Source organism: Dickeya parazeae Ech586 (assembly GCF_000025065.1).
In the GTDB taxonomy this organism is placed as follows: domain Bacteria; phylum Pseudomonadota; class Gammaproteobacteria; order Enterobacterales; family Enterobacteriaceae; genus Dickeya; species Dickeya zeae.
Map to the genome: position 1 here is coordinate 346030 of NC_013592.1, position 115343 is coordinate 461372.

At 54.5% G+C, this 115343-nt stretch carries 96 protein-coding genes, 1 tRNA gene, 1 other RNA gene, 1 pseudogene and 1 CRISPR repeat array (2 of these 100 only partly in view); of the genes and pseudogenes, 58 read left to right on the forward strand and 41 right to left on the reverse strand.

What is annotated here, in order from left to right:
- The 3 genes from sspA to DD586_RS01590 all read left to right on the forward strand — a co-directional run.
- A protein-coding gene (gene sspA, locus DD586_RS01580; RefSeq protein WP_012883054.1) for a stringent starvation protein SspA crosses the window boundary here: on the forward strand, nt 1-428 show its 3' portion. Its footprint begins 214 nt before the window's first position; only the last 428 of its 642 coding nucleotides appear in the window; its start codon lies beyond the left edge, outside the window; it ends in the stop codon at nt 426-428.
- Nucleotides 429-432: 4 nt separating this feature from the next.
- Nucleotides 433-939, forward strand: coding sequence for a ClpXP protease specificity-enhancing factor (sspB, locus tag DD586_RS01585; RefSeq protein WP_012883055.1), 507 nt, complete (start codon nt 433-435; stop codon nt 937-939).
- A 134-nt stretch (nt 940-1073) separates the two neighbouring features.
- Nucleotides 1074-1484 (forward strand): GFA family protein, encoded by a 411-nt coding sequence (locus DD586_RS01590; RefSeq protein WP_012883056.1) that lies wholly within the window; start codon nt 1074-1076, stop codon nt 1482-1484.
- 82 nt (nt 1485-1566) lie between these two features.
- Here DD586_RS01590 and DD586_RS01595 read toward each other — a convergent pair whose 3' ends face one another.
- Nucleotides 1567-2985: a glutamate synthase small subunit gene (locus DD586_RS01595; protein WP_012883057.1), complete on the reverse strand. Its 1419-nt coding sequence runs from the start codon at nt 2983-2985 to the stop codon at nt 1567-1569.
- A 9-nt stretch (nt 2986-2994) separates the two neighbouring features.
- Nucleotides 2995-7455 carry a glutamate synthase large subunit gene (gene gltB / locus DD586_RS01600; protein ID WP_012883058.1) on the reverse strand — a complete coding sequence of 1487 codons (4461 nt, stop codon included), beginning with the start codon at nt 7453-7455 and terminating at the stop codon, nt 2995-2997.
- A 716-nt stretch (nt 7456-8171) separates the two neighbouring features.
- Here gltB and DD586_RS01605 point away from each other — a divergent pair.
- From DD586_RS01605 to DD586_RS01625, 5 genes are all read left to right on the forward strand, one after another.
- On the forward strand, nt 8172-9101 hold the full coding sequence (locus tag DD586_RS01605; protein ID WP_041164728.1) for a TIGR01212 family radical SAM protein: 930 nt from the start codon (nt 8172-8174) through the stop codon (nt 9099-9101).
- Nucleotides 9102-9239: 138 nt separating this feature from the next.
- Nucleotides 9240-11579, forward strand: coding sequence for an aerobic respiration two-component sensor histidine kinase ArcB (gene arcB / locus DD586_RS01610; RefSeq protein WP_012883060.1), 2340 nt, complete (start codon nt 9240-9242; stop codon nt 11577-11579).
- Nucleotides 11580-11815: 236 nt separating this feature from the next.
- Nucleotides 11816-12469: an isoprenoid biosynthesis glyoxalase ElbB gene (elbB, locus tag DD586_RS01615; RefSeq protein WP_012883061.1), complete on the forward strand. Its 654-nt coding sequence runs from the start codon at nt 11816-11818 to the stop codon at nt 12467-12469.
- 38 nt (nt 12470-12507) lie between these two features.
- Entirely contained in the window at nt 12508-13215 is a 708-nt protein-coding gene (gene mtgA / locus DD586_RS01620; protein ID WP_407635424.1) for a monofunctional biosynthetic peptidoglycan transglycosylase, read from the forward strand.
- A gap of 92 nt (nt 13216-13307) precedes the next feature.
- Entirely contained in the window at nt 13308-14627 is a 1320-nt protein-coding gene (locus tag DD586_RS01625) for an alginate lyase family protein (RefSeq protein WP_012883063.1), read from the forward strand.
- 113 nt (nt 14628-14740) lie between these two features.
- Here the strand turns inward: DD586_RS01625 and dolP are convergent, their stop codons facing one another.
- From dolP to DD586_RS01645, 4 genes are all read right to left on the reverse strand, one after another.
- A complete protein-coding gene (gene dolP, locus DD586_RS01630; RefSeq protein WP_012883064.1) occupies nt 14741-15316 on the reverse strand; it encodes a division/outer membrane stress-associated lipid-binding lipoprotein in 576 nt (191 codons plus the stop codon).
- Between the two features lie 10 nt (nt 15317-15326).
- Nucleotides 15327-15917, reverse strand: coding sequence for a DnaA initiator-associating protein DiaA (diaA, locus tag DD586_RS01635; RefSeq protein ID WP_012883065.1), 591 nt, complete (start codon nt 15915-15917; stop codon nt 15327-15329).
- Nucleotides 15918-15994: 77 nt separating this feature from the next.
- On the reverse strand, nt 15995-16351 hold the full coding sequence (locus DD586_RS01640) for a YraN family protein (protein ID WP_012883066.1): 357 nt from the start codon (nt 16349-16351) through the stop codon (nt 15995-15997).
- Complete coding sequence (locus DD586_RS01645) at nt 16348-18411, reverse strand: penicillin-binding protein activator (RefSeq protein WP_012883067.1); 2064 nt, start codon at nt 18409-18411, stop codon at nt 16348-16350. Before DD586_RS01645 ends, DD586_RS01640 begins: the two co-directional genes overlap by 4 nt.
- 59 nt (nt 18412-18470) lie before the next feature.
- Between DD586_RS01645 and rsmI the strand changes: the two genes are divergently transcribed.
- The 3 genes from rsmI (at nt 18471) to ygiD (ending at nt 20726) form a co-directional block, all read left to right on the forward strand.
- The gene (gene rsmI / locus DD586_RS01650) at nt 18471-19358 is read left to right on the forward strand and encodes a 16S rRNA (cytidine(1402)-2'-O)-methyltransferase (protein ID WP_012883068.1); all 888 of its coding nucleotides are present in this window, start codon (nt 18471-18473) and stop codon (nt 19356-19358) included.
- Between the two features lie 25 nt (nt 19359-19383).
- Nucleotides 19384-19762, forward strand: an RNA gene (rnpB, locus tag DD586_RS21120) — RNase P RNA component class A.
- A gap of 175 nt (nt 19763-19937) precedes the next feature.
- The gene (gene ygiD / locus DD586_RS01655) at nt 19938-20726 is read left to right on the forward strand and encodes a 4,5-DOPA-extradiol-dioxygenase (protein ID WP_012883069.1); all 789 of its coding nucleotides are present in this window, start codon (nt 19938-19940) and stop codon (nt 20724-20726) included.
- A 67-nt stretch (nt 20727-20793) separates the two neighbouring features.
- On the opposite strand, the gene DD586_RS01660 is transcribed toward ygiD, so the two are convergent.
- From DD586_RS01660 to tolC, 3 genes are all read right to left on the reverse strand, one after another.
- The gene (locus DD586_RS01660; RefSeq protein WP_012883070.1) at nt 20794-21954 is read right to left on the reverse strand and encodes a glutathionylspermidine synthase family protein; all 1161 of its coding nucleotides are present in this window, start codon (nt 21952-21954) and stop codon (nt 20794-20796) included.
- 11 nt (nt 21955-21965) lie between these two features.
- The gene (locus tag DD586_RS01665; protein ID WP_012883071.1) at nt 21966-22697 is read right to left on the reverse strand and encodes a DUF1190 family protein; all 732 of its coding nucleotides are present in this window, start codon (nt 22695-22697) and stop codon (nt 21966-21968) included.
- Between the two features lie 186 nt (nt 22698-22883).
- The gene (gene tolC, locus DD586_RS01670) at nt 22884-24296 is read right to left on the reverse strand and encodes an outer membrane channel protein TolC (protein ID WP_012883072.1); all 1413 of its coding nucleotides are present in this window, start codon (nt 24294-24296) and stop codon (nt 22884-22886) included.
- A 403-nt stretch (nt 24297-24699) separates the two neighbouring features.
- On the opposite strand from tolC, the gene nudF reads away from it, so the two are divergent.
- The 6 genes from nudF to DD586_RS01700 all read left to right on the forward strand — a co-directional run bounded on the left by nudF (nt 24700) and on the right by DD586_RS01700 (nt 30266).
- Nucleotides 24700-25338, forward strand: coding sequence for an ADP-ribose diphosphatase (nudF, locus tag DD586_RS01675; RefSeq protein WP_012883073.1), 639 nt, complete (start codon nt 24700-24702; stop codon nt 25336-25338).
- Nucleotides 25335-25757: a DUF1249 family protein gene (locus tag DD586_RS01680; protein WP_012883074.1), complete on the forward strand. Its 423-nt coding sequence runs from the start codon at nt 25335-25337 to the stop codon at nt 25755-25757. The genes nudF and DD586_RS01680 overlap by 4 nt, the downstream gene beginning before the upstream one ends.
- A 108-nt stretch (nt 25758-25865) precedes the next feature.
- Nucleotides 25866-26693, forward strand: coding sequence for a 3',5'-cyclic-AMP phosphodiesterase (cpdA, locus tag DD586_RS01685; RefSeq protein WP_012883075.1), 828 nt, complete (start codon nt 25866-25868; stop codon nt 26691-26693).
- Entirely contained in the window at nt 26693-27274 is a 582-nt protein-coding gene (yqiA, locus tag DD586_RS01690) for an esterase YqiA (protein WP_012883076.1), read from the forward strand. Before cpdA ends, yqiA begins: the two co-directional genes overlap by 1 nt.
- Before the next feature lie 187 nt (nt 27275-27461).
- Complete coding sequence (gene parE / locus DD586_RS01695) at nt 27462-29357, forward strand: DNA topoisomerase IV subunit B (protein WP_012883077.1); 1896 nt, start codon at nt 27462-27464, stop codon at nt 29355-29357.
- A gap of 12 nt (nt 29358-29369) precedes the next feature.
- A complete protein-coding gene (locus DD586_RS01700; RefSeq protein WP_012883078.1) occupies nt 29370-30266 on the forward strand; it encodes a LysR family transcriptional regulator in 897 nt (298 codons plus the stop codon).
- Nucleotides 30267-30311: 45 nt separating this feature from the next.
- Here DD586_RS01700 and DD586_RS01705 read toward each other — a convergent pair whose 3' ends face one another.
- The gene (locus DD586_RS01705; RefSeq protein ID WP_012883079.1) at nt 30312-30893 is read right to left on the reverse strand and encodes an NAD(P)H-dependent oxidoreductase; all 582 of its coding nucleotides are present in this window, start codon (nt 30891-30893) and stop codon (nt 30312-30314) included.
- A 284-nt stretch (nt 30894-31177) separates the two neighbouring features.
- Between DD586_RS01705 and parC the strand changes: the two genes are divergently transcribed.
- The 3 genes from parC (at nt 31178) to ftsP (ending at nt 35950) form a co-directional block, all read left to right on the forward strand.
- On the forward strand, nt 31178-33454 hold the full coding sequence (gene parC / locus DD586_RS01710) for a DNA topoisomerase IV subunit A (protein ID WP_012883080.1): 2277 nt from the start codon (nt 31178-31180) through the stop codon (nt 33452-33454).
- A gap of 262 nt (nt 33455-33716) precedes the next feature.
- Nucleotides 33717-34454 carry a 1-acylglycerol-3-phosphate O-acyltransferase gene (locus DD586_RS01715; RefSeq protein ID WP_012883081.1) on the forward strand — a complete coding sequence of 246 codons (738 nt, stop codon included), beginning with the start codon at nt 33717-33719 and terminating at the stop codon, nt 34452-34454.
- An 86-nt stretch (nt 34455-34540) separates the two neighbouring features.
- Entirely contained in the window at nt 34541-35950 is a 1410-nt protein-coding gene (ftsP, locus tag DD586_RS01720) for a cell division protein FtsP (protein ID WP_012883082.1), read from the forward strand.
- 39 nt (nt 35951-35989) lie between these two features.
- Here the strand turns inward: ftsP and dkgA are convergent, their stop codons facing one another.
- The 3 genes from dkgA to DD586_RS01735 form a co-directional block, all read right to left on the reverse strand.
- On the reverse strand, nt 35990-36835 hold the full coding sequence (gene dkgA, locus DD586_RS01725; protein WP_012883083.1) for a 2,5-didehydrogluconate reductase DkgA: 846 nt from the start codon (nt 36833-36835) through the stop codon (nt 35990-35992).
- A gap of 209 nt (nt 36836-37044) precedes the next feature.
- A complete protein-coding gene (yqhD, locus tag DD586_RS01730) occupies nt 37045-38208 on the reverse strand; it encodes an alcohol dehydrogenase (RefSeq protein ID WP_012883084.1) in 1164 nt (387 codons plus the stop codon).
- A 72-nt stretch (nt 38209-38280) separates the two neighbouring features.
- Nucleotides 38281-39021 carry an NADPH-dependent oxidoreductase gene (locus tag DD586_RS01735; RefSeq protein WP_012883085.1) on the reverse strand — a complete coding sequence of 247 codons (741 nt, stop codon included), beginning with the start codon at nt 39019-39021 and terminating at the stop codon, nt 38281-38283.
- A gap of 218 nt (nt 39022-39239) precedes the next feature.
- Here DD586_RS01735 and DD586_RS01740 point away from each other — a divergent pair, with 218 nt between their 5' ends.
- Nucleotides 39240-40154: an AraC family transcriptional regulator gene (locus DD586_RS01740; protein ID WP_012883086.1), complete on the forward strand. Its 915-nt coding sequence runs from the start codon at nt 39240-39242 to the stop codon at nt 40152-40154.
- Between the two features lie 66 nt (nt 40155-40220).
- Here the strand turns inward: DD586_RS01740 and DD586_RS01745 are convergent, their stop codons facing one another.
- Together DD586_RS01745 and metC are read right to left on the reverse strand one after the other, a co-directional pair.
- On the reverse strand, nt 40221-40880 hold the full coding sequence (locus DD586_RS01745; RefSeq protein WP_012883087.1) for a DedA family protein: 660 nt from the start codon (nt 40878-40880) through the stop codon (nt 40221-40223).
- 184 nt (nt 40881-41064) lie between these two features.
- Nucleotides 41065-42258, reverse strand: a complete 1194-nt coding sequence (gene metC / locus DD586_RS01750) for a cystathionine beta-lyase (RefSeq protein ID WP_012883088.1) — start codon at nt 42256-42258, stop codon at nt 41065-41067.
- Nucleotides 42259-42747: 489 nt separating this feature from the next.
- Between metC and exbB the strand changes: the two genes are divergently transcribed.
- Both exbB and exbD read left to right on the forward strand, forming a co-directional pair.
- Nucleotides 42748-43467 (forward strand): tol-pal system-associated acyl-CoA thioesterase, encoded by a 720-nt coding sequence (exbB, locus tag DD586_RS01755; protein ID WP_041164730.1) that lies wholly within the window; start codon nt 42748-42750, stop codon nt 43465-43467.
- Between the two features lie 4 nt (nt 43468-43471).
- Nucleotides 43472-43891: a TonB system transport protein ExbD gene (gene exbD / locus DD586_RS01760; protein WP_012883090.1), complete on the forward strand. Its 420-nt coding sequence runs from the start codon at nt 43472-43474 to the stop codon at nt 43889-43891.
- Between the two features lie 124 nt (nt 43892-44015).
- On the opposite strand, the gene DD586_RS01765 is transcribed toward exbD, so the two are convergent.
- From DD586_RS01765 to DD586_RS01785, 5 genes are all read right to left on the reverse strand, one after another.
- Complete coding sequence (locus DD586_RS01765; RefSeq protein WP_041164732.1) at nt 44016-45035, reverse strand: substrate-binding domain-containing protein; 1020 nt, start codon at nt 45033-45035, stop codon at nt 44016-44018.
- Between the two features lie 48 nt (nt 45036-45083).
- On the reverse strand, nt 45084-46496 hold the full coding sequence (locus DD586_RS01770) for a glycoside hydrolase family 32 protein (RefSeq protein WP_012883092.1): 1413 nt from the start codon (nt 46494-46496) through the stop codon (nt 45084-45086).
- Nucleotides 46496-47866, reverse strand: coding sequence for a sucrose-specific PTS transporter subunit IIBC (locus DD586_RS01775; protein WP_012883093.1), 1371 nt, complete (start codon nt 47864-47866; stop codon nt 46496-46498). The genes DD586_RS01770 and DD586_RS01775 overlap by 1 nt, the downstream gene beginning before the upstream one ends.
- A gap of 84 nt (nt 47867-47950) precedes the next feature.
- On the reverse strand, nt 47951-49567 hold the full coding sequence (locus DD586_RS01780; protein WP_012883094.1) for a carbohydrate porin: 1617 nt from the start codon (nt 49565-49567) through the stop codon (nt 47951-47953).
- A gap of 194 nt (nt 49568-49761) precedes the next feature.
- Nucleotides 49762-50685, reverse strand: coding sequence for an aminoimidazole riboside kinase (locus DD586_RS01785; RefSeq protein ID WP_012883095.1), 924 nt, complete (start codon nt 50683-50685; stop codon nt 49762-49764).
- Nucleotides 50686-51098: 413 nt separating this feature from the next.
- Here DD586_RS01785 and DD586_RS01790 point away from each other — a divergent pair, with 413 nt between their 5' ends.
- The 8 genes from DD586_RS01790 (at nt 51099) to cas2e (ending at nt 60039) form a co-directional block, all read left to right on the forward strand.
- A complete protein-coding gene (locus DD586_RS01790; RefSeq protein WP_012883096.1) occupies nt 51099-53852 on the forward strand; it encodes a CRISPR-associated helicase/endonuclease Cas3 in 2754 nt (917 codons plus the stop codon).
- Nucleotides 53853-54114: 262 nt separating this feature from the next.
- Complete coding sequence (gene casA / locus DD586_RS01795; RefSeq protein ID WP_012883098.1) at nt 54115-55650, forward strand: type I-E CRISPR-associated protein Cse1/CasA; 1536 nt, start codon at nt 54115-54117, stop codon at nt 55648-55650.
- Entirely contained in the window at nt 55643-56362 is a 720-nt protein-coding gene (gene casB, locus DD586_RS01800; RefSeq protein ID WP_012883099.1) for a type I-E CRISPR-associated protein Cse2/CasB, read from the forward strand. The genes casA and casB overlap by 8 nt, the downstream gene beginning before the upstream one ends.
- Nucleotides 56359-57417, forward strand: coding sequence for a type I-E CRISPR-associated protein Cas7/Cse4/CasC (gene cas7e / locus DD586_RS01805; protein WP_012883100.1), 1059 nt, complete (start codon nt 56359-56361; stop codon nt 57415-57417). Before casB ends, cas7e begins: the two co-directional genes overlap by 4 nt.
- 7 nt (nt 57418-57424) lie before the next feature.
- Entirely contained in the window at nt 57425-58162 is a 738-nt protein-coding gene (gene cas5e, locus DD586_RS01810; RefSeq protein ID WP_012883101.1) for a type I-E CRISPR-associated protein Cas5/CasD, read from the forward strand.
- Nucleotides 58162-58809: a type I-E CRISPR-associated protein Cas6/Cse3/CasE gene (cas6e, locus tag DD586_RS01815; RefSeq protein WP_012883102.1), complete on the forward strand. Its 648-nt coding sequence runs from the start codon at nt 58162-58164 to the stop codon at nt 58807-58809. The genes cas5e and cas6e overlap by 1 nt, the downstream gene beginning before the upstream one ends.
- A gap of 16 nt (nt 58810-58825) precedes the next feature.
- A complete protein-coding gene (gene cas1e / locus DD586_RS01820) occupies nt 58826-59749 on the forward strand; it encodes a type I-E CRISPR-associated endonuclease Cas1e (RefSeq protein ID WP_012883103.1) in 924 nt (307 codons plus the stop codon).
- Nucleotides 59746-60039: a type I-E CRISPR-associated endoribonuclease Cas2e gene (gene cas2e, locus DD586_RS01825; protein ID WP_012883104.1), complete on the forward strand. Its 294-nt coding sequence runs from the start codon at nt 59746-59748 to the stop codon at nt 60037-60039. The genes cas1e and cas2e overlap by 4 nt, the downstream gene beginning before the upstream one ends.
- A gap of 84 nt (nt 60040-60123) precedes the next feature.
- A CRISPR array of direct repeats spans nt 60124-60823; the repeat unit is 29 nt; unit sequence GTGTTCCCCGCGCCAGCGGGGATAAACCG.
- A gap of 61 nt (nt 60824-60884) precedes the next feature.
- Here cas2e and DD586_RS01830 read toward each other — a convergent pair.
- Together DD586_RS01830 and DD586_RS01835 are read right to left on the reverse strand one after the other, a co-directional pair.
- The gene (locus DD586_RS01830; protein ID WP_012883105.1) at nt 60885-62564 is read right to left on the reverse strand and encodes a methyl-accepting chemotaxis protein; all 1680 of its coding nucleotides are present in this window, start codon (nt 62562-62564) and stop codon (nt 60885-60887) included.
- A gap of 486 nt (nt 62565-63050) precedes the next feature.
- Nucleotides 63051-63626: an Ail/Lom family outer membrane beta-barrel protein gene (locus DD586_RS01835; RefSeq protein WP_012883106.1), complete on the reverse strand. Its 576-nt coding sequence runs from the start codon at nt 63624-63626 to the stop codon at nt 63051-63053.
- A gap of 482 nt (nt 63627-64108) precedes the next feature.
- On the opposite strand from DD586_RS01835, the gene DD586_RS01840 reads away from it, so the two are divergent.
- Complete coding sequence (locus DD586_RS01840; protein ID WP_012883107.1) at nt 64109-64561, forward strand: YhbP family protein; 453 nt, start codon at nt 64109-64111, stop codon at nt 64559-64561.
- Nucleotides 64562-64711: 150 nt separating this feature from the next.
- On the opposite strand, the gene nrdG is transcribed toward DD586_RS01840, so the two are convergent.
- Nucleotides 64712-65176, reverse strand: coding sequence for an anaerobic ribonucleoside-triphosphate reductase-activating protein (gene nrdG / locus DD586_RS01845; RefSeq protein WP_012883108.1), 465 nt, complete (start codon nt 65174-65176; stop codon nt 64712-64714).
- A gap of 101 nt (nt 65177-65277) precedes the next feature.
- Nucleotides 65278-67416 (reverse strand): anaerobic ribonucleoside-triphosphate reductase, encoded by a 2139-nt coding sequence (gene nrdD / locus DD586_RS01850; protein WP_012883109.1) that lies wholly within the window; start codon nt 67414-67416, stop codon nt 65278-65280.
- A 387-nt stretch (nt 67417-67803) separates the two neighbouring features.
- Here nrdD and DD586_RS01855 point away from each other — a divergent pair, with 387 nt between their 5' ends.
- From DD586_RS01855 to DD586_RS01875, 5 genes are all read left to right on the forward strand, one after another.
- On the forward strand, nt 67804-68712 hold the full coding sequence (locus tag DD586_RS01855; protein WP_012883110.1) for a homocysteine S-methyltransferase family protein: 909 nt from the start codon (nt 67804-67806) through the stop codon (nt 68710-68712).
- A 70-nt stretch (nt 68713-68782) separates the two neighbouring features.
- Nucleotides 68783-70324: an ABC transporter substrate-binding protein gene (locus DD586_RS01860; RefSeq protein WP_012883111.1), complete on the forward strand. Its 1542-nt coding sequence runs from the start codon at nt 68783-68785 to the stop codon at nt 70322-70324.
- Between the two features lie 85 nt (nt 70325-70409).
- On the forward strand, nt 70410-71408 hold the full coding sequence (locus DD586_RS01865) for an ABC transporter permease (RefSeq protein WP_049779801.1): 999 nt from the start codon (nt 70410-70412) through the stop codon (nt 71406-71408).
- A gap of 27 nt (nt 71409-71435) precedes the next feature.
- A complete protein-coding gene (locus tag DD586_RS01870) occupies nt 71436-72257 on the forward strand; it encodes an ABC transporter permease (RefSeq protein WP_012883113.1) in 822 nt (273 codons plus the stop codon).
- Complete coding sequence (locus tag DD586_RS01875) at nt 72250-73857, forward strand: ABC transporter ATP-binding protein (RefSeq protein ID WP_012883114.1); 1608 nt, start codon at nt 72250-72252, stop codon at nt 73855-73857. Before DD586_RS01870 ends, DD586_RS01875 begins: the two co-directional genes overlap by 8 nt.
- A 103-nt stretch (nt 73858-73960) precedes the next feature.
- On the opposite strand, the gene DD586_RS01880 is transcribed toward DD586_RS01875, so the two are convergent.
- Genes DD586_RS01880 through DD586_RS01895 form a run of 4 tightly spaced genes read right to left on the reverse strand, consistent with a single transcriptional unit; the run spans nt 73961 to nt 77929 of the window.
- Nucleotides 73961-74695, reverse strand: coding sequence for a proteasome-type protease (locus DD586_RS01880; protein WP_012883115.1), 735 nt, complete (start codon nt 74693-74695; stop codon nt 73961-73963).
- 56 nt (nt 74696-74751) lie between these two features.
- A complete protein-coding gene (locus DD586_RS01885; protein ID WP_012883116.1) occupies nt 74752-75570 on the reverse strand; it encodes a transglutaminase family protein in 819 nt (272 codons plus the stop codon).
- The gene (locus DD586_RS01890) at nt 75567-76496 is read right to left on the reverse strand and encodes an alpha-E domain-containing protein (protein ID WP_012883117.1); all 930 of its coding nucleotides are present in this window, start codon (nt 76494-76496) and stop codon (nt 75567-75569) included. Before DD586_RS01890 ends, DD586_RS01885 begins: the two co-directional genes overlap by 4 nt.
- Complete coding sequence (locus DD586_RS01895; RefSeq protein ID WP_041164241.1) at nt 76490-77929, reverse strand: circularly permuted type 2 ATP-grasp protein; 1440 nt, start codon at nt 77927-77929, stop codon at nt 76490-76492. Before DD586_RS01895 ends, DD586_RS01890 begins: the two co-directional genes overlap by 7 nt.
- Nucleotides 77930-78266: 337 nt before the next feature.
- On the opposite strand from DD586_RS01895, the gene DD586_RS21135 reads away from it, so the two are divergent.
- Complete coding sequence (locus DD586_RS21135; RefSeq protein ID WP_012883119.1) at nt 78267-78503, forward strand: ParD-like family protein; 237 nt, start codon at nt 78267-78269, stop codon at nt 78501-78503.
- Nucleotides 78472-78801 (forward strand): type II toxin-antitoxin system RelE/ParE family toxin, encoded by a 330-nt coding sequence (locus tag DD586_RS01905; RefSeq protein ID WP_012883120.1) that lies wholly within the window; start codon nt 78472-78474, stop codon nt 78799-78801. The genes DD586_RS21135 and DD586_RS01905 overlap by 32 nt, the downstream gene beginning before the upstream one ends.
- Nucleotides 78802-78891: 90 nt before the next feature.
- Here the strand turns inward: DD586_RS01905 and ridA are convergent, their stop codons facing one another.
- The 3 genes from ridA to pyrB form a co-directional block, all read right to left on the reverse strand.
- Nucleotides 78892-79278, reverse strand: a complete 387-nt coding sequence (ridA, locus tag DD586_RS01910) for a 2-iminobutanoate/2-iminopropanoate deaminase (protein ID WP_012883121.1) — start codon at nt 79276-79278, stop codon at nt 78892-78894.
- Between the two features lie 112 nt (nt 79279-79390).
- A complete protein-coding gene (pyrI, locus tag DD586_RS01915; RefSeq protein ID WP_012883122.1) occupies nt 79391-79855 on the reverse strand; it encodes an aspartate carbamoyltransferase regulatory subunit in 465 nt (154 codons plus the stop codon).
- A 16-nt stretch (nt 79856-79871) separates the two neighbouring features.
- Nucleotides 79872-80807, reverse strand: coding sequence for an aspartate carbamoyltransferase (gene pyrB / locus DD586_RS01920; RefSeq protein WP_012883123.1), 936 nt, complete (start codon nt 80805-80807; stop codon nt 79872-79874).
- A 410-nt stretch (nt 80808-81217) separates the two neighbouring features.
- Here pyrB and DD586_RS01925 point away from each other — a divergent pair, with 410 nt between their 5' ends.
- On the forward strand, nt 81218-81685 hold the full coding sequence (locus DD586_RS01925) for a YhcH/YjgK/YiaL family protein (protein ID WP_012883124.1): 468 nt from the start codon (nt 81218-81220) through the stop codon (nt 81683-81685).
- A gap of 263 nt (nt 81686-81948) precedes the next feature.
- Nucleotides 81949-83385, forward strand: a complete 1437-nt coding sequence (locus tag DD586_RS01930) for a 6-phospho-beta-glucosidase (protein WP_012883125.1) — start codon at nt 81949-81951, stop codon at nt 83383-83385.
- Between the two features lie 94 nt (nt 83386-83479).
- Here DD586_RS01930 and argF (DD586_RS01935) read toward each other — a convergent pair whose 3' ends face one another.
- Nucleotides 83480-84496 carry an ornithine carbamoyltransferase gene (gene argF / locus DD586_RS01935; protein WP_012883126.1) on the reverse strand — a complete coding sequence of 339 codons (1017 nt, stop codon included), beginning with the start codon at nt 84494-84496 and terminating at the stop codon, nt 83480-83482.
- 162 nt (nt 84497-84658) lie between these two features.
- Between argF (DD586_RS01935) and rraB the strand changes: the two genes are divergently transcribed.
- Nucleotides 84659-85090, forward strand: a complete 432-nt coding sequence (gene rraB, locus DD586_RS01940) for a ribonuclease E inhibitor RraB (protein ID WP_012883127.1) — start codon at nt 84659-84661, stop codon at nt 85088-85090.
- Nucleotides 85091-85216: 126 nt separating this feature from the next.
- Here rraB and DD586_RS01945 read toward each other — a convergent pair whose 3' ends face one another.
- The gene (locus DD586_RS01945) at nt 85217-85720 is read right to left on the reverse strand and encodes a GNAT family N-acetyltransferase (RefSeq protein ID WP_012883128.1); all 504 of its coding nucleotides are present in this window, start codon (nt 85718-85720) and stop codon (nt 85217-85219) included.
- 274 nt (nt 85721-85994) lie between these two features.
- Here DD586_RS01945 and DD586_RS01950 point away from each other — a divergent pair, with 274 nt between their 5' ends.
- The 4 genes from DD586_RS01950 to DD586_RS01965 all read left to right on the forward strand — a co-directional run bounded on the left by DD586_RS01950 (nt 85995) and on the right by DD586_RS01965 (nt 90239).
- Nucleotides 85995-86582 carry a helix-turn-helix domain-containing protein gene (locus tag DD586_RS01950; RefSeq protein WP_012883129.1) on the forward strand — a complete coding sequence of 196 codons (588 nt, stop codon included), beginning with the start codon at nt 85995-85997 and terminating at the stop codon, nt 86580-86582.
- A gap of 23 nt (nt 86583-86605) precedes the next feature.
- On the forward strand, nt 86606-87088 hold the full coding sequence (locus tag DD586_RS01955) for a GNAT family N-acetyltransferase (protein WP_012883130.1): 483 nt from the start codon (nt 86606-86608) through the stop codon (nt 87086-87088).
- A 322-nt stretch (nt 87089-87410) separates the two neighbouring features.
- Nucleotides 87411-88478, forward strand: coding sequence for an alpha/beta fold hydrolase (locus tag DD586_RS01960; RefSeq protein WP_012883131.1), 1068 nt, complete (start codon nt 87411-87413; stop codon nt 88476-88478).
- 141 nt (nt 88479-88619) lie between these two features.
- Nucleotides 88620-90239, forward strand: a complete 1620-nt coding sequence (locus DD586_RS01965) for a methyl-accepting chemotaxis protein (RefSeq protein ID WP_012883132.1) — start codon at nt 88620-88622, stop codon at nt 90237-90239.
- Between the two features lie 206 nt (nt 90240-90445).
- Here DD586_RS01965 and DD586_RS01970 read toward each other — a convergent pair whose 3' ends face one another.
- From DD586_RS01970 to pepA, 8 genes and pseudogenes are all read right to left on the reverse strand, one after another.
- Nucleotides 90446-90940: an arginine repressor gene (locus DD586_RS01970; protein WP_012883133.1), complete on the reverse strand. Its 495-nt coding sequence runs from the start codon at nt 90938-90940 to the stop codon at nt 90446-90448.
- 157 nt (nt 90941-91097) lie between these two features.
- The gene (locus tag DD586_RS01975; protein WP_041164244.1) at nt 91098-92501 is read right to left on the reverse strand and encodes a YfcC family protein; all 1404 of its coding nucleotides are present in this window, start codon (nt 92499-92501) and stop codon (nt 91098-91100) included.
- A gap of 107 nt (nt 92502-92608) precedes the next feature.
- Nucleotides 92609-93613: an ornithine carbamoyltransferase gene (gene argF, locus DD586_RS01980; RefSeq protein WP_012883135.1), complete on the reverse strand. Its 1005-nt coding sequence runs from the start codon at nt 93611-93613 to the stop codon at nt 92609-92611.
- Between the two features lie 99 nt (nt 93614-93712).
- A pseudogene (gene arcC, locus DD586_RS01985) lies at nt 93713-94641 on the reverse strand (carbamate kinase).
- Between the two features lie 52 nt (nt 94642-94693).
- A complete protein-coding gene (arcA, locus tag DD586_RS01990) occupies nt 94694-95914 on the reverse strand; it encodes an arginine deiminase (RefSeq protein WP_012883136.1) in 1221 nt (406 codons plus the stop codon).
- A gap of 715 nt (nt 95915-96629) precedes the next feature.
- Nucleotides 96630-99485, reverse strand: a complete 2856-nt coding sequence (locus DD586_RS01995; protein WP_012883137.1) for a valine--tRNA ligase — start codon at nt 99483-99485, stop codon at nt 96630-96632.
- A gap of 13 nt (nt 99486-99498) precedes the next feature.
- Nucleotides 99499-99948 carry a DNA polymerase III subunit chi gene (locus tag DD586_RS02000; protein ID WP_012883138.1) on the reverse strand — a complete coding sequence of 150 codons (450 nt, stop codon included), beginning with the start codon at nt 99946-99948 and terminating at the stop codon, nt 99499-99501.
- A 114-nt stretch (nt 99949-100062) separates the two neighbouring features.
- Nucleotides 100063-101571, reverse strand: a complete 1509-nt coding sequence (gene pepA, locus DD586_RS02005) for a leucyl aminopeptidase (RefSeq protein WP_012883139.1) — start codon at nt 101569-101571, stop codon at nt 100063-100065.
- A 282-nt stretch (nt 101572-101853) separates the two neighbouring features.
- Between pepA and lptF the strand changes: the two genes are divergently transcribed.
- The 12 genes from lptF to DD586_RS02065 form a co-directional block, all read left to right on the forward strand.
- The gene (gene lptF, locus DD586_RS02010) at nt 101854-102972 is read left to right on the forward strand and encodes an LPS export ABC transporter permease LptF (protein WP_012883140.1); all 1119 of its coding nucleotides are present in this window, start codon (nt 101854-101856) and stop codon (nt 102970-102972) included.
- A gap of 1 nt (nt 102973) precedes the next feature.
- Entirely contained in the window at nt 102974-104044 is a 1071-nt protein-coding gene (gene lptG / locus DD586_RS02015) for an LPS export ABC transporter permease LptG (RefSeq protein WP_012883141.1), read from the forward strand.
- Between the two features lie 223 nt (nt 104045-104267).
- Nucleotides 104268-104352 (forward strand) — tRNA-Leu (locus DD586_RS02020).
- Between the two features lie 186 nt (nt 104353-104538).
- Nucleotides 104539-105792, forward strand: a complete 1254-nt coding sequence (locus DD586_RS02025; protein ID WP_012883142.1) for a tyrosine-type recombinase/integrase — start codon at nt 104539-104541, stop codon at nt 105790-105792.
- Between the two features lie 300 nt (nt 105793-106092).
- On the forward strand, nt 106093-106362 hold the full coding sequence (locus DD586_RS02030; RefSeq protein WP_012883143.1) for a hypothetical protein: 270 nt from the start codon (nt 106093-106095) through the stop codon (nt 106360-106362).
- Nucleotides 106363-106412: 50 nt separating this feature from the next.
- Entirely contained in the window at nt 106413-106985 is a 573-nt protein-coding gene (locus DD586_RS02035) for a restriction endonuclease subunit S (RefSeq protein ID WP_012883144.1), read from the forward strand.
- A gap of 6 nt (nt 106986-106991) precedes the next feature.
- Nucleotides 106992-108515 (forward strand): type I restriction-modification system subunit M, encoded by a 1524-nt coding sequence (locus DD586_RS02040; RefSeq protein ID WP_012883145.1) that lies wholly within the window; start codon nt 106992-106994, stop codon nt 108513-108515.
- Nucleotides 108505-109695: a restriction endonuclease subunit S gene (locus DD586_RS02045; RefSeq protein WP_012883146.1), complete on the forward strand. Its 1191-nt coding sequence runs from the start codon at nt 108505-108507 to the stop codon at nt 109693-109695. Before DD586_RS02040 ends, DD586_RS02045 begins: the two co-directional genes overlap by 11 nt.
- The gene (locus tag DD586_RS02050) at nt 109692-110741 is read left to right on the forward strand and encodes a virulence RhuM family protein (protein ID WP_041164245.1); all 1050 of its coding nucleotides are present in this window, start codon (nt 109692-109694) and stop codon (nt 110739-110741) included. Before DD586_RS02045 ends, DD586_RS02050 begins: the two co-directional genes overlap by 4 nt.
- The gene (locus DD586_RS02055) at nt 110738-114022 is read left to right on the forward strand and encodes a type I restriction endonuclease subunit R (protein ID WP_012883148.1); all 3285 of its coding nucleotides are present in this window, start codon (nt 110738-110740) and stop codon (nt 114020-114022) included. Before DD586_RS02050 ends, DD586_RS02055 begins: the two co-directional genes overlap by 4 nt.
- Nucleotides 114023-114052: 30 nt before the next feature.
- Complete coding sequence (locus DD586_RS02060; RefSeq protein WP_012883149.1) at nt 114053-114775, forward strand: M48 family metallopeptidase; 723 nt, start codon at nt 114053-114055, stop codon at nt 114773-114775.
- A 163-nt stretch (nt 114776-114938) separates the two neighbouring features.
- Nucleotides 114939-115343: the beginning of a restriction endonuclease gene (locus tag DD586_RS02065; protein ID WP_012883150.1), read on the forward strand. The gene runs 510 nt beyond the window's last position; only the first 405 of its 915 coding nucleotides appear in the window; its start codon is at nt 114939-114941; the stop codon falls past the right edge of the window.

Here is a 115343-nt window from a genome sequence, read left to right on the forward strand (position 1 = left end):
CACGTATCATCATGGAATACCTGGATGAGCGTTTCCCACACCCGCCGCTGATGCCGGTTTATCCGGTGGCGCGTGGTAACAGCCGTCTGATGATGCACCGCATTGAGCAGGATTGGTATTCGCTGATGAAAACCATCCAGACTGGCAATGCTCAGGATGCGGAAGCGGCACGCAAGCAACTGCGTGAAGAACTGCTGGCTATCGCCCCGGTTTTCAACGAAGCACCTTATTTCATGAGTGAAGAGTTCAGCCTGGTGGATTGCTATCTGGCGCCGTTGTTGTGGCGTCTGCCGCTGCTGGGTATTGAGTTGAGTGGTTCTGGTGCCAAAGAACTGAAGGGGTATATGACCCGTGTGTTCGAACGTGATGCCTTCCTCGCTTCGTTGACTGAAGTTGAGCGCGAAATTCGGTTGCAGTCCAGAGGGTAATGGCATGACGTTGTCTCAGCTCTCTCCACGCCGTCCCTATTTATTACGGGCTTTTTATGACTGGTTGCTGGACAACCAATTAACGCCGCATCTGGTTGTGGATGTGACTGTTCCTGGAGTGCAGGTGCCGATGGAGTTTGCCCGTGATGGGCAGATTGTCCTGAATATTGCGCCGCGTGCGGTAGGCAATCTCGAACTGGCTGATGACAGCGTGCGCTTTAATGCGCGTTTTGGCGGTGTTCCCCGCCAGGTATTTGTCCCGATGGCGTCGGTGATGGCTATCTATGCGCGTGAAAATGGCGCGGGTACCATGTTTGAACCCGAGCCCGCTTACGAGATTGTCGAAGAGTTTGGCGTGCAGCCCCATTCTGAAGAAGAGTCCAGACCAACACTGATGTCGGTGGTGGACAATGAACCTTCTTCTCCTGCCGCTGAGAGCGAGCCGCAGCCAGATGACGAGCCGCCCTCGCCACCAAGAGGTGGTCGGCCTTCCCTGCGGGTGGTCAAATAATCGCACTGATAAAAAAGGCACGTCACCGTGCCTTTTTTATTGCCTGAATGAAAGGTCCATAAAGCCATAAGGTCTTTGCTGTCTGTAACGGGTTTATCCATTGTCAGTCTCGTGTTTAACCGAAGGAGAATGTGATGAAAACCAGTCAAGGCCGCTGTTTATGCGGTGCAGTAACGATAACGGTCCCTGAGTCATGCACGCATGATGTGTATGTCTGCCATTGCGGTATGTGTCGGACATGGGGAGGTGGGCCGTTGATGGCGATTGAAACTCAGCAAGGGGTGGCCCTTGAGGGGGAAGAACATATCGGACGGTATCGTTCTTCCGACTGGGCGGAACGTGCGTTCTGCCGCACCTGCGGAACCCACCTGTTTTATCGGCTGCTGAAACCGGAGATCTATTCAATTTCCGCCGGGCTATTCCCCAATGTCCCACAAAAACTGGCTTCGCAGGTCTACATTGATAACAAGCCTGATTATTACGATTTCGTACAGCAAACCCCAACCATGACCGAACAGGACATCATTGATTTATATAAAAAGTAATACGGATTCCTGATGAGGGAAAACAACCTGCATTGGAAAGTATAAAGGCGGCCGTAGCCGCCTTTTATGTGTCAGAAAGTCATTACACTTCCAGATAGTTCATGATGCCGTCAGCCGCTTTACGGCCTTCGGCTATCGCGGTCACCACCAGATCTGAACCCCGTACCGCATCGCCACCGGCGAAGATTTTCGGGTTTGACGTCTGGAAAGCACTGTTGCTCTGTTCCGGGGCGATGATACGACCCTGAGCATCTAGCTCCACGCCATGATCCGCCAGCCACGCCATTTTATGCGGACGGAAACCAAACGCCATGATAACCGCATCGGCTTCCAGCACATGCTCGGAACCCTCAACCGGTTCAGGACGACGACGGCCGTTAGCATCCGGTGCACCCAGCTCGGTACGGATCATGCGTACACCGCACACTTTACCGGCACCGTTGATTTCAATACTGAGCGGCTGGAGGTTGAAGCGGAACTCTACGCCTTCTTCGCGCGCATTTTTCACTTCGCGCTTGGAGCCCGGCATGTTTTCTTCATCACGACGGTAGGCACAAGTGACATGCGTTGCTCCCTGGCGAATCGAGGTCCGCACGCAGTCCATCGCCGTATCGCCGCCACCCAGGACGACGACACGTTTGCCCTGCATCGAGATATACGGTTCCTGCTCGCTGGTTTCGAAGCCCATCAGGTTCTTGGTATTGGCAATCAGGAACGGCAGAGCATCGTATACGCCCGGCGCGCCTTCGTTTTCCAGTCCGCCGCTCATTGACTGATAGGTTCCGACACCCAGGAACACGGCGTCATATTCTGCCAGCAAGTCGCTCAACTGAACGTCTTTGCCGACTTCCGTATTCAGGTGAAAGTCGATGCCCATCTCCGTGAAGATTTCGCGGCGCTTGGTCATCACCTCTTTTTCCAGCTTGAATGCCGGGATACCGAAGGTCAGCAGGCCGCCGATTTCCGGGTGGCGGTCATAGACCACCGCTTTCACGCCGTTACGGATCAGAACGTCGGCACAAGCCAGCCCGGCAGGACCGGCACCGATAATCGCCACACGCTTGCCGGTTGGCTCGACTGACGAGACATCCGGACGCCAGCCCATTTCGATGGCTTTATCGTTGATGTAGCGCTCGATGTTACCGATAGTGACGGCGCCGAATTCGTCATTCAGTGTGCAAGAGCCTTCACACAGGCGATCCTGTGGGCAGACGCGGCCGCATACTTCCGGCAGGCTGTTCGTCTGGTGAGACAGCTCAGCGGCTTCGATAATCCGTCCCTCATTAGCCAGCTTCAGCCAGTTAGGGATGTAGTTATGAACCGGGCATTTCCATTCGCAATAGGGGTTGCCGCAAGCCAGGCAGCGATCTGCCTGGGCTTTGGACTGACTTTCCGAGAATGGCTCGTAAATTTCAACAAACTCGATTTTACGAATCTTCAGCGGTTTCTTGGGCGGATCAACGCGCTGTAAGTCGATAAACTGATAAACATTCTGACTCATGATGACCTCTTACTGCGCCTGTACCCGCAGCTCGGCTGCGGAACGACTACGATGACCCAACAACGCTTTCACATCACTTGACTTCGGTTTGACCAACGAAAATTTCGAAGCCCAGGTCGGCCAGTTGGCAAGAATTTCCTCACCACGCTGCGAACCTGTGTGCTGGACGTGCTCGGTAATCAGCCCACGCAGGTGTTCTTCGTGAATCGCCAGGTTTTCCACATCCAGCACTTCAACCAGCTCAGGGTTAACGCGCTTACGGAATTCGCCGTCTTCGTCGAGGACGTAGGCGAAGCCGCCGGTCATGCCTGCGCCAAAGTTGACGCCGGTACGACCGAGGATGCAGACGATACCACCGGTCATGTATTCGCAGCCGTTATCACCGATACCTTCCACCACGGTGATGGCACCGGAGTTACGCACGGCGAAGCGCTCGCCAGCACGGCCGGCAGCGAACAGTTTGCCGCCGGTTGCGCCGTACAGACAGGTGTTACCGATGATGCTGGCTTCGTGACTGCGGAAGGCGGAACCCACTGGCGGACGCACGGAGATAACGCCGCCTGCCATACCTTTACCCACATAGTCGTTAGCATCGCCGGTCAGGGCCAACTCAACACCGCCTGCGTTCCAGACGCCGAAGCTCTGGCCTGCGGTACCGGTGAAATGGACTTTGATCGGGTCGCTCGCCAGACCTTGATCACCATGTTTTTCCGCGATCATGCCGGACAAGGTGGCCCCGACGGAGCGGTCAGTATTGCGGATGTCGAAGTAGAGCGCTTTGCTTTGTCTGGCATCGACATGCGCCTGAGCCTGAGCGATCAGCTCTTTGTTCAACAGCCCCTTGTCAAACGACGGGTTGCCTTCAGTGCAATACAGCGCTTTGCCGGGTTGCGGTGCAACGGTGTGCAGCAACGGCGACAGATCCAGTTTGTTCTGCTTGGCGGTGATGCCATCCAGCTCGACCAGCAAATCGGTACGGCCGATCAGATCTACCAGACGGCTCACGCCCAGCTCCGCCATCAGCTCGCGGGTTTCGCGGGCGATGAAAGTGAAGTAGTTAACGACACGTTCCGGCAGGCCGTGATAGTGGTCGCGGCGCAGTTTGTCATCCTGAGTCGCCACGCCGGTCGCGCAGTTGTTCAGGTGACAGATACGCAGGTATTTACAACCCAGCGCCACCATCGGGCCAGTACCGAAGCCGAAGCTCTCAGCACCCAGAATCGCTGCTTTCACGATATCCAGACCGGTTTTCAGACCACCGTCCACCTGCAGGCGAATCTTATGACGCAGGCCGTTGGCCACCAGCGCCTGCTGGGTTTCTACCAGACCCAGCTCCCACGGACAACCGGCGTATTTCACCGACGTCAGCGGGCTGGCGCCGGTACCACCGTCATAGCCAGCGATGGTGATAAGGTCAGCATAGGCTTTAGCCACGCCGGTCGCGATGGTACCGACGCCCGGTTCTGATACCAGCTTGACTGAAATCATCGCCTTCGGGTTGACCTGTTTCAGGTCGAAAATCAACTGCGCCAGATCTTCGATAGAATAAATATCATGGTGTGGCGGTGGCGAAATCAGGGTTACACCCGGCACGGAATAACGCAGACGTGCGATATACGGGGTAACTTTATCGCCCGGTAACTGACCGCCTTCACCCGGTTTAGCGCCTTGTGCCACTTTGATCTGAATGACGTCGGCATTGACCAGATAGGCTGGTGTCACACCAAAGCGACCGGAAGCCACCTGCTTGATACGGGACACTTTATTGGTACCGTAGCGCGCCGGGTCTTCGCCGCCTTCACCGGAGTTGGAAAAGCCGCCGAGACTGTTCATGGCTTCTGCCAGCGATTCATGCGCTTCGGGGCTCAGGGCGCCGATAGACATGGCGGCGGTGTCAAAGCGTTTGAACAGCTCTGAGTCCGGCTCAACCTGTTCCAGCGGAATAGCCGCGCCTGCCTGAGGTTGCACCGCCAGCAGGTCACGCAGCATCGATGCCGGACGCTCGTTAACCAGTTTGGCGTACTGCTGGTAATCCTGATAGTTGCCGCTGTGAACCGCAGTTTGCAGTGTTTTCACCACATCAGGGTTGTAGGCGTGGTATTCACCGCCATAGACGAACTTGAGCAGACCACCCTGATCGAGTTTCTGACGCTTGAGCCAGGCGCGTTTGGACAGGTTTTGCAGATCCTGCTCAAAATCGCTGAAACTGGCGCCGCCAATACGGCTCACTACGCCCTGGAAGCAACGGGACGACACATCCTGATGCAGACCCACCGCTTCGAACAGCTTCGAACAGCGGTAAGAGGCGATCGTGGAGATCCCCATCTTGGACATGATCTTGTACAGACCTTTGTTGATGCCGTTACGGTAGTTCTGCATCACGGTACGGTACGGTTTGTCGATGGTGTGGTTATCAACCAGACCTGCCAGCGTTTCATAGGCCAGATACGGGTAAATTGCCGTCGCACCGAAGCCGAGCAATACGGCAAAGTGGTGCGGATCGCGGGCGCTGCCGGTTTCAACGATGATGTTGGCATCGCAGCGCAGGCTTTTTTCCACCAGGCGAGCCTGAATCGCGCCCACTGCCATCGGTGCAGGCACCGGCAGACGGTCTTGTGCGATACCGCGGTCGGTCAGCACCAGCAATACCGCACCGGCACGGACTTTGTATTCCGCTTCATCACACAGTTTTTCCACGGTCTCCTGCAACGAACGCTGCTTGGGATCGAAAGTGATATCGAGCTTCTCGGCGCGATAGTGCTCGGGATCCTGATTGATCAATTGAATGAAATCGGAGTAGAGCAGGATCGGTGATTTGAAGCTCAGGCGGTGCGCCTGTCCTTCCGCTTCGCAGAATACGTTCATTTCGCGACCAATACAGGTGGCGAGCGACATCACGTGCGATTCGCGCAGCGGGTCGATCGGCGGGTTGGTCACCTGCGCAAACTGCTGGCGGAAATAATCGTAAATGATGCGCGGGCGGCTCGACAGCACGGCGAACGGGGTGTCATCCCCCATTGAGCCGGTTGCTTCCTGGCCGTTTTCGCCCAGTACGCGAATTATCTGGTCCAGCTCTTCAAAGCTGTAACCAAACTGCTTCTGGTAGGTTTCCAGCAGCGCATTGTCCAGTTCCCGGCTACCGACCTGATCGTCTGGCAGTTCTTCGAACGGCACCAGACGCTTAACGTTTTTCTCCATCCACTCTTTGTAGGGATGGCGGCTTTTCAGGTCGTCGTCGGTTTCGGTTGAATGCAGAATACGGCCGGTACGGGTATCGATGACCATCAGTTCACCCGGGCCGACGCGGCCTTTTTCCACCACCTCGTCAGGCTGGTAATCCCAGATACCCACTTCGGAAGCACAGGTGATCAGCTTATCTTTGGTGATGACATAGCGCGCCGGGCGCAGGCCGTTACGGTCAAGGTTACAGGCTGCGTAACGTCCATCAGACAGCACCAGACCCGCCGGGCCGTCCCACGGCTCCATATGCATGGAGTTAAAGTCGAAGAAAGCACGCAGCTCCGGATCCATGTTCGGGTTGTTCTGCCAGGCGGGTGGCACCAGCAGACGCATCGCACGTACGATGTCCATCCCACCGGCGAGGAACAGTTCCAACATGTTATCCAGCGACATGGAGTCTGAACCGCTTTCGTCAACGAACGGTGCGGCATCCAACAGGTCAGGGATCAGCGGGGTTTTAAATTTGTAGGCACGAGCGCGAGCCCACTGGCGGTTACCGGTGATGGTGTTGATTTCACCGTTGTGCGCCAGATAGCGGAATGGCTGAGCCAGACGCCAGCGTGGCACCGTGTTGGTGGAGAAGCGCTGATGGAACAGACAGATCGCTGATTCCATACGCAAGTCTGCCAGATCGAGATAAAACCGTGGCAAGTCTGTGGGCATGCACAGACCTTTATAGATGTTCACCAGGTTGGACAGGCTGCAAACGTAAAAGTCTTTATCCTGAACACGTTTCTCTATGCGACGACGCGCCATAAACAGGCGGCGCTCCATATCTCGTGGACGCCAGCCGGCCGGGGCGTTAACAAAAATCTGTTCGATGCACGGCAGGGAAGACAGGGCGATTTCACCCAGCACGTCCGGATTGGTCGGGACTTCGCGCCAGCCCAGTACGGATAAGGTCTCGTTCTGCAGTTCTTCTTCTACAATCCGACGTGTGGCACGGGCTTTCTCTTCATCCCGGCTGAGGAACAACATACCGACCGCGTAATTGTTAGCTAACCGCCAGCCGTGCTCTTCGGCAACCAGACGGAAGAAACGATCGGGTTTCTGGAGTAATAAACCGCATCCGTCGCCGGTCTTGCCATCGGCAAGAATCGCACCACGGTGCTGCATGCGTGCCAGGGCGTGAATCGCCGTGCGCACGACTTTATGGCTCGGTTCACCTTCTATATGGGCGATCAATCCGAAACCACAGTTGTCTCTTTCATGGGATGCATCGTACAACATATCTCAGTGAACCTCCCCAGGCTCTGTATGACGTCCTCAATCGACAACCTCACTGCCAGAATCGGCTGCGTAAATTACGCGTTAACCGCAGGCTAACCGCGAGCGACCCCTTCACTGCGCCAATAAGGCATCAGTGGTGTGCGCCGCTCTCTTTTATCTGGCCTCTCGTAAGGTATCACAAGTGATGTGACTTGCTTGATGAGGGAGTCTTCTTCTTACTGCATAAATATGACGAGACGTTCACTCGTCAGGAAATCTTCCAGCGGATTCCCAAATTAGCGAGAAACCCTGTTCAGGTCAAATACCCATGGCGAGCAGGCACTTTAGGGATAATGTTTGCTTATGTTTATGAAATAAAAGGATTTAACTAATAAAAAGAAGATGTTGGCAGGAGCAGGGGATAGGTTGAACTGTGAGCTGTATCACTATGCTAGTAGCGGGTTTTTATGGCTGCATGCTGAGATAATCTGACTTTGTGGCATCTTATTCTGTTTCACGCGTTTTTTTTACTTTATGACACTGTTTTTCATTTTACGGTCATCTTTTAATGGAATGAACCTCGCGGATAAGAAAAATTAATCAGGAATAATGTGATTTTATTTTCATTAAAAACGAATAAACATGCAGCTGCATAAACTGGGGCGTATTGATCGGGGTCATCGCCGTTAACGGGCGAGAAAGGTAGGCTGATTTTTTGTGAAATGAAGAATCAGAATATGCAATTGCAAAAATTAATCAATATGTTTGGTGGGGATCTTCAGCGTCGTTATGGAGAAAAAATCCATAAACTGACGTTGCACGGGGGATTTAGCTGCCCAAACCGCGACGGTACGCTGGGGCGGGGAGGTTGTACTTTCTGCAATGTGGCGTCATTTGCGGATGAACAGATGCAACAGCGCAGTATCGCTGAACAATTAGCGGCACAGGCTGGCAAGGTCAACCGTGCAAGCCGCTATCTGGCCTATTTTCAGGCGTATACCAGCACTTACGCCGAAGTGCAGGTACTGGCGTCCATGTACCGGCAGGCGCTGGCGCAGGCTGACATTGTGGGGTTATGCGTCGGCACACGACCGGATTGTGTACCGGACACAGTGCTGGACTTGCTGGCTGACTACCATGAGCAAGGGTATGAAGTCTGGCTGGAGCTGGGATTGCAAAGCGCCCATGATCGGACACTACGGCGTATCAATCGCGGGCATGATTTCGCCTGCTACCAACAGACGGTGCAGCGAGCTCGTGCCAGAGGGCTGAAAGTATGCAGCCACCTGATTGTCGGCTTGCCCGGTGAGCGCGATGAACATTGTCTGTCGACGTTGCAGCGCGTTGTTGAAGCCGGTGTCGAGGGGATTAAATTGCATCCGCTGCATATTGTGACCGGCAGCGTGATGGCGAAAGCCTGGCAAGCGGGCCGACTGGCGGCACTGTCGTTGGAGCACTATGTGTCGATTGCCAGTGAGATGATTCGTCACACCCCGCCCGATATTGTTTACCACCGTATTTCTGCCAGTGCCCGACGTCCGACGCTGCTGGCGCCACTGTGGTGTGAAAACCGTTGGACAGGCATGGTCGGCATTCACGATTACCTGCAACAGCATGGGACGCAAGGTTCCGCGTTGGGGCAGCCGTTTCATTATTCGACACTCTAAATTCGATACACGTATTACCAATATTCTCATTACCCGACACTCTCATCTTCGTGGCGGCTCGCAAATCGACCGCTCATTTACCACGCACATGATTTTTTTACGGTATGATTTGCGTGTTGACGACTAAGGAACACTGTTATGAGGCAAATCAGGCTGTTGGCGCAGTATTACGTTGATTTAATGGTCAAATTGGGGTTAGTCCGGTTTTCCCTGCTACTGGCCTCGGCGCTGGTTTTGCTGGCGCTGGTGGTACAAATGGCGGTGACGCTGTTGCTCACCGGCAAGGTGGAAAATATCGACGTAGTGCGTTCTATTTTCTTTGGTTTATTGATCACGCCCTGGGCGGTTTATTTTTTGTCGGTGGTGGTCGAGCAGCTTGAAGAGTCTCGCCAGCGCCTGTCCCGGCTGGTGGCCAAACTGGAAGAAATGCGCCAGCGCGATCAGGAACTGAACGAACAGCTACAGGGTAACATCAGCCAGCTCAATCAGGAGATTAGCGATCGTATCAAGGCGGAAGAAGCCCGATTGCTGATGGTTTCCAAGTTGCGCGAAGAAATGGCGCGTCGTGAGCAGGCACAGGTTGAACTGGAACAGCAATCGGCGTTGCTGCGCTCCTTTCTTGATGCCTCGCCGGACCTGGTCTACTACCGCAATGAAAATAAAGAGTTTTCCGGCTGTAACCGGGCGATGGAACTGCTGCTCGGCAAAAGCCAGAAGCAGCTGATTGGCCTGACGCCGAAAGATGTTTACCCCCCCGATATTGCTGAAAAAGTCATGGAAACGGATGAGAAGGTGTTTCGTCACAACGTTTCATTGACCTATGAACAGTGGCTGGTTTATCCGGATGGGCGCAAAGCCTGTTTTGAACTGCGCAAGGTGCCGTTTTACGACCGAATGGGAAAACGGCATGGGCTCATGGGGTTTGGTCGCGATATTACCGAGCGTAAGCGCTACCAGGACGCGTTGGAGAACGCCAGCAGGGAAAAGACCACCTTCATCTCTACAATCAGCCACGAGCTTCGTACGCCGCTTAACGGCATTGTCGGTCTGAGTCGTATCCTGCTTGATACCCATTTAGATGCTGAGCAGCAGAAATACCTGAAAACCATCCACGTCAGCGCCATTACGCTTGGCAATATCTTCAACGACATCATCGAAATGGATAAGCAGGAGCGACGTAAGGTCCAACTGGATAATCAGCCGGTGGATTTTGTCGGTTTCGTGGTGGATCTGGAAAACCTCGGTGGATTGCTGGCCCAGCCGAAAGGTCTGCAACTTGAGATGGAACTCCACCAGCCGTTGCCGAAGACCATCATTACTGACGGCACCCGGCTACGTCAGATCCTGTGGAATCTGCTTAGCAACGCGGTGAAATTCACGCGAGAAGGTCGTGTGGTGGTCCGGGTCTGGCACGAACAAGGCAATCGCCTGCGCTTTGAGGTGGAGGATTCCGGTATGGGGATCCCGGCCGACGAGCTCGAGAAAATCTTCTCCATGTACTACCAGGTCAAAGACCAACATGGCGGCAAACCGGCTACCGGTACCGGTATCGGGCTGGCGGTTTCTAAGCGCCTGGCGCAGAGCATGGGCGGCGATATCCACGTCACCAGTGAGTTGGGTAAAGGTTCCTGCTTTACGCTGACGGTAACCGCGCCAGTGGGCGAGAGTGATGAACCCGGTGACGATGAGCAGAATGAACTGCCGCTGCCCGCGTTGCATGTGTTGTTGGTGGAAGATATCGAGCTGAACGTTGTCGTGGCGCGTTCGGTATTGGAAAAATTGGGTAGCAGCGTCGATGTGGCGATGACCGGACAGGCCGCGCTCGACATGTTTGATCCCGATGAGTTTGATTTGGTGCTGCTGGATATCCAGTTGCCGGACATGACCGGGCTTGATGTGGCACGTCGTCTGCGTGAGCGCTATGCCGGGCAGTCGATGCCGCCGCTGGTCGCGCTGACGGCGAACGTACTCAAGGATAAAAAAGAGTATCTGGATGCTGGCATGGACGACGTACTGAGCAAGCCGCTGGCGGTGCCGGCGCTGACAGCCGTTATTCAGCAATACTGGGATCATCATGCGCAACCGGAACAGGAAGCCGCGGCGGTGGATACCGGGTCGTTGCATGATCGTATTCTGGATGCGCCGATGCTGGAGCAGTACCTGACGCTGGTGGGACCGAAACTGATTCACCAGAGCCTGGCCATGTTTGAACAGATGATGCCCGGTTATCTGGCGATTCTGGACTCCAACATGACTGCCCGTGACCAGAAAGGCATCGCCGAAGAAGGGCATAAAATCAAAGGGGCGGCTGGTTCGGTAGGGCTTAAACATCTGCAACAGGTTGCGCAACAGATTCAGACCACGACATTACCGGCATGGTGGGACAACGTACAGGAGTGGGTTGACGAGTTGAAACACGACTGGCAGCAGGATGTGCAGGTATTGAAAGACTGGGTTTCGGAGGCTGAAAAAAAATGACCCCGACCGAAGCCGGGGTGCGCGAATTATGAGCCAACACCAGGGAAAGTGGTACACCTGCGTTCGCTCTCAGATGTCATTGGTACGCAAGCGTTTTTGAAATCCCATCATCTGGCAACACACACCATAGCAAATATGGCGCTGTTTGTTACAAGAATCATTAAAATGTGTGATGTAGATTAGTGTTTGTCAATCAAAAAATCAATTAGTTGATGTAATGAAATGAGGGTTAATTGATGAAAAAAGTGGGCGTCGTACTCTGTGGGTGTGGTGTTTATGATGGTTCAGAAATTCACGAAGTTGTCTTGACTCTGCTTGCAATCGATCGCGCCGGGGCCGAAGCTGTCTGCTTTGCGCCGGATAAAGAACAGCTGCATGTTATTAATCACTTGAACGGTGAGGTGACTGGTGAGAAACGCAATGTTTTAGCGGAGTCGGCGCGTATTGCACGCGGAAAAATCCAGCCATTATCCAGTGCCGATCCCCAACAGCTTGATGCGCTGATTGTGCCTGGTGGATTCGGTGCAGCAAAAAATTTGAGTGATTTTGCCACCCGAGGGACGGACTGCGAGATTGATAAAGAACTGAAAATACTGACACGTGAAATTCATAAGAAAAATAAACCAATCGGTTTCATTTGCATCGCACCTGCCATGTTACCAAAACTACTCGATACCTCTGTGCGGCTTACAATTGGTAACGATATGGGAACCGCTCAGGCGATAGAAACGATGGGTGGTGTACATGTTGAATGCCCGGTGGATGACATTGTTGTTGACGTTGCACATAAGGTTGTGACGACACCGGCCTATATGCTGGCTAACTCGATTAGCGAAGCGGCCAGCGGAATTGAGAAACTGGTGGCGCGTGTTTTGGAACTGGCTGAATGAGGCAAGGCAGGCGTCCAGAGAAAGGGGGATTGGCACGCATGGCTGTTTCGATACGTCGCTGGGTGTGGCGTATCTTACTGGGTGTCGTCGGCATATGGCTGGCGGCAATCCTGCTGTTTGCGTTTCTGCCGGTCCCTTTTTCCGCCGTGATGGCCGACAGGCAACTTAGCGCCTGGTTGAGTGGTGATTTCAGCTATGTGGCCCATTCTGATTGGGTATCGATGGATGACATTGCCGCTGTCGCGCCTCTGGCCGTGATTGCCGCAGAAGATCAGAAATTTCCCCAACATTGGGGGTTCGATTTCGATGCGATTTCGGCGGCACTCAAACATAACGAGCAGTATGAAAACCGTATTCGCGGCGCATCGACGCTGTCGCAGCAGACAGTAAAAAATCTCTTGTTATGGGATGGTCGCAGTTGGTTGCGTAAAGGTCTTGAAGCTGGTTTGACGGTTGCGGTTGAGCTGGTGTGGACTAAGCGTCGTATCCTGACGGTTTACCTGAATATTGCTGAGTTCGGGCCTGGAATTTTTGGTATTGAAGCGGCCTCGCGGCAATTTTTTAATAAACCGGCGAGCCGGTTGACGGCGTCAGAAGCGGCATTGTTGGCGGCAGTGTTGCCGAATCCTATCCGTTATCGCGTCAATAAACCCACCGGTTATGTCATTCGACGTCAGCAATGGATCTTGCGTCAGATGAGCCAGATAGGCGGAGAGCATTTTCTGGAAGCGAATAGACTCTATTAACAAACCTGATTAACCGGCAGGTGTTTTTCTCAGGCCGTTTCCGTTTTCAGGGGCCTGTTCGGAAATTATAACAGCCTGAATGGAGATAGAAGATGCGGTATGGCATGGCTTTTTTGATATCGCTGTTACTGGGTGGACTGATGGTGTCTGCCGACGCGGCTTCTGTCAAAACAGACAATTCTGCTTATGTATTTTTGCATGCGGATAGTCTTGCTCAGGTAAAACAGCAATTGCGTAATCAGGCTGTACCTGCACAGCGGCAACTCGCTTATCAGCAATTGCTGCGGGCTGCAGACAGCGCTATGAAAAAACCTGACCTGACGGTTACTCAAAAACTTTCAATACTGCCGGGGGGAAACCGTCACGACTATCTGAGTCTGGCGGCATACTGGTGGCCCTCTCTACAGCAAAAGGACGGCTTACCTTGGGTGCGACATGACGGTAGGGTGAATCCCTCGACCAAGGGTGAACAGACCGATGCTGTCCGTCTGGCGGCGTTTACCGATAGGGTACATGTGCTAGCGCTGGCTTGGTACTTCTCGGAACGACCTGAATATGCCAATAAAGCCATTTCCATGATTCGTACCTGGTTTATCACGCCTGAAACACGGATGAACCCCAACCTGAATTACGCACAAGTCATTCCGGGCAGGAATGAAGGCCGGGGCGCGGGTGTCCTGGATGGGCGTTTTTTCGCAACTCGCATTGTTGATGCGTTGGCTATCGTGCAGCAGGCACCGGGGTGGACTGCCAATGACGACAAGCAGATGCGTCAGTGGATGACGGAGTACCTGCACTGGTTGCTGACAAGCCATAACGGTAAGCGGGAAGCGGCAGCGAAGAATAATCACGGTAGCTGGTATGCGGTGCAGGTGGCGGGTATTGCGGCCTATCTGGGACAGACGGAAACGGTAAAGGCCATGGTGGCATTGCAGCGCCAGAAACTCGACCATCAACTGGCGGCTGGTGGAGCGCAACCAGAGGAGCTGGCGAGAACCCGGTCGTTCCATTATAGCGTTTTCAATTTGCAGGCTGTCAGTTGGATGGAGACCCTCGCCGAGAGGTATGGCGAGAATCTGTGGCGGTATCAGACACCTCAAGGGGAAAGCCTGTTGTCGGCGCTCGATTTCGTTGCCCCTTATCTGGATGCGTCCAGACCCTGGCCTTATAAGGCGATAGGGCGTGAACGTCGCGACGGTAGTCTGTTAATTCCACTGATGCTGCAGTCCGAACAGGCTATCGGCGCTCCCCGTTATCGGGCTGTTATCCAACAGGCCGGGTTTACGTCGTTGCTGACTGGGGAAGCGCAGGGGAAAAATGACGCCCCAGCCAGTGTGGATGCCCGGCGAAGTATCTGGTTGTTGTTGACGCCACCCTTTGGGGGAACAGGCAACGACGTCATCATTAAGTAAGAAAGTAAGCAAGAACGTGCTGTCGGCAGGCTATTGCACCGGTGTTTACCGTGAGGGTTTTATATCGAATGGTTATGGCGGCCAGTACGTGGCCGCCATGTAAAGCGTTGGGGTTAGTCGAGATAGCTGAATGCGGTCGTTACATGTTTGACGCCACCGACCTTGCTGGCTATCTGGGCGGCTGACGTTGCTTCGCGGCGGGTCACCATACCCAGCAAAAAGACTTCGCCATTTTCGGTGGTGACCTTCACATTGGAGGATTTCACCAGGTCGCTGGTCAGCAGCTGAGAGCGCACTTTGGTGGTTATCCAGGTATCCATGGAGGCGGTACCCAGTGAAATCGGCGTGCCTTTGCGAATTTCGTTATACACTTCGGTGGTGCCTTCCACGCCCATCGCTATCTGTTTCGCCCTGCTTGCCAGCTCTGTATTAGGGGCCTGGCCGGTCAACAGAACCTTGCCCTGATAAGCGGTGACAGAGACTCGCGCTTCTTTGCCTAATTGTGCATCCTTACTCAGCGCGTTAGATACCCTGACTTCCAGCGTTCCATCGTCGACCTGGGTGCCGACAGTCCGGGGGTCGGTCGCGGATTTGGTTGCAACCGCCGCGCTACCAATCGCGACAGCACCAATACAGCCTTGCAGCATCAGACAAGCAGACAGCAGGGCAATACAAGGGTAGATCCTCATGGGGTGCTCCTTAATCGTTCTGGTGTGGAAAAAGCGTGTTATCAATCAAATCGCACAAACAATTGACCGTTAGCATATGCATTTCCTGAATACGGGCGCTACGGTGCGACGGGATGCGAATTTCCACATCCTGCTGCCCCAGTAAACCCGCCAGCTCACCACCATCGTAGCCGGTCAGCGCTACAATAGTCATGTCACGCGTAACGGCGGCTTCTACCGCTTTGACGATATCGCGGCTATTACCGCGCGTAGATATCGCCAGCAAGATATCGCCAGCCTGACCCAGCGCCCGCACCTGCTTGGCATAGACCTCTTCATGCAAGCGATCGTTGGCGATAGCGGTTAAGACCACGTTATCGGCATTAAGTGCGATCGCAGGCAGACTGGGTCGTTCAGTTTCAAAACGATTAATCATACTGGCGGCAAAATGCTGTGCGTTGGCGGCAGAGGTACCGTTACCACAGCACAGGATTTTGTTGCCATTGAGCAGTGATTGCACCATGGCCAGCGCTGCGCGCGAAATGGCGTCCGGCAGTGCTTCTGCCGCAGCAATCTGGGTTTGGATGCTTTCCGTGAAACAGACTTTAATTCTCTCCAGCACGTTCTGTTAACCTGTTTTGAAGTTGAAAATCGTGGTGTGTTGAACATTCATACATCGTGTGTCGAATATTCAAGGTGTTAATCCGGTTGCCCAAACGCATTCGGCAACCATTCCACCTGCGAGCCGGTTATTGCCAGAACATCAAAGCGGCAATCGGTGGCGTCGAGACTGGCACCCTGACGGGCCAGCCAGACTGACGCGGCGTGCAGCAACGATCGCTGTTTTTGCCGGGTGATACTGGCCGCTGCACCGCCAAAATCGCTGTTACGGCGGTAACGCACCTCGACAAATACCCAGCAGTTGCCATCGCGCATGATCAAATCCAGTTCACCACCGCGTACCGTCACGTTGGCGGCGACAAAAATCAGCCCGGCGCGTTCGAGGTGGCGTCGGGCTAATTGTTCGTAGCGATCGCCGGTGTTACGCCGATTCAGGAGGCGGGCACCAGTTGTCCCTGACGGAACTGCAGCCAGGTGAGTTTACGTTTGACGACACAGTCCGGCGTGGTACTCAGTATACCGGTCGCACCGGAAATCGAACTTCCCGGCTGGTGCAACTGTGCAAAATTGCTGGCCAGTTTCCAGGCATCCATCCCCATCGCGAACAGCCGTACCAGAGAATAGTCGTTACGGAACTGTGTGCTGACTTGTTGCATCAATGCCGGGCTGGCTCCGGTCAGCAACGGAATATCGCTAAACTGCAACCCTTCCATTTCAAACCGGAAGTCTGGCCCCAGACCTGCCTGATAGCTGCGTGAACTGGCGTAGAGCGCCGGGTGCAGCGCGCCTTTGTTGCGCATGTCGATCATCGGCTTGATCAGGGTGAGCTCATCAGGCGTGGCGATGATATACACCGCATCCACGTTGCCATCGCTGGTGACGTTAGCGATTGGCGGTGCCTGATTCGGGATAGTCAGACCGCCAACGGTGGTAGACGATGACGGCGCCGATGTGGCGGTTATCACCGGTTGTCCATTGAGCGCAAGGCCAGCGCCGCTATTGATCGCCTGTTTCAGGTCATACACGCCGCCGGTGCGTTGTTGCAAGACCACGCCGCCTGACTGCTGTTGCCAGGATTTAGCGAAGGCGGCCACCACCCTGTCACCCAGATTACCACGCGGTGCCAGAATCAGCGGGTGTTGCTTACCCTGTTTGTGGATGAACTCGGCGGCGTCGGCCGCTTCGTCTTCTGGTGACAGCGCAAAATAGCAGATGTTGGGATTCGGCTGGACCTGCTCCGGCTGGTTAAGCGCTAGCACATTCAGTGATGGGTTGAGTCTCGGTAACTGTTCCACTTCGTTTTTAAGCAGCGGCCCCACGATAGTCGTCGCGCCGTCTTTTTGCGCCTGGGCTATCACGTTGGCCAGCGGCTGATTAGAGGTGTCATAGACTTTCACTGGAATCGTGCTGGCTGACGCCGTCGTTGCCATCGGCATAGCGGTTGCCGTGGCGGTAGCAGCAGGTGCTGGCGCAGAGGTTGCTGGGGTAGACGGCATCGTGCTATTGGGGGTCGGGGTGGCTGACGCTCCGGGAGCTGCTGCAGTGGCGGTATTCGCCGCTTGCGCTATCTGGGCGGGTTGTGCAGGCATCGCCAGCGACGCCTGCCCACTTCTGGCCGCGCTAAAACCTTGCTGAATCGCATTCGCGAAGACCTGTGCCTGCCCGTTTAACGGCAGCAGCAGCGCGATAGCGTTACTGCCCGCAGGGGCGGTTTCGCCGGCAGGCGCTGTTGCTGCCGCTGGCGGGGTACCGCCTAACTGTGACGGCAATTGTTTAGCCGCCGGGTGGCGTGGATAACGTTTCTTCCAGTCTGCGATGGCAGCTTGCAGATCAGCCGGGACCTGTGCTTTGGTCTGCCAGAGATTCAGCAGATCCAACCAGCCTTGCAGGGTATATTCGTCGACGTTGATGACCATCGAACCGAGATCCTGCTGGGTCAACTGGGTCAATGCCGTCCAGGTCTGGTCTATATTGCGCTGATGCGCATCCCCTTGTAGCAGCGGTTCCAGTCCGATATAGGCACGGATCAGCGTCAGAGACGAGTGCCCCTGAGCGGCGTTGATTTGTGTCTGGTAGTAGCGTTCCTGCAGTTGAGGAGAGAGCGATTTCACGTCCAGCTGTGCCAGCGTGGTGTTCGCCGCGTTCATGTCGTTCTGCGCGACGGCCAGTTCAGCTGTCAGCAGACGTTGCTCCTGGCGCTGTTTGTCGCTTAACTGCGACGGCAATGCGCTTAACTGGTTGCCCGCTTGCGGGAGTTTGCCTTCCTGAATCAGGGCATGAATCGCAAGTAATTGCCAGTCAGCCTTGCTATCATCACCACTTTGCTGCATCTGCTGCAGGTAGTAGTCGGAAGATGCGCCGGCTTTGCTCTCCACGCGTTGTTGGGGCGCGGTGCCTTGTGGGGCCTGGCTGGGACAGCCAGCGAGAAACAGAGCCGCCAGCATGACAGGAACCAGACGACCTGCATGGGTACGGACAGAATTTAACGGAAGCATACTGTATCCAGTGATGTTTTAACGATGCTCAATATTAAATCGGCAAACCGGATGAAACAATGAATCAAGACCAACAAGCTCAGATTTCCGCCTCCACGCTGTACATTGTTCCCACGCCTATCGGCAATCTGGCGGATATCACGCAGCGAGCGTTGACGGTACTGCAACAGGTTGATCTTATTGCAGCAGAAGATACCCGGCATACTGGTTTATTGTTACAACATTTCGCCATTAATGCGCGCTTGTTCGCACTCCATGACCACAATGAGCAGCAAAAGGCAGAACAATTGCTGGACAGACTGCAGCAAGGCATGAGTATCGCACTGGTGTCGGATGCGGGTACACCGTTGATTAACGATCCCGGTTACCACCTGGTTCGGCGATGCCGTGAGGCTGGCGTGCGTGTCGTGCCGTTGCCGGGGCCGTGTGCGGCGATCACGGCGCTGTCTGCCGCTGGTTTGCCATCGGACCGTTTTTGTTATGAAGGGTTCCTGCCGGCAAAAACCAAAGCGCGTAAAGACACATTGCGTGATTTGCAGGAAGAGACGCGTACGCTGATTTTCTACGAATCAACCCACCGGCTGCTGGATAGCTTGCAGGATATGGTTGAGGTGTGGGGGGCGGATCGCTACGTGGTGCTGGCACGGGAACTGACCAAAACCTGGGAATCGCTGTACGGCGCGCCGGTGGGGGAGTTGCTGGCCTGGGTACAGGAAGACGAGAACCGCCGTAAAGGCGAGATGGTATTGATTGTGGAAGGGCATCAGCCAGATGAAGACGCGTTGCCCGCGGTGGTGTTGCACACCCTGCAATTGTTGCGGGCAGAATTGCCGCTGAAAAAAGCGGCGGCGCTGGCGGCAGAGATTCATGGCGTGAAAAAGAACGCACTTTACCGTTATGGGTTGGAACAAGAAAACGGTGACGGTGCATCGGAAGATGACAAGTAGGACAATTTGTCCTATTATCCGCGCCGAAGTTGACCAGACAGTCGCCGCTTCGTCGTCGTCCTCCGTCAGGGGGAGACGGGCGGAGGGGAGGAAAGTCCGGGCTCCATAGGGCAGGGTGCCAGGTAACGCCTGGGGGGGAAACCCACGACCAGTGCAACAGAGAGCAAACCGCCGATGGCCCGCGCAAGCGGGATCAGGTAAGGGTGAAAGGGTGCGGTAAGAGCGCACCGCGCGGCTGGTAACAGTCCGTGGCACGGTAAACTCCACCCGGAGCAAGGCCAAATAGGGGTTCACATGGTACGGCCCGTACTGAACCCGGGTAGGCTGCTTGAGCCAGCGCGCGAGCTCTGGCCTAGATGAATGACTGTCCACGACAGAACCCGGCTTATCGGTCAACTTCACTCTTTCAGAACCCCGCCAATCGGCGGGGTTTTTTTATGTCTTTCTCCGGTGATACGGCTAAATCGTCAAATTTATTGACAATCATCATCATGGTTATCCGACTGTATCGACGAAACAGGAGGGGTAAAGTAGTCACTATCGGTACTCGCTACCCACACTGTTACTAAGGATATCGTTATGAGCATTTCCCGGATGCCGGCACTGTTTCTGGGCCACGGGAGCCCGATGAATGCGCTGGAAGACAATGAATACACACGGGCCTGGCGTAAACTGGGCGAAACCCTGCCACGCCCGAAGGCAATAGTAGCGGTATCTGCACACTGGTATACCCGCGTGACGGCGGTAACGGCGATGAGTCAGCCGCGAACGATTCATGATTTCGGTGGCTTCCCGCAGGCATTGTTCGATACCCGCTACCCTGCTCCTGGAGCCCCTGATGTGGCGAAACGGGTACAAGAAGTCCTGTCGCCCGTTGAGGTCTACGCGGATCATCAGGAGTGGGGTTTGGACCATGGCACCTGGGGGGTACTGATTAAGGTGTATCCGCAAGCGGATATCCCGGTTGTACAGCTCAGCGTCGATGGTACTAAGCCGCCTGCTTACCACTATGAGTTGGGCCGTAAACTGGCTGCGTTGCGGGATGAAGGCATTATGATCGTCGCCAGCGGCAACGTGGTGCACAACCTGCGGATGATCAAGTGGAGCGGTGACGGTTCTCCTTATAGCTGGGCTACCTCGTTTAACGATTTTGTTCGCAGTAACCTGAGCTGGCAGGGGGATGGCGCGGAACACCCACTGGTGAATTTCATGCAACACAATGACGCCGCGCTATCTAACCCGACGCCGGATCATTTTCTGCCATTGCTGTATGTTCTGGGCAGTTGGAATAGTCAGGAGCCGATATCGACACCGACGGACGGCATTGTGATGGGGTCGCTCAGCATGATGTCCGTGCAGGTAGGGTGAGTCACCGGCCGAAAACAGGTATCGCGTGTCAGCGCGATACCTGTGGTTGTGCAGCAGCGCTCTGGCGTTAATCCAGAATGATATGCGGATAGAAGCGGGATAAATCCTGAGTGATCAGTTCCCTGTCTTCCCGTAGCCCGATGCCGCAAGGGATATCGCCCACCAGCCAACTGCCGATAAGCGTATAGCTATCATTAAATCGCGGTAGTGGGTGGAATTGCTGCACGATAGAGCCTTCTTCGCCATAGGGGCCATCTACGGCAGCGACTTGCTGACCCTGCCGGTAAATCTGGATGTTAGCACCTTCGCGCGAAAACAGCGGCTTGACCACGTAGTCATTCATAGCCGGTGGATTGTCTTCGGTGAAATAGGCCGGCAGCAGGTTGGGATGGTTAGGAAACATGTGCCATAACATCGGCAACAGCGCCTTGTTGGAAAGCACGCTTTTCCAGCCCGGTTCCAGCCAGCGTACTCCCGCGTCCGCCAGTTTGGTGGAGAAGGTTTCGCGTAGCATGAACTCCCACGGATAGAGTTTGAACAGGTTACTGATGGTGTTGTCCTGCAAATCGGTAAATTGCCCACGATCCCCTAAACCGATCTCATCGATATACAGGAATTGATTCGGGATCCCCGCTTCCTGTGCACAATCCTGCAAATACTGCACCGTTCCCCGATCTTCCTCTGTATCCCGGCAACAGGTGAAATACAGTGCGCCGAACCCGTGGTGGGTACGCAGGTATTCAAAACGTTCGATTAGCTTTTCCTGCAAGCTATTGTACTGGTCCGCGTGCGACGGCAGCAGACCGGCTTGGATCTGATCTTCCAGCCAGATCCACTGAAAGAAGGCGGATTCGTACAATGACGTTGGGGTATCCGCATTGTTTTCCAGTAACCGGGCGGGGCTTTTGCCGTCGTAAGCCAGATCGAGACGCGCATAGAGCGCTGGCTGACGCGATAGCCATGAACTGCGCACGAAGTCCCAGGTATGGCGGGGAATTCGAAATTTGGTCAACAGTGCCTCGCTGTTGACCACTTTATCGACGACCTGCAAACACATCTGGTTTAGCTCGGCGGTGGTCTCTTCCAGCTCTTCAATTTGCGCCAGCGTAAACTGGTAGTAAGCATCTTCACACCAGTAGGGCTCGCCATACAGGGTGTGGAACTGAAAACCATATTCGGCCGCTTTTTCCCGCCAGTTCGGGCGTTCGTTAATCGCAATACGTTTCATGGCTGGCGACCTTATCCCCCGAAGGAGCGGCGAATTGGGGTTTCACTGCCGCTACTTGAGCGCGTACCGGTACCAGCAGCACTGCCAGCAGTGCTGCTGGATTTATCCCGATTATCAGTCATGTTAGCCGCCGGTGCGTTGTTGAGCCGGTTCACGGTATCGCCAAAGCCGCCACGTGTGGTGGTAATGCTGGACGTCGGTTTGGGCGTCATGGCGTCTTTCGGAACGGTAATGGTGCGTCCGGTGGTGGAGCCGTAACTCTTACCGCTGGCATCCACATAGCTGCCGTTGGCCGGGCTATTGGGGGTATTCGGGCGGAACACTGGCTGTTGAGTAAAATTATTGCCGCCCATCAGCTTACCCATCATGAATCCCGCCATGAGCGGCATCCAGAAACTGCCGCTTTGCTGTGGCGCTGCGCTGGCCGTCGTGGTTCCCCCTATACTTGACTGAGTGCACTGGCTTTCGCCGAACGCCGCCACGCATTCTTCACGGGTCGCGAATTTGGGCGCGGTTCTTTCCGCCTCTTTCAGCGCATTGTTATAGGTGGTCGAGCACTGGTCCTTCATGGACGGATTAGCGCGTGAACAATCATCCGCGTTCTGGTAGAGCGAAACGGTTTCGTCGGTTTTCTCGCAACCAGAAAGAATAAACGTGGCGCTGACGGCCAGTGCGATTGGAGCAATACGGTAACCCCAGCGTTTACGAAAACGCGCGTGGTTAATGTCTGACGTTCTTTTCATCGGTTAATCCCAGAGAAACAGGGCATCATGCCCATCATGTTAATAATAAGTATGCAGATATAAGACGCGCTTAAGCATAGGAGAAGGGGGAATGGCTTGTAAAGCATCAGCGGCGGGTAAGCAACAGTGCGCGCGCTGCAAAGAAGCAAAACCAGGGGAACTGTTCTGGTTCCCCTGGTGATGTGATTACGGTCTGGCTTTGGTGGTAGTTTTAGCGGCGACCGGTGTGGAAACCGCAGGCGGAACGTCTTCACTGACGCTCGCTGAGGTGGAGACCGGTTTGCCCAACATAGCGTTCAGTGTACGCAGGTCGTCTTCATTTAACGTACCGAGCGCTTGCTTGAGGTTCAACTGGTTGATCAGGTAATCATAACGCGCCCCGGACAACTGTTGTTTAGCACTGTACAGGGTACTGGTGGCACTTAACACATCAACGATGGTACGGGTACCCACCTGATAACCGGCTTCCATGGCATCCAACGAGCTTTGCGCTGATACCACTGCCTGTTTGTAAGCGTTGACGCTACTGATCGAGGCGGAAATATTGTTATGTGCAGAGCGCAGCGTCTGGATGACCGAGCGGTGTGCGCTTTCCATACTTTCACTGGATGCCACAAAACTGTATTGCGCCTGTTTCACTTTGGATGAAGTACCGCCACCGCTGTAAATCGGCAACGAGAAGCTCAGGCCAACCTGATTTTGTCCCACATAGGTGTCGGTGAAGCTACTTCCAACCGCATGAGAACCGGAATAGTTGGTATTGGTAACGCCGGTGGACGCGGTCAGATTAAGTGTAGGCAGGTGGCCGCTTTCCGCAGAGCGAATCTGCTCGCGGGCCAGATCCTGGCTCAAGCGGGCAGACAACAAGCTGAGGTTGCGGTTTTCTGCTTCTTTCAGCAGGCCATTCACGGCACCAGGCTGTTGCGGGGCGAAACGATCGATATTCAGTCCCGCCAGTTGCGGGTAGAACTGCCCGGTCACCTGACGCAGGGTCTCCATCGCGTTATCCAGATTGTTGCGTGCGGTCACTTCGCTCGCCAGTACGCTGTCGTATTGAGCGCGGGCGTTTTGCACGTCGGTGATGGCAACCAGGCCAACATTGAAACGCTGAGTGGTCTGGTCCAATTCGCGGTAGATAGCCTGTTTCTGGGCGCTAATGTAAGACAGAGAATCAATGGCGCGCAGTACGTTGAAGTAGGCGGTCGCGGTATTGAGCAGCAAGGTTTGCTGGGACGTCTGGTAGCTCACATCCTGAATACCGGCTTGTTTTTCCTGCAGTGTCAGAGCACGCCACAGCGACATATTAAAGATTGACTGGGTTAACTGCAGCGACCCGCTGCTCACATTGCTATTGATGTCTCTACGGTCGCGATATCCGCTGCTGTAGGTATAGTCCGCGCCTAAACCCAACTGGGGCAGCAAGGACGAACGAGCTTCATTAATTTTCTCGAAAGCCGCGTCTCGGTTGGCGGCAGCGCTGCGTAAATCCGGATTGGTTGTTTTAGCCTGCTGATAAACCTGTAACAGGTCTTCGGCCTGGCTTGCGGCACTAAAGCCAACCAGACCCAGACTGATGAGAAGTGGTAGCAGTTTCTTCATTTGCATTCCTTGTTGTGCAGCAAAGTTTTTTGGTTGCGCCATCTGGAGACGATATACCTGCCGATTCTATCAGAATCGGCTAATCGAATTAGGTGGCTGAATGTGCCATCTTTTCCTTGCGGTTATCCCAAAAGCCTATTTTACTTAGCAGTTTGGGTTTGGGCACAATGCCCGGCAGCGTGTCAGAGACTGCCCCGGCAGGATTGCCGTTTCAGGGGGCGCAAAGACATTGCGCTAAGACCTGGAACGCCCCATCCTTGCTGGTAGACTTTCCGCACCTGATTATCCGTATCGGGTTGGCACGATTGCACGATGAATATTGCACAAAACGGTGAGTGCCTGTCCACGTTTTCGCCACACAAAAATGGCTGACCCCGCCGTGTTGTCCACAGGAGTTGAGTTTATGGCGTCCTCAGATACACATCCCGGTACTTTTGCCAAAGATGATGTAGAAATTATTGCACGTGAAACGCTCTACAAGGGTTTTTTTTCACTGCAACGCTACCGCTTCCGCCATCGCCTGTTTAATGGCGGTATGAGTGATGAAGTGAGGCGGGAGATTCTGGAACGCGGCCATGCCGTTGTGTTGCTGCCTTATGACCCGGTACGCGACGAAGTGGTGTTGATAGAACAAATTCGCATCGCCGCTTACGACACCAGCCCGTCACCGTGGTTGTTCGAGCTGGTAGCCGGCATGATCGAACCCGGTGAAAGTCAGGAAGAGGTCGCGCGCCGGGAAGCCGAGGAAGAAGCCGGGCTGGTCGTGCAGCGCTGTATTCCGGCGCTCAGTTATCTGGCAAGCCCCGGCGGCACCAGTGAGCGTCTGGCGATTTGGGTCGGCGAGGTGGATGCCAGCGTCGCCAGCGGTATTCACGGCTTGGCGGAAGAAAACGAAGATATCCGCGTGCATGTCGTCAGCCGTGAACAGAGTTACCAGTGGGTAGAACAAGGGATTATTGATAACGCTGCTTCTGTCATTGCCTTGCAATGGTTGGCATTGCACCATGAGACATTAAAAAAAGCCTGGGTGGACGGACAATGAAGCGCTATACCCCGGATTTCCCGGAAATGATGCGGCTTAGCGAAATGAACTTCGCACAGCTACGCCGTCTGCTGCCTCGCAATGAAGAAGTGGGTGCTGCGGTGGTGTATCAGGTCCATAACGCCAGTTACCGTTTAGCTATTCTGGAGTCTACCCGGTATACGGCGCTGGTGGAGATCCAGCAGATTGCTCCGTCGGTCAGCTACTGGAGCCTGCCGACGCTGGCGGTACGGCTCTACTACGATGCGATGGTTGCGGAAGTGTGTTCCAGTCAGCAGATCTTCCGCTTTAAGGCACGTTATGATTATCCGAACAAGAAGTTACATCAACGTGACGAAAAGCATCAGATTAATCAGTTTCTTGCCGATTGGCTAAGATATTGCCTGGCGTGTGGTTCAATGTCGGTTCCCGTGTGTTAGACATATCCACCTTTAGATTGCAAGGCGTGAGCCGCCTTGCTGAAACCCGGGCTATTTAAGGGTGTGGATCGATTAGTTAGGCAGATTGCAAAGACCCAAGGACACTATTTGGAAAGCCTGTTGACACTTCCTGTGGCGAGTGGGGCCAGAGTCAGGATTTTACAAATAACAGATACCCACCTTTTTGCCGACGAGCAGGGGACCCTGCTCGGCGTGAATACTAACCGCAGCTATCAGGCGGTGCTGAATGCTATCGCAGCTCAGCAAATGAATGTCGATCTGATTACCGCTACCGGAGATTTGGCGCAGGACCATACGCAGGACGCCTACACGCATTTTGCCACGGGTATTCGTCGTCTTGGCGCACCTTGCGTCTGGTTACCCGGCAACCATGACTTTCAGCCCGCGATGGTCGATGTGCTGGCCCGTTCCGGGATTGCGCCATCCAAGCATGTGCTGCTGGGCGAGCACTGGCAGGTTATTTTGCTGGATAGTCAGGTATTTGGCGTACCACACGGCGAACTGAGCGAATACCAACTGGAGTGGCTGGAGCGCAGCCTGCAAAGCCAGCCTGAACGTTATACATTATTGATGTTGCATCATCATCCGTTATCGTCGGGTTGTACCTGGTTGGACCAACATAGCCTGCGTAATGCCCACAGTCTGGATGCCTTGTTGTCCCGTTTCCCGCGAGTGCGTACCGTATTATGCGGTCATATCCATCAGGAAATGGATCTGGACTGGAACGGACGCCGCCTGCTGGCTACGCCGTCGACCTGTGTGCAATTCAAGCCGCACTGCACTAATTTTACCATTGATAATGTCGCGCCCGGCTGGCGCTATCTGGAGCTGTTGCCGGATGGCGGAGTGGAAACCCGGGTTTGTCGCCTTGAAGGAAATGAATTTCTGCCAGATATGGATTCGGAAGGTTACTGATGCCCACCCTGCTTTATCTTCACGGTTTCAATAGTTCGCCGTTGTCGGCGAAAGCCACGGCGTTGCAGCAGTGGCTGGCGCAGCACCATCCCCAGATTGATATGCTGGTGCCGCAATTGCCGCCTTACCCGGCACAAGCGGCGGAAATGATAGAACAACTGGTCATGGATCGTGCCGGACGCCCGCTCGGTCTGGTTGGTTCATCGCTGGGTGGCTATTACGCGACCTGGCTGTCACAGTGTTTTCGCCTGCCTGCGGTAGTGGTTAACCCCGCGGTACGGCCTTACGAATTGCTACTCGATTTTCTGGGTGAACAGCAGAACCCCTACACCGGCGAGCAATATGTGTTAGAGTCACGGCACATTTACGATCTCAAGGTGATGCAGGTCGAACCGCTGGAGTCTCCGGATTTACTGTGGTGCCTGCTGCAGACTGGGGATGAGGTGCTGGATTACCGCCAGGCCGTCGCTTACTACACGGCCTGTCGTCAGACGGTGGAGTCCGGCGGTAATCATGCGTTTGTAGGGTTTGAGCACTATTTTGCGCCGATGATCGATTTTCTTGGATTAACGGTGGACTGACTCATTCTGGCGCCGCCGCGATGAACGGCTGACGCCCCTCATCACTCCTATCCCGTTTGTCAGGCTGGTCAGACCCGTGTTGACGGGGCTTTTCATCCTGATAATCAACGCTTGGCGTGCTGTCTGCGCCACGTATAATCGCGGGATACCGTCTGACTTTCAAACAACGACAACATGCATTCTAACCATGACGCAATCAAGTTATAACGCTGATGCGATTGAAGTCCTCAGCGGGCTGGAGCCGGTGCGCCGCCGTCCGGGGATGTACACCGATACCACCCGTCCCAACCATCTGGGACAAGAGGTGATAGACAACAGCGTCGATGAGGCGTTGGCTGGTCACGCCCGTCGTATCGATGTGATCCTGCATCCTGATCAGTCGCTAGAGGTGATTGACGATGGACGTGGGATGCCGGTGGATATCCACCCGGAAGAGGGGGTTCCCGCTGTCGAGCTGATCCTCTGTCGCCTGCATGCCGGGGGTAAATTTTCCAACAAGAATTACCAGTTTTCCGGCGGGTTGCATGGCGTGGGTATTTCCGTAGTTAACGCCCTGTCCACCCGGGTGGAAGTGACGGTACGCCGCGACGGTCAGGTCTACGATATCGCGTTTGAAAATGGCGATAAAGTACAGGATTTGATGGTGACCGGTACCTGCGGTCGCCGCAACACCGGCACCCGGGTACGCTTCTGGCCTGATGTGACGTTCTTCGACAGCCCGCGTTTTTCCGTGTTATCCCTGACGCACCTGCTGAAAGCCAAGGCCGTGTTGTGCCCCGGCGTGGAAATTGTCTTTAAAGACGGCGTGAACGATACCGAGCAGCGCTGGTGTTATCAGGGCGGTCTGAGCGATTACCTGTGCGAAGCGGTCAACGGCCTGCCGACATTGCCGGAAAAACCGTTCGTTGGCGCTATCCCCGGTGATACCGAAGCGGTGGAGTGGGCGCTGCTGTGGTTGCCCGAGGGGGGCGAACTGCTGACCGAAAGTTACGTTAACCTGATCCCGACCATGCAGGGCGGTACTCACGTCAACGGTTTGCGGCAAGGGCTGCTGGATGCGATGCGCGAATTCTGCGAATTCCGCAATATATTGCCGCGTGGCGTTAAGCTCAGTGCCGAAGACATCTGGGAGCGTTGCGCTTATGTGTTATCGCTGAAGATGCAGGACCCGCAGTTCGCCGGTCAGACCAAAGAGCGTCTGTCGTCACGGCAGTCGGCGGCATTCGTTTCCGGTGTGGTTAAAGATGCGTTTAGCCTGTGGCTGAATCAGAACGTGCAAGCGGCGGAGCAACTGGCGGAGATGGCTATCTCCAGCGCTCAGCGTCGTATGCGCGCCGCCAAGAAAGTGGTGCGCAAGAAGCTGACCAGCGGCCCGGCGCTGCCCGGTAAGCTGGCGGACTGTACCTCGCAGGATTTGAGCAAAACCGAACTGTTCCTGGTGGAAGGGGATTCGGCGGGCGGCTCGGCTAAACAGGCGCGCGATCGTGAATATCAGGCGATCATGCCGCTCAAGGGTAAGATCCTCAATACCTGGGAAGTGTCGTCAGACGAAGTGCTGGCATCGCAGGAAGTTCATGATATTTCGGTGGCGATCGGCATCGATCCAGACAGTGACGACCTGAGCCAGTTGCGTTACGGCAAGATCTGTATTCTGGCGGATGCGGATTCCGACGGGTTACACATTGCCACGCTGTTGTGTGCGCTGTTTGTACGCCATTTCCGCGCGTTGGTGCAGGGTGGACATGTGTATGTCGCCATGCCGCCACTCTACCGTATCGACCTCGGAAAAGAGGTGTACTACGCGCTGGATGAAGAAGAGAAAGCCGGTATCCTCGAACAGCTCAAACGTAAGAAAGGCAAACCTAACGTGCAGCGTTTCAAAGGATTGGGTGAAATGAACCCGATGCAACTGCGTGAAACCACGTTGGATCCCAATACCCGGCGTTTGGTACAGCTTACGGTGAGTGAGCAGGACATTGAGCAGACTATGGCGACCATGGATATGCTGCTGGCGAAAAAACGTTCCGAAGATCGCCGCAACTGGTTGCAGGAGAAGGGCGACAAGGCTGAGCTTGACGTCTGACGCCCGGGTACGATGAAAGTCACGCTGGAAGAGATGCAGGCATTCGTGGTGGTGGTGGACTGTGGGTCTGTCACCGCCGCGGCTGGACAACTGGGGCAAACCACCTCGGGGATCAGCCGGGCGTTGAGTCGTCTGGAAAATAAGCTCGGCATGACACTGATGCACCGTACTACCCGTCGGCTGGCGCTGTCGGAAGAGGGGCAGATCTTTTTGCAACATGCGCGGGACGCGTTGTATGCGGTCGAGCTGGCGGAAGAACAAATTGCGCTGCGCCGCAGTAAACCCTGTGGCCGGTTACGCATTAACGCCGCCGCCTCGTTTATGCAGCATGTGATCGTGCCGATAATCCCGGAGTTTCGCCTTCGTTATCCCTGCATTTCGCTTGAACTGAATAGTGATGACGTGATTATCGATTTGCTGGAACAGCATACCGATATCGCGATTCGCATCGGTGAATTGCGTGACTCCAGTATCCATGCACGGCCGCTGGGTGCCACCCGGTTGCGGCTTCTGGCAAGTCCTGCCTACCTGAACCGTCACGGCACGCCACTGAGCGTGGACGCGCTGGCGGGCCACACCTTGCTGGGGTTTACCCAGTCCGAGTCGTTAAATCTCTGGCCGCTACGCAGTGCATTTGGCGATGATTACCCCATTTCGCCGACGATCGCGGCATCCAATGGTGAAGTGCTGCGTCAGTTGGCGTTGAGTGGGGAGGGGATTGTCCGGTTGTCAGATTTTATGACCCGGGACGATGTGGCGGCGGGTCGGCTGGTGCAGGTACTCGCGGAAGAGACGTTAGACCGGCGTCTGCCGGTGAATGCGGTGTACTACCGCAATACGGAGCTGGCCAGCCGGATTGTCTGCTTTCTGGATTTTCTCAGCGAAAAAGTGGCGCAGCATCCACTGTAGTGGTGAAGTGCATTGAATGCTGCGCCGAGGGTAACAAACCGGGAATCAGGCGAAAACCTGATCAAGATGAGCGCGGTAGCTGGCAATGTCCCGCTCTACATCTGGTTGTTTAATGACATCATTGCAGATGAACGTAGGCAGCGGCGACAGGCCGATGAATTGGTTGGCCTTGTGAAACGGCAGGTAGACGCCGTCCACGCCGACACCGTGGAAGAACTGATCCGGGTCGGTGAAGGCGTCCAGCGGGGCGTTCCAGGTCAGTGACAGCAGGTAGTGTTTGCCCTGTAATAAGCCGCCGGAACCGTATTTCTTGCTGGCGTCCGCACGGGTGCGGCCATCACTGTCGTACAGCGATCCGTGTCCGGCGGTGAAGACTTCGTCGATGTATTTTTTCAGGATCCAGGGGGCGCCCATCCACCAGCCAGGCATTTGGTAGATGATGGCGTCGGCCCACAGGATATTCTGCACTTCCTGTTCGATGTCGTAACCCTCATCGACGGTGGTAACGCGGACCTGACGGCCTTTATCACGCAGGAACGTGGCGGCGACATCCGTCAGGGTACGGTTGAGTTCCCCTTTGGAATGGCCGAAGGCTTTTCCTGCATTGATGATGAGTACGTTTTGCATGGCAGATGACCTCAAATGATATAAATAGGTGTTGAACGTCAGTCTATCTGATAGTGCGATGGGGAAAAACGTGCTGAGGCGCACAACACTGTTGCTAAACAGTCAAGAATTACTGGCTGTGAATTGAACAACGCATTGCGCCAACAGGATGCCGTGAAGAGAGACACAACTTACGTTACTATCCGGTCAGTGTTGTTCGGTCGGTTTTGCCACGTTGTGGTTCATCGCGCAACAATAAGCGAGTTTTTTGAACATGGCGATACGCCACGGTTTAAGGATTATCAATGAGTGACATGACTCATGACGGCGCAGAGCGTCTTGCGCTGCACACATTTACTGAGAACGCCTACCTCAATTATTCCATGTACGTCATCATGGACCGGGCGCTTCCCTTTATTGGCGATGGCCTCAAGCCGGTTCAGCGTCGTATCGTGTATGCGATGTCTGAACTGGGGCTGAGCGCCAGCGCCAAATTCAAAAAATCCGCCCGTACGGTGGGCGACGTGCTGGGTAAATATCATCCGCACGGCGACAGCGCCTGTTACGAGGCGATGGTACTGATGGCGCAGCCTTTCTCCTACCGCTACCCGTTGGTGGACGGCCAGGGGAACTGGGGGGCACCGGATGATCCCAAATCGTTCGCCGCCATGCGTTATACCGAGTCCCGTTTGTCGAAGTATGCCGAAGTGCTGCTGGGCGAACTGGGGCAGGGCACGGTGGATTATGTACCGAACTTTGACGGCACATTGCAGGAGCCGAAGATGCTGCCTGCCCGCCTGCCTAACATCCTGCTTAACGGCACCACCGGCATTGCGGTCGGTATGGCGACGGATATTCCGCCGCACAACGTGCGTGAAGTGGCCGCGGCAGCAATAGCGTTGATCGATGAGCCGGACACGCCGCTGGAGGCGTTGCTGCGTCATGTTCAGGGGCCGGATTTCCCGACCGAAGCCGAGATCATCACCCCGCGTGATGAGATCCGCAAAATGTACGAAAGCGGTCGTGGCTCGGTGCGTATGCGCGCGGTGTGGAGGAAAGAAGATGGCAGCGTGGTGATCACCTCGTTGCCGCATCAGGTCTCGGGCGCGCGGGTGCTGGAGCAGATAGCCAGCCAGATGCGGGCCAAAAAGCTACCGATGCTCGACGATCTGCGCGATGAATCCGACCATGAGAACCCTACCCGGCTGGTGCTGGTGCCGCGTTCCAACCGCGTCGATCTGGATCAGGTGATGAACCATTTGTTCGCCACCACCGATCTGGAAAAGAGTTACCGAATCAACATGAATATGATCGGTCTGGATGGTCGCCCCGCGGTAAAAGGGTTGCGGGAAATCCTGACCGAATGGCTGGCGTTTCGCCGCGACACGGTGCGCCGTCGGCTGAACTTCCGGCTGGATAAAGTACTCAAGCGTCTGCATATCCTGGAAGGCTTGCTGATTGCGTTCCTGAATATCGATGAAGTCATCCATATCATCCGCAACGAAGATGAACCGAAGCCGGTTCTGATGGCGAAGTTCGGCCTGAGCGATACCCAGGCGGAAGCCATTCTGGAATTGAAACTGCGTCATCTGGCCAAGCTGGAAGAGATGAAGATCCGCGGCGAGCAGGACGATCTGGCCAAAGAGCGCGATCAGATTCAGGCGTTGCTGGCCTCAGAGCGCAAGATGAATACCCTGCTGAAGAAAGAGATTCAGGAAGACGCCAAAGCCTATGGCGATGATCGCCGTTCGCCGCTGCATGAACGCGGTGAAGCTAAAGCCATGAGCGAGCATGACCTGTCGCCGTCTGAACCTGTAACTATCGTGCTGTCGGAAATGGGGTGGGTACGTAGCGCCAAAGGGCACGACATCGACCCGTCCGGCCTGAGTTACAAGGCAGGTGATGCGTATCGTGCCGCTGCTCGTGGCAAGAGCAACCAGCCGGTGGTGTTCATGGATTCTACCGGGCGCAGCTATGCGCTTGATCCGCTCACGCTGCCGTCGGCGCGTGGGCAAGGTGAACCGTTGACCGGTAAACTGACGTTGCCGCCTGGTGCTTCCATCGAACAGGTGTTGATGGCGGCGGATAATCAGCGGTTGCTGCTGGCTTCTGACGCTGGTTACGGCTTTATCTGTACCTTTGCCGATCTGGTTGCCCGTAACCGGGTGGGGAAAGCGGTGCTGACCCTGCCGGATAACGCGCGTGTGCTGCCACCGCTGGAATTGCAGCGTGACGATGACCTGCTGCTCACTATCACCGCGGCCGGGCGCATGCTGTTGTTCCCGGTTGCGGATTTGCCGGCGTTGTCTAAAGGCAAGGGCAATAAGATAGTCTCGATTCCGGCGGCGCAACTGGCGAGCGGTGACGATCGGATACTGTGGCTGATGGCGATTGCGCCGCAATCTTCCGTCACGCTATACGCCGGTAAGCGTAAGTATTCCTTGCGCCCGGAAGAACTGCAAAAGTATCAGGCCAGCCGTGGCTGTAAAGGCACATCGTTGCCGCGCGGTTTGCAACGGGTCGATCGTATCGAGGTGGATGCGCCTGCCGGTATCGCAAACATCGGTAGCAGCGAAGAGTAGTCGTGAAGAAGAGTCGCGAAGAAGAGTGCCTTTAATGAAGGCAGACAGCTCGCCGTTGTGGGCGGCGGGCCGATAACGCGGTCTCCGCCTGGCCGGTGGGGAGCGGATAAGCGTCATCCCCGCCGCGATTTTCTTTCGTCATTTCCTGTACGTCCGATGGCCGCTTTGGGGTGGGGCTGTACGGTTTGCTACGGCAAGGTTCGCCGTGTGTTTTAACGCGAAGCCGCTATACTAGCGGCGGCTGTTGGCTAATGAGGTTGCTATGTTATTCATTCTCCGCTTTTTGGTGGTGATCGTCTTTTCTGTCGTGGTGTCTCTGTTTGGTTTTGTGTACTGCCTGTTTAGCCCGAAAGACCCCCGCCATGTGTCCCGTTTTGGGCGTCTGTTCGGCCGTTTATCGGTGGTGTTTGGTCTTAAGGTAGACATTCGCTATCCCCAGGCTTCCCACTTTGAGGGTAACTGTATCTATATCGCCAACCATCAGAACAACTACGATATGGTGACGGCGGCGAATGTGGTAATGCCGGGCACCGTCACGGTCGGCAAAAAGAGTCTGGTGTGGATCCCATTTTTCGGCCCGCTGTACTGGCTGGCGGGGAATCTGTTGATTGACCGGGATAATAAAGCGAAGGCCCATAGCACCATCTCACAGGTGGTGGAGCACATTAAAGAGCGCAACATTTCGGTGTGGATGTTCCCGGAAGGGACCCGCAGCCGCGGGCGCGGTCTGTTGCCGTTTAAAACCGGTGCTTTTCATGCCGCGATTGCCGCCGGGGTGCCGGTGGTTCCGATCTGTGTTTCCAGCACGCATAAAAAAGTGAAGCTGAACCGCTGGAACAATGGTCATGTGATTGTTGAGGTACTGCCGCCGATCGACTGTAGTGGTTACGGCAAGGATCAGGTGCGTGAACTGGCTACCTATTGCCATGACCTGATGGCGGAGAAAATCGCTCAGCTGGATGCCGAAGTCGCCCAGCGCGAAGCGGCGGAAAAACGCTAACGTCAGCGCCAGGATGCGCTGTGTGACCTTCCGGGTGGCGATACGACCCGAGGGAGTAAAGGATTGAATCGGTTTTCGGAGTCGTTATGTCATTGAGTCGGCGTCAGTTTATTCAGGCCTCGGGGGTTGTGCTCTGTGCGGGTGCAATGCCGTTGACGGCCAGAGCCGATGGCGGGAAAACCCCGCTGCCTGTGCCGCCGCTGTTGGAGTCTCGTCGTGGACAGCCGGTTTTTCTGACCATGCAGCGGGCGCACTGGGCGTTTTCTGGTGAGCGCAAAAACCCGGTTTGGGGGTTTAATGGCCGCTATCTTGGTCCTACTGTGCGGGTGTTCAGTGATGATGACGTGAAGCTGGTCTACAGCAACCGTCTTAATGAACCGGTGTCGATGACCGTGAGCGGCTTGCAGGTGCCGGGGTCACTGATGGGCGGCGCAGGTCGTATGATTCAGCCGAATATGGACTGGTCGCCGGTGCTGCCAATGCGTCAGGCGGCCGCGACCTGCTGGTACCACGCCAATACGCCTAATCGCATGGCGCCGCACGTCTATAACGGGCTGGCTGGCATGTGGCTGATAGAAGATAGTCTCAGTAAATCGCTGCCGATCCCTAACCACTACGGTGTGGACGATTTCCCGCTGATTATTCAGGATAAACGGCTGGATAGTTTCGGTGCGCCGCTGTACAGCCCGCCCAGCAGCGGGGGGGTCGTCGGGGATACGTTGCTGGTGAATGGCGCACAGAACCCGTATGTGGAAGTGTCGCGTGGTTGGGTGCGCTTGCGCCTGCTCAACGCGTCTAACGCCCGTCGCTACATCATGCGCATGAGCGATGGGCGCCCGCTACATCTTATCGCCAACGATCAAGGTTTCCTGCCTGCGCCGATGGCGCTGAATCAGCTTTCACTGGCACCGGGTGAACGCCGTGAAGTGCTGGTTGATATGTCGCAGGGCAACGAAGCGACGCTGACCGCAGGGGAGTCCGCGACCCTCATGCAGCGGTTGCGCGGCCTGTTCGAACCGTCGACGATTTTGGTGTCATCGGCAGTGTTAACCCTGCGGCCCACCGGTTTGTTGCCGCTGGTGACCAATACCCTGCCGATGCGACTTTTAAGCGACAATATTATTGATGGCGCCGTCAGCCGGACGCGCGAATTCCGCCTCGGTGACAGTCTGCCCGGTATCAATGGCGCCATGTGGGATATGAACCGTGTGGATGTGCAAACGCAGGTCGGGCGCTATGAGCGCTGGATAGTGCATGCCGATCAAGCGCAGCCCTTTCATATTCAAGGGGCGGCATTTCTGGTGCGCAGCGTGAACGGTGGCCTGACGCCGCCGGAGGACAGCGGCTGGAAAGATACGGTATGGGTGGAAAATGATGTGGAACTGCTGGTGTATTTCGGCCAGTTTTCCACTGCGCAGTTTCCGTTCCTGTATTACAGTCAGACGCTGGAAATGGCGGATCGCGGTTCTACCGCCCAATTGGTGGTGCAGCCCTGACCCCCGCGCCGAGAGCGCGGGAGTCGAATGCGGTAAGGGTTAGTCTTTGCGCGGCGCGTCGGTACGCGGTTGGTCAGGGTCTGGCCCCAGTCGCTTGCCGCAATCCAGCGTGGCGATGTCGCTCAGTTCCTCTTTTTCCAGCCTAAAATCAAACACTGCAAAATTTTCCCGAATACGCGCTGGCGTAACGGATTTTGGGATCACCACCAAACCACTGTCCAGATGCCAGCGAATCACGATCTGTGCCGGTGTCTTGCCGTATTTTTTCGCCAGTGCATGGATAATCGGGTGGTCGAAGACGCCTTCTCCCCCTTGCGCCAGCGGGCTCCAGGATTCGGTCTGGATATGATGGGTGGTATTCCAGGTTTGCAGCATACGCTGCTGGAAAAGCGGGTGTAGTTCTACCTGATTGATGACTGGCATCACCCCAGTTTCTTCTTTCAGGCGTTGTAGATGGTGTGGGTTGAAGTTGCACACACCGACGCTTTTCGCCAGCCCCTGCTCCCTGAGATTGAGTAACCCACGCCAGGCTTCAACGTAGGTATTCTGTTCCGGTAACGGCCAATGGATCAGATACAGGTCAACGTACTCCAGTTGCAGCTTTCGCAGGCTTTCCTCCAGCGCTTGACGCGGATGCGCCTGATCGCTGTTCCATAGCTTGGTGGTGATGAAGATATCACTACGCGGGATGGCGGTTTCCTGCAGGGCTTTGCCGACGCCCACTTCGTTTTTATAGATAGCGGCAGTATCAATGGAACGGTAGCCGACATTCAGCGCTTCGGTCACTGCGGCGGTGGCTTGTTCATTGCTGGCTTGCCAGACGCCAAGCCCCAGTTGGGGCATGATAGTGCCGTCAGCCAGTTTGACCAGAGGTTGCATCGTCATGTCATTCTCCTTGTTGTGCGCCTTCAGCGCCCGGCCGTGGAGGGTTCTGGCGGCATGGCGGCAAGGTGGCGATGAGACAACAACGCCGCCAGAACGGCGGCGTATCGGGACTGTTTTTCACACCAAAAGGATCTTTCACCTCAGACAGTGCCTGCGCGCTTGTCGCGGCACTGTCTTAAGTGTAGTCGAAAAGAGTCAGCCTGGCGGGATTAGCGGGCTGCTTCGTACACGCGTTTGCTGATGTCCAGCGTGATGTCTTTGTGTTCGCCCAATGCTGTCATACCGTGCTCTTCCAGCTTCGCAACCAGCGCCGGGATAGAGCTGCCGTCCAACTGGTAGTCTGACAGGCGGGTCGGTACGCCCATTTGTTCGAAGAAGGCGCGGGTGGCGGCAATTGCGGCATCGATACGTTGGTCGTCTGAACCGTCGCGCAGATTCCAGACGCGTTCAGCGTATTGCAGCAGTTTTTCACGTTTCTGAACACGGCGTTCGTTGAGCATCGCCGGGAGTACGATAGCCAGCGTCTGCGCATGATCCAGACCATGCATCGCCGTGATTTCGTGGCCCAGCATATGGGTTGACCAGTCTTGTGGCACCCCGGCGCCAATCAGACCGTTGAGCGCCATGGTGGCACTCCACATGACGTTGGCACGAACATTGTAGTTATGCTGCTCTTTGAGGGCGCGCGGACCTTCTTCGATCAACGTCAGCAACAGCCCTTCGGCGAAACGGTCCTGCACTTTGGCGTCAACCGGGTAGGTCAGATACTGCTCGACGGTATGGACGAAGGCATCGACCACGCCATTGGCAATCTGACGTTCAGGCAGCGTATAGGTCACGACCGGGTCAAGCACGGCAAAACGTGGGCATACCAGCGGGTTCATGAACGCCTGTTTGTCACCGGTGCTCTTGCGGGTAATCACCGCGCCGCTGTTGGATTCGGAGCCAGTCGCTGGCAGCGTCAGCACCACACCCAGAGGGATGGCGCTTTCTACGTGTGCTCCCCAGGTTTGCAGAATATGCCACGGGTCTTCGGCTGCCTTGTAGTTCACCGCTGCCGCGATGAATTTGGTGCCATCGGCAACCGAACCACCGCCGACCGCCAGCAGAAAGTCGATGTTTTCCTTGCGTACGATCTCAACCGCTTTCATGAGCGTTTCGTAGGTGGGGTTAGGCTCAATACCCGAGAACTCCACGACGTTACGGCCTTTCAGCGCGTTAATAACCTGGTCGAATACGCCGTTTTTCTTGATGCTGCCGCCGCCGTAGGTGATAAGAATGCGGGCGTCAGCCGGGATCTGGTCGGCCAGAGCAGCGATTTGCCCTTCGCCGAACAGGATTTTAGTCGGGGTGTGAAGCGTAAAGTTCTGCATGGTGCGTTCCTTGATAGAGGGTTGCCGGGTCGCCGTGGTGTCACTGGCACGGATAACGGACCCGGATACATGTTACTGATCCAGTTTAAAACCTTGCTGTAACAGCGCAGGCAGGACATGAGGGTAATAGACGCGTTGATAGTAGCTGGCGGTATTACTCCCCCATGCCTCACCATCGCTGCGTCCCGTTTGCTTCCAGTGGTTCATCAGAGTGTGGTTGTATTGTTCAATGGCAGCGGCCAGCGGCTCGGTGTGGTAAACCTCTTCATGACGGAAGGTTTCCAGCGGCAGACGTGGTTTTTGGTGCGCAGGCCGGTCGACATAACCCAGGACCAGCCCTACCACCGGAAACGTCAGCGCTGGTAGTTCCAGCAGGTCGATCATCGCCTGTGGATTACGGCGCACACCGCCTATCGGCACGATGCCCAGACCAAAGGAATGCGCCGCGGCGACCAACGTACCCAGCGCGATGCCGACATCGGTCGCACCGGAAATAATGCTTTCAACACTTTCGTGTGCATGTTGGGTATTGCCGCTCATGGCAATGCCGGTTGCGGTCTTGTGCATATCCAGCACCAGCGTGAGGAATACCGGCGCCTGTGCAATCCAGGACTGCCCGCCCGCCAGTTCAGCGATACGCGCGCGGCGTGCCGGATCACGGACGACGACGATGGAAACCTGCTGCGAATTCACTGAGGTCGGTGCCAGATGTGCACTGTCGATAATGGCTGACAGCACCTCTTCCGGGATAGGTTTATCCAGGTAACTGCGCTCGCTACGGTGCTGTTTAAGTAGCTCAATAGTGTGATTCATGCGGATTCCTTATTGCCCATGATTGCCCATTGCAGTAGGACAGTCATGGGTTGACTACGATGGTGTGGCGATGGCTGTCATTCTCGGCTTCTCCTGTTACTCCAGCAATGCTCATTTCTCGCTGTGTATTGCCCGTTTCTGCAAAAGTCAGGAGAAAAGGGTGATTCTGCTGCCTATCTATGTCACTTTATTTCCGTTGTCAGTAAGAGATAAATATTATGCAGAATCTCGATTCACGCCAGCGTCTGGTCAAACTGGCGATGCCGCACACCCGCGGCAGCGGCGTCAGTCAGACGCCGATTGTGCAGGTGAGGGTGATTTATGCCGATCGCCATACGGCGCGGGCTCCGGTGTTGTACGACCCTTGTATCGTTATCATTTTTCAGGGGCATAAAGTGGGGTATGTGGGGGACAAAGTCTTCCAGTATGACCCGGACAATTACCTGCTGATGACGGTGCCGATGCCGTTCGAGTGCGAAAATTTTGCCAGCCCGGAAAACCCGTTGGTGGGGATTTCCATTCGGGTGGATATCCCAATGCTGCAAGATCTGCTGATTGAGATGGGCGATGACAACGCTGGCGAGAAACGGCGGCCTGAAGCCGCTGGCATCAACAGCGTACCGCTCAACGAGGCCATCCTGTGTGCGACGGAGCGGTTGCTGGAAACGATGGCGAATGCCCGCGACGCGAGGGTATTGGGGCCGTGGATTGTGCGCGAAATTCTTTATCACGTGCTGTGCGGGCCGCGCGGTGATTCCCTACAGGCGTTGATGAATCGCTATAGTCATTTCAGCCAGATTGCCCGTGCGCTGCGCTATATCGAAAACCATTACGCGGATAATCTGAGCGTAGAGCGGCTGGCCATGGAAGTGAACATGAGCGTGTCGGCGTTTCACCATAACTTCAAAACCGTCACCAATACGTCACCGGTACAGTATCTGAAGTCTTATCGGTTACATAAGGCGCGTTTGCTGATGGTGCATGACGGGTTGAAAGCGAATGCAGCAGCAATGCGGGTCGGTTACGAAAGCCCTTCTCAGTTCAGTCGGGAATTTAAGCGCTTCTTTGGTACGACACCGGGTGATGAGGTGGCTCGCTTGCGTTCAGGGGCTGAGGTGGTTGAGAGCAATTAAACCGAGTGGGCGGTATGCCCGCCCACTCAGGGAATTGATGGGGATAGATAAGATTTCTGGTGAGTTTCAGGCCATGGCGCGTCTTTTACGCCACAATACCAACAGCATTCCCACCAGCCCACTCAACAGCAGCACCAGCGGCAGGATACACAATACGGCCATGAACTGGTCTTCATAACGTTTGACCAGTGGAATCTGGTTGAGCGCATAACCCATCGTGATGATACCGCTGACCCACAGAAAACCACTGAGCCAGTTGAAAATCTGAAAGCGAGTACTGTTGAACCCGGAGATCCCAGCGATGGTGGGTAGCAGGGTACGGACAAACGCCAGAAAACGACCTACCAACAATGCGGACAGCCCGTGCTGGTGGAACAAATTGTGAGTGCGCTGGTGGTAGTGAGCGGGTAACTGATGTAGCCATTTCTTCACCAACTGGGTGTCGCCCAGCCAGCGCCCTTGCAGGTAGCTTAACCAGCAGCCAAGGCTTGCCGCTATTGTCAATAACACTGCGGCAGGAAGGAAGCTCATCACACCTCTGGCGACCAGCGCGCCAGTCAGCAATAACAGGCTATCACCAGGCAGAAAGGACGCGGGGAGCAGGCCATTTTCCAGAAACAGGGTGGTAAACAGCATGCCATAAATCACCCATATGACCTGTGGATCGGACAAGACGCTGAAGTCTTGCTGCCACAGCGCCCGTATTATTTCATGAACAACACTCATATTGCATCCTGTCTGGTTTTGCTATAAACCCCGTGGCCGCGTAAATACACTGCGCTGAGCTTCAAAATAAGAGCATCAGGATAGGGTAAAAAAGGTAAACGTTTTGTCATCGTTGTAACTGCTCATCATATACGCTTTGCCTGACTTACCACAGCAGCTTCACGGGGCCAGAGGGATAATGGCGTCACATTTCCTGCAATCTCCTAAAGCCGGCATCCAAATCAGCTTCCAGGTCATCGCAATCTTCCAGACCGATGTGCAATCGAACCAGCGTACCGGTCACATCGACGCCGCCTGCCGGACGAATCGCCGCCAGTTCTTGCGGTTGGTTCGCCAGAATCAGCGATTCAAAGCCACCCCAGGAATAAGCCATACGGAAGTGGCTGAAATGATCAAGATAATGGGCCAACTGTTCGCGGCTGAGTGTGTCTTTTAGCACAAACGAGAACAGGCCGTTACTGCCGCTAAAATCCCGCACGAAAAATTCATGCCCTTTACAGCTGGGCAGCGCAGGGTGATTGACTGTTGCGACTTCCGGGCGTTGCGCCAGCCAGCGTGCCACGCGCAGGCCATTTTCCTGATGTTGCTGCAATCTGACACCGAGTGTGCGCAGGCCACGGCTGGCCAGATAGGCGCTGTCTGCGTCAGCCATCTGACCCATCAGGTAGGATTGTTCGCGCAATTGATCCCAGCAACGTGCATTGGCAACGGCGGTACCGATCATGGCATCGGAATGGCCGACGATATATTTGGTGCCGGACTGAATCGAAATATCCACGCCAAGCTCAAGCGGACGGAACAACACACCGGCAGCCCAGGTGTTGTCGATCATGATGACGATATCCGGGTTAACGCGACGAACCGCCGCGACAATCGCTGGCACATCATGCACTTCCATGGTGATGGAGCCGGGCGATTCCAGAAAGACCACACGGGTGTTGGGTTGGATCAGGCTAGCGATATCCCCCCCCACCATGGGATCAAAAAAGGTCGTGCTGATGTTCATCCGACTCAGCACTTTGTTACAAAAATCCTGCGTTGGTTCATAGGCTGAACCGGTCACCAGGAGGTGATCGCCTGCTGAGACAAACGAGGTAATGGCGTTGGCTATCGCAGCCGCACCACAGGGGTAGAGCGCGCAACCTGCGCCGCCTTCCAGTTCGGTCATCGCATCCTGCAACGCGAAATGGGTCAGCGTGCCGCGGCGGCCATAAAACAAGGCGCCTTTGGTCCGGTTAACGGCGGCATGATGTTTCTCTTGCACGCTATCGAATATCAATGAAGAAGCGCGTTGGATGACCGGGTTTACCGCACCCTGGGTGACGCGTTTGCTGCGTCCGGCGGCCACCAGCGTGGTGGCGATTTTTTTACTCGTCATTCGGCGTTACCTGTAGCTCAAACATTCCTTGCGTCTATCCATGTACGTTATCACGGCTGGGGGGACAGGGGGGCGGCTTTTCTTATCTGGATGAAGATGTCTCAGGATGACTCGGGGAGAACATCGCACGGCAGCGTGTCAGGATAAGGGATGCCTCGCATCACGGTGGCCCGCAATACGCAAATAATAATGAGAACGACTATCAATTAATTTCAGGTTTGGTATCATTTTCGCCAGATTACGGTGGTATGAGAATGAGGGTGGAGGCACAGCGTGTATACGGCTGAGAAGAAAAGTGACCTACGGGCGTCATCGGTCTGGCATAAGTCCGTCGGGGTGTGCGGGGGCGTGATGTATCGCCTGATGGCGTTTGCGTTGTTGGGAATGACGGGGCGCACGCTGGCAGCTCCAGCATCGGTTGCTGTGGGTACCGCGTCGGCTGTCGCTACGCCGTCGGTACTGCCGCCGACGGGCGCTGTGGGTGGCCTGATGAATACCGACTTGTCCGTTCTGGGCATGTATCAGCACGCTGATGTCGTGGTAAAAACGGTAATGATTGGCTTGTTACTGGCATCAGTGGTCACCTGGGCGATTTTTTTCAGTAAGAGCGCGAGCCTGATGGGGGCGAAAAAGCGCATCCGCCGTGAGTATCAGGCACTGGAAGATGCCCGCACACTGGATGATGCGGTGGATATCGCGGCGGTGTTCAAACCGGGTAGTGTGTCACTGCAACTGCTGACGGACGCCCGCAATGAGCAGGCGCTGTCCGAACGCTCTGACGACAACGGTGGCATCAAGGAACGTACCGCGTTTCGCTTTGAACGCCGTGTTGCAGCAACCGGGCGTCAAATGGGACGCGGAACCGGTTATCTGGCGACGGTCGGGGCTATCGCACCGTTTATCGGTCTGTTTGGTACGGTGTGGGGCATCATGAATAGCTTCATTGGTATCGCCCAATCGCAGACGACCAATCTGGCGGTGGTGGCACCCGGTATCGCCGAAGCACTGCTGGCGACCGCCATCGGGTTGGTGGCGGCGATTCCTGCGGTGGTGATTTACAACGTGTTTGCGCGCTGGACGGCCAGCTACAAGGCGATGGTTGGCGATGTGGCTGCGCAGATTTTGCTGCTGCAAAGCCGCGATCTGGATATTGCCGCCAGCGTTGGCAAGCCTTCTCCTTCACCGGCGCACCAGCTACGGGTAGGGTGAGTCGATGGCGATGCATCTGAACGACGGGCAGAGTGAAAACGGTGAAATGCATGACATCAACGTGACGCCGTTTATCGATGTCATGTTGGTGTTGTTAATCATCTTTATGGTGGCGGCACCGCTGGCGACAGTAGACGTGCGCGTCAACCTGCCTGCGTCCAGCGCTACGCCGCAGCCGCGCCCGCAAAAGCCGGTATTTTTGACGGTGAAGGCGGATAAACAGCTGTATTTGGGTGACGATGCGGTAACAGAGGCAACGCTGGCGCAGGCGCTGGAAATCAAAACACAGGGTAATAAAGACACCACTGTCTTTTTCCAGGCAGATAAGAGCGTGGATTATGAAACCCTGATGCGGGTGATGGACTCGCTACGCGACGCAGGATATCTCAAAATCGGCCTGGTGGGTGCGGAGAAAGTACGCTGATAAACGGGGTACTGACAGCATCGAACCACCAGTAAAAGAACCACCGTTTGCGCGGTGGTTTTTTATTGGTGAAAGGTTTTTTAGTGGCGAAAAACCTCACCGGGCGTGATGGTCGATGCCGTATTCAGGAGCGAGAGTCGGGATGACGCCAGTGCAGGCGGGTCGGCACGTACACGCGGCTTTCCGCGAGCGGTTGCCCTTCAATCAGCGCGTTGATCATCTCAAAGCTGTTGCGCGCCAGCGTTTCGCAATCCTGCGCCACGGTATCGATTTTCATCGGCAGACAGTCGAACAGGTAGTGATCGTCAAAGCTGCACAACCGCATATCGCAGTCCATCAGGTTGTGTTGATTCAGGTAACGTAGCACCCCTTCCAGCAGGCCGCAGGCCGCGGTAAATAAAGCGCGTGGGGGGCGACCCAGACGGGCGCACAACTGTGCGAACATTTCGTAACCTGAGCTGGAATGGTAGTGACCGTGGATAATCCACTCCGGGCGGCACGCTACACCGGCGCGCTCCAGCCCAAGCTGGAAACCGGCCAGCCGATCGCGGGTCGGTGATATGCGCGGCTGGCCGCCAATAAAGTAGAACTCGTCCTGATGCTGACGGGCGATGTTTTCCACCAGCGCAGCAGTGGATTCCACCGCTTCAGACACCACCATCGGCAGGGTGGAATCACCAATCACCCGGTCGAACTGTAATACCGGTAACTGTTGGTTAATCTTCTGGTATTCGGCGTCGCTCAGCATACTGGACGCGACGATAAGGCCATCCACCTGACGCTGAATCAGGCTGTTGACCGCCATCATTTCCTGACTGGCGTTCTCATCGGTACAGGCGATCAGAAGTTGCAACCCGGCTTCCCGGCACAGGCACTCCAGCTCGCGGGAAATCACCGCGAAACCGTAGTTGGTCATTTCCGGCACCACCAATCCCAGCGTGTTGCTGCGGCTCGAACGTAACGAGCGAGCATGAATGCTCGGTTGATAGCGTTGCTGTTGCGCCAGCGCCAGCACCCGGTCACGGGTTTCGTCCGAAACACGGAACTCTTTGCTGCGGCCATTGAGAACCAGACTGGCAGTGGATTTTGATACCCCTGCCAGTCGCGCGATGTCGCTGATTGTGACGCGTTTGGTTGGTTTCACCGTAATATCTTTAGAACGCAATGGCCGCTAACGGCATGAAAAGGAAACTCATTCTATCACGCACGTCGCCAACAACCAGTGCCGCAACGTGATGCGCCCGGAGCCACTAAAACGCACCATGGCGTCGCTGGTGGGGAAGTAGCGTGATGACATCACCGCCTGCCCGTGGTTGATAAAGATTTCCACGCTGGAGCGGTCGCACAGAATTTGCAGGTGGTGCAGCGCGCCCTCATGCCAGTAACGGTGTTCTGGCTCGTTGGTGCGACGATTACGGCGGCTTAAGGTCAGGCGTTCGCCGTCCCAACATAGCACTAAGATGTCGGCGAAATTGATCTGAAATTCGCCTTGTGTGTCCAGCATCAGCTCTGCGCTACTGGCGGGTAAGGCGGGGGCATAGTCGGCGACGCCCTGCCACAGGTGTTCCAGATGACGCAGGCTTTGCAGCTCACGTGCGGGTTGTTGATACACCCGGTCATCGCAGAGCGTCAGTTCACGCGGACAGGTCATGGTGTGGATCCAGCCGTGGGTGAGTGTCGGCTGGAAAAACTCGTTCTGATCCGGTACGCCCATCCAGCCGAACAGCAACCGGCGACCATCTTCGCTTTGTGTGGTCTGCGGCGCGTAAAACTCGAAGCCCAGATCCAGCTCATGGAACGCCTGATGAGGGAAGCAGGCGTTGTCATAATCGAGCGAGCCGACGAAATAGCCGGACTGATAGGTGTTCAGATAGCGCTCTTCTTCGGCGGGCAACCCCTGCGGGCAACAGATCAACACCTCACGATTTCCCAGCGTGAACAGATCCGGGCATTCCCACATGTAACCGAAATCGCCCAGCCCGTTGAGACGAGAACCGGCGATTTCGCCCAGCGCCTGCCATTGCAGTAAGTCAGGCGACCGGTACAACAGCACTTTGCCTTGCAAGTCCAGATCCTGCGCGCCCAGCACCATGTACCAACTGTCCTGATAGCGCCAGACCTTCGGGTCACGCACATGGCCGGTGTACCCGTCCGGTAGTGATAGCACCGGACCGAGTTTATCGAATTCGCCGTTTTCGTTAGCGCGCGCCAGACATTGGTACGCCGTGCGTGTGCCGTTATCGTATTTCACATTGCCAGTGTAGATAAGCGTCAGGGTATCGTTATCTGCCACGGCGGAGCCGGAATAACAGCCATGGCTTTCATAGCTTTCAGCCGGTACCAGCGCCACCGGCTCATGACGCCAGTGCACCAGGTCCGCCGAGCTCCAGTGCCCCCAGAATTTGGCACCGTGAGCACAGGCAAGCGGATTCCATTGATAAAACAAATGGTAACGCCCTTTATGCTGGATAAACCCATTGGGGTCATTCAGCAAGCCGACGGAAGGCGACAGATGCCACTGCGGCCGGTGCGGGTCATAGGTCTGTTTGGCAGAGGCAGACATCAGTGCGCAAGCCATGCGTTTTACCAGATGGATTTCCTTCATTATGCGTTATCCGTTTTGTATTTCAGCAACAGGGAAATGAGGAAGGCGGCGCCAAAGGCTATCACCATACCGATCAAATAGTTCAGGATAGATCCTGCCTGCACGATAGCCAGTCCTGGGATACCGGTCAGCCCGACGGCCGTCATGTTGACGTGATTGGCGACGACCCAGGCTCCCCCTAGCGCGCCACCCGACAGTCCAGCCAGAAACGGTTTGATGAAGCGCAGGTTAATCCCGAAGATCGCCGCTTCGGTAATACCGAGCAGGCAGGACAACGCCGATGGCACGGCAATGGCCCGGATTTTGGCGTCGCGGGTTTTGAAATACACCGCCAGACAGGCACCCCCCTGCGCCACGTTCGCCATCGCCCAGATAGGCAACAGGAAATTGACGCCGATGGCCGGGTTGCCCAGTAGCCCGGCTTCGATGGCGTGGAAGCTGTGGTGAACGCCGGTAATGACGATGGCGGAATAAAGCCCGCCGAACAGTAGCCCGGCCAGCCAGCCTGCATGGGTAATCAGCGTACTGAGCACGAAGGAAATGCCGTCGCCTAACATGCGGCCCGCCGGGCCGATAACCAGCATGGCGACGAAACCGGAGATGATCACGGTCAGGAACGGCGTGACGATGATATCCAGCGCGTTAGGCACCACTTTACGCAGGCGTTTTTCCACCAGACTCATGAACCATACCGCCAGCAACACCGGGAATACGGTGCCCTGGTAGCCGATCATCGCGAATTCCAGACCGAACAAATGCATGGTCTTGAAACCGCCTGCCACGCCCCAGGCGTTGGTCAGCGCCGGGTGGGTGAGAATACCGCCCAGCGTCGCACCCAGATAAGGATTGCCGCCGAATTCGCGTGCGGCGGTAAAGCCGATCAGGATTGGCAGAATGATGAACGCGGCGGAACTGAACATGTCCAGCATCACGAAAATGGCGCTACCGGCATCCACCCACCCATAGGTCTTGATCATACCGAGCAGGCCCATCAGCAGGCCGGAGGCCACAATCGCCGGGATGATCGGGACGAAAATATTCGACAGCAACCGGGCCAGACGTTGCAGTGGATTGAGCTTTTGCGCCGCCAGTGTGGCCGCTTCGCGGGTACTGGCTTCGCTGATACCCGCGACACTGATGAATTCAGCGTAAACCTTGTTCACCAGCCCGGAGCCAAAGATGACCTGCATCTGACCGGCGTTTTGAAAGCAGCCTTTAACGCCCTCGACGCGTTCAATGGCCGCTTTATCCGCCAGACTGTCGTCATTAAGCACCAGCCGCAGACGGGTAGCGCAGTGCGCGGCGCTGGCGATATTTTCCCTGCCGCCCAGCAGGGGGAGTAGTGATACCGCAATGGCACGAATGTCCATAATATTCCTCATTTATCAATAACAGGCAGGCGTCTGACCGTCACCGACTTTCATGCGTCATGTCGGTGACGGTAGCCTTCACTGTCAGAACCAGGTTTCCATCTGAACGCCGAAGGTCCATTCGCCACCGGCTTTGAAACCGGTGGAGCCGAACGCATCGTCGCTACTATAACGATCCAGTCGTTTATCCCAGTCCATGTAACTGGCGTAGACACGCAGTTCCGGACGGCTTAATAAATTGGCGATATCACCCACTTTGAACGTTGGGGCGAACGTCAGCTTGTAAAATCCGCCGCTTACCTGATTACGCGATAAGTATCCCTGAGGATCCAGATTCATATATTGATAGCTTCCTTCATACGCCAATGCGAAATTTTCGGTGATTTCCTGAATGAAGCGCGCATTAAAGGTCAGCCAACGGTAGTCATCGCCCTGAACGTAACGATCTTTACTGCTTTGTGCCAAAATTGCCGGGGCGAAGCTCCAGGTGTGATTCAGCGCAGTGGTGCCGTAGGTTGCCAGACGCCAGGTATTGGCGTTTTGGGTCAGGTTGCCGTCGGAGCCGATGGCTTTCACTTCACCGCCGAGGCCGTGGCCGTAGAGCAGCGCCACTTTGGATGTGCCGTCACGTAAGCCATAGAAGCTATCGCCGTGCCAGGCGACCAGCGCGTGATAGCCACTGTCACCGGCGTTGGTATTGGTGACATGGTTGCTGTTATTGAGCCCGGTATTTTCCTTCACGTCGTTGTTGCGTGCGCGCAGGCCGCTTAGCATGAACTGGAACGGGCCGACGAAATTATTGCTGGTGACGATATAGTTCTGGATTTCGTTATCCAGTGAGGTGATTTCGCCGAGACTGCGGCCATATAACGAGAGATTGGTTTTCCAGCCATCGACCGGTTTGACGTCGTAAATACCGCCACCGGTTCCTGCCAAAAAGACCACGTCAGAATCTATCCAGTGGATATCGAAATTATCGCGGTCGAAGCGTTTACCCGCCCACAACGTGGTGTCTTTGAAAGCACCGGTGAACGTTGGCAACGACCCCAGTTCTACAAAGGCTTCACGCACATTGAACTGGCTGGTGGCGGCGGTCCAGTCGTTATAGCTACGCTGACCGTCTGCCATCATCACTTTGAAGCGGGTGGTGGCACCGTTGTCCAGTTTGGTTCGATGCTCCAGTTTCAGCTCCAGATAGGTGTCATCTTCGTTACCCAGACGACCAACGTTCCCGCCGGTTTCACCGGCGGGCGTCATGCTCGGTCCGATATCCGCTTTCGAACTGGTGGTGGAGTTGTGGATGGCCAGACCGGAACGGGCATAAGCGTGGAATTCAAACCCATCGGCAACACTGCGTTTATTTGCTAATGCGTCGGTTTTCTGCGCCACCTGCTGGGTCTGCTGCTCATTCTGTGTGGCGCGTGCCGCGACCTGTTGAGTCTGCTGGGCGACCTGCTGGGTGGTTTGCTCCACCTGTTGGGTTTTCTGTTCGACCTGCGTTGTGCGTGCCGCTAGTTGTTTCGCTTGTTTTTCGGCGGCATCGGCACGGGCTTCCGCCTGTTTAGCACGTTGCTCTGCCTGTAATAAGCGTTGTTCCAGCGCGTTCAGACGCGCTTCGATGCTGTCAGAAGGCGCTGCCAATACGGGAGAGGCACAAAGTGCAACACCCACGGCGGCGGCAAGATAACCTGGCTTTATCATGGTAGGTTTCCCTTGGATGGTAAGATGATTTTTTTTGTTTTGCTAAATTGCTAAACCGGTTATGCAAAGAAAGCTAAATGGGGAGGGCACAAATTGACAAGGAATTTTGTTTTCTTGCTGTGCTAACTGTGATCGTGACAACAAAACCTGTTCCCGACGGCGAAGTTCGGTTGTCGGGAACAGTCTCGGTGGCGTTATAACGCGGAAGTGAGCTGATGAGTGAACGGCAGGGCAGTCATCGCGCCTTTGGCTGTGGTCGCCAGCGCACCGCAGCGTTGTGCCTGTGTCAGTACCGCATGCCAGTCATCAACCTGATACAGGCTATCGTAGCCAGCCAATGCTGCGAGCATACCGGCAACGAAGGCATCTCCGGCACCGGTGGTATCGATGGGGGTGACGCGTTGCGCCAGAAAGTGGTGCAACTGGTGGCCATCATGTAGCCAGACGCCGTCGCCGCCCTGAGTAATCAGCAATCGTTTGATAGGGTAACGGGCCATCAACATGCCGCTACCCTGGCGGATATCGTCGCTGCCGCTCAGAAACACAAATTCCTCTTGTGATAGCTTGACCACATCCGCCAGCGCCAGCACCTGATCCAGACTCTCCCTCAGCGCCTGCTCGCTACTCCATAAATCGACGCGGATATTCGGGTCAAAACTCACCCAGCCTTGTGCTGCGCGTATTCGGTGTATCGCGTCGATCGCCGTGCTGCGTGAGGGCTCGCGAGACAGCGCGATAGAACACAGGTGCAGCCATTCGCTACGCTGAAATTCAGGTAGATCAGAGGGTTGAAGGAATAAGTCAGCACTGGGACGCACCATAAAGGTGAAGGTGCGCTCGCCTTGTTCGTCCAGGCTTACCACCACGGTGGAGGTGCGATGCTCCGTATCCGGTTGCATGTGGCGAACGTCCACCCGTTCACGGGCCAGTACATCGCGCAGGAAATAACCAAATGCATCGTCGCCAACACGGCCGATAAAGCCGCTGTGGCCGCCCAATCGGGCAACGCCTACGGCGACATTGGCGGGGGCACCGCCTGGGCATTTCAGGTAGCGGTCTTCGCCTTCTGGAATGAGATCGACCACAGCATCACCCATTACCCATACTTTGTGAGACATAGTTACACTCTTTATCGGGGATTACTAAACTACCAGCTAACATAGAAGAAACGGTTTAGCTAATCAACTTGTTGATAGATAACAGGCGTGCAAAGCGCATCAGAAGCGCAACTTAATCACCGTTATGTGGTGGCTTATCTCGACGGGATCACACATGGCAGTTGGCTGAATGTCAGGGGATAAAAAAATCAGATAGCACGGCATTATAAAAAATAATTATCCTGATGATGTGGGGTATATTTTTTTATAATTATTATCACGGTCATATTATATTTATTTCCGAGTATTATTTCCCGGCTAACGAATATTGCTTGTGCGATAAGTCGCTTTTTTATTTATAAAAATTATCTTGTCACAGAATATTAATTTTCCATACTTTATAGTAAATCACTCATCAGCCGATGAGGTACGTCATGCCCGAGGCAGTCCATTTGGAACGGTTATCTGCGCCCTATTTTCATTATTGGGGTAAAGCACAGTCGTCTTCTGAAAATGAAAACGATGCGCCGTACCATTTGTTGCCCTATCACTGTCTGGATGTGGCGGCCTGTGGGTATTGGCTGGTGAAACATAATCGTTTTCATGTCCGTGATCACATGCAGTCGCTGGGATTAGAGGAAGAGAGCGCCGCATTATGGCTGGCGTGGTTTCTGGCCTGGCACGATATCGGTAAATTTGCCCGCAGTTTCCAACGGTTATACCAGAACCCCGATGCGCCGCTGGTGCGTGCCTCGGGGCAAGCGTCGCCAGTGCGGCATGATTCGTTAGGGTTATGGCTGTGGCGTCATCGACTCTACGAGCGCTGGGAGCATGACGCCAGTTGGTTACCGGCGGTTTCCCATGCCGACAAATTTCATTATGTGATGGACCTGTGGCTACGGTTGATGTGTGGTCACCACGGCCAGCCGCCACTGGAAGAAGATAACAGTGCGCTGGCGTTTCACCCGGATGACATTCTGGCCGCGCAGGCTTACCTGACCGATTTGCGCACAGTTTTTCCGCAATTAACCGCGTTTCCTGACGAATTTAGCGATAGACCCTGGCGGGCATTGCTGCAACAGCGAAGCTGGTCGTTGGCCGGTTGTGTGGTGCTGGCGGACTGGGCTGGCTCATCCCAGGCCGATTTCCCTTATTGCTCACAGCCGATGGCACTGGCGGATTACTGGCGTGAATATGCGTTACCGCAGGCGGAAAACGCCGTGTTGCGCCTGCCTGCCGCTTGCGACGTTGCGCCGTTTCAGGGAATGCAGGCCCTGTTTCCTTTTATTACCCAACCGACACCGTTACAGCAGCAGGCCATGACGGTGGATATCAGCACGCCCGGCCCACAGCTTTTTTTGCTGGAAGACGTCACCGGAGCGGGTAAGACCGAGGCGGCGTTGGTGTTGACACATCGCTTATTAAGCGCTGGGTATGGCGACGGGCTGTATGTCGGTCTGCCAACGATGGCGACCGCTAACGCCATGTGCCGCCGGTTATCGAAAGCCTATCGCACACTGTTTAGCGAATTCGGTTTGCCTTCGCTGATGCTGGCGCACGGTGCCCGCAATATGGTGGCGGATTTCCGGTTGTCGTTATGGGGAGCGGAGCAAACCGGGCCGGTGCGCTACGGCCCGGATGAAGGTAGTGCCAGTGCCGCATGCAACCAGTGGTTTGCCGATTCGCGCAAGAAAGCGCTGCTGGCAGATGTGGGCGTCGGTACGCTCGATCAGGCATTGATGGCGGTGATGCCGTTTCGGCACCAGTCGCTGCGTCTGTTGGGGCTGAGCGGCAAAATCCTGCTGTTGGATGAGGTACATGCGTACGACGCCTATACCAGCCGCTTGCTGGAAAACCTGCTGGCTTTCCACGCCAGTCAGGGCGGCAGCGCGATCATTCTGACCGCTACGCTTTCGGCATCGCAGCGGGAGCGGTTAGTTCAGGCATTTTACCGGGGTATGCAGCAGCCCGCCGGTGAACTGGCGGAACAGGCCGGTTATCCGTGGTTTACCTATGTTAATGCGCAGGTGTTGCATGAATGGCCAGTAGAAACCCGTGCTGAGGTCCGCCGTACCGTGGCGGTGGCGTGGTTATCCCACCGTGCTGACGCCATTGAACGAATTTGTCAGGCGGTAGCGAGCGGGCAGTGCGTGTGTTGGATCCGCAACACGGTGGATGATGCGATAGCCGCCTGGCAACAACTGTGTCAGAGCGGTGAGATAGCAGCGGACGACGTGTTGCTGTTCCACAGCCGGTTTGCGTTTTGTGACCGTATGGCGATTGAAGACAGGGCGATTGAACGCTTTGGCAAACACAGCGACGGGGAGACACGACGCGGCAAGGTGCTGATTGCCACGCAGGTGGTAGAGCAGTCGCTGGATATCGATGTGGACGTGATGATAAGCGACCTGGCACCGGTGGATCTGTTGATCCAGCGCGCGGGGCGGTTGCAACGGCATATTCGCCGGGCCGACGGTAGCTGTAAACCGCCGAGTGACGACATGCCAGCGCGGGACGAACGCGCCGCGCCGGTGTTGTGGGTGCTGGCACCGGCGTGGCAACCGGATGCCGGACGCGACTGGCTGGGCGCGGAATTGCGTGGCACCGGCGCGGTGTATTCGCATCAGGCGGTGTTGTGGCGCACCCAGGCAATACTGCGTGAGCGAGGGGCGTTACGTATGCCGGAAGAGGCGCGTTTGCTGATAGACAGTGTGTATGAGCAGCGTATTGCGGCCCCCGTCGCACTGGAGGAGGGGGATTATCAGGCGCAAGGAAAGCAACTGGGTGATCGCACCGTTGCGGCACAATCTTCGCTGACGTTTTCATTGGGGTACTGCGTGGCCGCAGCACAGTGCGGCTGGCACGATGACGCCGAGCTGTTTACCCGCGCAGGCGAGGAATCGCAGGATGTGTATCTGGCCTGGCGTGCTGAGAGTGATGATGCACTACCACAGCCCTATGCTGGGGAAGGCGAGTTTAGCTGGGAGAGAAGCCGTCTGTCGGTACGAAAGCGTTGGTGGCAGCAACACCAAAACGGGTGGCCGACGTTACAGGGCGATTTACTGGAACGCTTCCGGCAACAACTGCACCGCCCCGGCGCGGAGGTATTGCTGCTGACGCCGGGTGAGGTGGCGCATTACTACCGTGCTGACACGGGGTTGGTTGCAACGGACTTGATAGCAAGGTAGCCGGATAACGGGTCGCTTTTAAGGTTGTAAGCAGGAAACGCTTCATCGTTACCGACATAAATTGTCTTTATACCCATGGAGCTGTTGGTCACGGCCTCAAAGTAATAGGACTGTTTTTCAAGGATTTTTTGCTGCTTAGGCAGTTTTTGTTCACCGGGAAACATCGGTGCCTCTGGCGCGGACTCTGGCCGCACGGAGGCAGAAAACAATAACAGGAATCATGACGACCTCACGGATGAGGCCTTACTGAAGAGGTAGGTTCATGTTTTCACTGATTGACACACCCTGGTTACCGGTAGTGGGCGCGGACGGGCACCGCACCCATATTTCTCCACGGCAACTGGCCGACGACCGGATTATCGATCTGGCGTGTCCACGGCCTGATTTTCAGGGCGCAGCCTGGCAGTTGCTGATCGGTTTGCTGCAAACCGCCTACCCGCCGCCGGATGATGAAGGCTGGGAAGATATCTGGCGAGAAGGACTGGGCGACGGCTGGATACAGGCGTTGGATAGTCTGGCACCGGCATTTCAGTTTGGCACTGATAAACCTGCATTTATGCAGGATTTCTCATCGTTGGATGCCGATAACAACCCGATTTCCGGTTTATTGATCGATGCGCCGGGTGGCAACACCCTCAAACTCAACAAAGACCACTTCGTCAAACGCGGTACGGTAAACGCTATCTGCCCGCACTGCGCCGCGCTGGCGCTTTATACGCTGCAAACCAACGCACCGTCGGGTGGTGTTGGCCATCGCGTTGGATTACGTGGCGGCGGCCCGATTACTACCCTGTTGATGCCTTACGATGCGCACCGACCGGTGCCGCTGTGGCGTAAACTGTGGGCTAACGTCATCCCCGGCGAGCGGGGGCGGTGCGATGCGTCGGTGTTCCCCTGGCTCAAGGCCACCCGTACCAGCGAAGGCGACAAAGACAAGGTGACGCCGGAAAACGCGCACCCGTTGCAGGCGTTTTGGGGCATGCCGCGCCGTATCGAACTCGATTTCAGTCATACCGAGTCCGGCCATTGTGACCTGTGTGGCGACAGTTCAGACCACCTGCTGACGCACTACCGCACCAAAAACTACGGTGTGCAGTACGAACACTGGCTGCATCCGCTGACGCCTTATCGCAAGTCACTGAAAGATGGCACGTTGCTATCGATCAAAGGCCAGCCAGGCGGGCTTTCCTACCGCGACTGGCTGGGGTTGGTTATCGGCGCACAAGATGGGCTTAACCAGACGTTGCCTGCACGTGTAGTGAGCCTCAATCAGCAGCGCGTACCGCTGCGTTATAAAGTCGGGCTGTGGTGCTTTGGCTACGACATGGACAACATGAAAGCCCGTTGCTGGTACGAGCACCGGGTGCCGGTGTGGAAAGAGATTAACCCGGCAGTAAAAGACTACCTGCCACTGGGCTTGCAGATGGCGCACGACGCCCAGCAACTGCTGCGTCAGTCGGTAAAAGCGGCCTGGTTTAGCCGTCCGAAAGACGTAGGGGGGGATTTCAGCTTCATCGATGTGTCGTTCTGGCAGGAGACCGAACAGTTTTTCCGGCAGCTTTATCGTTCTATTGCCGGGGGCGGTTGCCCTGTCGCGGCGCTTAATGCCTGGCGAAATCAGCTCTACATGTATCTTATCGGCACCTTCGACCGGCTGACATTCGGCAACCCAGACCAGCAAGGTGACCTGACGCGAGCGGTAGAAGCGCGCAGCAACATGGTGAAGCTATTCCACGGCCAGAAATCAATGAAACAGCTCAAAGGATTGCAACCTCAAGAGGAACCGGCGAATGGATAAAGGGAGTAGGGAGAACGGTAACAAGGAGAATGGTCACAAGAAGAATGGTCACAAGAATAGTACCGCAACGCTGCTGGTGATAGACCCGCCAGCAGCGGAGAAAATAGAGGCTTGGTTTACGCAATTACAAAACCGGTATAACGACACCCATAATGGCCGGGCAGATCGGGCGGCGTTGCGGCGCGCCGCTGCCCCTTATGGCGCGCTGACCTGTCAGGGGTTTATGCGGCTGTCGAATATGCTGGCCGGGGTGATTGGCGACAAGCAACATCGCCTGCTCGGTGTAGCAATATTTGCCGCCGTGGCGGCCCATGCCGACGTGAACAACGACAAGAAAAGTTTCGCTGCGCAACTGGGAGAACCCGTCAGCCCAAACAACGATCGGCGTTACCTGTCAGCGCTGCGTTTTGAACGGCTGCTGCGTGCGCAAACGCCGGAAGAATTGTGCCGCTTGCTGATTCGGGCGGTGACGATTCGCGGCAGCGCAGGTGTGAATCTGCCGTCGCTGGCTGACGGCATCCTGCTGTGGATGGAGGAATGGCACGCCCGGCAACATAACCTGTCCGCACACGCCAACCCACTGAAACGCAACGCGGTGCGCTGGGCGTGTGAATACAACCAGACACCCCTGGAACCGGCACCGGACGAGGCGCCATCAGCCCCACAAGACGCTAACGGAAACCACCCGACCGACAACAAGGAACCGGCATGACCAACTTTATTCAACTGCATTTTTTGACGGCTTACGCCCCTGCCAACCTTAACCGTGACGATACCGGCCGCCCGAAAACCGCTCAGGTCGGCGGCGTAGAACGGCTACGGGTATCATCCCAGAGCCTTAAGCGCGCCTGGCGCACCTCAGCAGTGTTTGAAAACGCGCTGGGTGAGCATATCGGCAAGCGTACCCGGCGGCTGGGGCGCGAGGTTTATCAGCAGCTTATTAACGGCGGCGTAACCACCAAAACTGCCGAAGACGCGGCGAAAGAGATTGCCAAACAATTTGGCAAGCCTAAAAACCCAGAGAAAAACAGCCCCGACCCGCTTGAAAAATTCGACATCGAGCAGCTGGCGCACATCAGCGTGCCGGAACGGGCGCGGATAGACCAACTGGTGGCGACACTGATCGCCGAAACCCGTGAACCCAACAGTGAAGAGCTGAAACTGCTGCGCAAAGCGGTGGCGAGCGTTGACATCGCCCTGTTTGGCCGCATGTTGGCTTCCAGCCCGGAGTTCAACGTGGAAGCGGCCTGTCAGGTGGCGCACGCGCTGGGTGTCAGCGCAGTCACGGTAGAAGATGATTTTTTCACTGCGGTGGATGATCTCAATACCGATGACAACAGCGGCTCTGGTCACATGGGCGAGCAGGGCTTTGCCTCGGCATTGTTCTATCAGTACATCTGTATCGATCGCGATCGGTTACTGGAAAACCTCAGTGGTGATGAAGCGCTGGTGCAGCGCACATTGCGGGCGCTGGGCGAAACGGCGCTTACCGTGTCACCGACGGGCAAGCAGAATAGCTTTGCTTCCCGTGCCTACGCCTCTTACGTGCTAGCGGAGCGTGGCCCGGCACAGCCGCGGGCGCTGTCAGTGGCATTCTTTAAACCGGTGCGTGGCGATGAACCATTGGAAACCGCCATCACTGCGCTGAAAAGCCAACAGGAGAAGTTCAACCGCGCTTACGGCGCTGAAGGCATGAGCGATTACGTGCTGAATGTTGAAGCCGGTGTTGGTAGCCTGCCGCAACTGTTGGATTTCATCAGCCAGTGAGGTTGGCATGACCGAGTATCTGGTATTTCAGCTGTATGCGCCGCTGGCTTCCTGGGGGGAACCGGCGGTGGGTGAGGTGCGCCATACCTCACCCGTGCCGAGCCGTTCTGCGCTGCTGGGGTTGCTGGCGGCGGCACTCGGTATCCGCCGTGATGAAGAAGCGCGGTTGGCTCAATTTAACGCACACTACCGTTTTGCGGTGCGAGCACTTTCTCGCCGTGAAGGCTGGCTGCGAGATTACCACACCGTGCAGATGCCACGTGAAGAGCGCAAACGGGTGCGCTATACCCGGCGTGATGAGCTGTGTTCTGACCCGGAACAAGGGCTGGAAACGCTGCTGACCGCCCGTGAATACCGCTGTGATGCGTATTACCACGTGGCGGTGAGTGCGACTGAGGGCGCGCCCGTCACACTTTCACAACTGGCGCAGGCGTTGCGCACCCCGGTGTTCCCGCTCTATCTCGGCCGCAAAAGTTGCCCGCTGGCGTTGCCGCTGGCACCGCATCTGCTGTGTGGTTCGCTGGCTGAGGTGTGGCGACAGGTTGACGATACGCCATTGCTCAACGACCCGGCATTGGAGTTTATCAACCAACCCGACGGCAGTTGTTACTGGGAGCCGGGTGAGGATGTTGCTGAAAGTGACGCGATGATGGCGGTGGAGCGTAGCGACCAGCCCACCAGCCGTCGGCGCTGGCAGTTCACCACACGGATACAGTGCCACGGCGTACTGAAAGGAGGTCAGTAATGTTCTTTTCCCGTGTCACGCTGCAACCGGCGGCGCTGCCGTCAGCGATGGCGGAGAAATGGCTGACATCGCCAGTGTATGCCAGCCACCAGTGGTTGTGGCAACTGTTCCCGCATGAGCAGCAGCGCAGCTTTTTGTTTCGGCAGGACTCCCATGCCGATGTCAGCCGCTATTACTTGCTTTCGGCCTGTGCACCCCGGCAGGATCACAACCTGTTCGAGGTGGAAACCAAACCGTGGCAACCGCAACTGAACGCCGGGATGCAACTGGCGTTTTCCCTGCGTGCTAACCCGGTGGTGACGCGCCAGAAAAAGCGTAGCGATGTGCTGATGGATGCCAAATATCAGGCCAAAGCACAAGGGGCGGACGCGGCGGAGATTTGGCCGCGTCAGCAGCAGGCGGCGACCGACTGGCTGGTGCGTCAGGGCGAGCAGTGGGGGTTTGAGGTCAATGCCTGTCGTGTTGACGGTTATCAGCGCCAGCGTTGGTATAAGCCGCAGCAAACCGAGCCGGTGAGTTTCAGTTCGGTGGATTTTGACGGTCTGCTACGCATTACCGACGCTGAACGTTTTGCGCAGGCAGTCAGGAACGGGCTGGGGAAAAGCCGGGCACTGGGGTGTGGGCTGCTGTTGCTGCGTCGGGCGTAATCAGCGGGAGGCTGCTATGTCATTCGTTCCATTAAACCCGATCCCGCTCAAAGACCGCACCTCGATGATCTTCCTGCAATACGGGCAGATTGACGTGGTGGACGGCGCGTTTGTGCTGATCGATAAAACCGGCGTGCGTACCCACATTCCGGTTGGCTCGGTGGCCTGCATCATGCTGGAGCCGGGCACCCGCGTCTCCCACGCGGCGGCTAAGCTGGCGGCGACCGTCGGCACGCTGCTGGTGTGGGTGGGGGAGGCCGGGGTAAGGCTATACGCCGCCGGGCAACCGGGCGGTGCACGTTCCGACCGGTTGTTGTATCAGGCGCGGCTGGCGCTGGATGAAGAACTGCGGCTGAAAGTGGTGCGGCGCATGTTCGAACTGCGTTTTGGCGAACCGGCACCCAGCCGCCGCTCTGTCGAGCAACTGCGCGGCATTGAAGGCGCGCGGGTGCGCCAGACTTACAGCCTGCTGGCAAAACAGTACGGCGTGAAATGGGATGGCCGCCGCTACGACCCGAAAGACTGGGCGCGTGGCGATAAAGTCAACCAGTGTATCAGCGCTGCCACCGCCTGCCTTTACGGCATTACCGAAGCGGCGATACTGGCAGCGGGCTATGCGCCGGCTATCGGTTTTATCCATAGCGGCAAGCCGTTATCGTTTGTGTACGACATTGCCGACATCATCAAGTTTGACGGTGTGGTGCCCAAAGCGTTCGAGATTGCCGCCCGCAACCCGCTGGAGCCGGATCGTGAGGTGCGGGTGGCCTGCCGTGATATTTTCCGCAGCCAGCAAACGCTGGCCAAACTGATTCCCCTGATTGAAGACGTACTGGCCGCCGGTGAGATTGAGCCACCGCAGGCACCGCCAGACGCACAACCGCCCGCCATTCCCGAACCGGCACCCTTTGGTGACGCCGGGCACCGGGGGCATGGCGGATGAGCATGCTGGTGGTGGTAACGGAAAACGTGCCGCCGCGCTTGCGCGGTCGGCTGGCGGTTTGGCTGCTGGAGGTACGCGCTGGCGTCTATGTGGGTGATACCTCGCGCCGGGTACGGGAGATGATCTGGCAGCAGGTGGTGGAACTGGCCGAACAGGGCAATGTGGTGATGGCCTGGGCCACCAACACCGAGTCCGGTTTTGAGTTCCAGACCTTCGGCGAAAACCGCCGGATGCCGGTGGATCTCGATGGTTTGCGGTTAGTCTCTTTTCACCCTGTTGAAAATCAGTAAGTTAGCGCTCTTTAACAACCGGGAAAAATCGGTGGAATTTTACGGCCTTAAAAATACCTTATAAAACAGGTATATACTTTTAGAGTGTTCCCCGCGCCAGCGGGGATAAACCGGCTAATCCCCTCTTTCTGAAGGTTGAAGATGTGTGTTCCCCGCGCCAGCGGGGATAAACCGATGAAACCTGGTTTCTACTGCGTTGTCGTGAAGTGTTCCCCGCGCCAGCGGGGATAAACCGGCTTTTTCAGCCGCAGAATTTACCGCGACCTCGTGTTCCCCGCGCCAGCGGGGATAAACCGGGCGCGTAAACTTGCTGGTTCAATTGGCAGTGGTGTTCCCCGCGCCAGCGGGGATAAACCGGAAGAGGATAATCGAATTGTTATCTATTATCTGTGTTCCCCGCGCCAGCGGGGATAAACCGCTAGGAAACTAGTAAAACAACTGAGCGAAGCAGTGTTCCCCGCGCCAGCGGGGATAAACCGGCGATTGACGACGAAAGGGCGCGACTGGCATCGTGTTCCCCGCGCCAGCGGGGATAAACCGTTTGGGATAACGGAGAATTTACGTGCATGAGAGTGTTCCCCGCGCCAGCGGGGATAAACCGCACCCCTTGAGATGGCTCAGGAATCCGTGCACGTGTTCCCCGCGCCAGCGGGGATAAACCGTCAGCTATAAAATAATTTTTAGTGCACCTTATGTGTTCCCCGCGCCAGCGGGGATAAACCGTAAACGCTGATGCATCTAAAGTTGCGGCAGATGTGTTCCCCGCGCCAGTGGGGATAAATCAGAAACAAATCGGGCACGCGGTGTGATTACGCGTGCCCGATGTGGGTGGCCGTCAGACAGGGTTAAAACGATTGCCAGTCGTCTGCGCTGGCTGATGTTTTAGCGGCGGCGGGTTTTTTGAGCGCTAGCGTCTTCGCTGCCGGTGCCGATGAAGGCGAAATCATCGGTCGGTTACCCGCCAGGTTGTAAGACCCACCCCTTGCTTCTTCGAGATGGAAAATACTGACCACCTGTTTTAACTGCTCGGCCTGCTGTTGCAGGGATTGCGTGGCATTGTAACCCTCTCTGACCAGCGAGGCATTTTGCAGCGTGGTTTGTTCCATTTTATTAATCGCCTGGTTGACCTGCTCGATGCCCAGTGACTGCTCCTGACTGGCGACGCTGATCTCACCAACCAGTTCACTGACTTTGCGCACGCCATCCACAATCCCCTGAATGGAGACCCCGGCTTTTTCCACCAGTCGGTTCCCGGCATCCACCGTTTCGACTGAATGGCCGATCAGTTCCTTGATTTCTCTGGCCGCAGAAGCACTGCGTTGTGCCAGGTTGCGCACCTCACTTGCCACCACCGCGAACCCGCGGCCTTGCTCACCGGCGCGGGCGGCTTCAACCGCTGCGTTAAGCGCCAGAATGTTGGTTTGAAACGCGATGCTGTCGATAACGCCGATGATATCGACAATTTTCTTGGAGGAACTGTCGATAGCGCCCATGGTTTGCACCACCTCACTAACCAGTTGCCCGCCGGATTGCGCCTGGCTGGCGGTATCCTGTGCCAGTTGGTTTGCCTGTCTGGCGTTATCGGCATTCTGCCGAACGGTGGAGGTCAGTTGCTCTATCGATGCGGCGGTTTCCTGCAACGCACTGGACTGCTCGTCAGTACGGCCGGAAAGATCCTGATTGCCAGCAGAGAGCTGAGATGATGCTCCGGCGATCGCTTCAGCCCCTTCGCGCACTTCCCCGACGACGGTACGCAACTGGCCGGTCATTTCCCGTAGCGCATGTTGCAACTGTGCCAGTTCATCACGACCTTGTGGTGAAATCTCTGCGGTGAGGTCCCCTCTGGCGACAGCGTTCGTCACCTGAACGGCGGTTTGCAGCGGGCGCACAATACTGCGGGTCAGCATCCAGGCAAGCAGCGAGCCGATGAGGGTAATCATCAGACCGAGCACGCCGAGGAACAGGTAACTGCTCTGCGCCCGTGCTGAAATCTCCTCTCGCATGCGGTCAATATTGGTACGTTGGTAGTCTCGCAGTATGCTCATGCTTTTTTGGTATTGAACGGAGACCGGCAATAATCTCTGCTCAAAGACCTGCTTGGCTTGTTCCGCGTTCCCCGAGGCTTTCGCGCTGAAAATTTCATCGCGCGCTTTGATATAGGCCTGACGGTCGGCGTTGAGTTGATCCAATAGTCCTTGTTCTTCTTTTGACGACACCAGCTCGGTAAATTTTGCTACACGTTCGTTGTTCTCTTTGGTGGCGTTGGCGTTATCTGCCGCGAACACCTGCGCCAGAGAAGGGTCGCTGCTACGTGCAGTGGCGGTGGTCCGCTGTATCCCGGCTGCGAGCGTTGCTGCCCAGTCAGCGACCAGTCGTTCTTTGCGCAGCGGCACCAGCATGATTTGTTCTGCGTTCCGGGTTATCTGGTTGAGTTGATAAATACCGCTGGCAAGCATAATCAACGAAAACGCGATAAGTATCCCAAACCCTACGGATAACCGAGTACCGATTTTGTAGTTTTTCATTTTTTCTCCCGGGTTTCTCTGCCACTGGTTGTCAGATTTCCCCTATGTTCGACATAACGGATATGTTTAGTCATTTATTTTCGCAACGCGAATAATGTAGAAGGTACGACGGAGTGTCTAAATATGGCTAATTCCCGATTAATTTAATTAACATTCAATGTATTAAGACGCATTTTTATTAACAATAAAAGGTTATTATCACGTAGATGCACGTCAACGTAACTGTTTGGTTATGTCCTCTTTTCTTCTCCTGCACCATGATGCTATTTAGGGTACAGACAGTGGTGGAAATCAAAGTTTTATTGAGTAATGTTTTATTCACCTCACATTATTTTGAGTAATCTGCTGCCAGCCGTGGCAAGGCCAGCCGGATAGCCAGAATAATTGTAGATGATTCACGGTATATTGCCGTGTGCTGGTGAGATTAGGGCATGTTATGTCCCCGCAGGCGGTGATGAGATACCTGCGGGGAATACGGTGAGCAACTCAGAATCGATAGCCAACACCGACAGTAAAGCCGTTGATGGCGCGATTGCCATTGATATCCGCTTTGGTTCCTTCGTAACCTAGGTTGACAGACAGGTTTTCTACCGGATTGATGATAACCCCGGCACCATAAGCGAAGGCGTTCGATGAGAATGTACTCTTTTGCGTCCCCTGGCTGATTAACCCTTTACCGCTTTCGAAATTGAACCACTCGGAAGAGACATCGGTTTTAACGTGAGCGGTACCAATCAGCGCATATACACTGACCACGGGGTTGATGCGATAAGCCGGGCCTACCAGGAACGAGTAGTATTTGCTGTCGGCATGATTACGGATCACATCGTCACTAATACGGTTTGATACGTCAGCATCGCCATCAAGATAAGAAAAGGAACCAATCAGGCTAAGCACTGAGTCCACTTCATAGCGGTATTGCACATTAACGCCGCCAATGTTTTTCAGACCCTGAATTTTGCTTTGTGCATACCCGACAGAAAAGGTATTCATGCCTGCATGAGCGGTCAGTCCACAGAGCAATCCACTTGCCAATAACGCCGATAACACTATTTTTTTCATTATCCTATCCATTTGAAGGTTTTATTTTTTACGTCTCACTCCCCAAAGCACCTCTGTGCCAGAGGAGGTTTGCTGAATTATGTAGAGCAGAGACAACGGCAGGAAAAACCCAATGATGTACGCAACCGAAAGGTGCGCCGCCGAATAGTACTCGGCACACTGGGTTGATGGAGTCCTTGTTATCACGCGGGTGTGTTATCGGCGAGACGAAGAAATAATTCACGGCAAGAGGCATTGATGGGGGTGAAAACAGCATAATTGTCGGTTTTAGGCGAGGGTTCACGCCCCTTAACTGGTCAAACCACCCAAAAATTCCCTTTCTGTGAAGATGTTATCCGTTTTTTCTATTATCCACGGGCAAAATACCGGCGCGACAGGTCTTTATTTTGCCCGGGAAGTGGCATTATGTGCAGTTCACAATGACAGGGACTGATGCTATCCGGTCAGGCAAGGATTAACGACGTTCCACCCGGAGAGAGGCCGTGGAAGCAGAGAATACCTTGGGAGTCATTTCCCGCTATCTGAAGAAGTTGCATGTGTTGACGCTGTGTGTCAGTGACGATGACGATTTATGGTGCGCCAACTGCTTTTATGTATTTGATGATGAAAAGATTGCTTTTTATCTGATGACGGAGCCGGATACGCGGCATGGTGAGATCATGCGACGCTGTCCGCGCGTGGCCGGTACGGTCAACGGCCAGCCCAAAAGCGTGTTGCTGATTAGAGGCGTGCAGTTTCTGGGGGAAATCAGCCGCTTGAGCGGTGATGAAGAAACACAGGCACGTAATCGTTATAACGTTCGGTTTCCCATTGCGCGCAGTAGCGGCGCACCGGTCTGGAAACTGTCGCTCAACGAAATGAAGATGACCGACAACGCGCTGGGGTTCGGAAAGAAACACCTCTGGCGTCGTGATACCGTAGCGGAGGCGTGTTAACGTTCATCAATGAGAGCGCGTCGATGAGGGCGCGTTGAAGTAGGGACTCGGTGCAGCGACCTCGGTTGCCGGTGGCGCGAAGGCGCCACACGGTTGCCTGCCGGGAGGAATGCCTGCGTCGGTGCCAGCTATCACCCCAGATGTCAGTTATCAGCGCAGATGGTGAATCACCTGATTGCGACTGCCGCGCCATACCAACGTTAAATCCCGCTGTTCCTGTATAAAACGCCCGTCCACCAGTACGTTAATCAAGTCGACGACCTGGTGCTGTTCTGGCGTCAGCTCATCCAACTGGTAGCCTGTCCACATCCAGATATCCTTGCCGGGACACTCATTGTGTACCCGTTGTACCAGCCGTAGTACGTCAGGCACATTCTGCGGGTGCAGTGGATCGCCGCCTGACAGCGACAGCCCCTGTAGCGGCAGGTTGGTATTTTGCAGATCGGCGATGATGCGATCTTCCATTTCCTGTGTGAATGGGTGCCCGGAATTCAGGCGCCAGGTACTCTGGTTATAACAGCCGGGGCACTGGTGCTCGCAACCTGCCACAAACAGGGTGCAGCGTGTTCCCGGACCGTTGACCACATCCACCGGGTAGTATTGATGGTAGTTCATAGCGATGACCGTCCAAAAGGCCGCCCGCCGGGCGGCACCAGCCTCAGGCTGCAGTCGTGAATAAGGCCGTGCGCGCAAATCAGGCGCACGGCGCGGACTTATCAGCCCAGTTGCCCACTGGCAAGGTGTTTTACCCGGCGTTTGACTTCTTCCTGCTTACCGGCGTTAAACGGACGTGCATCCGGGCTACCCAGATAACCGCACACCCGACGTGTGACCGACACCCGTGCCGCGTCGTGGTTACCGCACTGCGGGCAGGTAAAGCCTTTACTGGTGCAGGTGAATTCACCGGTATAGCCGCACTCGTAGCACTCGTCTATCGGCGTATTGGTGCCGTAATAAGGAACCCGGGTGTAGCTGTAGTCCCATACGTCTTCCAGCGCCTTGAGGTTGTGCTGCAAGTTAGGATACTCGCCGTAACAGATAAAACCGCCATTCGCCAGCGGCGGGTAAGGGGCCTCAAAATCGATCTTCTGGTACGGATTGACCTTTTTCTCCACGTCGAGATGGAAGCTGTTGGTGTAGTAACCTTTGTCAGTCACGCCAGCTACGACGCCGAACTCAGCGGTATCCAGACGGCAGAAGCGGTCGCACAGGTTTTCGCTTGGCGTGCTGTACAGGCTAAAACCGTAACCGGTCTCCTCTTTCCAGCTTTCGGTGGCGGCCTTCAAACGGGCGACAATCGCCACCGCTTTCTGGCGCAGGGTTTCGTCATCAAACACATGAACCTGATTGCTGAACAAGGCGTTGATGGTTTCATGCACCCCGATATAACCCAGCGAAATAGACGCGCGGCCGTTCTTGAAAATTTCGGCGATATTGTCGTCCGCCTTCAGGCGTACTCCGCATGCCCCTTCCATATAAAGTATAGGCGCTACACGCGCTTTTACATTTTCCAGTCGGGCAATTCGCGTCATCAGCGCTTTTTTAGCTAACAGTAGGCGCTGGTCCAGTAATTGCCAGAAACGCGCTTCGTCACCGTGGGCTTCCAGCGCGATGCGCGGCAGGTTGAGGCTGATCACGCCCAGATTATTACGCCCGTCGTGGACCTGCTCACCGTTTTCTTCGTATACGCCAAGGAAGCTGCGGCAACCCATCGGCGTTTTGAACGAACCGGTGACTTCCACCACCTGATCGTAATTGAGGATATCCGGGTACATGCGCTTGCTGGCACACTCCAGCGCCAGTTGCTTGATGTCGTAGTTCGCGTCACCCGGTTTGTGGTTGAGGCCGTCGCGGATGGCGAACACCAGTTTCGGGAACACCGCCGTTTTGTGGTTTTTACCCAGTCCGGCGATACGATTACGCAGGATGGACTGTTGAATCAGCCGCGATTGCCAACTGGTGCCCAGCCCGAAACCGAAGGTGACGAACGGCGTCTGGCCATTGGCGGTATGCAGCGTATTCACTTCATATTCCAGTGACTGGAAGGCGTCGTAGCACTCTTTTTCCGTACGACTACGGGCATAACCTTCGGCATCGGGAATCTGCCATTCGCGGGCCACAGCGCAGTGTTTTTCATGGCTGGCGGTAACGAACGGTGCCAGAATTTCATCAATGCGGTTGATGGTGGTGCCGCCGTAGATATGGCTGGCAACCTGCGCGATGATCTGCGCGGTAACCGCCGTGGCGGTGGAGATGGACTTCGGCGGCTCGATTTCCGCGTTACCCATCTTGAACCCTTGCGTCAGCATGCCGTTGAGGTCTATCAGCATGCAGTTGAACATCGGGAAGAACGGCGAATAGTCGAGGTCGTGGTAGTGAATCTCGCCACGTTCGTGTGCCAGTACCACGTCGCGCGGCAGGATGTGCTGTTTGGCGTAATGCTTGGCGACGATCCCCGCCAGCAGATCGCGCTGGGTGGGAATAACCTTGCTGTCTTTATTGGCGTTTTCGTTGAGCAGCGCCATATTACTCTGCTCTACCAGCCCACGAATTTCCTGATTTAACCGGCCCTGACGCTCGCGAGCGACATCACGATCGTGGCGGTATTCGATATAGGTGCGCGCCAGTTGTTTGTATTGGCCGGCCATCAGCAGGTTTTCTACCGCGTTTTGGATCTCACGAATATCAACGCGCGCTTTCCCTTGCATTTGCTGAGCGACGGCGGCGGCGACGGTGGCACAGTAGTCCGCATCATCCACACCTGCAGCGCTAGCCGCTTTGATGACCGCGTCATTGATTCGGTTTTCGTCAAAAGGTACCTGACATCCGTCCCGCTTAATCACTACTGGTTTCATGTTATTCCTCGGTGTGTTTCCTTTGTTGAGGTTATCCACAGGCAAAAACCACGTCTGACCACGGACGTGAAGGCTGTGGATGGTTTTGTGGATAAACACAATATGTAGGTTTCTGTAAAAGGATAGACACTATATATTGAATTCGCCTGGAAGGGGGGGCAGTTTTATTGCGCTAAAATTGACCTGGCTCAAGGAAATTTGAGCATCGTAGAGAAATCAGTCTTGGTTAAATAACGATCAAAACGTAATGAGGGCGACCTGGCCCCGTCATTACTGACTTGATGGCAGTCTGTGCTTTTAGCTATCAAGGCATCTAGACATCCATATAGGCTTTTTGTATGGTGGCGGGAAATCTCTTTTATACGATGACGTGATTAAGGAAAGACAATGGCAGACAACGTTCTGATTTTGGACGGGGGAATGGGGCGTGAACTGGCACGTATTGGCGCTCCTTTTCGTCAGCCGGAGTGGTCGGCGCTGGCGCTGATAGAGTCGCCGCAGCATGTGCGTCAGGTGCATGACAGCTTTATTGCTGCCGGTGCACAGGTGATTACCAGCAACAGCTATGCCGTGGTGCCTTTCCATATCGGCGAGGCGGAATTTAGCGCACGGGGTCAGGCTCTGGCCGCATTGGCCGGTCAACTGGCGCGTCAGGCGGCGGATGCCGCCTCGCACCCGGTACGTGTCGCCGGTTCGCTGCCGCCGGTGTTGGGCTCATATCGTCCTGATCTTTTTAACGCCGAGGCGGCGACGCCGATCCTGAAGACGTTGATCGATGCCCTTAACCCTTATGTTGATGTCTGGCTGGCGGAAACCCAAAGCTCGCTGGCGGAAGTGGCGCTGGTGCGTGAACTGTTGGCGAGCGACCCGCGCGAGCTGTGGCTGTCATTTACGTTGCAGGATGAGCTGGATGCTGACGGTCATGCCCGCCTGCGCTCCGGTGAAACCGTGGCCGCTGCCGCACAGGAGGCTGCCCGTCTGGGGGCCGCGAACCTGTTGTTCAACTGTAGCCGTCCGGAAGTGATGGCCCCCGCGGTGGCACAGGCCAGCGCGACCTTAAGTGCGCTGTCGGCACCGATTGGTGTGGGCGTGTACGCCAACGCGTTCGAGCCGGATGATAATCAGCGCGGCGCGAACGAAGGGCTGAGCCGACTGCGTACCGATACGCACCCGGAAGGCTACCTGCAATGGGCGCAAGAATGGGTGGCGCAAGGGGCATCGCTGGTCGGGGGCTGCTGTGGCATTGGCCCGGAGCATATCGCCCGTCTGGCACAGGCATTCCACCGTCAGGCGTAAACACCGACGGTCATTTTTATAACGATAATAACTATCCGTAACGGATAAGCACTCACGAAGGGAACACAACATGAATCGTCGTCACTTTATTAAAAGCGCCTGCGCCTTATCCGTCGCGGCGGCGGCTACCGGCTGGCCGTTGAGCGCCGCCTGGGGCGCGGATGCCGCAGAGCAACCGAAAAAAGGCGGTCATTTGATAGTTGGGGTGGATAACGCCTCCAGCACCGACCGTCTCGACCCGGCATTTTGGTTTGAAACCTATATGTACTTCGTGGGGTCTCAGCTATTTAACAACCTGCTGGAACTGGATGAAAAAGGCGAGCTGGTGCCGTCGCTGGCCGAATCCTGGGAGAGCAAGGACGGCGGACGCACCTGGGTGCTGGCTATCCGCAAAGGCGTACAGTTCCATGATGGCCGTACGCTCAGCGCCAAAGACGTGATCTATTCGCTCAACCACCACCGTGGTGAGAAATCCAGCTCGTCGGTGAAAGGCTATCTGGACCCGGTGGTGGCGATGGACGCCACCGGTAGCCACGAGGTCACCCTTCGTCTGAACGAACCGAACGTAGAATTCATCGCACTGCTGAGCGACGTGCATTTTGCCATTACCCCGGAAAACGAAAATTTCGACAAAGGTATCGGTACCGGTGCCTTTATTCTGGAGAGTTTCCAGCCAGGCGTGCGCACGTTGGTAAAACGCAATCCGAATCACTGGAACAGTGCGCGCGGCCATGTCGACTCGGTCGAAACGCTGGCGATGAACGACTCTACCGCCCGTGTGGCAGCGCTGGTGAGTGGCTCCGCACACATTATCAACCGCGTGAACCCGCGTATTGTCGGGCGCATTCAGAACATGCCGACCCTGCAACTGTTGCGCTCGCGTGACAGCCAGATTTTCACCTTCCCAGGTTTGAGCAATGTCGCACCGTTTAATAATGAAGATGGCCGACTGGCGCTGAAATACGCGATCGATCGCCAGCAGATTATCGATACGGTGCTGGGTGGCTATGCCAGCGTGGCGAACGATAACCCGATTTTCCCGTCCAACCGCTATTTCGCCAAAGACATTCCCCAGCGTCCCTACGACCCGGAGAAAGCCAAGTGGCACTGGCAGAAAGCCGGGTTCAGCGGCCCGCTGACACTCTCTGTCGCTGATGCCGGTTTCCCCGGCGCGGTGGATGCCGGTCAGTTGTATCAGGCGTCTGCGCAGAAGGCAGGCATTACGCTGAATGTAGAGCGTGTGCCGGACGACGCGTTCTGGGACAATGTGTGGATGAAAAAACCGTTCGTGTCCTCTAACTGGTCGGTTCGCCCTACCGCTGATGCGCTGTTGTCGCTGGTGTTCACCAGTCAGGCACCGTGGAACGAATCTGGCTGGAAGAATGATGCGTTCGACCAACTGGTACGTGCGGCACGTGGTGAAGCCAACGAAGACAAGCGCCGCCAAATCTACCATGACATTCAGGTGATGCTGGTGGATCAGAGCAGTGAAATCATTCCGCTGTATGCTGACGCGCTCGACGCCTGCAGTACCAAAGTGAAGGGATTGAATGCCATTCCAGGCTTCCCACTCAGCGGCAACCGTGCTGCGGAAAAAGTGTGGCTGGCCTGAGAGAGATAAAGGGCGGGTAAGATGCAGGTAAAAGGCAGGTAATGTGACGATGTTTCGCCGAAGGACCATGTTTTGCCAAAAGGCCATGTTTTGCCGATGGACGGTGCTTGAACAATGGGCTGGTCGCTACCCGCTGCTGATGTTGATTTTGCGGCGCTTGCTGGCGGGTGTGGCGATGGTTGCCGTGGTATCGGTACTGATTTTTGCCGGTATTCAACTGCTGCCGGGCAATGCCGCTACCGCTATTCTGGGGCAGACGGCAACGCCGGAAGCGGTACGTGCGCTGAATGCCCAGTTAGGGCTGGATCAGCCCGCGGTATCGCGTTATCTCAACTGGCTATGGGGCATGGTCGGCGGCGATTTCGGCCAGAGTTTTACCAGCCGTCAGGCGATTGCGCCGGTGCTGGCATGGCGTCTGGAAAATACGTTGTTTCTGGCCGGGTGTACCGCCGTGGTGGCGGTGCCGCTGGCGCTGCTGATAGGCTTTTTGTCGGTGCGTTATCAGGGCAGTTGGCTGGACCGGCTGCTCAATCTGTTTACCCGCGTCGCGGTGGCGTTGCCGGAGTTTTTCTCCGGCTACCTGCTGATTTTGATTTTTTCCATCACCCTGTTCTGGCTGCCGAGCAACAGTAATGTGAGCGATCATATGCCGCTTGGGGCACATTTGACGGCTATCGCGCTACCCTGTCTGACGCTGGTGCTGGCAGTTCTGGGCCACATGAGCAACATGACCCGTGCGGCGCTGATAGGCGCGCAAAACGCCGCCTATGTCGACACGGCATTGCTGAAAGGGATGTCGCCTTCGGTTATCCTGCTGCGCCACGTGCTGCCCAACGCCTGGGGGCCGATCATCAACGTGATTGTTCTTAACCTGGCGTACCTGATGGTAGGCGTGGTGATTGTCGAAAGCGTGTTTGTTTACCCTGGGCTTGGTCAGTACATGGTCGATAGCATCAGTAAACGCGATATGCCGGTGATTCAGGGCTGCGCGCTGGTGCTGGCGACGATTTACATCCTGCTGAATTTGCTGGCAGATGTGGTATCGCTGATGGCGAACCCGCGTCTGCGCCATGCCCGGCGGTAATGCCGTCAACCGAATGGATATCTGTACATGCCTGCTGTAAAACCTTCCGTGGTGCTCGGTCTGCTGGGGCTGGGTCTGTTTATTGGGGTGGCGTTATTCGCGCCCTGGATTGCGCCTTACCCGGCCGATAAGGTGGTGGCGGGTGCCTGGTTGGGACCCATGCCGCAGGCGTGGCTGGGTACTGACAATATCGGGCGTGACCTGTTTTCCCGCTTGATTTGGGGAACGCGTACCTCGCTGGCGGTGACTGCACTGGCGGCAGCGTTAGCGTTTGCGCTGGGCGCCGGGCTGGGTTTTCTGGCCGGGGTGTGTGGCGGTTGGGTGGACCAACTGATTTCCCGCGTTAATGACGTGCTGATGGCGATCCCGACACTGATTCTGGCTCTGGTGGTATTGGCGATGCTGCCGAAAAGCACCTTCATCATCATTCTGGTTCTGGGCGTGTTGGAAGCCACTCGCGTGCTGCGGGTAGCGCGTTCGCTGGCGGTGGATATCGCCACCCAGGAGTTCATTGAGGTCGCGCGACTGCGCGGTGAGTCGATGGGGTGGATCCTGTGGCGTGAGATTTTACCGAATGCGCGCAACACGCTGGTGGCGGAATTCGCGCTGCGTTTCATCTTTATTTTGCTGTTCCTGTCGGCGTTGTCGTTTCTGGGGTTAGGGATCCAGCCGCCCACCGCCGACTGGGGTGGACTGGCTCGTGACAATAAAGACGGCATCCTGTTTGGGGTGTGGGCGGCGCTGGTGCCGGGGGCGGCCATCGCATTGCTGGCGGTGTCGCTCAATGTGGTGGCGGACTGGCTGCTAAGCCGTGACGGTCGTAACTGGCGTGGAGGCCGTCATGAGTGAGTTGCTGCGGGTCGAACAGTTGTGCGTGACGGCAGGCGGCCGGGCACTGGTAGAGGACATCAACTTTACCCTTCATAAAGGGGAAGTGTTGGGGTTGATTGGCGAGTCCGGCGCGGGGAAATCCACCATCGGTCAGGCGATTCTTGGGCACTGTCGTCACGGCATGCGTATTGAAATCGGGCATATTTGGTTTCAGAACGGTGATAAGCGCAGTGATCTGGCCTCGCTATCAGAGCGTCAGCTGCGGGCTGTTCGTGGCGCACGCATTGCTTATGTGGCGCAATCCGCCAGTGCCTCGTTTAACCCGGCGCAGCGTATCGGCGAGCAGGTGATTGAAACGGCGGTGCGTCACGGTGTGTTGTCACGCCAGCAGGCGGTGGCACGGGCAATTGAACTGTTTACCCAACTGTCGTTGCCGGAACCGCAAACCTTCTTCCAGCGTTATCCGCATCAGGTATCCGGCGGTCAGTTGCAGCGGGCGATGATCGCGATGGCGATGTGCGCTGGCCCCGACCTGATCATTTTTGATGAACCGACCACCGCGCTGGACGTGACCACCCAGCTCGGAGTACTCAACGCCATCGATGAGATTATCCGTCTTACCGGTGTGGCCGCATTGTATATCAGCCACGATCTGGCGGTGGTGGCGCAAATCAGCCACCGCATTATGGTGTTACGGCATGGTCGTCAGGTAGAAACCGGCGACACCGCGTCATTGCTGGCTAGCCCTGTTGAAGCCTACACCCGTGACCTGTTACAGGCGCGTGGCGAACCCAAGGTACCGCAAGCGGCGACAGATGACATCTTGCTGGATATCCGTCATCTTGGTGCACGTTATCAGCAACAACCGGTATTGCAGGACGTATCGTTGCAACTGGCGCGTGGACGCACGCTGGCGGTGATCGGCGAATCAGGGTCGGGCAAGTCAACGCTGGGGCGTACCCTGTGTGGGTTGCTGGCACCGGCAGGCGGCGAGATTCGGCTTAATGGCGACGCGCTGCCAGCGAAACTGGTGCAGCGCAATCGTGCTCAGTTGCAATCGATCCAGATGATTCATCAGCATCCGGACACCGCGCTCAACCCGCGTTTACCGGTCGGTGTGCAGATTGAACGCTCAATGGTGTGCCTGACCCAACTGGACGCCGCCGCGCGACGCTTGCGCGTCAGCGATTTGTTGCATCAGGTCGGGTTGCCCGCGGAGATGGCGCAGCGTTACCCCACCGCGCTGTCAGGTGGTCAAAAGCAACGCGTTTGTATTGCCCGCGCACTGGCGGCACAGCCGTCGCTTATCATCTGCGACGAGCCGACCTCGGCGCTGGACCCGCTGGTCGCCCGTGACGTGCTCGCGCTGCTGCGTCAGATCCAGCAGGAAACCGGTGTGGCTTATCTGTTTATCACCCACGATTTACACGTGGTGCGCGAAGTGGCTGATAGCGTGGCGGTGCTGCGTCACGGCCATATTGTCCGGCAAGGCCCGGTGACGGAAGCCTTGTCACCGCCGCTGGATGACTACACGCAGCAACTGCTGCTGGCGGTGCCAGAAATGCGCTGCGGCTGGTTGCGGGATGTGATGGCGCGGGAAAGTTCCGCCTTGTCATAACCGAATACGCCGAGCGACAAGCACATTATTCACTATGATCGGGCAAGCGTTGCTGTTTGTCCGGTAAGTCACATGATAAGTCCGGTCTTGAGCAGTTTGGGCCTTACCCTTGTGGCGGAAACGGCGGCAATTGCCTAAACGTATTCAGTAATCCTTCCGACCAGGCTTTACGAATGGTGGCGAAGTAAGGGTCGTTTTCGGTGATGCGGTGCTGTTCGCTGATATCGAAACTGCCAGCACGGTATATCATCACATCCAGCGGCAAGCCGACCGACAGGTTGCTGCGCAATGTTGAGTCAATCGAAATCAGTGCACAGCACATGGCCTGTTCCAGCGGCGTATCCATCGTCAGCACCCGGTCGATAATCGGTTTACCGTATTTGCTCTCGCCTATCTGGAAGTAAGGGGTGTCGCCGGTCGCTTCGATAAAGTTGCCTTCCGGATAGATATGGAACAGCCGCGGGGCTTCGTCGCCAATCTGGCCGCCAAGCAGCAGGTTGCAGCCGAAATTGGTGCTGCTACCGTTCTGCTGGGCCAGACTGTCGCGGTGGATAACCTCGCGCACGGTTTCACCCACCAGCGTGGCGGCATCGTACAGGGTACTGGTTTGCATCAGGTTGGGCGTATGCTGGGCGTGGATACGCGCTTTGAGCAGGCTGATAATGCTTTGGGTGGTGGCAAGATTACCCGCCGACTGGATAACCAACACGCGCTCACCTTCCTGATGGAATACGTGGAGCTTTCTGAAGGTTGCGATGTGATCAACCCCCGCATTGGTGCGGGAGTCGGAAGCAAAAACCAGCCCGTCAGACAGACGCATGGCCACACAGTAGGTCATACAGTACCTTTTTACCGATTTTACCGACTAGACGAAAACAGGAGTCGTCGCTCCTGTCATTGTTGCTGTTGCACCTGTTGCTGGCGTTCGAACAGGCTCACTGCTGCTTCTGAAAACATCTCTTCACACCCGCCCCCCAGTCGACTGCCGCGCACCGGGCAGGCATCCAGGTAATCCATCCCCACCGCAAGGCGCAAATGCTGATTGAGCTTGCGGGTGTTGTTGGTGATGTCAAAACTGTGCCAGCGCTCGTTGAGCCACACCTCAGCCCAGGCATGCATGGCGACATGCGTGGTATCCCGGCTATACACGTAACCACTGACATAACGCGCCGGAATATGCAGGCTGCGGCAGCAGGCCAGAAACACATGGGTGTGATCCTGACAGACGCCCTTGCCTTTGGCAAAGGCCACGCAGGCGGTATCCTGCACCTGTGTGGCGCCGGGAGTATACGGCATTTTCAGTTGCAATTCTGCCATCAGGGTTTCCAGACTGCCAATCGGGTCCGCCTCCTGATAATAGCGACGGGCAAAGTGGCGGATGGCATCATCCGCTTCGGTCAGCGTGGTACCGCGCAGGAAAATCAACGGCGACAATCCGTCTTCCTCTTCGGGTACCTCTTCCACGCCCTCGGTAATTTCCACCACCCCTTGTGCGTGGATCAGAATATCGTGGTGCGGGCTATCCAGCGTGAGCACATGCATCAGATTGCCATAGGCATCGGTGGTGGCGACGGCGGGCGTGGGCAGAGTCAGCTTCCATTCCCGAATGCGCTGGCGGGCAGAACTTTGCGGCGTCAGCCGCAGATACTGGGTGCTGAACTTCACTTCTTCATCGTAACGGTAGTGGGTCAGGTGATTGATGGTCAGTTTCATAGCGCCTCCAGATAGGTATGACGGATGCTGTCAGCCAGTTCGTTGATTTTGGTGAGGAAACGGTTGAGGTAGTGTTGCAGGTCGTCGGCGATGATATCGTCGAGCGAGCCGAAGCGCAGTTCCACGTGCAGCAAATGCGCCAGACGTTGCGGGATACGCGCCCGTTCGCTGCCGATCATCTCCAGTTGCTGTACCAGATCGCCCACGCAGGCATGCAGCGATCGGGGGACGTCATTGCGCAGTACCAGCAGTTCGGTGACCGTTTCCCGGCTAATGGGCTGACGATAGAGGCTGTGGTAGGCTTCGCGGGCGCTCACCGCTCGTAGCAGGGTATCGAGCCGGTAGTATTCGCGCACCGGGTCGAGGTCGTTATTGAGCTGCTGATCCTTGACGGTCAGCAACTGAGCGGTAGCGAACGATCGTTCGATCAAGGTGCCGATGCGAATAAAACATTGGGCGTCGTTACGCAGCAAGGTGCCGAACATGGCACCGCGAAACAGGTGAGCGCGCTCTTTCACCCAGTCAAAAAAGGCGTCGATACCAATTTTATCCACCCCGGACTGGCGCAGGTTACGAATATCAATACGGGTGGTATTGATGCACTCCCACACCTCGGACGACAGGCTGCCGCGCACCGCGTGCGCATTGTTCCACGCCATTTCGATACAGCTGTAAATGCTACTGGGGTTGTGGCTGTCCAGCGCAAAGAAATTCAGCAGGTTATTCATGGTGAAGCGGGCGTAGCGCTCCTGAAACAGTTCATGGGTGAACGTCAGGTTGAGCGGCAGCGCCAGATCGTGCTGCTGCTGGCTGTGGCGCGGCATCATCGACAGTTTGTAGGTGACGTCCAGCACGCGGGCGACACTCTCCGCCCGTTCCAGATAACGGGCCATCCAATAAAGCTCGCTGGCGGTACGACTTAGCATGATTCATCCTCCTCCATCACCCAGGTGTCTTTGGTGCCGCCGCCTTGCGAGGAGTTCACCACCAGTGAGCCTTCAGTCAGCGCGACGCGGGTCAGTCCGCCGGGAACCAGTCGAATTTCCTCGCCGTAGAGGACAAACGGGCGCAGGTCGATGTGGCGGGGTGCTAATCCCTCCTCGACGAAAGTAGGGCAGGTGGAGAGCGCCAGCGTGTCCTGGGCAATATAGTTACCGGGGTTAGCCAGCAGACGCTGACGAAAATCCTCGATTTGCTGGCGGGTGGATTTGGGGCCGACCAGCATGCCGTAGCCCCCGGCACCGTGTACTTCTTTCACCACCATGCTGGCGAGATTCGCCAGTACATAAGCGAGATCGTCGGGTTTGCGGCACTGCCAGGTGGGGATATTGCCGAGGATCGGCTCCTCAGACAGATAGAAGCGGATCATCTCCGGTACATAAGGGTAGATGGATTTGTCGTCCGCCACGCCGGTGCCGATAGCGTTTGCCAGCACCACACCGCCAGCGCGGTATACCGACAGTAGTCCCGGCACACCCAGCATGGAGTCGGCGCGGAACGCCAGCGGGTCGAGGAAGGCGTCGTCAATACGGCGGTAGATCACATCCACCCGGCACGGGCCTTCGGTGGTGCGCATATACACCGCGCCCTCTTTGACGAACAGGTCCGCGCTTTCGACTAATTCCACCCCCATTTGCTGAGCGAGGAAGCTGTGTTCGAAATAGGCACTGTTGAAGCGGCCCGGCGTCATCACCACCACGGTTGGGTCGTCAATGTGGGTGCTCTCGCGCAGGGTTTGCAACAGGTAGCTGGGGTAACGCTCTACCGGTGCGATGTGCTGGCTGGCGAACAAATCCGGATAAAGCCGCATCATCATTTTGCGGTTTTCCAGCATGTAAGAAACCCCGGATGGCGTGCGCAGGTTGTCTTCCAGTACGTAATAGTGGCCGTCGCTATTGCGTACCATATCGATACCGGTGATGTGTGCGTAAATATTGTTATGCAGATCAACACCCTGCATACAAGGCTGGTACTGCTCGTTCGCCAGTACCTGTTCGCGGGGCACGATACCAGCGTTGAGGATATGCTGCTTATGATAGATGTCGTAGAGGAAGGCGTTGAGCGCTTTGACGCGCTGGCGAATGCCGAGGTCCAGCATTTTCCATTCGTTGGCCGGGATAATACGCGGCACACTGTCAAACGGGATCAGGCGCTCGGTGCCGCCTTCTTCGCCGTAGACATTAAAGGTAATTCCCACCCGGTGAAACAGTAACTCAGCCTGATCTTTCTTCTGGCGGATGGCATGTTGGTCGGTCTGTTGCAACCATTGCCAGTAAGCGTCGTAGTGCTGGCGTTGCTGGCCTTCTGCGCTGAGCATCTCATCGTAGTAAGGCGCGGCCGGAAGCGTCATTTTTATCATTGTCATCCCCTGCATTCCGCTTGATAGAAGATACAAGAGAAATGCAGAAAGCATGCCAGCGTGGTAAATGAGGTACTTATCGCAGGTGGCGGAGAAAAACTGCACTTCGTTGGTGCAAATGATGGCAAGCGGTGCGCTATGGCGGGGTTATGCAGTGAATAACGTGATAACGGATGGTGCGATAGCGGAGAGGGCGCACAGAGTTGAGTCAACACTATCAGTCAATAGCGAAAAAACGCGCGACAAAATGTTGCTTATTGCGATTTAATGTCCTATTCTGCTACTGAGCTATAGTGTATAGATACGATTAAGACGATTAGATAAAGGTGTAAACAAAATGGCTATCAGCATTCGATTGGATGAAGACTTCGTCACTGAAGTCAAGGTGTATGCAGAAGCATCCAGCCGTAGTGTGCCCAAGCAGATAGAACACTGGGCCAGAATCGGCAGGATTGCTGAAGATAATCCTGATCTGACATACGAATTTATTATGGATACTTTGCTCGCCCAAAGCGAAGTAGAGAATGGTAAGGTTTCCCGTTATGTCCGAAGAACAAAACCAGGCAGAGATTGAGGTTTATCAGACCAACCGGTTTGAAAAAGCATTGGACAAATTGCCACAGCAATTCAGATCTGTTGTTGAAGATGAGATTGATGCGATTGTTGAAAATCCTGAACTGGGTGAGCTAAAGAAAGGTGACTTGAGTTATTTAAGGGTTCATAAGTTCAAGCTGAACAACCAGTTAACATTGCTGGGGTATAGCTGGAATCAGAGCCAGCTCATCATCCATCTGTTGAGCTTAGGTTCTCATGAAAACTTTTATCAGCAACAGAAAAAGATGAGAAAGTCAGATTTAAAACTCATCAGATAAACGAAACCCCGGTATTAGCCGGGGTTCGCCTATTCAGGCATGATGACATTCGTAATCAATCATCATCCCTGCCTGTGATAGCGGGGGAGCTTAACCGCGAACCGCGATGGCTTCGATTTCGATTTTCACGTCTTTCGGCAGACGAGCCACTTCCACGCAGGAACGGGCCGGGAACGGCGCGTTGTGCTCGGTGAAGAAGGCTTCATAGGCGGCGTTCACCGTGGCGAAGTCGTTCAGATCTTTCACGAACACCGTGGTTTTAACGATATTGCTCACTTTCAGACCTGCCGCTTCCACGATGGCTTTCACGTTTTCCAGCGACTGACGAGCCTGCGCGGTAACGTCGTCCGCCACCAGACCGGTTTTCGGATCCACCGGGATCTGACCGGACGTGATGATCATGCTGCCCAGGTCAACACCCTGAACGTAAGGGCCGATAGCGGCCGGTGCCTGTTCCGTACTGATAATGCGTGACATGTTTTCTCCTGATTATGTCTGAAACGATGCGACTTCCGCATTATTCCAAAAAGCCCGCCGTCAGGCCAATGCTGCATACCACAGTTGGCGTTTTCCTGACGGCGTATTGGCATCAATGACTGTTTAACACCGCCTGACGTTCGAATTCTTTCTCGCAGTATTTGCACTTCAGGTGCACGTCAGCGCCGACTTGCTTGATGCTGAAGGACGAATTGACCGGCTCGATACGGCTGATGCAGTTGCTGTTAGGGCAGGTCAGCACGCCTTCAATGTGCGACGGCAATTGCGGGTGCAGTTTGCGTACCACTTCGTAATTGTCGATTTGATTGACGGTGGCTTGCGGCGCATACATCGCCAGTTGGTTAGCCTGCTCTTCAGTCAGAAAGATATTTTCAATCTTGATCAGGTCCTTGCGGCCCAGATGGTTGGAAGGCAAGTTCAGGCCGATGGTGATGCGCTGGTCGGTGGCGGTCAGTTTGAACAGCGTCAGTAATTTGAAGCCAACCTGTGCCGGAATATGGTCGATCACCGTACCGCGTTTGATGGCTTCTACCTGTAATTTGTTGTCGTGAGTCATGCTGTGTGCTCCTCTCTCACAGAACCAGTTCGCTGTTCAGAACCAACGCCAGCAGAGCCTGGCGCGCGTAAATGCCGTTACCTGCCTGCTGGAAGTAGTAGGCGTAAGGGGTGCTGTCCACGTCGGTGGTGATTTCATCGATGCGCGGCAGCGGGTGCAGGACTTTCAGGTTGTCGCGGGCGTTGCCCAGGTCGGAAGCACGCAGGATAAACTGCGATTTGATATTGATGTATTCCGACGGGTCCAGGCGCTCTTTCTGAACGCGGGTCATGTACAGAATATCCAACTGCGGTACCACTTCTTCAATGCTGGTGTGCAGGCTGTAGGGAATATTTTTCTCTTTCAGCATGTTGAGGATGTAGTCCGGCATCGCCAGCGCATCTGGCGAGATGAAGTAGAAGCGATTGCCGTCGAACTTGGCCAGCGCCTGGGTCAATGAATGGACGGTACGTCCGTACTTCAGGTCGCCGACCATCGCGATATTGATGTTGCTCAGGCGGCCTTGCGTTTCCTGAATGGTGAACAGGTCCAGCAGTGTCTGGGAGGGGTGTTGGTTGGCGCCGTCGCCCGCGTTGAACACCGGCACCCCGCCGGAGAACTCGGTTGCCAGCCGTGCCGCCCCTTCCTGCGGGTGGCGCATCACAATGGCATCCACATAGTTGCTGATGACGGAAATGGTGTCGGCCAGCGTTTCGCCTTTTTTACCGAGCGAGGTGTTGCTGCTGTCGGCAAAACCCACCACCGAAGCGCCCAGGCGGTGGATGGCGGTTTCAAACGACAGACGGGTGCGGGTAGAAGCCTCAAAGAAACAGCTGGCGACCACCTTGTGCTTGAGCAGTTCCGGCTGGGGATGGGCTTTCAGGCTGGCCGCCACCTTGAGCGTCAGCTCCAGATCGTCCCGGCTGAGATCGTTGATTGAGATGATGTGTCTTTTATATAGCGGATTGACCATGTGTCTATGCTCCCCTCGGTTAGGCCCGGTAAACAAACGGATGGCTGGCGGCGACAGGCAAAAAAAAGCCCCTCAACGAGGGGCTTTTTTTATAAATCTGTCAGGCAACGGAAGGAAAAACGCCGTCATGCTGCCAACAGGCAGTTGCGGTAAGACACCCACAAAGACAGCAGCGTTAGACATGTTCCCTCCCGGCAAATTGTCCGGAATTATACGCGCCGAAGAGGTGAATTCAAGCAGAAAAACGCTGTCTTTTCGCGGTGAGCAATCGGTTGCGGTTAGGTGTTTCACCATTCGCTGAAACGCACGGTTCGGATCACTTTTTTACGCTTGCTGGCTGGCAGCGTAATGCCGACAGGAGTATAAGGAATCAAAACATTGTTTCAGTTTGTTTATTTATAGGAGCAGTCATGATTACCGGTAATGTCGACCATCTGGATCTATTCCCCTATCTGCCAGCCAAACTGCGCGAGGCGATTGAGTATGTGAAGCAGCATATCAACGCCGATACCCCGCTCGGCAAGCACGATATCGACGGCAATAAGGTGTTTGTACTGGTGTCGAACGACAGTACGGAACCGTTTGAGAAACGCCGTGCCGAGTATCACGCCAAATACCTGGATATCCAGATTGTGCTAAACGGCACGGAAGGGATGACCTTCAGCAACCTGCCAGCAGGCAAACCGGACGTAGACTGGCTGGCGGATAAAGATATCGCCTTCCTGCCGTCCGGCGAGCAGGAAAAACAGGTGGTACTGCAGACCGGCGATTTTGTGGTGTTCTTCCCCGGTGAAGTACATAAACCGCTGTGTGCCGTTGGCGAGCCAGCACATGTGCGCAAGGCGGTCGTGAAAATCGACGCCACGCTGGTGCGGTAACCCGACCACCGCAAGCCGTCATGCCTGTAACGGGATACCTGTAATGGGAGAGGCGCCATGCGCTCTCCCTGGCTCGTTGATTTCAATATCCTCGATTCCACTATTGTTGATTTTCTCGCCGTGCTGTCTCTTTCCTCCTTTGCGTGATCCTGCCCGATATTGGCTCCTCTTCCTTCATCGTGATTGATGACTGAAACCGGTTGCAGTGGCGATAAAGTTGATGCACTCTGAAACCGGTTTCAGTTTCTGTGAGAGGAAAAGAGATGAGTCAATTACCCGCAGGGTTTTTATGGGGCGGTGCGGTAGCCGCGCATCAGTTGGAAGGTGGCTGGAATGAGGGCGGCAAAGGCCCCAGCGTGGTGGATGTGCTCACCGCTGGCGCACACGGCACACTGCGCCGTATTACCGATGGTGTAATTCCCGGCGAGTCCTACCCGAACCACGAAGCGATCGACTTTTATCATCGTTATAAGGATGACATTGCGCTGTTTGCGGACATGGGCTTCAAGTGTTTTCGCACCAGCATTGCCTGGACGCGTATTTTTCCTCATGGTGATGAGGCCGAGCCGTGTGAGGCCGGGCTTCAGTTTTATGACGACCTGATCGACGAGTTACTCAAACACGGCATCGAGCCGGTGCTGACCCTCAGCCACTTTGAAATGCCGTTGCATCTGGTGCAGCAGTACGACGGTTGGATGAGCCGTAAAACGCTGGATTGCTTTGTGCATTTCGCCGAGACGGTAATCACACGTTATCAGCACAAAGTGAAATACTGGATGACGTTCAACGAGATCAATAACCAGAAGAATGTATCGGCCGAGATTTTCGGCTGGATGTGTTCCGGGGTGAAATTCCCACAGAAGGCGAAGCCGGAAGAAGCGATGTATCAGGCGGTGCATCACCAGTTCGTCGCCAGCGCGCTGATCGTCAAAAAAGCGCACGATATCAACCCGGATATCAAAGTGGGCTGCATGTGCGCCTTCGTGCCTTACTACCCGTACTCCTGCCATCCGCAGGACGTGATGCTGGCGACACGTGCGATGCACGACCGTTTCTACTTCACCGACGTGCAGGTGCGCGGCCACTACCCGGCCTATGCCCGGCGTGAGTGGGCGCTCAAGGGTTACCACATCCACATGGAGCCAGAAGACGAGCAGATTCTTCGGGAAGGCAAGTCGGATTACATCGGGTTTAGCTACTACATGTCGAATGTGGTGAAGCACGATGTACATAATCACATTGCTGCCAGCATGGACGGCAGCTCCGAACACTCGGTTGTTAATCCGCACCTGAAAGCCAGCGACTGGGGATGGCAGATTGACCCAACCGGGCTGCGTCATGCGCTGGTGACCTTGTATGAGCGCTATGAAGTGCCGTTGTTTATCGTCGAAAACGGGCTGGGCGCTATCGATAAGCCGGATGCGAACGGCGTGTGTCAGGATGATTACCGTATCGATTACCTGCGCTCGCATATTGAAGCCATGAAGGCGGCGGTATGGGAAGATGGCGTCGATCTGATGGGGTATACGCCGTGGGGTTGTATCGATCTGGTGTCGTTCACCACCGGTGAGATGGCGAAGCGTTACGGCTTTATCTACGTCGACAAACACGATGACGGTACCGGAACGCTGGCGCGTACGCCGAAAAAATCCTTCTACTGGTATCAGCGGGTGATTGCCTCAAACGGTGAGGAACTGTAACCCGTGTCAGGGTGAACGTGTGGGCCGATAACTCAGGTTATTCGGCCCATTGTTGAGCCCATCGTCATTGGATGTGGCTCATTATTTCCGCCGTTTACATCTCGACGCTCTGACTTAACGTCGCCACCATCACCGCTTTGATGGTGTGCATGCGGTTTTCGGCCTGATCAAACACAATGCTGTGGGCTGATTCAAACACGTCGTTGGTGACTTCCATGCCGTTGTGCAAACCATACTGCTCGGCCATTTGCTTGCCAAGGGTGGTGTGATCGTCGTGAAATGCTGGCAGGCAGTGCAGGAATTTCACCTGCGGGTTGCCCGTCGCGGCAATCATCGCGGCATTGACCTGATACGGCCGCAGCAGGTCGATACGCTGTTGCCACACCTCTTTCGGCTCACCCATCGAAACCCACACGTCGGTGTAGATAAAGTCCACGCCGTTGACTCCGCTCACGACATCTTCCGTCAGCGTGATCGAACCGCCGGTTTTGGCTGCCGCTGCCTGACATTCCGCCACCAGCCCCGCATCCGGCCAGCAGGCTTTCGGCGCGATCAATCTCAGCTCCAGCCCGGTGATGGCGGCCGCTTCCAGCATACTGTTGCCCATGTTATTGCGGGTATCGCCCACGTAGGCCAGCTTCATACCTGACAGCGGTTTGCCCGGCAGGTGTTCCTGCATGGTCAGCAAATCCGCCAGCAACTGGGTTGGGTGAAATTCGTTGGTCAGCCCGTTCCACACCGGCACGCCGGAAAACTCCGCCAGCGTTTCCACCAGCACCTGGCCGTAGCCACGGTACTGGATGCCGTCATACATGCGGCCCAGCACTCGGGCGGTGTCTTTCATGGATTCTTTGTGGCCTATCTGGCTACCGTTCGGGCCGAGGTAAGTGACCTGCGCGCCCTGATCGTATGCAGCAACTTCGAAAGAGCAACGAGTGCGGGTCGAATCTTTTTCGAAGATGAGTGCGATGTTTTTACCTTGCAGGTGGCGAGTCTCGGAGCCGTTTTTCTTATTCGTTTTGAGGGTGGCGGCGAGGGTCAGCAGGCTGTTGATTTCAGCGGGGGTGAAATCCATCAACCGTAAAAAATGGCGTTTATAGAACGGGTTCATCGTTGTCTTCTCCATGTGGCTCAACACTTCGGTTGAATTAAAATTCACTTTATATGTGTAAATATTCAAATTCAAGTGTCGTGTTCAAACTTTCTGGTGGAGAGAGAGGCTGGCCTGTGGGAAAATGGCTGTCATCTTTGCCGCTTTGATGAGGACTGAGACATGGCAAACCGCGAACTGCTGGAAGAACAACGTGAAGAGACCCGCCTGATCATCGAAGAACTGCTGGAGGACGGCAGCGACCCCGATGCGCTCTACACCATTGAACACCATTTCTCAGCCGAGAAGTTTGAAGAACTGGAGAAAGTGGCGGTAGACGCGTTCAAACTGGGTTATGAAGTGACAGACGCTGAAGAGATGGAAATGGAAGACGGCGTGGTGCTGATGTGCTGCGACGCCATCAGCGAAGTGGCGCTGAACGCCGAGCTTATCGACCAGCAGGTGGAACAACTGCTGTCGCTGGCTGAACGTCATGGGGTCAACTATGACGGCTGGGGCACCTACTTTGAAGACCCGAACGGCGAAGACGATGAAGACGAGTTCGGTGAAGACGAAGATTTTTATGACGAGGACGATGACGGCAAACGTCATTAATACCTGGTCAATGACTATCTTGTGAACCTGTCGCCCGGTTTGTACCGGGCGATACGTTTTCTGCGTGGTGTGCCGTGATGCCACCTGCGTCTTTACCGCATTTTTGCTATCACAGTATTTTTGACATCACAGTATTTTTAACATCCTGACTTCACAGTCCACATGGCCGGTGTTGCCCATGGCATGCGGAATATGTCGAAAACCCAACTTTTCATACAGCGTGATAGCACTGGTCAGGTGTGCGGTGGTTTCCAGATAACAGCGGCGAAACCCTTGCTCACGGCCAAAGGCCAGCGCCTGCTCAGCCAACTGCCGTGCAATACCTCTGCCACGCGCCAGCGGCAGGAAATACATTTTCTGTAATTCACAGACATCCGCTTCGCCGCCTGACAACGGGGCCAGCCCGCCACCACCGACCACTTCACCGTCACATTCCACCACCCAATAGGCGCTGGCAGGACGACAATAGAGTTCGAACAGCTGGTCCAGGTTAGGGTCGGAGACGGTATACCCTTTGTCGGCGGTCAGGCCGAATTCAGCGGAAACCAGACGAATAACACGGGCTATCGCCGCGTTGTCGGTGGCCGTAATCGGGCGGGTCAGCAAGGAGATTGGCGCTGAAGTTGTCATGTTGCTCACTCTTATCGGCAGAATCCGGTCAGGTCGAAAACGTCGGCAACAGGCTGACGTGCTCCGATGTGATATGCATCGGCGATTATACGCACCGACGTGCCGCCCCAAAACCTGTTATTGATAACGGCCTGTTGTGAAAAGCGCAACCCGAGGGGGAAACAGCAGGTTGCCACCCGAAGGCGGCGGTTTGATGCGGTTTCTCTTCGTTCAGATCTTGATCTGTTTTCTCATATATGAGATTTTTTATCAAAATTGATATTCAGGATGCGCGATGGAACCTTCTCTTTCTGAAACCGATCGTCTTTGCGAAACGGATCGTCGTCTGGCTGAACGGCTGGCGGCACTGCGCCGTGAGCGCGACTGGTCGCTGGACGAACTGTCGCAGCGCAGTGGCATCAGCCGGGCGACTCTGTCGCGTCTGGAACGTATGGCGTCGAGCCCGACGGCGGTATTGCTGGGTCGCCTGTGTGCGGTATACGGCTGCACCATGTCGGGTCTGCTAGCCGAAGTCGAACTCCCGTTGCCCCAGAAACTGAGCGTCACCCAGCAGCCGGTGTGGGTTGACCCGGAAACCGGGTTTATCCGTCGTGTCGTCTCCCCGTCTTCTGCTGGTTTTCGGGCCGAAATGATTCACGGCGAGTTACCGGCGGGGGCGCGTATCGACTATAACGCGCCGCCGCTGGCGGGGCTGGAACACCACCTGTATGTGCTGGACGGCCAACTGACAATAACGCTGGAAGGGGTTATCCACACGCTTGGTCCACAAGACAGCCTGCGTTATCGGTTGTATGGCGGTTCGGGGTTTCATAATCCCGGCCCCGGCCCGGTTCGTTACCTGATAGCGATTTGCACCCCCTGATTGTTTTGCTAAGGAGTTGAATGATGACAGTGACATCCCACCAGGAACCGCTGACGATTCGCATTGATGACCTGACCGGCGAGGCAACCCGAGCGCTGGTGGCCCTGCATCTGGCGGGTATGCACGATAATTCGCCGCCAGAAAGTGTGTTCGCGCTGGATTTGTCCGGCCTACAGTCGCCGGATATTACGTTCTGGAGCGTCTGGCGTGGCGAGCAGATAGCCAGTATCGGCGCGTTGAAAATGCTGGCGGATGGCGGTGGCGAACTGAAGTCCATGCGTACCCATCCGCAGTGCTTACGTCAGGGCGTGGCGGGCTATCTGCTGGCACACATTGTGGATGAGGCCCGCCGACGCGGCTTGCCACGCCTGAGTCTGGAAACGGGCCGCGGCCCGGCGTTTGAACCCGCGCTGACGCTGTATCGTAAACACGGTTTTGTTAATGGCGAAGCGTTTGCTGAGTATACAGCCAGTGAATTCAATCAGTTCCTGCATTTGTCGCTGTAATAACAATTATCGCTGTAATAACAACGCTGTTTTGACGCCTGATTTCTATACTTCTTTGTCCACAGACGACAATATCGACAACCAGCAGGGAACGTCAGGCGCTCTTTATACTACCCATGATGCAACGCATGGCGTGCCTGAGCAGAACGATGACACGGATTATTTTGTGATTATTCTTTAAGGCTAAATTATATGCCGATATAACTAAAATCATCGGCATATAATTATTTTTTTAATCATTAGTCAGCAAGCGTTATTGGGATATTTTACGGGAAACATTAACATCGAAGCCCCTCGTCTATGATTACGGAAGCGTTGTTTTATGGTTAACCGCTTGTTGTCTCGGCTGGCTGGTCTGGTGTTTTTACTCGTTTTTTCCTCGTTTTCGACCGCACAAACATTACAGCCACAAGAAGGGAATTGGGTCGTACCTGAATTTCGATTCCATACCGGAGAAACCATCAATCATCTCCGTATCCATTATTACACCTTGGGTGACAGTAAGAAGCCGGCGGTCTTATTGCTGCACGGGACGAATCAGCCGGTGAGCGCCTTATTGGCGGCGGGTTTTGGCGGCGAGTTATTTGGCCCCGGTCAACCGCTCGACGTCAGCAAGTATTTCATCATTATTCCTGAAAGCATTGGTTCGGGAAAATCCGCCAAACCGTCTGACGGCCTGCGCACTCAATTCCCGCAATACGACTACGACGATATGGTGCTGGCGCAATATCGGCTGTTGACCGAAGGGCTTGGTATTACCCATTTACGTCTGGTGATGGGCTATTCCATGGGCGGGATGCACACCTGGATGTGGGGTGAAAAATACCCGGACATGATGGATGCCTTGGTGCCGATGGCATCACAGCCGAATGAGTTGTCTGGCCGTAACTGGATGCTGCGCCGGATGTTAATTGAAACCATCAAGCGCGATCCGGCATGGAAAAACGGTGACTACACCACGCAGCCGCCGTCATTGCAGACAGCCAACATCATGTTCAGCATCGCTACCACGGGCGGTACGTTAGGCTATCAGAGCAAAGCTCCGACGCGCGCGCTGGCGGACAAACTGGTCGATGAGCGTCTGGCTGCACCGGTTACTGCCGATGCTAACGACTTTATTTACATCTGGAATTCTTCAGCGGATTACAACGCCTCGCCGGAATTGGGCCGTATCAAAGCGCCGTTACTGGTGATTAACTCCGCTGATGATGAGCGTAATCCGGTTGAAACAGGAATATTGGAAAGTGATCTGAAAAAGGTAAAGCATGCCGAATTGTTTTTGATTCCGGCAAGTCAGGAAACCAGCGGTCATGCGACCATGATGTCAGCGAAGTTTTATAAAAATAAGTTGGGTGAATTTTTGGCTGCGGTACCCGCCCATAAGCAATAACAAAAAGTAACCGTAACGGGCCGACGACTCCACATAATCATGTCGGCCCTTCCTTTCATGATATTTCCTTTTCATTTTTGTTGCGGTTTACGTGTGAGTTGAAGCTCATGGTTTTTCATTGACCAAACAGCAGGGACAATTATGTTTCGTAAGATCAAGATCCGCACAACACTCAGTATTATGGTGTTTTCTTTGGCAGTACTGTCGTTAATTGTCGGCGTGCTGGGGCTGGTTGCCGTTCAGTCGGGGAATAAATCGTTCGCACATGTGGATACGGTGGTGCTGCCGGGGCTGGTTGCGTTAAATGAAAGCTCGGAATTGCTATTGCGCGCCCGCCTGGATTTACGGCTGTATGAATCCCTGATGGGAAAAGGGGATAAAGAGGCGGCCTCCGTGGCGCTCAAGCGCGCCAGAGGCAAAATTGATGATGCCGGTAAAAAGTGGCAGGAGTACCTGACTTACCCGCAATCTGAACCGGAAAAAGTCATTTCTTCTGACATGGCTAACAAACGCGACACCCTGATGAATGAGTTCATCAACCCGGCTTTTACCGCGCTGGAAGCCGGGAATCTGGATGATTACCGGCAGCGTGCCGGAAAATCTACCACGCTGTACGCCGACTTTGACGGCGCGTCGAAAAAGCTGGTGCAGTACAAACGTCAGAGCATTGACGAGGCTTACAGCGATTCAAACGAACGCGTCAGCCGCATGCAGGTCATCTTGTCGGTGGTGATCGTCTGTGCGTTGGTGCTGGCGGCGCTGGCCTGGTCGATTCTGACCAACCTGGTGGTGAAACCGCTCAATCAGGCGATTAGCGTGTTTGGTCGTATTGCGCAAGGTGACCTGCGCGCCAACATTGAGATTCGCGGCAATAACGAAATTGCTCAGTTGTTCGGTGCGGTACAGCATATGCGCGACGGGCTGGAAAACATGGTGCGAGCGGTACGCAACGGCACCGACGCCATCAGCGTCGGCGTTGAAGAGATTGCTTCCGGCAACATTGATCTCTCCAGCCGTACTGAGCAGCAGGCGGCATCGCTGGATGAAACGGCGTCCAGCATGGAGCAGATTCTGTCCACGGTCAGCAACAATGAAGACAACACCCGTAAAGCCAACGATCTGGCGCAGAAAGCGTCGGATTCCGCTTCTCGCGGTGGCAATGTGGTGACGGAAGTGGTCGATACCATGCGTTCTATCCAGCAGAGCTCGGCCCGTATTTCCGATATCGTCGGTGTGATTGACGGTATCGCCTTTCAGACCAACCTGCTGGCGCTGAACGCCGCGGTGGAAGCGGCACGGGCAGGGGAGCAGGGCAAAGGCTTTGCGGTAGTGGCGTCCGAAGTGCGTACTCTGGCGCAACGTAGCGCCACAGCGGCCAAAGAGATCGGTTCTATGATCGATAACTCGCTAAGCCGCATTGAAAAAGGTGCCGGGCTGGTGGAAATGGCCGGTAAGACCATGGATGAGATCTTGTCCGATGTCCGCAAAGTGGTGGATATCATGGGTGAGATCATGCTGTCTTCCGGCGAACAGAGCCGGGGGATTTCGCAGATCAATATCGCGATCACTCAGATGGACGGCGTGACCCAGCAGAACGCCAGCCTGGTGGCTGAGGTAGCGACGGCGGCAAGCTCGCTACAGGCACAGGTGACGCACCTGCAACAGTCGATAGCCAGTTTCCTCATTGAGAATGATAGCCCGCCGCCGCAAGCCAATACGCCCGTATTTCATCGCCACCTTGCCATTGCGGGAGGCAGGTAAAGCATCGTCCGGGGAGGAACTCGCGACCATCGGCCATCACGTCGCGAGCCTAGTGAGGATGAGATAGACAAAAGAACCCGGCGGTTGTTGCCGGGTGCACGATCGGTGATTGGTTGACGTATCTCTATGTCTTTTGTCTTCCTCGTGGCCGGTGTGTTGGCTGCGTGCTATCCGTTCCCGGCCGCCGCCTGCCATCCCGGCATCTATTAGGTATATACAGGTTCAAGCTCCAGCGTATGGAGAATCTGGCGATGTAGTCGCAGAATGTTGCGCGTATCCCGCGGGGCGATCCAGACGATGTTGCTGGTAGCGACCACGCCCAATACCTCCGGCAATGCGCGATGATCAATCACTCTGGCAACCGCACGGGCGTACCCGGAGACCACTGAGACCAGGATAAACTCCTCGTTGTGCACAACATGTACCACCATATCGGCAATCGGACGGGAAACATCCGGCTCGGGTTGCGCTTGTGGGCCCAGGGCATAAATTTTCTGCCCTTTGGCGTTTCTGACTTTGACTACCCCAAGCAACCTCAAAAGCCGGGAAATGGTGGATTGACTAATATCCCGGTATCCATGCTGCTGCATTGCCTGCCTGAGATGTTCCTGAGAACGGTAGCTATTGCCAATAATAAGCTGCTGGCAAAGTGCAAGTTGTGCCTGTTCCTTATCCAATGTGGTTTGAGATTTTTTCACCATAACTACAATCCTGTAGACAATTGAGTGCCAAATTTATAGGAAACAGAGAGTTAGCCACGTCAAATTCATGTATCTGCCATAAAAAAGGGTTCTGAACGGCAATAAAGTTGGTTATATCAGGGAAAAACGGGCCGTTTGTCTGTGGTCCGCCTGGGAATTAGCCATGTGTTCCCAGGCTCAGACCGACCATCAGCAGCAGGGTTAGCGTTACCAGCAAAGGGGAAACCCACCGCAACCAGCGTACGTAAGGCACATGAGAAATCGCCAGCCCCCCCATCACCACCGCAGAGGTGGGTGTAACCAGATTGACCACGCCGGAAGCGGATTGATAAGCCGTAACAACCAGCTCGCGCCCGACGTGAGCGAAATCGGCCAGCGGCGCCATGATGGGCATAGTGAGTACCGCCAGGCCGGAGGATGACGGTACTAAAAAAGAGAGCAGTATTTCCAGCGCGAACATGACGTTAATAAACAACATGGATGACAGGCCGCTCATTGCTATTTCCGCCTGATTGAGAATGGTGTGGGTGATCATGCCGTTATCCATAATCACCACAATGCCGCGTGCGATCCCGATAATCAGTGCCACCCCCAGCAGCTCTCTGGCACCGTCGATAAAGGTTGAGGTGAGTTCGGCTTCGCTCATGCGTGCAATTAATCCGATGATAATTGATGAGGCCAGAAAGACGCCGGAGATTTCTCCCATCCACCAGCCGCGGATGGATACACCGTAAATCATGATGGCGAAAGCCAGTGCGAAAAGGGTCAGTATGATTTTGCGTGTTGTCGTGAATGGCAGCAGGTCATGGCTCTTGTTCGCTAAAAAATGCGCGCGATCGGCTTCCCACTGGTCGGCGACCAGCGACGCTGACGGATCGCGTTTTACTTTGCGCGCATAGCGCATGACGTAAACCACACAAATTAACCAGCCAATAATCAGGATGACGATGCGTAAACCGATACCGGCCGTAAACGTTATTCCAGCAGCGTTAGCCGCAATCACGGTAGCGAAGGGGTTGATGGTGGAACCGAGTGTGCCAATACCGGCACCCAGCAGGACGGTTGCCGCTGCCACTACGGAATCAAAACCGGCGGCCAACATGATAGGAACCATCAGGCTGTAAAAAGGCAACGATTCTTCCGCCATGCCATAGATGGTACCTCCGGCGGCAAATAGCGCCATCAGAATAGGGATCATCCACTCTTCACGTCCTGTTAATCTGGTGGTAACGCGTTCTATCCCGGCATCAATCGCCCCGGTTTTGGTTACGATGCCAAGAAAACCACCAACAATCAGAATAAATAGCGCCACATCAATGGCACCTGCCTCGTTGGTCCGGTGGTTATATAACCCGTCAACTGGTGCCAGCAGCACGTCTGTAATACCTTGTGGTCTGGTCGCCACCGGATGCCAGGTTCCGGCCAGTGGCACCGGTTTGCCCAGCTTGTCATTCATGACCATCTGGTATTGCCCGGCGGGAATAATCCAACTGAGCACCGCCATGCACGCAATAAGCAGAAACAAAATGGTATAGGCCGAAGGGAATTTGAATGTTTTCATCATTGACTTCCTTGCGCGGTGTGTGGCGCGCTGGTGGGGGCAAATCGTCGCTAACGGTATGCCGGGGGAAGCACAAGGCGCGTTATCTCCCCCGGCCGGTGCCGGGTTTAGCCAGCTAGTGTGGCAACCATGATGGCTTTAATGGTGTGCATACGGTTTTCGGCTTCATCGAAAACAATGGAGTAATCCGATTCGAACACCTCCTCCGTCACTTCCAGCCCTTTAAGGTGGTAGGTTTGTTCGATTTCACGGCCGAGCAGCGTGTGTTCGTTATGAAAAGCGGGCAGGCAGTGCATGAATTTCACCTGTGGGTTGCCGGTGGCGTCCATCACGGCGCGATTAATCTGGTACGGTTTCATCAGACTGACCCGTTCGGCCCAGGCCGCTTTGGGCTCGCCCATCGATACCCAAACATCGGTATAGAGAAAATCAACGCCCGCCACCCCCTCATCGACATATTCCGTCAGGGTGATCCGGCCGCCGGTCTGACTGGCGATATCCCGACACTGTTGAACCAGCTTTTCATCCGGCCAGTAGGCTCGCGGGGCGACCAGCCGGATATCCATGCCCATCTTGGCCGCGCCCACCATCAGCGAATTCCCCATGTTGTTACGGGCATCGCCCAGATAGGCGAAAGCCAACTGGCCGAGTTGCTTGCCGGGCGCGTGCTCCAGCATGGTCATCAAGTCAGCCAGAATTTGTGTCGGGTGGTATTCGTCAGTCAGACCGTTCCACACGGGGACGCCGGCAAAGCGGGCCAGTTCTTCAACGATCGACTGACCAAATCCGCGGTATTCAATACCGTCGTACATTCTTCCCAGCACGCGGGCTGTATCTTTCATAGACTCTTTATGGCCGATTTGTGAACCGCTTGGACCGAGATAGGTGACCTGTGCGCCTTGATCAAAGGCGGCGACCTCAAACGCACAACGGGTGCGGGTTGAGGTTTTTTCAAAGATCAGCGCAATATTTTTACCGGTTAATTTCGCCTGCTCCGTACCGTTGTATTTTGCTTTTTTCAACTCCATTGCGAGGTTAATCAGGTGCTGAATTTCCGCCGGTGTAAAATCCAGCAATTTAAGAAAATGGCGGTTATAAAGATTAATAGACATTTTTTATTCCTTTAAAATCATTTAGATAAATGAATTTGTCATTTGGCGGACGCAAAGCATCCCCGGCCGCTGAATAGCGGCTGATTAACAACGTTGTATTTATGCGAAACGGATCAGCGTACCTTTTTGCCCGGCCAGAATGGCCGTCCCATCCGTTAGCGAACCGATGCCAGCGACGGCATGGCAGTGATTAACAAACTCACAGGCGGCGGCAATTTTGGGGCCCATCGAACCTGCATCGAAAGACATACCGGCAAGCTCGCCCGGTGTGACTTTGTGTAACGGTTGCTGGGTGGCTTTGCCCCAGTCGAGATAGACCGCATCGGCATCGGTCAGAATAAGCAACGCATTGGCGTATATTTGACGCGCCAGCATGGCCGCAGAAAGGTCCTTATCAATCACCGCTTCGATGCCCGATAGCTGCCCGGTGCTGCTGCGGGTGACGGGAACGCCGCCTCCACCGTTGCAGATCACCAGATGGTTACGGGCAATGAGAGCGGCTATGGCATCGCTTTCAACGATCCGCTGCGGCTGTGGTGAGGGGACGACGCGGCGGAAATACTGGCCATCGGCTTTCATGGTCCAGCCTTTTTCCCGGCGGATGGCATCAGCTTGTTCCTGCTGATAGACCGGGCCGATATATTTCGTCGGCTGGTCGAAGGCCGGATCGTGGGGATCGACCTCCACCTTGTCAACAACGTACTGATCTCACGTTGCGGCAGCGTATTTCTGAGCGCTTGCTCTAGCAGATAGCCAATCATCCCTTGACTTTCTGCCCCCAAAATATCCAGCGGGTAGGGGGTCACAGCGGAATAGGCGTTATTTTGTAGTGCCAGCAGGCCGACCTGTGGCCCGTTGCCATGCACCAGTACGACATTCCATTGTTCCGTCAGCTCGGCAATGATCCGGGCGGCCTGAACAATATTATGTTGCTGAATATCGGCTTCCAACGGTTCGCCGCGTTTCAGCAATGCGTTGCCTCCCAGCGCGACGACGAGGGTGGGTTTGGTCACGGCGGGTTTTGCCATGTCAGACTTTGTTATCATGGGGTTTGTCATAATCATTCTCCTGTCGGCGGATTCAGATGGCGTCACGTTCCAGTGGGCAGCTCATGCAGCGTGCGCCACCACGTCCACGTCCGAGTTCATCACCCGGAATGGGGAGAACCGTAATACCGGCTTTATCGTATTTTTCGTTAGTCCAGACATTGCGTTCGTACCCGATGACGACGCCGGGGCGTATGGTCAGGACGTTGTTAGCGTCGTTCCATTGTTCACGCTCCGCTTCGAACCGGTCGCCGCCTGTAGTGATCAACCGGACATGATCAATATCGAGCGCCTGCTCAATCGCGGTCAGAAAATGGGGTTCTTCCCGGCGCTTTATGCCGCCATGACCGTCGTCGGTGAGCGTCCAGCATTGTGTTTCCTTGCTGACGATTTCCGGGTAAACCGAGAAGGTATCGACATCAATATGCGTCATGACGGTATCAAGATGCATACAGGCGCGGTGCTTAGGCAGTTCCAGCGCAATGACGCGGCTTGCCTGCTGGTGATGAAATAAGGCTCGCGCCAGAAACTCGACGCCTTGCGGTGTGGTTCGCTCTGACATGCCAATCAGAACTGCGCCACGGCCAATGACTAATACGTCCCCACCTTCTAATGTCGCGTGGTCGTAATTACAGTCGTCGTCACCAAAATATTTAATAAAATCACCCTCCGTAAAACGCGGATGCCAGCGATATATTGCCCGGAGATTATTGGTTTCCCGCTGACGCGCGCTTTTTGCCATCGGATTGATTGACACGCCGTTATATATCCAGCACGAGGTATCCCGGGTGAATAAATGATTGGGAAGAGGATTCATAATAAAATCTGTTGCCTTTTGGGTATCGACAACCATATTGCTGAACGTCTCTGGAATTTCGCTGTAGGTCAGGCCGCCGGTCATTATTCTTGCTAGTTGGCGATGAGGCTGATTGGCAAGCCAGCCTCGAATGTCGGCGGCAAAAGAAGGGCCTAAGCGATAATCAGAAATCTGGGTGTTTAATAGCCAGCTTTTGGCCGCTGGTAGCGCCAGTGTTTCGGTGAGTAAATCGGTTAATAATAAAACCTCAACATGTTGCTGACGCAGTAAATTAGAAAATATGTCGTGCTCTTTACCGGCCCGTTCAACAGATAATACATCATCAAACAATAATTCCTGACAGTTTGATGGCGTTAGTCTTTTCAAGCTTAAATTAGGTCGATGTAGCATAACGCTACGTAACTGACCTATCTCTGAACCAACATAATTTTTCTGCATTGTGATTCCTTTTGAAATAAAAAGATAATGCTCACCCGTGGCAAATGATAATTATCAGCCAATTTATTGATGTTTTTCCCATTGGAGTACGCGGTCATACTAGGTGATGCCGATGTGTTTATTGTGACAGAGATCACATGGAGTGGTTCACAATGAATAAACAAAGTATTTCTTGAGCAAGCGCATTATTTTATTTATTTAGTTGTGAATGGCTTTGAATAAATAACGGTGATGGGGTTTTTTTATTTGTGAATATTGTTTTTTATTTATATCACTCATGGTTTTGTTTTTTGTATTGCATTGATGTTTATATGATTATTTTAAAAAACAAAATAATTAACATGATGTTGTGATTAATTATTTTTTATTCAATTTGACTATGGAATTTTTATTCAAGGGTATATGCTTTCGCCCGTTAATATTTTTTAAGATAATTCCGATGTTTTTTTAATTACATAGTAAGAACAGTAAATTAAAATAACAATATACACGTTATGGATAACCGCTTATTCAGTATTACTGCATAATAATTTTTTTTAACCGCGGTTTCTCTGAGTGGCAGAGAAATAATCATGCATTCATCCGTTGTTTTGATCGCGGAAAGACAAGGAAGATGGCAGAGGATAAGCTGATTACGGGATAAAAAAACCACCACCTCAACGGAGGTAGTGGTTTGGGGGAAGGATGTTTTTCGTATCGATAAAACCGCAGGGATTTACAGTGCAGCGATGGTGGCCTGTTGTTCCAGCAGTTTGGCTTTGGCGGCGGCGTAACCGTCGCGTTTTTCACGCTCTTTGGCAACCACGGCTTCTGGTGCGCGCGCGACAAAGCCTTCGTTGGAGAGCTTGCTGTCGATGCGACCGATTTCCACCTCGAGTTTCGCCACTTCTTTTGCCAGCCTGTCCAGTTCGGCTACTTTGTCGATAAGGCCAGCCATCGGGATCAGCAGCTCAGCACCCTCTACCAGTTTAGTGACGGAGACCGGGCCTTTATCGCCAGCCGGTAACAGCGTGATGCTCTCCAGACGCGCCAGCGTCTGAATAAAGCCGAGGTTGTCCTGCACTCGGCGGGTGGCATCGGCAGAAGCCTCGCGCAGCAGCAGCGCCAGCGGCTTGCTGGGTGCGATGTTCATTTCGGCACGAATGTTACGCACCGCGATGATCGCCTGCTTGATCCACTCCAGATCGTTAAACGCCTGCTCATCTTCCAGCGCGGCATCAAAGGCCGGGAACGGCTGCAGCATAATCGTATCGGCACTCACGCCTTTCAGTACTTTCACCCGTTGCCAGATGGTTTCGGTAATGAACGGGATGATCGGGTGAGCCAGACGCAACAGTGCTTCCAGTACCGTGACCAGCGTATGACGTGTGCCGCGCAGTTCAGCGTCGCTGCCGCCGTTCATCACCGGCTTGGTCAGCTCCAGATACCAGTCACAGAACTGGTTCCAGGTGAACTCGTAGAGCACGTTGGCTGCCAGGTCGAAACGGTAGCTGTCCAGCGCTTCGCGGTAGGCTTTCACCGTGCGGTTGAATTCCGCCAGAATCCAGCGGTCTGCCAGTGACAGTACTTTGTCGCCACCATTGAAACCGCAATCTTGCTCTTCGGTATTCATCAGCACGAAACGGCTGGCGTTCCACAGCTTATTACAGAAGTTGCGGTACCCTTCCAGGCGTTTCATGTCCCAGTTGATGTCGCGGCCGGTAGAAGCCAGTGCCGCCAGCGTAAAGCGCAGAGCATCGGTGCCGTGCGGTTCGATGCCGTTCGGGAACTGTTTTTCGGTGCGCTTGCGGATTTTTTCCGCCAGCTGCGGCTGCATCATGTTGCCGGTGCGTTTTTCCAACAGCGCTTCCAGCGAAATACCGTCCACCATATCCAGCGGGTCGATCACGTTGCCCTTGGATTTAGACATTTTCTGGCCTTCCTCATCGCGGATAAGGCCGGTCATGTAGACGGTATGGAACGGCACCTGTGGCTTGCCGTCTTCATCTTTGATGAAGTGCATGGTCATCATGATCATGCGGGCGATCCAGAAGAAAATGATGTCAAAGCCGCTGACCATCACGCTGCTGGGGTGGAAGGCTTTCAGTTCCGGGGTTTGCTCCGGCCAGCCGAGTGTGGAGAAGGTCCACAGGGCGGAGGAGAACCAGGTATCCAGCACGTCGTCGTCCTGGCGCAACGCCACATCTGCCGCCAGATTATTCTCGCGGCGCACTTCTTCTTCATCACGGCCGACGTAGACTTTGCCGTTATCGTCGTACCATGCCGGAATGCGATGACCCCACCACAGCTGACGGGAGATACACCAGTCCTGAATGTCGCGCATCCAACTGAAGTACATGTTTTCATATTGCTTCGGCACGAACTGGATACGGCCGTCTTCCACCGCTTCCACCGCCGGTTTAGCCAGCACAGCGGCACGGACGTACCACTGGTCGGTCAGCATCGGTTCAATGACCACGCCGCCACGGTCGCCGTAAGGAACGGTCAGGTCGTGCGCTTTAATTTCTTCCAGCAGGCCCAGCTCGTCAAACGCCGCAACCACCGCTTTACGGGCAGCAAAACGCTCCAGCCCGCGGAACGCGTCAGGAATCTCACTGCTGTAGGTGGTGCTGGATTCGCCGTTGGTGTTGAAGACTTCCGCTTCCTGGCGGATATCGCCGTCGAACGTCAGGATATTGATCATCGGCAACTGGTGGCGTTTACCGACTTCGTAGTCGTTGAAGTCATGCGCCGGGGTGATCTTCACGCAGCCGGTGCCTTTTTCCATATCGGCGTGTTCGTCACCGACGATCGGAATACGGCGACCAACCAGCGGCAGGATCAAAAACTTGCCGATCAGATCCTTATAGCGAGGATCTTCCGGATTGACCGCTACACCGGTATCACCCAGCACGGTTTCGGGACGGGTGGTGGCGACCACCAGATAATCTTTACCGTCGGCGGTTTTCGCGCCGTCCGCCAGCGGGTAGCGCAGGTGCCACATCGAGCCTTTGACGTCGCGGTTTTCCACTTCCAAATCGGAGATGGCGGTGCGCAGTTTCGGGTCCCAGTTCACCAAACGTTTGCCACGGTAGATCAGGTCTTCCTGATACAAGCGCACAAACACTTCTTTCACCGCGTTGGACAAGCCGTCGTCCATAGTGAAACGCTCGCGCTCCCAGTCTACTGAGTTGCCCAGGCGACGCATCTGACGGGTAATGGTGCCGCCGGATTCCGCCTTCCACTGCCAGATTTTGTCGATGAAGGCATCGCGGCCGTAATCATGGCGGGTTTTGCCTTCTTCCGCGGCGATTTTACGTTCCACGACCATCTGGGTGGCGATACCGGCATGGTCGGTACCCGCCTGCCACAGGGTGTTTTTACCCTGCATGCGCTGGTAGCGGATCATCGTATCCATAATGGTTTGCTGGAAAGCATGGCCCATGTGCAGGCTGCCGGTCACGTTGGGCGGCGGGATCATGATGCTGAAACTTTCTTTGCTGGTGTCGCCGTTGGGCTTGAAGTAACCCTGTTGTTCCCAGTGCTCGTACAGCGGCTGCTCGATATCGTGCGGGTTGTATGTCTTTTCCATTATGCTCAAAAAGTCAGTGAGTTGGCGGCGTCGCCGTGGTCAATTGGAAGCCGACGCTGCGATAGGCTTTGTAGCGGTCGCGCGCCAACTGTTTCAGAGATTCGTCGTAAGGGACGAAGTCTATCACTTCATGGAAAGCGGTGGCAAAATCTGCGAACTGCGGCATTAGGCTAATCAACAGGTCGCGTGGTGCGTTGCCGCGTTTTTGCGGCCAGGCCAGTTCTACCGGTGAGCCTTGCCGCGGCCCTTCACCCGCCAGATTGTGCGGCACGAACGCGTGGGGTTCACGCTGCCACAACGCTTCGTCCAGCCTGAGTGCCTGTTGTTCGTCTTCACAGGCGATCAGTACGCGCTGACCCGCGCGCCAGCGCGCGGCGGCCAGCTCACAGGCCAGCACTTCACAGGCGTTCAGCTCACCGCTGGAGCGGTCGCTCTCGATGAGATAGAAGGTCGCGTTTTTCATGGTGCTCCGCATACCGATGAGGGTTACAGACAGAATAACAAATCCCCGCAAGCGCGGGGATCAGGCCGGAAGGGGATGAATGCGCCACCGGTTGGCGGCGGCGATTGCCGATGATTACTCGGCGTCATTCAACCCGGCGCGGTTTAACAGGAACTGCGACAGCAACGCCACCGGTCGACCGGTCGCGCCTTTCGCCTTGCCGGAACGCCAGGCGGTGCCCGCGATATCCAGATGCGCCCAACTGTACTTGCGGGTAAAGCGCGACAGGAAGCATGCCGCGGTAATGGCGCCGCCCGGACGACCGCCGATGTTCGCCATATCAGCGAAGTTGGAGTCCAGCTGTTCCTGATATTCATCGCCCAGCGGCAGACGCCAGGCGCGGTCACCCGCTTGTTCCGAGGCACCCAGCAGTTCGTGAGCCAGCGGATTGTGGTTCGACATCAACCCGGTCAGGTGATGCCCCAGCGCGATGACGCAGGCACCGGTCAGGGTGGCGACGTCAATCACCACATCCGGCTCGAAGCGCTCAACGTAGGTGAGGGTATCGCACAGCACCAGACGGCCTTCGGCGTCGGTATTCAGCACTTCCACGGTTTGGCCGGACATGGTGGTCAGAATGTCGCCGGGACGATAAGAGCGGCCATCCACCATGTTTTCGCAACCGGCCAGCACGCCGATGATGTTGAGCGGCAATGCCAGTTCCGCCGCCACACGCATGACGCCATACACCGACGCGGCGCCGCACATGTCGTACTTCATTTCGTCCATGCTGTCGGCCGGTTTGATGGAGATACCACCCGCATCAAACGTCAGGCCCTTGCCGACCAACACGATAGGTTTGCTGTTGCTGTCCGGCGCGCCTTTGTATTCGATAACCGACATCAGCGATTCGTTTTGTGAACCTTGCCCGACAGCCAAATAGGCGTTCATCCCCAGCTCTTTCATCTGCTGTTCGCCGATGACGCGGGTGGTAATCTGGCTGTAGCCGTCGGCCAACTGGCGCGCCTGCGAGGCCAGGTAGGCGGCGTTGCAGATATTAGGCGGCATGTTGCCCAGATCTTTGGCCGCCTTGATGCCCGATGCAATCGCCAGACCATGCTGAATGGCACGCTCGCCGGAGGTCAGTTCACGGCGGGTCGGCACATTGAACACCATCTTGCGCAAGGGGCGACGCAGCTCGACCTTGTTGGTCTTTAATTGATCAAAGGTATACAGCGTTTCTTTGGCGGTTTCGACCGCCTGACGCACTTTCCAATAGGTATTGCGGCCTTTTACATGCAGTTCGGTCAAAAAGCAGACCGCTTCCATCGAGCCGGTTTCATTGAGGGCGTTGATGGTTTTCTGGATAACCTGCTTGTACTGGCGCTCATCGAGCTCGCGCTCTTTACCGCAGCCAATCAGCAAAATACGCTCGGAAAGGATGTTGGGGACATGGTGCAACAGCAGAGATTGCCCCACCTTACCTTCCAGCTCGCCACGGCGAAGTAACGCGCTGATGTAACCATCGCTGATTTTATCGAGTTGTTCTGCGATAGGGGACAGCCGACGCGGTTCAAACACGCCGACGACAATGCAGGCACTGCGTTGTTTTTCCGGGCTACCGCTTTTTACGCTGAACTCCATGAACTCTCCTGAATCTTTAAAGACAACGGTGGGATCTACGGCTAGAATGTGACATTCCGTAATATTTTCCCGCCGTTGCGTTAACATAACCTGTGTTAATCTAAACGACGTAGCGAATCTGTGCGAGGATACTCAGCAGGTTCTGATAAACATCCCACAAACAGGGATGTTTTAATAACGCTTTAGCTACGAAGGTTGCCACAAATGAGTGTAAATGGCGAGTTAGCGAAAAAACTATCGACTTTCCTGCAAAAATACAAGTTTTCACAGGCGTAATTAAGCGTGATCATCATTCGATATCTGGTACGGGAAACCTTCAAGAGCCAGGTGGCCATTCTGTTCATCCTGTTACTGATTTTTTTCTGTCAGAAACTGGTGCGGATACTGGGCGCTGCCGTGGACGGCGACATCCCGACCAATCTGGTTTTATCCCTGCTGGGGCTCGGTGTGCCGCAGATGGCGCAACTGATTTTGCCTCTGAGTCTTTTCCTCGGGCTGCTGATGACCTTCGGTCGGCTTTACGCTGAAAGTGAAATCACCGTAATGCATGCCTGCGGGCTCAGTAAAAACGTGTTGCTGAAAGCAGCACTGGTGCTTGCGTTGCTGACGGCGTCGCTGGCTACCGCCAACGTGCTGTGGTTAAGCCCCTGGTCGTCACGCCATCAGGACGAGGTGCTGGCAGAAGCGCGTGCCAACCCCGGCATGGCGTCGCTGGCGGAAGGCCAGTTCCAGCAGACGCAAGACGGCAACTCGGTGCTGTTTGTCGGCAAGGTCAACGGCGGCGATTTCGAACGGGTTTTTCTGGCGCAACTGCACCCACGTGAGAATACCCGCCCGTCGGTGGTTGTGGCGGATAAAGGTACGGTAGCGGCACGTGGCGACGGTTCCCAGGTGGTAACGCTCAGCAAAGGCACCCGTTATGAAGGCACGGCGATGCTGCGTGATTTCCGTATCACCGATTTTATCAACTATCAGGCCATCGTCGGCTATCAACAGGTGGCGGTTGACCCCACTAACGTTGAGCAGATGAGCTTCAAAACGCTGTGGCGTTCATCCGATATTGCCGCCCGCGCTGAGTTCCACTGGCGACTGACGTTGATTTTCTCCGTGCTGATGATGGCGGTGATGGTGGTGCCACTGAGTGTCGTGAACCCCCGTCAGGGGCGTGTGCTGAGTATGCTGCCAGCAATGCTGCTGTACCTGGTGTTTTTCCTGTTGCAGAGCTCGCTGCGTTCTAACGCGGGCAAGGGCAAGCTCGACCCGATGGTATGGATGTGGCTGACCAATCTGGTCTATCTGTCGCTGGCCGTCCTGCTGAACCTGTGGGATAGCGTACCGGTGCGTAAAATTCGCGCCAGCCTGAAATCGGGCCATCGCCAGAACGTAGAAGGAGCGGCCTGATATGTTTCGCGTACTGGACCGCTATATCGGTAAAACTATTTTCAATACCATCATGATGACGCTGTTCATGCTGGTGTCCCTCTCCGGCATCATCAAATTTGTCGATCAGCTGCGCAAAGTGGGGCAAGGCGGCTACTCGGTAATGGGCGCCGGGCTCTATACGTTGCTGAGCGTGCCGAAAGACATCGAGATCTTCTTCCCGATGGCGGCGCTGCTGGGCGCGCTGTTGGGGCTGGGCGCACTGGCTACCCGCAGTGAACTGGTGGTGATGCAGGCTTCCGGCTTTACCCGGTTGCAAATTGCTGGCTCCGTCATGAAAACCGCCATTCCGCTGGTGCTGCTGACGATGGCTATCGGTGAATGGGTGGCACCAGCGGGCGAACAAATGGCGCGTAACTACCGTTCACAGATGATGTACGGCGGTTCGATGTTGTCGACCCAAAGCGGCTTGTGGGCTAAAGACGGCAACGACTTTGTCTATATCCAGCGCGTTGCGGGAGATAATGAGCTACAGGGCGTCAACCTCTATCACTTTGACAAACACAGCAAACTGTTGTCAGTGCGCTATGCCGCCTCGGCCGTGTATGAGAACGGCAGTTGGAAACTGTCTCAGGTTGAAGAATCCGACCTGAACGACAGTAAACAGATTGGCGGCAGCCAGACGGTGAGCGGCGAATGGAAAACCAACCTGACGCCGGATAAGCTCGGCGTGGTGGCGCTCGATCCTGACGCGCTCTCTATCCGCGGCCTGTACGACTACATTAAGTACCTGCGCCAGAGCGGGCAGGAAGCGAACCGTTACCAGCTCAACATGTGGAGCAAACTGTTTGCGCCGCTGTCTGTGGCGGTGATGATGCTGATGGCACTGTCGTTCATCTTCGGCCCGCTGCGAAGCGTACCGGCGGGTATGCGAATCGTCATCGGTATCAGCTTCGGCTTTCTGTTTTACGTGCTGGACCAGATCTTCGGCCCGCTCAGTCTGGTGTATCACATGCCGCCGGTGCTGGGGGCGTTGTTGCCGAGCGCGTTGTTCCTGTTTATTAGCGTTATGCTGCTGCTAAAACGGCGCTAATCTCACTTTTCACGAAACGGGCGGGCTATAACAGCGCGCCCGTTTTTTTATCTGTATCACACGTCCGACGCTGTAAAACTGCTGCCACGGCAACACATTACTGTGCTAAAAACACCCTAACGGCGATTTTTTCAGCGCTTGCAACGCCAGACGACGGATTAGGGTTGCACCGAGCCCGCACAACGGTATAATCCACCACGTTTTCCGCAAAGTACTACTTCGTGCCGAAGTGGCGAAATCGGTAGACGCAGTTGATTCAAAATCAACCGTAGAAATACGTGCCGGTTCGAGTCCGGCCTTCGGCACCAACAGTATATAAATAGACGTCAATTGACGTCTTTTTTTATGCCTGAAATCCAGTATTTACCCGCCTTTCCCGCTATATTCATTCTCTCAGGGTCAACTGACATCTATGTCCATCTACCAACAGTTGTTGGTACAGATGATGGTATTTTCGGTTCGATAATGCTTATACCAACGGGGAGGAGATAAGTATGGCGCTCACTGATATCAAAGTCAGAATAGCCAAGCCTTCGGATAAGCAATACAAGCTGACCGATGGCAATGGTATGCATCTGCTGGTTCATCCCAATGGCTCAAAGTATTGGCGCTTACAGTACCGTTTTGGCGGTAAACAGAAGATGCTGGCACTGGGGGTTTATCCTGATGTCTCCCTGGCTGATGCCAGAGCACGCCGTGATGAGGCGCGGAAGTTATTGGCAAACGGCACTGACCCTGGCGACAAAAAGAAATCCGATAAGGTTGAACAAAGCGAAGCGTTAACCTTTAAAGAGGTGGCAATAGAATGGCACTCCACCAATAAAAAATGGTCGCAGGAGCACAGCCATCGTGTGCTGAAAAGCCTGGAAGATAACCTTTTCCCTGCAATAGGCAAACGCAACATCGCCGAGCTTAAAACCCGTGACTTGCTAGCGCCCATCAAGGCGGTGGAGCAGTCAGGCCGCCTTGAAGTCGCCTCACGGCTCCAGCAACGCACAACCGCGATAATGCGCTACGCCGTACAAAGCGGATTAATTGACTACAACCCGGCGCAGGAAATGGCAGGCGCGGTGGCGTCCAGCAATCGGCAGCATCGCCCGGCACTGGATCTCAAGCACACGCCCGAACTGCTCCGACGTATCGATAACTACACCGGCAGGCCATTAACCCGTCTTGCGGTCGAACTGACGTTATTGATTTTTATCCGCTCCAGCGAACTGCGCTTTGCACGCTGGTCAGAGATAGATTTTGATACCGCCCTGTGGACGATCCCCCCGGAACGCGAACCCATCGACGGCGTAAAACACTCTCATCGTGGCTCAAAAATGCGCACTCCGCACCTGGTGCCGCTTTCCCGGCAGGCGCTGGCGACGTTGAAGCAAATCCAGCAATTTAGCTGCGACCATGAGCTTATCTTTATTGGCGACCACGACCCGCGTAAACCAATGAGTGAGAACACGGTGAACAAAGCGCTGCGGGTGATGGGATATGACACCAAGGTAGAGGTTTGTGGGCATGGCTTCAGGACGATGGCCTGTAGCTCGCTTATCGAGTCGGGCCTATGGTCGCGTGACGCGGTAGAGCGCCAGATGAGCCATATGGAGCGTAACTCGGTACGAGCGGCCTACATCCACAAAGCCGAGCACCTGGACGAACGTAAACTGATGCTGCAATGGTGGGCGGATTTCCTCGATGCGAACCGGGAGAAGGTGGTGAGTGCGTTTGATTTTGGGAAAGTTAGCCTTTAGCTCAAGCGGATGTATCCGGCTTTATCTCTGTTTGTAAGCGCTTTGATTGCGTTGTTGAGACCCCTGACAAGTTTCATTGTTGGGGGTTTTTATTTTTTGTTCTCTAAACTCACTCGATTTTTTCTATAGAATAACTACTGCATTTTTTATTCTTGACACCTTTTAGCATTTGCAGGATGATGAATCTGTTGTCTCATTTTTATCTCTATATCTGTTCTATAGAATTTGGTGGGGCGATGCTACAGGCGGCCACCTGTAGCGATCACTTAAACTCCAACTTGCCAGAAGGAAATATAAGCTATGTCAGTATATCAAATTAACTACGATCTGCGTAAGCAGCGTGATTACTCGCCCCTTATTGAACGAATTAAGTCTTATGGGTACTGGTGTCATCCTCTTGAGTCGGCCTGGATTATCGTTACAGACCAAACTGCAGTACAAGTTCGCGATAATCTTAAAGCGGTAATGGATAGCGATGATGGGCTTTTAGTCACTCGCTTACAGGGAGAGGCGGCGTGGTATGGGTTATCAAATGAGATCTCTCAGTGGCTGAAAGATAATTTACAGTAATTTCGTTGAGATCTATATGCGCCAAGGATGGCGCAATATCAGAGGTAAGAATGCCTAACACCTTAGTGAACCTGGAAAAAATTGCTGACGTTCGTTCGGGATTTACCTTTCGTGAGGCAATACAACCGAGCCCCGCTGGCAACGTTCATATTTTGCAGATTAAAGACCTTACTCAAGATATGTGGATAGTGCCGGATGCGTTGCCAGCTGTGGTATGGGAACAGAATGCTACTCCACCGTTACTTGAACCGGGAGAAATTGTGGTTGCTGCACGCGGCAACCGTAATGTGGCAGTGGTTTATCATGGTAAAGCCCCCGTTGTGGCGACGAATCAATTCCTTATCATCAATATCAAAACAAAAACGGTGTTGCCTGAGTACCTGTGTTGGCTCATTAATCATCCAACGATTCAGCAGATGTTCCATCGCAGTGGCACGAATATCCAGTTGGTTACTAAAGCGGCCTTACTCAAGGTACAACTGCCTTTACCTCCTATAGAGGTTCAGCAAAACATTATTGGGTTGCAACAGGTGTGGGAACAGGAAGACCAGTTGATTAGCCAGTTACAGGCTAACCGCCAGAAGCTGCAACTTGGTATTTTGAAAAAATTATTTAAGGATTAATGTGTTATGAGCAACAAGATCGACCAGAACCGTATCAACAATGTGTTATGGAGTGTGTGCGATATTTTCCGTGGCACCATCAGCCCCGACACCTATAAAGATTTCATTCTTACCATGCTGTTCCTTAAATACATTTCGGACGTCTGGCAGGATCATTACGATGGTTATAAGGCTGAATATGGTGATGAACCGGAACTGATCGAAGAGATGATGAAAAACGAGCGTTTTGTTCTGCCAAAACAGGCCAGTTTTTACACGCTCTTTCAGCATCGCAATGAACCGGGTAATGGAGAGCGCATCGATAAAGCTCTGCACGCGATTGAAGAAGCTAACGGCACAAAACTGAAAGACGCGGGAAAAAGCGTGTTTCAGGATATCTCTTTTAATACCGACAAGCTGGGTGAAGAGAAGCAAAAGAACGGGATTCTAAAAGATCTCCTTGAAGAGTTTTCCTGTGCAGATCTGGACCTAAAACCTAGCCGTATCGGTGGATTAGATGTGATCGGCAATGCTTACGAGTATCTGATTGGTAAGTTTGCTGCTAATAGCGGCCAGAAGGCAGGCGAGTACTATACCCCACCGGAAGTGTCCGACTTGATGGCGGAATTACTCGATCCGCAACCTGGTGATACCATTTGCGACCCTGCCTGTGGTTCTGCGTCGTTATTGATGAAATGCGGCCGTAAAGTGGTACAAAACCATGGTAGTAAGCAGTATGAGTTATATGGTCAGGAAGCGATTGGTTCGACCTGGTCACTGGCGAAAATGAACATGTTTTTGCACGGCGAAGATAACCACAAGATTGAATGGGGCGATACCATTCGTAACCCTAAATTGCTGGATAAGAACGGCGACCTTAAGCTGTTTGATATCGTTACTGCTAATCCGCCCTTCTCGCTGGATAAGTGGGGATACAGTGAGGTGGAAAGCGATAAATTCAGCCGTTTCCGTCGCGGCCTGCCGCCGAAAACCAAAGGTGACTATGCCTTTATTCTGCATATGATCGAAACGCTAAAACCGAAGGCTGGACGTATGGGTGTTGTGGTGCCTCATGGCGTGCTATTCCGTGGTTCCAGCGAAGGGAAAATCCGTCAGAAACTGATCGAAGAAAACCTGCTGGATGCAGTGATCGGTTTGCCAGAAAAACTGTTTTTTGGCACCGGTATTCCTGCCTCAATACTGATTTTCAAAAAGCAAAAGGTTGACGATAACGTGCTATTTATTGATGCCAGCCGTGAGTTTGATCCGGGCAAAAATCAGAACCGCCTTAGTACGGAAAACATTGTTAAAGTCGTCAAAATCTACCGAGACCGCGATAACGTTGACAAATATGCTTATCTTGCCAGCCTGCAAGAGATACGCGATAACGACTATAACCTGAATATTCCCCGCTACGTCGATACCTTTGAAGAAGAACAGGAAATTGACCTGATGGTGGTCCGCGCCGAACGTAAGCAACTGCAAGCTCAATTAGCTGAGCTGGAAGCTGAAATGGCGAAGTATCTGGAGGAGTTGGGTTATGGTGCCTAAGGGGTGGAGTCTGGTAGAGGCTAATGAAGTTTGCGAGTCTATCTCTGTTGGTGTTGTTATTAAACCTGCACAGTATTATGTAGATGAAAGTGTGGGAATAAAAGCGTTTAGATCGGCGAATGTGAGAGAGGGGTTCATTAACGACTCTGGCTGGGTTTATTTTTCTCAAAAAGGGCACTTGGCTAATAAAAATAGCCAGCTTAAATCTGGCGATGTTTTAATTGTAAGAACAGGTTATCCCGGTACAGCTTGTGTTGTTACGCCAGAATTTGAAGGGGCAAATGCAATTGATATTGTTATAGCGAGACCCCAAAAAGACAAAGTACTTCCTGAATACTTATGTGCTTACACGAATTCTTCTGTTGGTAAGTCACAAGTATTAAACCTTCAAGGTGGAATGGCGCAAAAACACCTTAATGTTAGTGCCTACCAAACTTTAAAAATAAAACTACCACCGTTGTTGGAGCAAAAGAAAATTGCCAAAATCCTTTCTACATGGGATAAGGCGATTGCCACCACTGAACAACTGCTAACCAATAGCCAGCAGCAGAAAAAAGTGCTGATGCAGGAATTGCTCACCGGTAAGAAACGTTTACCGGGGTTTAGTGGGAAATGGGAATACTACACTCTTTCAGATATTGCCGTTATTGTAATGGGGTCTTCGCCAAAATCTGATGCCTATAATGAAAATGGGGTTGGTCTTCCATTGATTCAAGGCAATGCCGACATAAAAAACAGAAGATCTGTACCACGTATTTTTACTTCGGAGATAACTAAAGAGTGTCTCCCTGACGATATTCTATTAAGTGTTCGGGCCCCAGTGGGAACGATTGCAATATCGAACCATAATGCATGCATAGGCAGAGGTATTGCCACAATAAGAGCAAAAATGGATTTTAACCAAGCTTTTATTTACCAGTGGCTACTTTGGTTTGAACCAAAATGGTATTCCCTGTCCCAGGGAAGCACGTTTGAGTCCATAAATAGTGATGATATAAAACAATTAAAAATTAGAGTACCAAGCATAGAAGAACAGAAGAGTATCGCCAAAATCCTTGCCGTGGCAGACGGCGAGATCGAAACCCTAAAACAAAAACTCCATCACCTAAAACAAGAAAAAAAAGCCCTGATGCAGCAACTGCTCACCGGTAAACGCCGGGTGAAAACGGAGGCGGCATAATGGATAAACACTTACCTCAAGCCCCGGCAGGTGAATTCCTGCTGTTCCAAAGCGATGATGGCCGTGCTCGGGTTGAATGCCGATTTGAAGCGGAAACACTTTGGCTGTCGCAGGCTTCAATGGCGGAGCTGTATGGTAAAGATGTGCGAACCATTAACGAACATCTAGTCAACATCTTTGCTGAAGACGAACTTGCTCAAAATTCAACTATCCGGAAATTCCGGATAGTTCGTTTAGAGGGTAAGCGTCAGGTGGCAAGAGAGATCGATCACTACAACCTTGAAGCGGTACTGGCCGTTGGTTATCGTGTTCGTTCAACCCGGGGCACCCAGTTCCGCCAATGGGCCACGCAAACCTTGCAGGAATACCTGATTAAAGGCTTTGTGATGGATGATGAGCGGCTGAAAAATCCGCCGGTCGGCCCGTCAGTGGTGCCCGATTACTTTGGTGAGATGCTGGAGCGCATCCGAGATATTCGTGCCAGCGAACGGCGCGTCTATTTACGGGTACGGGAAATCTTTGCTCTCGCTGCGGATTATCAGCCTTCACTGAAAGAGACCACACTCTTTTTCCAGACTATCCAGAATAAACTGCATTTTGCTTGCACCGGGAAAACGGCGGCTGAACTTATTCACCAACGCGCCGATGCCAGTCTTCCGCATATGGGGTTGACCAGCTTCAAGGGTGACGAAGTGCGTAAAGGGGATGTCACCGTCGCCAAAAATTATCTCAATCAAAGCGAAGTTGATGAACTGAACCGCGTGGTCAATATGTGGCTGGATTTTGCTGAAGATCAGGCCAGACGACGCCAGCAGATATTTTTACGCGACTGGCAGGAAAAATTAGATCAATTCTTGCAATTCAACGATCGTGATGTATTAAAAGGTGCAGGTACGATCAGCAAGAAAATGGCGGATGATAAGGCTCAGGCTGAATATGAACAGTTCGCCGAGCAACAGCGTCGTTTAAAAGAAGCAGAGGGTGAGCGGGATATCACTGAGCTATTACAGTGGCAAACCAATCCAAAAACTAAGGATGCGCCATGAGTATGCAACATGTGCCAAAATTTCAGGAAGAATACAGCGCTAAAATACCGGCACTAACATTACTCACCAGTCTTGGGTGGTCATATATTACGCCTGATCAGGCGCAGGAGGCACGTGGTAATAAGTCGGATCAGGTGGTATTAAGCCAGATTCTGCGTGAGCAATTGCAAAAGCGTACCTTCACTTTTGCAGGACGGGACTATCCGCTCTCCGATAAAGCGATTGATAACCTGATTGCCGAAGTAAACAGCCCGGCTTTGAATGAAGGTTTGCTCACCGCCAATGAGAGACTCTATAACCACCTGATGTACGGTATTTCTGTCACTGAGTTTATTGATAGTAAAAAGGCTAACCCCACCATAGCGTTGATTGACTGGCACAATCCGGTGAATAACAGTTTTGTCTTTACTGAAGAATTCAGTGTGACTCGCTCTAATGGTATTGAGTCGCGCAGGCCGGATATCGTTTGTTTTGTGAATGGTATTCCGCTGGCGATTATCGAGGCCAAACGTCCAGATAGTAATGCCAAAAAAGGCCCAACCCTTGATGAAGGGATTTCGCAAAGCCTGCGTAATCAGCGGCACGATGAAATTCCGCGTTTATTCGCTTACAGCCAGCTACTGTTATCCATTAATGGTCATGATGGCCGTTACGGCACCTGCGGCACGCCAGCGAAGTTTTGGGCGAACTGGCGTGAAGAGGATATCTCGGATGCTGAGATGTATGCCATCAAGAATCACTCACTTTCCACAGAACAATTCACTGCGCTGTTCAGCCATCGTTCTCAAGCCATTGTGGATTGGTATCAACAGTTAATAACGAGCGGTGAACTTGCCGTTACCGGGCAAGATAAGCTGTTAATTAGCCTATTGTCGCCAGTTCGTCTGTTGGAGATGACTCGCTACTTTACGCTGTTTGATAAGAAAGTGGGAAAAGTTGTTGCCCGCTATCAGCAGGTGTTTGGCATCAAGCGTCTGATTGAGCGTATTAATACCAAACGTCCTGATGGTGGGCGTGAAGGTGGCGTGATTTGGCATACCACCGGTTCTGGTAAATCATTCACGATGGTTTTTCTGAGCAAGGTGCTAATTCTGCATGAAACCCTAAAGCAGTGCCGCATTGTGGTGGTGACTGACCGTATTGACCTGGAAAAACAACTCAGCCGTACCTTTATTTCTGGCGGCGAATTGTCTGGGAAACGAGATAAAGCATCTGCTATCGCGACCTCCGGTACGCGGCTGGCGGAGCAGATTGGCAAAGGGACGGAGCGCATTATTTTTTCGCTGATTCAGAAGTTTAATACCGCGATTCGGCTGCCGGGATGCGTTAATACCAGCTCAGATATTATCGTCTTGATTGATGAAGGCCACCGTAGCCAGGGCGGTGAAAACCATATCCGCATGAAGCAGGCATTGCCTAATGCCGCGTTTGTCGCTTTTACCGGCACCCCGCTGCTAAAAGACGATAAAACCACCAATAAGTTTGGTCCGATTGTGCATGCCTACACCATGCAGCGGGCAGTGGAAGACAAAACGGTAACGCCGCTGTTATACGAAGAGCGTATTCCTGACCTTGATGTTAATGAACGTGCGATTGATAGCTGGTTTGAACGTATTACCGAAGGATTAAGCGACGAACAAAAAACAGATCTCAAACGTAAGTTTGCCAGAAAGGGGCAAATATACAGCACAGACGATCGCATCCGTCTTATCGCATTGGATATTGCTAACCACTTCGACAAGAATATTGATGATGGCTTAAAAGGCCAGCTCGCCTGTGACAGTAAGGTCTCTGCGATTAAGTATAAAAAATATCTTGATGAAGCAGGCTTATTTGAATCAGCGGTGGTTATTAGCTCGCCCGATACCCGTGAGGGTAATACTGAGATCGATGAATCCACCATGCCGGAAGTGGCGCAGTGGTGGAAAGAGAATGTTGGCTCGCAGGATGAACAGGTTTATACCCAGCATATTATCGAGCGTTTTGATAAAGATGATTCGCTCAAAATCCTGATTGTGGTCGATAAGCTGCTGACAGGCTTTGACGAGCCGAAAAACGCCGTGCTCTATATCGACAAGCCGCTTAAAGGACACAACCTGATCCAGGCGATTGCTCGCGTTAACCGTTTACATCCGAAAAAGAAATTTGGATTGTTGATCGATTATCGCGGCATTCTCCGCGAACTGGATACCACCATTCAGCACTACCAAAAGCTCGCTTCCCGTACCCAAGGCGGTTACGACATCAACGATCTTGTTGGTCTCTACGGCCAGATGAGCACGGAGTACAAACGTCTCCCTCAGCTTTATAAAAATCTGTGGGCAATTTTTTCTGGTGTGAAAAATAAGAATGACACCCAGCAACTGCGCCAGGTGCTAATACCACGTATTGAAGAGCGAAACGGCGAACTTGTCGATATTCATCTGAGGGTGCGTGAAGACTTCTACGAAGCGCTGACGGCGTTTGCCCGTTGCCTGAAAGTAGCATTGCAATCTGCTACGTTCTTTGAAGATAAGAGCTTCAGTGATGATGATCGTTATCACTATAAAGAAACGGTGAGTCAGTTCTCTAGCTTACGCCAGTTAGTTCAGCAGGATGCGGGCGAGCGTATCGACTACGATGAGTACGCTGCTCAGGTGAAAAAACTGCTGGATAAACACGTGGTGGGTGTTGAGGTCCGAGAGCCCGATGGCGTATATGAAGTGAGCCAGATGGGGCAATTCCAGCAACCCGAAGACTGGAGCGATGAGAAAACTCGCAACGAAACAGACATCATCAAAACACGCGTCACGCGGATGATTGAACAGCAACTGCGTGACGACCCTTACGCACAGGAGGCTTTTTCTAAGCTATTGCGTCAGGCGATTGAAGAAGCGGAGAAGTTATTTGATCATCCGTTGAAGCAATACCTGCTGTTTCGTGAGTTTGAAGAGCAAGTACAAGAACGTCGGCTGAATGATATCCCTGATGCATTTGCCGGTAATCACCATGCTCAAGCTTATTTTGGTGTATTCAGAAAAATTCTGCCGGAGGTTTTTGCGATTGTTGATGCACAGGTACAGGACAAATGGGTAAAACTGGCATTTACTCTCGATCAGCTTGTCGACGTTTCGGTAGCGGAAAACTCGATTAATCCACAAAACATTGAAGCGGATATCCGTAAGAAACTGCTACCTATGCTGTTTAAAGAATGCAAGGCGATTGGCGGTGGTATGGATCAAGCAAAAAAGATGGTGGAGATGATCGTACAAATCACCCGAGTCGGGTTGAGTGGGGTTTAATTCGTGTCTGCTCAACGTCCACATAGGTCAATGTGTTTTTTTTACGGTGATGAGCGAATTAGTTTTGACTGCGTTTCGCGTCTCCAGTCAGTTGGACGCGTGCTGATAAAAGTACACCCAGATTGCAGGGTGGTTGTTTCAGCACCCAAGGATGCTGACGATCATGCAGTACTGAATGCGGTGAAAAAGCGTAGTCGTTGGATATATCAACAACTACGTGATTTTCGCCAGCAGCGTGAATACATCACTCCACGGCAGTACATTAGCGGGGAGAGTCATTATTACTTGGGTAAGCAATATCTGCTAAAGGTTCTTGAAGAGCCATCAGGGATACAGGGCGTCAAGATGTTGCGCGGCAAGCTGGAGGTGACGCTACACCAGAGAAACGCAGCAAAGGTTCGGCAGTTGCTTGTGGATTGGTACAAAACCCGAGCTAAAGAGGTTTTTTCCAGGCGATTAGAGGCGATGCTGGAACAGGCATTATGGGTAAGTGAACGTCCGCAACTACGCCTTTTAACGATGCAAACCCAATGGGGAAGTTGCTCTCCTCATGGTCGGTTGACGCTCAACCCCTATTTGGTCAAAGCCTCCCGTGAATGCATTGATTATGTGATTCTACATGAACTGTGTCATATCGCTGAGCATAACCATAGCGAACGCTTTTATCGGCTAATGGGACAGGTGATGCCTGCATGGGAAATAGTAAAAACACGTCTGGATGGGATGGCCGGGGTGATTTTTTCTGATTTATGATGTAGGGATGAGATTTTCCCTAGGGCAGCAAAATGGGTAACAATGGTGTATATGTTCACCGTCCTCATAAGTTGGAAGTACACTTGGTTGCTGAGTAACCAACTAATTTATAGCTGATTGGTTTGATAACCAATCCAATAAAAACATTATCAGGGATGTTTCCATGGCCGTTCCTACCTACGATAAATTTATTGAGCCAGTACTCCGCTATTTGGCAGGTAAACCTGATGGCGTACCGGCTCGCGATGCGCACGAAGCCGCTGCTGAAGCACTTAATCTTGATGATAATCAGCGGTCAGAAGCAATTGCCAGCGGTCAGTTAGTTTATAAAAATCGGGCTGGTTGGGCACATGACCGCCTGAAGCGAGCCGGGTTATCGCAAAGCTTATCCAGAGGCAAGTGGTGCTTAACGCCAGAAGGAGTTAATTGGGTACATGCCCATCCCCTGCCACTCACTGAAGAGGAAGTGAACTATCTGGCGCTTGATTTTATGAACGTGAAGCTTAAGCAGCAACCTGATGCTGTCGATCTTGATCCAAGACCAGCCATACTGAACCAGGAAGAGCTG

Bases quoted from the DNA above. Each gene is read 5' to 3' on its own strand.
- sspB (WP_012883055.1), top strand. From the start codon at position 433: ATGACGTTGTCTCAGCTCTCTCCACGCCGTCCCTATTTATTACGGGCT.
- DD586_RS01590 (WP_012883056.1), top strand. From the start codon at position 1,074: ATGAAAACCAGTCAAGGCCGCTGTTTATGCGGTGCAGTAACGATAACG.
- DD586_RS01595 (WP_012883057.1), bottom strand. From the start codon at position 2,985: ATGAGTCAGAATGTTTATCAGTTTATCGACTTACAGCGCGTTGATCCG.
- gltB (WP_012883058.1), bottom strand. From the start codon at position 7,455: ATGTTGTACGATGCATCCCATGAAAGAGACAACTGTGGTTTCGGATTG.
- DD586_RS01605 (WP_041164728.1), top strand. From the start codon at position 8,172: ATGCAATTGCAAAAATTAATCAATATGTTTGGTGGGGATCTTCAGCGT.
- arcB (WP_012883060.1), top strand. From the start codon at position 9,240: ATGAGGCAAATCAGGCTGTTGGCGCAGTATTACGTTGATTTAATGGTC.
- elbB (WP_012883061.1), top strand. From the start codon at position 11,816: ATGAAAAAAGTGGGCGTCGTACTCTGTGGGTGTGGTGTTTATGATGGT.
- mtgA (WP_407635424.1), top strand. From the start codon at position 12,508: ATGGCTGTTTCGATACGTCGCTGGGTGTGGCGTATCTTACTGGGTGTC.
- DD586_RS01625 (WP_012883063.1), top strand. From the start codon at position 13,308: ATGCGGTATGGCATGGCTTTTTTGATATCGCTGTTACTGGGTGGACTG.
- dolP (WP_012883064.1), bottom strand. From the start codon at position 15,316: ATGAGGATCTACCCTTGTATTGCCCTGCTGTCTGCTTGTCTGATGCTG.
- DD586_RS01645 (WP_012883067.1), bottom strand. From the start codon at position 18,411: ATGCTTCCGTTAAATTCTGTCCGTACCCATGCAGGTCGTCTGGTTCCT.
- rsmI (WP_012883068.1), top strand. From the start codon at position 18,471: ATGAATCAAGACCAACAAGCTCAGATTTCCGCCTCCACGCTGTACATT.
- ygiD (WP_012883069.1), top strand. From the start codon at position 19,938: ATGAGCATTTCCCGGATGCCGGCACTGTTTCTGGGCCACGGGAGCCCG.
- DD586_RS01660 (WP_012883070.1), bottom strand. From the start codon at position 21,954: ATGAAACGTATTGCGATTAACGAACGCCCGAACTGGCGGGAAAAAGCG.
- DD586_RS01665 (WP_012883071.1), bottom strand. From the start codon at position 22,697: ATGAAAAGAACGTCAGACATTAACCACGCGCGTTTTCGTAAACGCTGG.
- tolC (WP_012883072.1), bottom strand. From the start codon at position 24,296: ATGAAGAAACTGCTACCACTTCTCATCAGTCTGGGTCTGGTTGGCTTT.
- nudF (WP_012883073.1), top strand. From the start codon at position 24,700: ATGGCGTCCTCAGATACACATCCCGGTACTTTTGCCAAAGATGATGTA.
- DD586_RS01680 (WP_012883074.1), top strand. From the start codon at position 25,335: ATGAAGCGCTATACCCCGGATTTCCCGGAAATGATGCGGCTTAGCGAA.
- yqiA (WP_012883076.1), top strand. From the start codon at position 26,693: ATGCCCACCCTGCTTTATCTTCACGGTTTCAATAGTTCGCCGTTGTCG.
- parE (WP_012883077.1), top strand. From the start codon at position 27,462: ATGACGCAATCAAGTTATAACGCTGATGCGATTGAAGTCCTCAGCGGG.
- DD586_RS01700 (WP_012883078.1), top strand. From the start codon at position 29,370: ATGAAAGTCACGCTGGAAGAGATGCAGGCATTCGTGGTGGTGGTGGAC.
- DD586_RS01705 (WP_012883079.1), bottom strand. From the start codon at position 30,893: ATGCAAAACGTACTCATCATCAATGCAGGAAAAGCCTTCGGCCATTCC.
- parC (WP_012883080.1), top strand. From the start codon at position 31,178: ATGAGTGACATGACTCATGACGGCGCAGAGCGTCTTGCGCTGCACACA.
- DD586_RS01715 (WP_012883081.1), top strand. From the start codon at position 33,717: ATGTTATTCATTCTCCGCTTTTTGGTGGTGATCGTCTTTTCTGTCGTG.
- ftsP (WP_012883082.1), top strand. From the start codon at position 34,541: ATGTCATTGAGTCGGCGTCAGTTTATTCAGGCCTCGGGGGTTGTGCTC.
- dkgA (WP_012883083.1), bottom strand. From the start codon at position 36,835: ATGACGATGCAACCTCTGGTCAAACTGGCTGACGGCACTATCATGCCC.
- yqhD (WP_012883084.1), bottom strand. From the start codon at position 38,208: ATGCAGAACTTTACGCTTCACACCCCGACTAAAATCCTGTTCGGCGAA.
- DD586_RS01735 (WP_012883085.1), bottom strand. From the start codon at position 39,021: ATGAATCACACTATTGAGCTACTTAAACAGCACCGTAGCGAGCGCAGT.
- DD586_RS01740 (WP_012883086.1), top strand. From the start codon at position 39,240: ATGCAGAATCTCGATTCACGCCAGCGTCTGGTCAAACTGGCGATGCCG.
- DD586_RS01745 (WP_012883087.1), bottom strand. From the start codon at position 40,880: ATGAGTGTTGTTCATGAAATAATACGGGCGCTGTGGCAGCAAGACTTC.
- metC (WP_012883088.1), bottom strand. From the start codon at position 42,258: ATGACGAGTAAAAAAATCGCCACCACGCTGGTGGCCGCCGGACGCAGC.
- exbB (WP_041164730.1), top strand. From the start codon at position 42,748: ATGAATACCGACTTGTCCGTTCTGGGCATGTATCAGCACGCTGATGTC.
- exbD (WP_012883090.1), top strand. From the start codon at position 43,472: ATGGCGATGCATCTGAACGACGGGCAGAGTGAAAACGGTGAAATGCAT.
- DD586_RS01770 (WP_012883092.1), bottom strand. From the start codon at position 46,496: ATGAAGGAAATCCATCTGGTAAAACGCATGGCTTGCGCACTGATGTCT.
- DD586_RS01775 (WP_012883093.1), bottom strand. From the start codon at position 47,866: ATGGACATTCGTGCCATTGCGGTATCACTACTCCCCCTGCTGGGCGGC.
- DD586_RS01780 (WP_012883094.1), bottom strand. From the start codon at position 49,567: ATGATAAAGCCAGGTTATCTTGCCGCCGCCGTGGGTGTTGCACTTTGT.
- DD586_RS01785 (WP_012883095.1), bottom strand. From the start codon at position 50,685: ATGTCTCACAAAGTATGGGTAATGGGTGATGCTGTGGTCGATCTCATT.
- DD586_RS01790 (WP_012883096.1), top strand. From the start codon at position 51,099: ATGCCCGAGGCAGTCCATTTGGAACGGTTATCTGCGCCCTATTTTCAT.
- casA (WP_012883098.1), top strand. From the start codon at position 54,115: ATGTTTTCACTGATTGACACACCCTGGTTACCGGTAGTGGGCGCGGAC.
- casB (WP_012883099.1), top strand. From the start codon at position 55,643: ATGGATAAAGGGAGTAGGGAGAACGGTAACAAGGAGAATGGTCACAAG.
- cas7e (WP_012883100.1), top strand. From the start codon at position 56,359: ATGACCAACTTTATTCAACTGCATTTTTTGACGGCTTACGCCCCTGCC.
- cas5e (WP_012883101.1), top strand. From the start codon at position 57,425: ATGACCGAGTATCTGGTATTTCAGCTGTATGCGCCGCTGGCTTCCTGG.
- cas6e (WP_012883102.1), top strand. From the start codon at position 58,162: ATGTTCTTTTCCCGTGTCACGCTGCAACCGGCGGCGCTGCCGTCAGCG.
- cas1e (WP_012883103.1), top strand. From the start codon at position 58,826: ATGTCATTCGTTCCATTAAACCCGATCCCGCTCAAAGACCGCACCTCG.
- cas2e (WP_012883104.1), top strand. From the start codon at position 59,746: ATGAGCATGCTGGTGGTGGTAACGGAAAACGTGCCGCCGCGCTTGCGC.
- DD586_RS01830 (WP_012883105.1), bottom strand. From the start codon at position 62,564: ATGAAAAACTACAAAATCGGTACTCGGTTATCCGTAGGGTTTGGGATA.
- DD586_RS01835 (WP_012883106.1), bottom strand. From the start codon at position 63,626: ATGAAAAAAATAGTGTTATCGGCGTTATTGGCAAGTGGATTGCTCTGT.
- nrdG (WP_012883108.1), bottom strand. From the start codon at position 65,176: ATGAACTACCATCAATACTACCCGGTGGATGTGGTCAACGGTCCGGGA.
- nrdD (WP_012883109.1), bottom strand. From the start codon at position 67,416: ATGAAACCAGTAGTGATTAAGCGGGACGGATGTCAGGTACCTTTTGAC.
- DD586_RS01855 (WP_012883110.1), top strand. From the start codon at position 67,804: ATGGCAGACAACGTTCTGATTTTGGACGGGGGAATGGGGCGTGAACTG.
- DD586_RS01860 (WP_012883111.1), top strand. From the start codon at position 68,783: ATGAATCGTCGTCACTTTATTAAAAGCGCCTGCGCCTTATCCGTCGCG.
- DD586_RS01865 (WP_049779801.1), top strand. From the start codon at position 70,410: ATGTTTTGCCGATGGACGGTGCTTGAACAATGGGCTGGTCGCTACCCG.
- DD586_RS01870 (WP_012883113.1), top strand. From the start codon at position 71,436: ATGCCTGCTGTAAAACCTTCCGTGGTGCTCGGTCTGCTGGGGCTGGGT.
- DD586_RS01875 (WP_012883114.1), top strand. From the start codon at position 72,250: ATGAGTGAGTTGCTGCGGGTCGAACAGTTGTGCGTGACGGCAGGCGGC.
- DD586_RS01880 (WP_012883115.1), bottom strand. From the start codon at position 74,695: ATGACCTACTGTGTGGCCATGCGTCTGTCTGACGGGCTGGTTTTTGCT.
- DD586_RS01885 (WP_012883116.1), bottom strand. From the start codon at position 75,570: ATGAAACTGACCATCAATCACCTGACCCACTACCGTTACGATGAAGAA.
- DD586_RS01890 (WP_012883117.1), bottom strand. From the start codon at position 76,496: ATGCTAAGTCGTACCGCCAGCGAGCTTTATTGGATGGCCCGTTATCTG.
- DD586_RS01895 (WP_041164241.1), bottom strand. From the start codon at position 77,929: ATGATAAAAATGACGCTTCCGGCCGCGCCTTACTACGATGAGATGCTC.
- DD586_RS21135 (WP_012883119.1), top strand. From the start codon at position 78,267: ATGGCTATCAGCATTCGATTGGATGAAGACTTCGTCACTGAAGTCAAG.
- DD586_RS01905 (WP_012883120.1), top strand. From the start codon at position 78,472: ATGTCCGAAGAACAAAACCAGGCAGAGATTGAGGTTTATCAGACCAAC.
- ridA (WP_012883121.1), bottom strand. From the start codon at position 79,278: ATGTCACGCATTATCAGTACGGAACAGGCACCGGCCGCTATCGGCCCT.
- pyrI (WP_012883122.1), bottom strand. From the start codon at position 79,855: ATGACTCACGACAACAAATTACAGGTAGAAGCCATCAAACGCGGTACG.
- pyrB (WP_012883123.1), bottom strand. From the start codon at position 80,807: ATGGTCAATCCGCTATATAAAAGACACATCATCTCAATCAACGATCTC.
- DD586_RS01925 (WP_012883124.1), top strand. From the start codon at position 81,218: ATGATTACCGGTAATGTCGACCATCTGGATCTATTCCCCTATCTGCCA.
- DD586_RS01930 (WP_012883125.1), top strand. From the start codon at position 81,949: ATGAGTCAATTACCCGCAGGGTTTTTATGGGGCGGTGCGGTAGCCGCG.
- argF (WP_012883126.1), bottom strand. From the start codon at position 84,496: ATGAACCCGTTCTATAAACGCCATTTTTTACGGTTGATGGATTTCACC.
- rraB (WP_012883127.1), top strand. From the start codon at position 84,659: ATGGCAAACCGCGAACTGCTGGAAGAACAACGTGAAGAGACCCGCCTG.
- DD586_RS01945 (WP_012883128.1), bottom strand. From the start codon at position 85,720: ATGACAACTTCAGCGCCAATCTCCTTGCTGACCCGCCCGATTACGGCC.
- DD586_RS01950 (WP_012883129.1), top strand. From the start codon at position 85,995: ATGGAACCTTCTCTTTCTGAAACCGATCGTCTTTGCGAAACGGATCGT.
- DD586_RS01955 (WP_012883130.1), top strand. From the start codon at position 86,606: ATGACAGTGACATCCCACCAGGAACCGCTGACGATTCGCATTGATGAC.
- DD586_RS01960 (WP_012883131.1), top strand. From the start codon at position 87,411: ATGGTTAACCGCTTGTTGTCTCGGCTGGCTGGTCTGGTGTTTTTACTC.
- DD586_RS01965 (WP_012883132.1), top strand. From the start codon at position 88,620: ATGTTTCGTAAGATCAAGATCCGCACAACACTCAGTATTATGGTGTTT.
- DD586_RS01970 (WP_012883133.1), bottom strand. From the start codon at position 90,940: ATGGTGAAAAAATCTCAAACCACATTGGATAAGGAACAGGCACAACTT.
- DD586_RS01975 (WP_041164244.1), bottom strand. From the start codon at position 92,501: ATGAAAACATTCAAATTCCCTTCGGCCTATACCATTTTGTTTCTGCTT.
- argF (WP_012883135.1), bottom strand. From the start codon at position 93,613: ATGTCTATTAATCTTTATAACCGCCATTTTCTTAAATTGCTGGATTTT.
- arcA (WP_012883136.1), bottom strand. From the start codon at position 95,914: ATGCAGAAAAATTATGTTGGTTCAGAGATAGGTCAGTTACGTAGCGTT.
- DD586_RS01995 (WP_012883137.1), bottom strand. From the start codon at position 99,485: ATGGAAAAGACATACAACCCGCACGATATCGAGCAGCCGCTGTACGAG.
- DD586_RS02000 (WP_012883138.1), bottom strand. From the start codon at position 99,948: ATGAAAAACGCGACCTTCTATCTCATCGAGAGCGACCGCTCCAGCGGT.
- pepA (WP_012883139.1), bottom strand. From the start codon at position 101,571: ATGGAGTTCAGCGTAAAAAGCGGTAGCCCGGAAAAACAACGCAGTGCC.
- lptG (WP_012883141.1), top strand. From the start codon at position 102,974: ATGTTTCGCGTACTGGACCGCTATATCGGTAAAACTATTTTCAATACC.
- DD586_RS02025 (WP_012883142.1), top strand. From the start codon at position 104,539: ATGGCGCTCACTGATATCAAAGTCAGAATAGCCAAGCCTTCGGATAAG.
- DD586_RS02030 (WP_012883143.1), top strand. From the start codon at position 106,093: ATGTCAGTATATCAAATTAACTACGATCTGCGTAAGCAGCGTGATTAC.
- DD586_RS02035 (WP_012883144.1), top strand. From the start codon at position 106,413: ATGCCTAACACCTTAGTGAACCTGGAAAAAATTGCTGACGTTCGTTCG.
- DD586_RS02040 (WP_012883145.1), top strand. From the start codon at position 106,992: ATGAGCAACAAGATCGACCAGAACCGTATCAACAATGTGTTATGGAGT.
- DD586_RS02045 (WP_012883146.1), top strand. From the start codon at position 108,505: ATGGTGCCTAAGGGGTGGAGTCTGGTAGAGGCTAATGAAGTTTGCGAG.
- DD586_RS02055 (WP_012883148.1), top strand. From the start codon at position 110,738: ATGAGTATGCAACATGTGCCAAAATTTCAGGAAGAATACAGCGCTAAA.
- DD586_RS02060 (WP_012883149.1), top strand. From the start codon at position 114,053: ATGTGTTTTTTTTACGGTGATGAGCGAATTAGTTTTGACTGCGTTTCG.